Below are 115,343 nucleotides of genomic sequence, written 5' to 3'. Positions count from 1 at the left end.
ACCTGGCGATCCGAACTACCCCCACCCGTGGGGTGACGACCCGCGCGGCCGTCATGCGTCCAGCCAGCCCCCGTACGGTGAGCCTCCTGGAGGGTACCCGCCGGGCGATCAGCCTCCCCACGGCGGCGAGCCCCCGGGCGGATTTCCACCGGGCGGTCAGCCTCCGTACGGGGAGCCGCCGGGAGGACAGCCGCCGTACGGCACGCCGCCCTACGGAGGTCCGCCCTACGGAGGTCCGCCCTACGGAGGTCCGCCTCCCTACGGGCAGCCACCGCCGGGCGGCTGGCCGGCCGGGGGAAGCCGAGGGGGCGGGCTCGGCACGGCGGCCCTGGTCCTCGGCATCGTCAGTCTTTTCCTGCTGCTCATCTGCGGCATCGGGGTGCTGACCGCGATCGCCGGTCTGATCGTCGGCTTCATGGCCGTGTTCAAGAACTCCAACAAGGGCCGCGCGATCGTGGGCATCGTGCTCAGCGCGCTCACGCTGATCCTGGCGCTCATCGGGTTCGCCTGGTTCCTGAACAACTTCCAGGAGTGCTTCGGCCTGCCCACGCAGGGCGAGGCGCAGCAGTGCGTGGAGCGGAAGCTGGGAGTGAACGTCCAGACGCCTTCACCATGACCCGCTCAGGAGCTGCGCAGGGGCAGGTGCCCGGAGAGGTCCGCACGGGCGCCACTGGCGCTGATCTTCCCCGCCTGCATGGCGTCGTCCCAGGTGACACGGCCGGTGGCGAGCTCCAGCCAGGTGCGCGGATCGGTCTCGACGACGTTGGGCGGCGTGCCACGGGTGTGCCGGGGGCCCGCCACGCACTGCACCGCGGCGTACGGCGGCACGCGCACCTCGACCGTCCGGCCAGGGGCGCTCTCGGCCAGGCGGTCGAGCAGGTGACGCACGGCGAAGCGCGCGAGATCGCGCTCGGGGCGGACCCCTTCCTCGTAGAGGCGGAGCACCACCTGCACGGCGGCGTCGGGCGCCTGCGGCGCCGGGCCGTCGTAGGGATGCTCGCCCAGCTCGGCGAGCTGGGAATCCAGCGCGGCACGTACCTTTTCGACATCAAGCTTGCGAGTGGACACACGTCTATCCTGCCCGGTGCCCTTCGGCGGCACCGTTCATCTGGACGGCAGGCGCGGTTCACCTGTTGTTGTGCTCGCGCACATACGGTCCCGGCTACGGCACCCCTCGTACCACCTTGGAGGATCTGTGGCGAACACGTCGCCGCGCAGGACGCTCACGTTGCTCTCCACTCCTCGCGGGGGTGGCCGCGACGCCATGACCTGCCAGTTTCGCTGTGGCAACGCCTGCGCGCACGAGGTCTCCAACACCAGTGACAACCCGTACTTCAACGACCTGCTGACGAGCACGCTCTCGCGCCGTGGCGCGATCAGGGCGGGAGCCCTCGGCACGCTGGTGGCGACCGTGGGCGTCGCGGGCACGACGGCGGCCGTACCCGCCGCCGCCGACCCGGGCACGGAGGCGTTCGGGCGGGGCGGCTACAAGGGAGGCCTGCGGTTCGCCTCCGTCGCGCCGAACTCCGAGGACGCGCTGACCGTCGCGGACGGCTACGCGTCGGCCGTCGTGGTGCGCTGGGGCGACCCTGTGCTTCCCGACGCCCCCGCGTTCGACTTCGACAACCAGACGGCGGAGGCGCAGGCCAAGCAGTTCGGCTACAACTGCGACTACGTGACCTTCTTCCCGCTGGGCTCCGACCGGGGCCTGCTCTGGGTGAACCACGAGTACACCGACGAGAACCTCATGTTCCGCGGCTGGACCAGCGGTGACAGCGCCCCGCTGGAGCAGATCAAGATCGGCCTCGCGGCGCACGGCGGATCCGTCGTGGAGATCGAGCGCGCCGGGCGTACCGGGCAGTGGAAGCTCGTGACGCGCGGGCGCCGCCGGTACAACCGGCGGATCACCGCGCAGACCCGCATGCGCTTCTCCGGCCCCGCGGCGGGCTCCGGCCTCCTCAGGACCGCGGCCGACCCGCGCGGCACCACCGTGTACGGCACGCTCAACAACTGCTCGGGCGGCACCACGCCGTGGAACACGGTGCTGACCGGCGAGGAGAACTGGAACCAGTACTTCGTCGGCGGCAACGGGGTGCCCGAGGCCCAGAAGACCTACCTCACCCGGTACGGCGTGAGCACCACCACGGCCATCCCCAGCGGGAACCGGCGTTTCGACCGGGTCGAGGAGCGCTTCGACCTCGCCAAGCACCCGCAGGAGATCAACCGCTTCGGCTGGGTCGTGGAGATCGACCCCTTCGACCCCGAGGGCACGCCGATCAAGCGCACCGCCCTCGGCCGGTTCGCGCACGAGGCCGCCACCACCACGCTCACCCGGGACGGCCGCGTCGCGGTCTACATGGGCGACGACGGCCGGTTCGAGTACATCTACAAGTTCGTCTCGAAGGACCGCTACATCAAGGGCTTCGACCGGCACAACCGGGAGCTGCTGGACGAGGGCACGCTGTACGTGGCCAAGTTCACCGGTGACAGCCCGGCCACCGAGATCGACGGCACGGGCAGGCTCCCGGCCGACGGCGCCTTCGACGGCTCCGGCACGTGGATCCCCCTGGTCAGCGGCAACAGGTCCTTCGTCCAGGGCATGACCGCCGAGGAGGTCCTGGTCTACACCCGCGTGGCGGCGGACAAGGCCGGCGCGACCAAGATGGACCGCCCGGAGGACATCGAGCGAAACCCGGTCAACGGCGCCATCTACGCCGCGCTGACCAACAACACCAACCGGGTCGCCGCCCAGGTGGACGAGGCCAACCCCCGGGTGTCCAACAAGCACGGCCACATCCTGGAGATCGTCGAGGAGAGGAACGACGCGGGTGCGACGTCGTTCAAGTGGGCGCTCCCCCTCGTCTGCGGGGACCCCGCCGACCCCTCGACCTACTTCGGCGGGTACGACAAGACCAAGGTGTCGCCGATCTCCTGCCCGGACAACGTCACCTTCGACGCCGAGGGCAACCTGTGGATCGCCACGGACGGTAACGCGCTGGGCAAGAACGACGGCCTGTTCGCGATGCCGCTGGCAGGGCCCGAGCGCGGCCACGTGCGGCAGTTCCTGACGGTGCCCTACGGCGCGGAGACCTGCGGGCCCCTCGTCAGCGAGGACCAGCTCAGCGTCTTCGTCGCCGTCCAGCACCCCGGCGAGATCACCGGCGCCACGCCGGACAACCCTTCCAGCCACTGGCCCGACGGCGGCACGAGCCAACCCCGCCCCTCGGTAGCCGTCGCCTGGCACAAACAAGGCAAGAAAATCGGCTCCTGACCACGCAGGTGCTCTGAGAGAGGGGGCCATGGTCCAGCCGGCCATGGTCCTCACGCTTTCCGACGAAACTCACGCCGTATACGGAGGAGGCGGCCCAATACCATGGAAGCCCTGCTTAGCCGCCTGCGGGTAGAGGCTCTCATCCCGGGTCCCCGACCAGCCGCCAATATCCAGCAAATGAACGATCTCATGGTTCAGGATGAAAGCGGTGAGGACGTGATGGAGCGGCTTGGGAACATTCTCATCCAGCAGCAGCTTCACGCGGCTCCCTGGACGGTTCGTAACTGTTGACATAGGCAGCGAAGTCGGCGGCGTCGCGTGCGGCGGGTGCTGAGACGCTCGGGTAGTAGTCCGAGATCTGCTCGGCTGGAACGCCGTCACGCAACAATGCGGCAACCTCGTCGTAAGGGATGCGGGTGCCCTTGATCACCGGGATTCCACCCCGCACGGCCGGATCGACCGTCACATGCTCACGTGGTCGCAGTAGATCAGGTATGTGCCGGCCATCGCGATAGAAGGGTCGTAGTACGTCCACCATCTCGTGGATGACGAGGTTGGCCTTGCTCCGCACCAGATCGACCGCCTGATCGGGCGCCATCAGGTAAATAGTGCCGCCGTCAGTGATCAGTCTGTACGCAGACAGGTGATCTCGTTCCTTCAGGTCGTCGCGCAATGTGTCCAGCGCCCGCCTGATCTTCTGCAAGGAGGTGTCGTTGCGCAACTTGACGCAGGTCCGCAGTGCCACCACATCTCGGAATGAGTACAGGACGGGGCGCACATCGGAGACCTCCGGTACCAGTACGGCTCCGCGCCGTGAGCTAGCCCTGCGCCAGTGCGCCAGCTGGCGAAGCGTGGCACCTGACAGCGCCGCAGCAAGCTTCGGACTATAGGACACCTAGCCTCACCCCCACCGATGTATACGGGCGGATCCGTTACCCAGCCATCATCGCAAAGATCTGCTCGAAGATTCGGTCTTTGCGCAGCCACCGGCTCTGGCATGCGTGGCATGTGGGCCTCGCCTCCGCGCGCTGGGCGCGCTTCGGCTCGGGCTGTGTTTCCCAGGGGGCTCCGCTCCCTTCGGCCCCCGCGCCCCTCGACCTTGCCTACGGTGTGGTTCGGCTGCCTTGCGCGACCGCCGGCCACGCCCGCTTCGAGCTCTTAGTACGTTCGCCAGGGCCGCTTCGGACCATTGGGGGACGGCTGTACGTGAAGCCGGATCGGGGGTGTGACGAAGCTCGTTCTCCTGGTCGAGAACCCTTCGCTTCTTCCCGGATTCGTGCCGCGGTCTTCGGCGCCCTGTCGGGGATGCCCGCCGCGACCGTGGTCCCCGATCTCGCCGATACGGCGGGCCGCCATGGCGTGGGTGCCTCGATCAGGTACGAGGGCCCCGACGGCTGGGAGCGCGCGGAGTTCATCTTCGAGCGGGAGACGTACCGATTCCTCGGCTGGCGGACCTGGATCGAGAGAGGTACCGAGGAGACCATGCTCGGCGGGACGGCGGTGTTGGCGATCAAGGTGGTCGATTCCATGCCGGAGGTTCCCAAGAACGCCGGCAAGCCTGCGTTCTGCTAGCGCTCCAGGCCGGGAGGCCCGTTCCCGGGTCGTCGATGGGGACGGGCCTGTGGTCGAGGAGGGTCAGCCGTCGACGGGATCCTGGGTGGGGGGAGTGGTGGGGAGGGCGCTGCCCTTCTTCCACTGGGTCCAGGTGAGCTGCCAGTAGCTCCAGCCGTTGCGCCAGTCGAGCTTCCGCTTGGTGCCGGTGACCTGGACGACGTCGCCGCGCTGGGCGATGCCGTAGAACCACTTGGCGCCGGCGGGGGTGGCGCGCACGCAGCCGTGGCTCTGGTTGGACCTGCCGAGGAACTGGTAGTCGCCCGCGCTCTGGTGGACGTACTCGCCGCTGTCGGAGATGCGCACCGCCCAGGGGATCTCCAGCTTGTAGTACAGCGGGTCCTTGGGGTCGGTGACCCCGAGCCACCCCGAGGTCATGGTCTCGACCTTCTTCTTGCCCATGGCGAGGTGGACGCCGCTGGTGGTGAGGTAGACGTCCACGCCGTTCTTCACCAGGCCGCCGCGGCCCGCGCTGATCGGGATCGACTTGACGAGCCTGCCGTCGCGGCGGACCTTCATCACGTGCTTCCTGGTGTCGACCAGGGCGATGTTGGACGCGCCGATCGCGAAGCGGCGGCTGACGTTCTTGGCCTCCTCGTTGCCGGGGATGTCGCCGAGACGGGCGGTGAAGGTGACCTTCTGGTGCGGTTGCCAATAGGTCTTGGTGCGGTAGACCACCTTCCGCTCGGAGACCCAGCGCCAGGCGCCGTCGACGGGCTTCTCGGCCTGGACCTGGAGCACGGCCTCGGCCGCCGCCCGGCTGGGAACCGCCCTGTCGAAGGTGACGATGATCGGCGAGCCGACGCCGATCGTCTCGCTCTTCTCGCCCATCGGGGTGATGTCGACGATGCGGAGCGGTTCCTTCGCCTTGGCGCCGACGGCCGTCTCGCCCGCGCCGGCGGCCCTGGCCTGCGTGGAGGAGGCCTTCACCGCGCTCCCGGCCTGCGGGGAGTTCACCGCGCTCCCGGCCTGCGGGGAGGTCTCCGCCGTGCCGCCGGCCTGGGGCGAGGCCGGCGGTAAGGCCTCCGTCGCCCGGCCGGGGCTGGACGAGCAGGCGGTCATGGCGGCGAGGGCGAGGAAGGCCAGGGAAATGCCGGCCGTCCGCTTGAGGGGGTTCACGGTCTACTCCTGATATACGCGCTTCGCGCCGGGTTTTGCCCCGGCGCGTTCCCTATGTGAGACAGCTGAACAGCGCGATAAGTGCAGACTCATCCCATAACGATGCAATAACGACGTTCGTTGCGACTGTTTCAGAAGGGATTTATGCGACGGGCTCGGGGACTCTGGGGGTCTCCATGGGGGCGGGCGGTGCCGCGCGGCGGGTGCGGAGCGAGACGAGGCTGACGGGGATGCCGATGGCCACGATGACGCCCGCGACGATCAGGGCGAGCTGATAGCCGTCCAGGAACGCCGTGAGCGGGCTCGCGCCGGACTCCATGGCGGCGCTCTGACGGGCGCTCAGGATCGCGCCGAGCACCGTGACGCCGAGCAGGCCGAACACCTCGCGGAAGACGTTGAGCACTCCCGACGCGACGCCCCCGCGGCCCGCCGGAAGCGCTCCGAGGATGGCGTTGGTGAGCGGGACCAGTAGTCCCGCCCCGAAGCCGTACAGCATCAGCCAGGGGAAGAGCTGGGCGTAGGTGCCGTGCTCGCCGATGAAGGAGATGCCGACGACAGCCACCGCCATCAGGCCGAGACCCACGGCGACGGTGGCCGCGGTGCCGAAGCGGTTCGCGATCCTCGGGGCGACGGTGGCGAGCCCGGCCATCAGCAGGGCCATGGGGACGAACGCCGCCCCCGCCTGCGTGGGGGTGAAGCCGAGGACGTTCTGCAGCCAGAGCGCAGTGAAGAAGTAGATGCCGAAGATGCCGAAGGCCCACAGGCCCATGGAGACCATGCCCCCGCTGAAGACCCGCTCGCGGAACAGCGACAGGTCGATCATCGGCTCCTTGGCGCGGGTCTCGACCAGTAGGAACATCGCGCCCGCCGCCGCGGCCACGGCGAAGGATCCGAGGATGACACCGGAGGTCCAGCCACGCCCGTCTCCCTCGATGAGCGCGTACGTCAGGGCGAAGAGCGCGAGCGACGAGGTCAGCAGGCCGGGCACGTCGAGCCGTCGCCTGACAGGGGTGCCCGACCGGCCGATGGCCCACGCGCCGAGCGCGAACGTGATGGCGCCGATGGGCACATTGATCAGGTAGATCCAGCCCCAGTGCCAGTTCTCGCTGATGAAGCCGCCGGTCAGCGGGCCGAGGGCGAGCGCCAGGCCGCCGACCGCGCTCCACAGGCCCACGGCCATGCCGCGCTCCCTCGCGTCGGGGAAGGTGGCGGGGATCAGCGAGAGCGCCGTGGGCGTCAGCAGGGCGGCTCCGATGCCCTGGATGCCCCGGCTGAGGATGAGCGTCGCCCCGTCGCCCGACAGCCCGGCTGCCGCCGACGCCAGCGAGAAGACGGCCAGGCCGATCAGGAAGACGCGCCGCTGGCCGAACACGTCGGCGAGCCGGCCGCCCGCCATCAGCAGACCCGCGAACACCAGCATGTATCCGCTGACGATCCACTCGAGTCCGGAGATCGTCAGCCCCAGATCGCGCTGGATGGTCGGGAGGGCCACGTTGACCACGTTGTTGTCCAGATACGTCATGAAGGTGGCAAGGGACACGGCCACCAGCGCCCACCATCGGCGTTCCATAGTCATCTCCTCTACGGTGTACTTGTACGTCGTACACGTACACCGTAGAGGAGAGCTTATACGGTGTATAGTTGTCAAGTGGCCGCAGAGAAGCTGACCCGGGAGACGGTCGTCGAAAGCGCTTTGTCGCTCGCCGACGAGGAGGGCGTCGAGGCCGTCACCATCCGGCGTCTCGCCGGACGCCTGGGTGTCACCCCGATGGCCCTCTACTGGCACTTCAAGAACAAGGACGAGCTGATGTGGGCGCTCGCCGAGCATGTGCTCTCGGGCGTCACCGCCGACCTCTCCCCGGGCGACTCCTGGCAGAAGCGGCTGCGCATGATGGTCGAGGCCCTTGTGCGCGTCATGCGCGAGCACCCGTGCCTGCCCGGCCTGCTGACCGCCGTGGAGGACAAGCACGAGGTCGAGAGCTTCAAGCGAGCGACCGAGGTGGCGCTTGATGTTCTCGCCACGGCGGGGTTCACGCTCAGCGAGGGCTACGCCATCTCGGCCTACCTGCTCAACGGCTCCGTTGCCCTGGTGAAGAACCAGCCCTACTGCCCCGCCAACAGGTCGGTCACCGATGAGGCCGAGGCGCGCCGGCAGCGCAGGCTGAAGCTCGAGTCCCTGCCCCCCGACCGCTACCCGCGCATGATCGAGTACGCCGCCACGCTCTGCGAGCCCCCCGACAGGGAGCGCTACTTCACGTTCGGCGTCGACCTGCTGCTGGCCGGAGTCGAAGCCCTGGCCCGCAAGAACACCCCGGCGCCGGGCTAACGAGCACGGCGCGGGCGGGCGCAGGCGGCGGTGACTACGCCCGCGAGCGCGACCGTCGCGAGCACGAGGTACGTCCGCTGGAAGCCCGACATGAGCTGCTCGACCGCCACGGGTGAGAGCCGCGAGAGCGTTCCCGCGTAGACGAGGTCGCGCAGCTCGGGGGAGACCGCGCTGGTCAGCACGCTGAGGGTCGTGGCGACGCTCAGCACGATCCCGACGTTCATGATCATCAGCCGGAAGCCGTTCACCACGCCCAGGCTGCCCGGCGGGAGCGCGCTCATCACCTGCGTCGTGTTGCCCGTGAGGAACGCGCCGTTGCCGCAGCCCGCGAGGAACAGTCCCGTCCCGATGACCCAGTACGGCGGCGTCGTGCCGGTGGCCAGCAGCAGGCTCAGCAGGCCGGCGAAGTTGAGCAGGCAGCCGCCGACGGAGAGCGCGTAGGGGGAGATCCGGCGGCCGAGGGCGCCCGCGATGGGCGAGGCCAGGGCCATGCCGATGGGCACGGGCAGCACGCCGAGCGCCGCCGTGAAGGCGTCGATGCCGCGCGCGGCCTGGAAGTACAGCGCTACCAGCAGCACCAGAGCGGACCGCGACAGGGCGGTGCAGAAGGACGCCAGGTTGGCGAAGGTCAGCATGCGCTCGCCGAAGAGGCGCAGGTCCAGCACCGGATGGGAGGCCCGCCGCTCGACGACGACGAGCAAAGGGACCAGGATCAGGAAGATCAGCCCTCCGGTGATGACCACCGGGCTGGACAGGCCGCGTGAACCCGCCTCAGGCAGGGCGATCAGCACGGCGGACAGCGCGGCGAACACGATCAGATTGCCCGTCACGTCGACCGGCGTGCGCGGCCCGGCCGGCACCCGGCGCAGCGTCGCCCATCCCCAGACGAGCCCGATCACTCCGGCGGGGACGTTCACCCAGAACACCCACTGCCAGCCGGCGGCCTCGGCGATGAGGCCGCCGAGGGTCGGCCCGGCGAGCTGGGCCACCGACAGCGTGCCGATGTACACGCCCATCCCCTGGCTGAGGCGGTCGGGCGGGAAGGCGTCGGTGATGATGACGGTGCCGTTGGCCAGGATCATCGCCGCGCCCAGCGCCTGGAGCGCCCGCATGGCGATCAGGAAGCCGACCCCGGGCGACATCCCCGCCAGCAGCGAGCACACGGTGAAGATCGCGAACCCGACCAGGTAGACCTCGCGCCGCCCGAGCAGGTCGGCGACCCGCCCGAAGAACACCAGCGTGGCCGTGTTGACCAGCAGGTAAGACAGCAGGATCCAGGAGGACGCGAACGCGTCGGCCCTGAAGTGCCGGACCACCGACGGCAACGCCACGTTCAGCGTGCTCGCGTTGATGCCGATGAGGACGAGCCCGAGGCTGGTGACCGAGCAGACACGCCAGGCGTGGCGGAGCTTCTTGGCGTACTCCGGTGTGCCGGGCAGCAGGACGGTGGTCTCGTGGGGGAGGGCGACCATGCCCCCCAGTCTGACGTACGGCGTACGTCCGTTTTGGCCGTCCAGGCGGGCTTACGGGTCAGCGTGCGCGCTTCCGGAGGCCGTCGAGGTCGTAGATGATCACGCGTCGGCGGCCGGTCTCGATCAGGCCCCGGTCGCGCAGCGAGCGCAGGGCCTTGCTGACCGCCTCACGGGAGGCGCCGGTCCACCCGGCCAGCTCGTCCTGGGAGAGCGGCAGCGCGACCCGGACGCCGCCGTTGGTCGGCTCGCCGAACCGCTCCGCCAGCTCGACCAGGCGGGTGGCGACGCGCCCGGTGGTGTCGAACGCGCCGTACTCCACGCGCTTGCGGTCGGAGTCCCGCAGCCTGCCGACGACGAGCTGGAGCAGCAGGACGGCGACGCGGCCGTGGTCGCGCAGGAAGCCGGAGAAGTCGCGGACCAGGACGCCCTCGACGGGCTCCAGCGCGGTCACCGTGCCCGACCGGGGCTCCCCGCTGATGAACGACATCTCGCCAAGGAGCGCTCCAGGGCCGCGGATGGCGAGGACGACCTCGGTGCCGCTCGCGGTGTGCGACGAGACCTTCACCCGGCCCGAGGTGAGCACGAGGACCCAGTCGGAGGTGTCGCCCTCCGCCATGACGGTCGTGCCGCGGTCCCACCGCCTCTTACGGCCGCTCTCGCACAGGTCGGCGATCTCGTCCTTCGTGAGCAGGGCCAGGAACTCGCCCGGTTCGGAGGGTGAGGGGGACGTCATCGTTCCTCCAGCATGCCGGCAACGCTCCGATTATGGCCGTACGGCTCTCGCCCGGTCAGGGCCGTTTTCCGCATTGCGTACATTGCTGCTTTCAGTACGGGTTTATGCCAGGGCGGTGAGGACGAAGGCCTCGACGCTCTGTTCCTTGCCCTTGAGGCTGAGGGCGCCCAGGGACCGTACCGTGGCGCCCTCGCCGATCTGCTCGCGGGTGGTCGCCCCGATCACCACGGTGCCGGGCTCCGCCATCCCCTCCAGACGGGCCGCCACGTTGACGGCGTCCCCCATCGCGTTGAACCCGCGCAGCTCAGGGCTGCCGATGTTGCCCACCAGCGCCATGCCGGTGTTGATCCCTATGCGGAACCGGGGATAGCCCGGGTTGCCGGCGGCGATCTCCTCGGCGGCCTCCTGCATGGCAAGCGCCGCGCGGGCCGCCTGGGCAGCGTGCATCTCCTGCGTCGCCGGGGCGTTGAACAGCGCGAGCAGCGCGTCGCCGACGAACTGCACGATCGTCCCGCCGTGCCGCAGGACGCACGGCACCGCCGCCGCGTGGTAGCGGTTCAGCATCTCCACGATCTCGCCGGGCGCCACCCGCTCGGAGAACGAGGTGAACCCCTTCAGGTCCGCGAACAGCGCGGTCAGCTCCACCAGGGACCCGCCCAGCGCGGCCTGGTCGGGGTCGGCGAGCAGAGACGCGGCCACGTCGGGCGACATGTACTGCCGGAACAGCGTCTCCAGCTCGCGGTACAGCCGGGCGTTCTCCAGCGCGATCGAGAGCTGGCTGGCCAGGGTCGCGGCGAGCGCCTCGTCCTGGCGGGTCGTGCCGACGGGCACCTCCAGCGCCCCCGCCAGCACCCCCTTGACCGTCAGGGGGTGGACCACGGCCCCGCCGCCGGTGATGGGCTCGGTCTCCTTGAAGTCGTCCACGGTGAACTCGCGGCTGCCGACCGCGACCCGCCCGTTCGACACCAGCCCGATCCGTACGTCCCCGTAAGCCTCGCGGACGCGCTCCAGCGCGCCGGCGACCATGGCCTCCTCGCGCAGGCCAACCCGCGCCTGGCGTCCGACGTCGACCAGCGCGCCCAGTCGCGTGGACAGCTCGCGCTCGGCCGCGAGTGCCTGGCCCGCCCGGTCGAGCACGGCCGCCTGGCCCTCGTTGAGGCGGAACTTCCCGGCCAGCCGGGTCGCGATGGGGGCCTTGGAGCCTGTGCCGCTCTCTCCCATCCGCCGCAGGTGGCCGACCAGCTCCTCCAGCGCCTCGTCGTACTGCGCCTGGATGCGGCGCACGGTCGCCGCCAGCGCCACCGAGTCGAACAGGCCCTGGCTGGACCCCTCCCGCCGGAACTGGATGTACGCGCTGTACGCGACGAACACGAAGGCCAGCGTCAGCAGCAGATGCCACTCCCACCACGACATCAGCCAGTTGGGCCGGTAGAACCCGGCCACCATGGCCTCGCCGAGCAGGGCGTACGCCGTCACGAGGCTCACGAGCATCGCCGAGGGCCGCCGCCGGTGGATGCGGAACATCATCACCGCGGACAGCGCGTACAGCGCCGCGCCGATCCAGGAGACGACGCCGATGGTGGCCCCGCCCTGCGGGGGCTGGGCGCTCAGCGGGGTGAGCCCCTCGACCAGCGAGGCCCACGCCCACGCGACCAGCACGACCACCAGGGCAGCGCGCATGAGGTCACCGCGCGCCAGCACCGCGGCCGCCGCCCGCTCGCCCAGGGGGAGAGAGGAGACGAACGCCAGCACGGCGGCCACCGTCAGCCCGACCGGCTGTCCGATGTCGAAGCCGTAGCTGCCCTGGTCGAGGATCACCGTGGGGGTCGCGAGACCGTGCAGCAGGAAGAAGCCGGCGCTGCTGAGGAAGACCAGCGACACCAGCAGCAGCCGCGCGTCCCCGCGCCGCGTGGCGGCCTGGCTGATCAGCGCGCCCAGCGCGACGTTCACCCCGGCGACCGCGACGATCAGCAGGAAGTGGCTCGGCGGGTGCTCCCAGCGGATGTTCAGCCGGTCCGGATAGGCCAGCAGCAACCACAACCCCGCCAGCGGCACGGCCAGGTGGATCGCCCACACGACACCCCGCACCGGCTGGGTGGCCGGAGGCAGGTAAGGGTCGCGCGCGTGCTCGTTCGACGGCACGGTCGCCTCCGCATCAGCCAGTCGAGTTCCCCCGAACGTGCCGATTATCCCGTCCATCCCGGTGGCGGGTGAACCGGAAACCGGCCCGGGCGGAATATCGAGATCCAACCGAGCCAGCACAAATTAACGGAATGACCGAAATATCCGTTATTTTGACCGTGTCTGGCCCTATAAGCCCTATTACTGGGTGGCCGGTTCAGGCCACAAGGGCGGTGGATCTGTGGGGGGATCCACCGCCTTCGCGGTATCGGTCAGGAGCTGAAAATCAGGGGCAGCGTCGCCTGGTGGGTGGCGCGGAGCTCGTCCACCGGGATCGCGAGGACGTCCTCCACCTGGAGCGTCGAGCCGCCGGTCGTGCCGAGGCCGTAGCAGGGCACCTCGTGCCGCGCGCACAGCTCGGCGAAGGCGTCGAAGGACTCCGGCCGTACCGTGACCAGGGCCCGGGCCGCCGACTCGCTGAACAGGTCGACGAACGGGTCAGAGCCGGGCAGCTGCACCGTGGCGCCCACGCCCTGGGCCAGGGAGGCCTCGGCGAGGGCGATCGCCAGACCGCCGTCGGAGACGTCGTGGGAGCCCTCGACCAGGCCGCGCTCGGCGGCCTCCACCAGGACGGTGGCCAGGGAGCGCTCGGCCGAAAGGTCGGCGTGCGGAGGCAGGCCTCCCAGGTGGCCGTGGGCGACGTGCGCCCACTCGGAGCCGCCGAACTCCTCGCCGGTGTCCCCGAGCAGGATGACCTTGAGGCCGGGCGCCGTGAAGCCGTGCCGCACGCGCTTGCGCACGTCGTCCAGCACGCCGAGCACGCCAACGACCGGGGTCGGGTGGATCGGCGTGGAGCCGGTCTGGTTGTAGAACGACACGTTGCCGCCGGTGACCGGCACGCCGAGGGTCTTGCAGGCGTCCGCGAGGCCGCGCACGGCCTCGGAGAACTGCCACATGACCTCGGGGTCCTCCGGGGAGCCGAAGTTGAGGCAGTTCGTCACGGCCAGCGGGCGCGCCCCGGTGACGGCCACGTTGCGGTAGGCCTCCGCCAGGGCGAGCTGCGCCCCCGCGTAGGGGTCGAGCTTGGCGTAGCGGCCGTTGCCGTCGGTGGCCAGGGCGATGCCGCGGTCGGTCTCCTCGGCGCCGGGCATCACCTCGCCGATGCGCAGCACCCCGGCGTCGGCCGGCATCGCGAGCACGGTGTTGCCCCGGACGTAACGGTCGTACTGGGAGGTGACCCACTCCTTGGAGGCGAGGTTCGACGAGGCGAGCAGCTCCAGCAGGGTCGCGCGCAGGTCGGTGGGACGCGGCAGCCGTACGGGATCGTCGGCGTTCAGCGCGGCCTGCCCGGCGGGCTCGTGGAGCGGACGCTCGTAGACCGGGCCGTCGTCGGCCGCGGTGCCCGGGGGGATGTCGACGATGACCTCGTCGTGCCAGGTCATCACCAGCCGCCCGGTGTCGGTGACCTCGCCGATCACTGTGGCCGGGACGTCCCACCGGGCGCAGATCGCCATGAAGGCGTCGATGTCCTCGGGGGTGACGACGGCCATCATGCGCTCCTGCGACTCGCTCATCAGGATCTCCTCGGGGAGGAGCGAGGGGTCGCGGAGCGGGACGAGGCCGAGGTCGACGCGCATGCCGCCCGTGCCCTTGGCGGCCAGCTCGGTCGTCGCGCAGGACACCCCGGCCGCGCCGAGGTCCTGGATGCCGACGACCACGTCGGCCTCGAAGAGCTCCAGGCAGCACTCGATGAGGAGCTTCTCCATGAACGGGTCGCCCACCTGCACCGCGGGGCGCTTGGCGTGCGACTCGTCCTCGAAGGTCGCCGAGGCGAGCACGGACGCGCCGCCGATGCCGTCGGGGCCGGTGCGCGCGCCGAACAGCACGACCTTGTTCCCCGGGCCCGGCGCGGTGGCGAGCTTGATCTGGTCCTTGCGCAGGAGCCCGACGCACAGGGCGTTGACCAGCGGGTTGCCGATGTAGCAGGGGTCGAAGACCAGCTCGCCGCCGATGTTGGGCAGGCCGAGGCAGTTGCCGTACGAGCTGATGCCCTCGACGACGCCGGGCAGCACCCGCCGCGTGTCGGGGGCGTCCAGGGCGCCGAACCGCAGGGCGTCCATGACCGCGACCGGGCGGGCGCCCATCGACATGATGTCGCGGACGATGCCGCCGACGCCGGTGGCCGCGCCCTGGTGGGGCTCGACGTACGACGGGTGGTTGTGCGACTCGATCTTGAAGGTGGCGGCCCAGCCGTCGCCGATGTCGACGACACCGGCGTTCTCGCCCATGCCGACCAGCAGTGCCTCGGACTTCGGGGCCTTCGTGCCGAACTGGCGCAGGTGCACCTTGGAGGACTTGTACGAGCAGTGCTCGCTCCACATCACCGAGTAGATGGCGAGCTCGGAGGACGTGGGCCTGCGGCCCAGGATCGAGCGCACCCGCTCGTACTCGTCGGCCTTCATGCCCAGCTCGGCGTACGGCTGGGGCTCGTCCGGCGTCTCGGTCGCCCGCTTGACTGAGTCGGTCATCTGCTCTCCTCGCGCCCTGCTCACTGCGTCTGTCACAGGTTCACGAACCTCTTCAGGATGGAGGTGAAGAAACCGCGGCCGTCCACGCTGGGGGCGCCGGTCAGGTCTTCGACGGCGTGCTCGGGGTGGGGCATGAGGCCGACGATGTTGCCGGCCTCGTTGCTGATGCCCGCGATGTCGTTGATCGAGCCGTTGGGGTTGCCGCCGAGGTACCGGAAGACCACCTGGCCGCCGGTCTCCAGCGCGTCGATCGTCGCGGGGTCGGCCACGTAACGGCCCTCGCCGTGCTTCACCGGCAGCAGGATCTCCTGGCCGGAGGTGTAGTCACCCGTCCAGGCCGTGGTGGCGCTCTCCACGAGGATGCGCTGGTCGCGGCAGACGTAGTGAAGACCCTCGTTGCGGGTCAGCGCGCCCGGCAGCAGGTGGGCCTCGCACAGGATCTGGAAGCCGTTGCAGGTGCCGAGCACGGGAAGCCCGGCACGCGCCGCCGGGATCAGCTCCTCCATCAGCGGCGCGAAGCGGGAGATCGCCCCGCACCGGAGGTAGTCGCCGTAGGAGAACCCGCCGGGCAGGAAGACCGCGTCGACCGCCTTCAGGTCGCGGTCGGCGTGCCAGAGTGGAACAGCTTCTCCACCCGCGTGCCTGACGGCCCTGGCAGCGTCCTGATCGTCAAGAGTTCCGGGAAAAGTGACCACGCCCACACGGGCAGCACCCATGGCTCTCGTACCCCTCCACACGCGAGAGCCGCGCCGACGTCTCACTCATCGGACGGCGGTCTGCGGCGGTACAACTCAGGCTACCTGCTGGCCGGGCGCTGCCGAGCCCGTGGGTCCACGGCGGGCGCGCGGGTTACGGACCGTCGAGAGGTGTGGTTTCGGCCGAGCTGGGAGGGAGGGCCGGCGGCGGGCGAGGCGGCGCAGGTCAGACCGCGGCGAGCACGCGGTCGTGGTGGGCGAGGAACTCCTCGTCCCAGTCGAGCTCCTTGCGGAGGAAGACCGTGGTGCCGCTGCCGGGGGTGATGTCGAAGGAGATCTCGTCCACGACCGACTGCATGATCAGGATGCCGCGGCCGTGCTCGGCGTCGCCCGTGGGGTACTGCTTGGGGATCGCCCCGAGCCCGAGGCCGCCGTCGACGATCCGCAGCTCGCAGCGGCCGTCCCCGATGGCGGCGGTCACCTCGTAACGCTTGGCGGGGCCGCCGTGCCGCACGGCGTTGGCGCAGGCCTCGGAGGTGGCGAGGAGCATGTCGGATACGCAGTCCTCGGTGACGCCGATGCAGCGCAGGGTGTCCCCCAGCACTCGGCGGACCATCGGGATGCCCAGGGCATCCCGTGGCAAGGCCAACGAGAACTCAATATCCACCGGACCCCTCCGTGGCGCCGAAAGTCACGTTGGGGAGGTTTCCCCGAAGAATCAGGGCTAACCGCAAAATCACGCTGTTGTTATTTAGTGTTGGTCAGACGCTTGCTTTCTGGTCCGTCCCAAGATCCCTTTGCGGTGATTTGCGAAGTCTTGATCGCGCCGGTACGCGCTCTACTGTGCCTCGACGCGGACAGAATAATCTTCGATCACCGTGTTGGCCAGAAGGGTTTCGGCCATCTTGCGGATGTCCGCAAGTGCGGCATCGTCGGCCGGGCCGTCGATCTCGACCTCGAACCTCTTGCCCTGCCGCACCTCGGTGACGCCCGAGAAGCCGAGCCGCGGGAGCGCCCGGGCGATCGCCTGCCCCTGCGGATCGAGGATCTCCGGCTTGAGCATGACGTCGACGATGACGCGTGCCACGTGTTCCCTCCACTGTTCGTGCCACCGGTCTCGCGACCGGCCTGGTCCGGCGGCACCAGCCTAACGGTGGCGGCCGGGCGCGCGGTCCCCGGCCCGCCCGGCGGACCTGGACCTCCTATGGGGTGTGCGATCTGACGCATCGGGAACGGGAGAAGTGTGGACAAGAGGGTGTTCGGCCTTGCGCACTGGCCTGTGACTTCTGCCACGATGTCCCCAAACGCGGACGTATCACCACCACTAGGTACGAATGCGTGTAACCGGCCGAACGTAGATGGCGATCCCATCAGCACGGCCCCGAACGCACAGGAGCGGCACGTGACATCCGACGCCTCTCGTGGTGCCGAGGCACCTCCGGAGCTCGTACAGCTGCTGACCCCCGAGGGTGAGCGCGTGGAGCATCCCGCCTATGACATCGACCTGACACCGGAAGAGGTGCGCGGCCTCTACCGCGACCTGGTCCTGGTGCGGCGGGTCGACATGGAGGCAGTGGCCCTCCAGCGGCAGGGCGAACTCGGCATCTGGGCATCCCTACTTGGGCAGGAGGCCGCCCAGATCGGCTCAGGGCGCGCCCTGACCGACGCGGACATGGCCTTCCCGACCTACCGCGAGCACGGCGTGGCGTGGTGCCGCGGCGTTGACCCGGTCAACCTGCTCGGGCTCTTCCGCGGCGTCAACCACGGAGGCTGGGACCCCGCGGAGCACAACTTCCACCTCTACACGATCGTCATCGGCAGCCAGACCCTGCACGCCGTGGGCTACGCGATGGGCATCCAGCGCGACGGCGCCGACGCCGCGACGATCGTCTACTTCGGCGACGGCGCCACCTCCCAGGGCGACGTCAACGAGGCCTTCATCTGGGCATCCGTCTTCAACGCTCCCGTGGTGTTCTTCTGCCAGAACAACCAGTGGGCCATCTCCGAGCCCCTGGAGAAGCAGTCGAGGATCCCCCTCTACCGGCGTGCCAGCGGGTTCGGCTTCCCCGGCGTCCGCGTGGACGGCAACGACGTCTTCGCCTGCCTCGCCGTGACCCGCCAGGCGCTGAAGAACGCCCGCGAGGGGCAGGGCCCGACGCTGATCGAGGCGTTCACCTACCGCATGGGCGCGCACACCACCTCCGACGACCCGACGCGCTACCGCGTGGCCGGCGAGCTGGAGGCGTGGAAGCTCAAGGACCCGATCGAGCGCGTCAAGGCGTACATGTTCAAGAACCAGATCGCCGACCAGGAGTTCTTCGACTCCATCGAGGCCGAGGCCAACGACCTGGGCAGGGACGTGCGCAAACGCTGCCTGGAGATGCCGGATCCCCACCCCCTGGAAATCTTCGACCACGTGTACACCGAGCCGCACGCCCTGCTCACCGAGGAGCGGGAGCAGTACGCCGCCTACCTCGCGAGCTTCGAGGGAGGCGACCGATGACCACGCTGACCCTCGCGAAGGCCATCAACGAGGGACTTCGCACCGCCATGGAGGACGACTCCAAGGTCCTCATCATGGGAGAGGACGTCGGCAAGCTCGGCGGGGTCTTCCGCGTCACCGACGGGCTGCAGAAGGACTTCGGCGAGAGCCGCGTCATCGACACCCCGCTCGCCGAGTCCGGCATCATCGGCACCGCCATCGGCCTGGCGCTGCGCGGCTACCGCCCGGTCTGCGAGATCCAGTTCGACGGGTTCGTGTTCCCCGCCGCCGATCAGATCATCACCCAGCTCGCCAAGATGCCGCTGCGCTCGCTCGGCAAGCTCAAGCTCCCCGTCGTGGTGCGCATCCCCTGCGGCGGCGGCATCGGGGCGGTCGAGCACCACAGCGAGTCCCCCGAGGCGTACTTCACCCACACCGGCGGCCTGCGGGTGGTGGCCTGCTCGAACCCGGTGGACGGCTTCCACATGATCCAGCAGGCGATCCGCTGCGACGACCCGGTGATCTTCTTCGAGCCCAAGCGGCGCTACTGGGAGAAGGCCGACGTCGAGAAGGACGCCTCCCCGATGCCCTTCGACCGGGGCCAGGTCGTGCGCCCGGGCACCGACGTGACCGTGCTCGCGTACGGCCCGATGGTGAAGACCTGCCTGGAGGCCGCGGCGGCCGTGGGCGACGAGCGTTCGATCGAGGTCGTGGACCTGCGCTCGCTCAACCCCCTGGACACTGACCTGATCTACCGGTCGGTCAGGAAGACGGGCCGGTGCGTGGTCGCCCACGAGGCCCCCGTCTACTCCGGGCTCGGCGCCGAGATCGCCGCCCGGGTCACCGAGGCCTGCTTCTACAACCTGGAGGCGCCGGTGCTCAGGGTGGGCGGCTTCTCCACGCCGTACCCGCCGTCACGGCTGGAGGACCACTACCTGCCCGATCTGGACAGGGTCCTGGACGCCGTCGACCGTACGTTCGCCTTCTAGGAGGGGCTGTGCTTCGAGAGTTCAAGCTCCCCGACGTCGGTGAAGGGCTGACCGAGGCCGAGATCATCAAGTGGCACGTCTCGGCCGGCGACAAAGTGGTGATCAACCAGACGATCGTCGAGATCGAGACCGCGAAGGCCGTCGTCGAGCTGCCCTGCCCGTTCGAGGGCGTGGTCAGCTCGCTCATGGCAGACGAGGGCGAGACCGTCGACGTCGGCAAGCCGATCATCTCCGTGGACACGGACGAGGACGACGCCTCGGCGGCCAGGGGAAGGGGAGCGCCCGCGACCAGGGAGACGGCGCTCGCCGACGACATGGTCCCCTCGCCTCCCCCCGAGAGCGCCGAGGGCGCCGGGACCAAGAAGCCCGAGCGCACGCCGGTGCTGGTGGGGTACGGCGTCAAGCTGAGCGCCACGACCCGCCGTCCCCGCAAGAGCCCGGCCGCCGCACCCTCCGGTACGGCCCCGGCAGTAGTGCCCTCCCCGCCCCCTGCCACTCCCGCTCCGGCGCCCGCGCCGTCCGGCCGGGTGTCGGTGCTGGCCAAGCCACCGGTGCGCAAGCTGGCGAAGGACCTCGGCGTCGACCTCACCGGTCTCACCGGGACCGGGCCGAACGGATCCATCACCCGTGAGGACGTACACGCCGCCGCCGCGCCGGCGACCGGCGCGCCCGAGCCCGTGGTGGCCCCTACGCCGGGGTACGCCGCGATCGCGGGGGCCGAGCGGGAGGAGCGCATCCCGGTCAAGGGGGTGCGCAAGGCCACGGCGGCGGCCATGGTCGCCTCCGCCTTCACCGCGCCGCACGTCACCGAGTTCCTCCAGGTGGACGTGACCGCGACGATGGACGCGGTGCGGCGGCTCCGTGAGCTGCCCGACTTCGCCGAGGTCAAGGTGTCGCCGCTGCTGCTGGTGGCCAAGGCGCTGCTCACGGCCGCCAGGCGGTACCCGCTGATCAACTCCACCTGGGCCGGCGACGAGATCGTGGTCAAGCGTTACGTGAACCTCGGCATCGCCGCGGCCACGCAGCGCGGTCTCATCGTGCCGAACGTCAAGGAGGCGCAGGCGCTGTCGCTGCCCGACCTGGCCAAGGCGCTGGCCGAGCTCACCGAGAGGGCGCGGTCCGGGCGTTCCCAGCCCGCCGACCTGACCGGCGGCACGATCACGATCACCAACGTGGGGGTCTTCGGGATCGACGCGGGCACGCCGATCCTCAACCCCGGTGAGACGGCGATCCTCGCGTTCGGCCAGGTCCGTGACCTGCCGTGGGTCGTGGACGGCCAGGTCGTGCCGCGCAAGGTGACCACGCTGGCGCTGTCGTTCGACCACAGGGTCGTGGACGGCGAGATCGGCTCGTACGTGCTGCGCGACGTGGGCGCCATGCTCCAGGACCCGCTGCGCATGCTCGCCTGGAGCTGAGCGGCAGGAACGTCAGAGAAGGGCCGGAGAGGGAGACCTCTCCGGCCCTTCGTGATGTCCGGCACAGGCCGTTCGGCGCGTCCACCGGGCACAGGCTGGAGCGGCGGTTGGAGTGGCTCGCAAGTCACCGCCAAGTCGGCGCTTCTAGCGTTTGTGATGTCCACCGAGACGCCCGGTGAGCACGCCCGCGAAAGCCTGCCCGAGGAGAGAACGATGAGTGACTTCGGTCGCACGCATCCGGACGGCGGGACGGGGGCGCCCACCGCACCCGCCGGCGAGGGCGTTCGCATGGCACCGGTCGTGACGGGCGACGCGGCGAAGAGGAGCACGCCGAATAACAAGATCTACCGCGATGAGGCGCTCCGCCGGTACAGCGGCCCTTCGACGCGGATGAGCAGGCCTCTCGTCATCCGGAGAGTGTGGTTCGTGCTGCTCTGGACGCTGATCGCGCTCCTTGGCGCCGCAGTGGCGGGTCTGGCGCTGATCCGGGTGCCCGACCTCACGACCGCCCCGGTGACGGTCACGAAGTACTCGGCCGACCCGACGCCGCACCTGCTCGTGACGGCCCAGGTACCGAGCGGCCGGGCCGCGCCGAAGGTGGGTGACGAGGCCACCGTACGGCTGGCGCGCGTGGCGAGGCCGCTGACCTGCCCGGTCGTGAACGCGGGCGGGCCGGTGATCGAGGTCGAGCAGCTCAGAAAGCGCTTCGGCTCCGCGAGCGGGCCCGCCCGCCTTGTCGAGCTGTCCTGCCGCATCGCCGGTGAGGAGCTCCAAGGCGTCGTACGCGGGACCGGCGAGGCCGTGATCGAGACCGGAACCGTAACGGCCGGCTCCCTCCTGTTCGGAGACGGCACGTGACCGGAGTCGGGCGACGAGCAATGGAGAGGACGCACGTGACCGAGGCGTGTCCGCCGGGTGCGAAGGGACGAGGCGTGAAGAGGCGGCGGAGCATGGACGGGGACGGGTCATGAGGAAGCGTGTGCCGGTCATCCTGCAGAACACGATCTCCGAATGCGGAGCGGCGTGCCTAGCCATGGTGCTGTCGTTCCACGGGCACCGCCTCTCGCTCCACGAGCTCACCGACGGGCTCCAGGTCGGCAGGGACGGACTTAGCGCGCTCGCCATCGTGGCGGGCGCCCGCGAGTCGGGGCTCAACGCCAAGGCCTTCTCGCTGGAACCCGATGACCTCGACCGCATCCCCATGCCCGCCGTCGTCCACTGGGAGTTCAACCACTTCGTGGTGGTCCAACACTGGGCGCCCGACCGCGTGGACATCGTTGATCCGGCACGCGGGCGGCGCAGGCTCACGGCCGAGGAGTTCAACGAGGGGTTCACCGGCGTACTGCTGGCCTTCGAGCCTGGCCCGATGTTCCGCCGGGGACGTTCCAGCGCGGCGAGCACGTGGCGGCGCCAGTTCCTGAAGACCCTCCTCATGCGCAGACGGGGCCTGCTGGCGCAGGTCCTGCTCGCCTCGCTGCTCCTCCAGGTGCTCGGGCTGGCGCTGCCGCTCTTCTCCGAGGTCCTGGTGGACCGGGTGCTGCCCCTGGGCGCCGACACGTTCCTCACCCTGATCGGCGCGGGGCTGCTGCTCGCCACGGCGACGCAGTTCGTGGTCGGGGCGTTGCGGTCGGTCCTGCTCGTGTCGGTCAGGGCGAGTGCCGACGCCGAGCTGACCCGGGGCGTGGTCTCCCACCTGATCGCCCTTCCGTACCGCTACTTCGCGTTACGAGGTACCGGAGACCTGCTCACCAGGGCGGGCAGTGTCGCCGTGCTCAGAGAGATGCTCACCGGCCAGATCCTGTCGGCGCTCCTTGACGGCCCCCTCGCCGTCATCTACCTGATCCTGGTCTTCGTCCGCGATCCGCTGTTCGGGGTGTGCCTCGCCGGTATCGCCCTCCTTCAGATCGTCCTCCTGCTGGCGACCACCCGCCGGGTCAACCACCTCGCCCAGCAGGAGCTGATCGCGTACTCCGCGACGCAGAGCCACCTGATGCAGGCCATCGCCGGGATCGAGACCCTGAAGGCGTCAGGGGCCGAGCAGCAGGCGATCGAGCACTGGTCCAAGAACTTCACCGCCCAGCTCAACGCGGACATACGCGGCGGGATCACCCAGGGCCTGTTGGAAGCGGCGCTCGGCGCCATCCGCGTACTCGCCCCGCTCGGCCTCCTGTGGGTCGGAGCGTGGCGGGTCCTCGACGGCGAACTGACCCTGGGCTCGCTGCTCGCTCTCAACGCCATCGCCATCGCCGCGCTCACGCCGCTTTCGTCGCTGATGTCCAGCCTGCAGAGCCTCCAGCAGGCCGGCGCCCACTTCGACCGGCTCTCCGACATCCTCACCTCCGACCCGGAACCGTCCGACGGCATCGAGGTCCTGCGCCTGCGCGGCGCGGTCGAGCTGCGGAACGTCGGCTTCCGGTACGACCCGAGGTCACCGTGGACGCTCCAGGACATCTCACTGAAGATCTTGCCTGGCCAGAAGGTGGCCCTGGTCGGCCCGTCCGGGTCGGGCAAGAGCACGCTCGCCCGGTTGCTGCTGGCTCTGCACACGCCCACCACGGGCGAGATCCGGTACGACGGGGTGCCGGTGAGCGAGCTGAACCTCCGCACTCTGCGGCGGCAGTTCGGCGTGGTCACCCAGGATCCGTCGCTCTTCACCGGCACCATCAGGGAGAACATCGCACTCAACGACCCTGAGGCCCCCTTCGCCCGCGTGGTCGAGGCGGCGAGGATCGCGCGTCTGGACGACGAGATCAGGCAGATGCCGATGGGGTACGAGACCATGCTCACCGAAGGGGTCGGCCTGTCGGGCGGCCAGAAGCAACGGCTGGCACTCGCCCGCGCCCTGCTCTCCCGGCCGAAGATCCTGCTGCTGGACGAGGCCACCAGCAACCTCGACAGCGAGAGCGAGGCGGCGATCGAGAGCCACCTCGCCCAGCTCACGCAGACCAGGATCGTCATCGCCCACCGGCTGAGCACCATCCGCGACGCGGACCTCATCCTGGTCGTCGACGGTGGCCACGTCGTCGAATGCGGCAGCCACGAGCAACTCCTCTCCTACCCCGGCCGATACGCCGCCCTGGTAGCGGCCCAGACCAGCACGGCCCCGCAAGCCCCCGCCGCCGTCCCCCAGGCCGTGAGCGCCCCCCAGGCCGTGAGCGTCCCCCGGGCCGGTGGGACGCCACCGCCGGAGGACCTCCACCGGACCGTCCCCCTGGCGAGGCACCGCGCCCCCGTGGACCCCGACAGAACCCAGCCCCTGGCCCACCGCCCCACCGACCCGGTCGACGCCGACACCACCGTGACGGCGTACCTCACCGTGAACCGGCGCAGGCGAGACGATGAACACCCCGGACGCTGACACACGTGCCTGTGTCAGAGGAGAACGGTCACCGCGAGGATGCCGATGGTCGCGTCCGCGCACACGTGAACGACGTACGGGACCAGGATCCCCCTGCTACGCACGCGCAGGACGCCGAGCATGAGCCCCCAGGCGGCCGACATGATCATGCCGGTCCAGCCTGAGGGGAAGCCGTTCATGTGCGCGAAGCCGAACACGAGCGCCTGGATCACCACGGCTGGGCGCGTTCCCACGACGGTTCGGAGCTCCGTCAGCAGGACCCCCCGGAAGAGCGCTTCTTCCCAGACGGAGTTCACCATCGCGAAGCCGACCACGCCCAACGCGGCGACCCACACAGGTAGCTCCTGCAGTTGCCGCAGGTAGGGGGAGGGCGACGGCTTGACGGCCAGCGCCCAGAGCGTCAACGCGACCCCGCCGCCCCCGATGGTCACGGCCGCCAGCCACGGAATGTCGCGGGTCAGCCGGCCGGCTCGCAACCAGGGCGCCGCCGGGCTGAGGGACGGCGCGCGGCCACATACCGGCAGGATCACGGTCGGGACCACGCACACCAGCACCGTGGTGACGGCGGGAGGCCACCCGAGCCGGGTGCCCAGCGTGAAGACGAGGAAGACCGCGTCCATGAACAGGGCGGTCCGGATCACCGGCGGAGACCACAGCGAGAACGCCGACACGGTGACAAGGGCGAGCACTGCGGCGACGACGAAGGGTGCCCCGGCACCGGGAACCGGAAGGCAGACCAAGAGGGCCGCCACCACGATCAGTACGGCGGTGGGCCATGACCGGGTGCGAACGATGCCGATGTCCAAGTCGTCGACCACACGATCAAGCTACCCCGCACTACTCCGGGACGCTCAGCAGCCGTTGTGGCCGTGCGGGTGATGGTCCGTGTTGGATGATGTGAGGCCAGCGGCGGATGTGCGGCCTCAGGCGAAAGCCCGGGCCGTACGGTCGCTCCAAGCGAGACGCCGACCCACCCGGGGCTGTCCCTTCAGGGCGCTCCGGCGCGGTGGTGCTTCGAGGGTCCCTGATCCGGCGTCGATGGGGTGGGGGTCGTACGCTGGCGGCTCGGGCGAGTTAAGGAGAGATCATGTTCCGGCACGTTGTGCTGTTCACCTGGGTCGCGGGGGCCACGGAGGAGCAGAAGGCCACCGTGGAGGCCGGGCTCAGGGAGCTGCCGGGGGTGATCCCCGAGATCCGCCGCTACGACATCGGCGCTGACGCGGGCATCAATCCCGGCAACTACGAGTTCGCGGTCGTGGCCGATTTCGACTCGGTGGAGGACTACCTCGTCTACCGCGACCACCCGGTGCACCGTGCCCTGATCGCCGACGCCATCAGGCCGATCCTCGCCAACCGGGCCGCGGTGCAGTACGAGGTCCAGGGGTGCCCGTAGTCTTGGCCGAAAATCCAACAAGCCACCTGTGACCTGGGCTTTCCTGGGTTCTGCTGACTGTTGTTGATCTCCGCTACTACGGTTCGTGCTGTTTTCAGTGCGCCCGGCCGACTCGCGACGGAGCCCGCGTGCCCACGATCGACCCCCGACGTCTCCTCGTCCTCCGTGCCTTCGTGCTGTCCGACTCGGTCACCGCGACCGCGGCGGCGCTGCACCTGACGCCGTCCGCGGTGTCGCAGCAGCTCGCGGCGCTCGAGCGCGAGGTCGGCCACGCGCTCGTCGTACGCACGGGGCGCAAGCTGGCGCTCACGCCGGCCGGGCGCATCCTCGCCGGGCACGCCGAGGAGATCAGCTCCCGGCTGAAGATCGCCGAGGCCGACCTGGCCGCGCACGCGGGCGGTGTCCTCGGGCAGCTCCGGATCGGCGCCTTCCCCACGGCGATCAGCTGGTTGGTGGCACCCGCCATCGTCGAGATGCGCCGCCAGGCGCCGGGCGTCAGCGTCACGGTCGTCGACGCGGAGGCGCACATGAGCCACCGGATGCTGATGCGCGGCGATATCGACGTGACCGTCAGCCTGGAGTACGAGTCCGACCCCGAGCGCGACTCCCCCGACATCGTGAAGTTCCCGCTCTACATCGAGCGGTTCAAGGCCGTCCTCCCCCACGCGCACCCGCTGGCCGGCGAGGAGGGCATCGGGCTCACCCAGCTCACCGAGGAGGGCTGGATCATGCCCTCGCCCGGTAACCCGTGCCGCACGATGGTGCTGCAGGCGTGCGCCGAGCTCGGCTTCCACCCGCCGATCGCCCACGTCTCGGACGACTACCGCGCCGCGCTGGCGCTGGTCGCCGCCGAGGCGGGGATCTGCCTGGTGCCGGAGTCCGCGCTCTCCGCCCGCGACGCCGACTGGGTGACGATCCTGCCGACGCGCGGCATCGCGCCGCTGCGCAAGGTGATCATGACGACGCGGCGCGACAACCAGGGCCACCCCGTCGTACGCGCGGGGCTGGAGGCGATGCGGGCCGCTGTCGCCGAGCCGGACTCGGAGATCTACGGCCCGCTCGCGCGGTCCGACACCTTCAGCGTCGAGTGACGGCTCCGGCCGACGGCGCGTTCTCGCGGAGGAAGGCGTCGACGTGCCGGTGGTACTCGTCCGGCTTGTCGCGGCGCACGCAGTGGTGGGCGCCCTCGATCACGACGACGTCGAAGCCGGGCGCGACGGCCGTGAGGCGCTCACGGGAGTGCTTGTCGACGATGACGTCGCCGGTGCCGGTGATGAGCAGCGCCGGTACGCCGGCCGGGCCGACCGTGATCTGCCGCGCGGTCGGCGTCCAGATCCGGCGCTTCTCGTGGACCCGCTGCTCCATGTAGTCGATGTCGACGGCCTTCATCGCCTCGGCGAGCGGGCGCAGCTCCTGCTCCGCCCAGTGGGGCTTGAGCTCGCGCTGCATGTCCATGAGCTCCTCGACCGACGCCGTGTCGGCGTAGTCGAAGGGGTCCTTGACGGTCTGCTCGACGCTGAGCCACGGGTTGGGACCGGCCTCCGGCACCCACCACGGCGGGTCCTCGAGCACGACGCCGGCCACGAGGTGCGGGGCGTCGGCGGCGACGAAGGCGGCGATCCGCGCGCCCATGGAGTGCCCGACGACGAGCGTCTTGCGCCCGGTCTCGTCGAGCATGTCCTTGAGGATGTCGGTCGCGTCCTGCACCATCACGTCGGTGGTCGGAACGCCCGCGTGCTCGGGCAGGCGGCTGGGCGACTTCCCATGGCCCCGGGCGTCCGGCGCCACGATGTGGTAGTCGCCGCACCAGCGGTCGACGGCGTCGCCGTAGCACGCGCCGGACTCCACGGCGCCGTGCAGGATGAGGATGGCGGGCGCATCTGCTGCGTCCCGCCCGTACTCTCGGACGAACAGGTCGGTTCCCACGTGTCCTCATTCAGTACTCTGTCGCGCCGGCCTCCGGCCGGCTTACGACGGGGTGGTCGTTCGGTGAGTCATGGTCATGATCGTGGCACGCCTGGTCGGCGTCGCGCAACGCTCCCGCAGGTCAGGCAGGCAGCTCCGCCTCCGGTGTCGCCTCGACCAGCGCGCGCGTGCAGGGGTGCCGCGGGGAGCGGAAGATCTCGTCGGACGGGCCGGTCTCGACGACGCGGCCGCGCTGCATGACGGCGACGCGGTCGCTGTAGAGCCGGATCACCGCCAGGTCGTGGCTGACGTGGAGGAACGAGATCCCCTGGTCGCGCTGCAGGTCGGCCAGCAGGTTGAGGATCTGGGCACGCACCGACACGTCGAGCGCCGAGGTCGGCTCGTCCGCGATGATCAGGTCCGGCTTGAGGGCGAGCGCGCGCGCCACGGCGACGCGCTGGAGCTGCCCGCCGGACGCCTCGTGCGGGTAGCGCCCCAGGTAGTCGGCGCTGAGGCCGACCGACTCCAGCAGCGCGACCAGCTCGGCGGTCGACGTCGTCTCGCCGTGCGCACGGAAGACGTTCTCCAGCGTCTGCCGCACGGTCTGCAGCGGGTTCAGCGACGCCAACGGGTCCTGGAAGACCATGGCGACGTTGCGCCGCAGCCGCCGCAGTCCTCGCCGACTGAGGCAGGCGACGTCCTGCCCGTCCGTACGGACGGTGCCGGACGTCGGCACCACCAGGCCGTTGGCCATCCGCGCCAGCGTGGACTTGCCCGAGCCGGACTCGCCGACCAGGCCGAGCGCCTCGCCCCGCTCGACGTGGAGCGAGACGCCGTCGACGGCGAGGAAGCCCTTGCGCCCGCGGCCGAAGCCACCGGCGGTGCGGTAGCGCTTGCTGACGTCGGTCATCTCCAGGATCGGCTCGCTCACCGGGCGACCTCCTGCAGTGTGGGGAGACGATCGAGGTGGCAGGCCGCAAGGTGCAGGCCGCCGCCCTCGCTGGTCGGGCGGACGGTGGGCAGCGGTGCCTCGACGACACAGCGCTCGCCGACCTGGTCCGCGAGGCCGCAGCGCGGCGCGAAGGCGCAACCCGGTCCGGCGTCGCGCAGCGACGTGGGCGCGCCGGGGATGGCGCGGAGCCGGGTCCGCTCCCCTCCAGTGTCGAGTCGGGCGTCCAGCCGCGGCGTGGCCGCGCGGAGACCGGCGGTGTACGGGTGGGCGGGCTGATCGAAGATGTCGCGGAGGCTGCCGTACTCGGCCTGGCGGCCGGCGTACAGCACGAGGACGTCGTCCGCCGCGCTCCCCACCACCCCGAAGTCGTGGCTGATCAGGAGCATCGCCATGCCGTACTCCTGCTGGAGTTCGCGGAGCAGGGCCAGGATCTGCGCCTGCACCGTCACGTCGAGCGCGGTGGTCGGCTCGTCGGCGATGAGGAGCGCCGGCCGGTTCACCAGGGCCATCGCGATCACCGCGCGTTGCCGCATGCCGCCGGAGAACTCGTGCGGGAAGCGGCGTACGGCGTCCGCGGGCTCGGGGATGCCGACCCGGTCGAGCATCTCGACCGCACGGGCCCGCGCAGCGCGGCGGGTGACCGACGGGTCGTGCAGGCGGACCGCCTGGGCGATGTGCGCGCCGATGTCGAGGTACGGGCTGAGCGCGGACATCGAGTCCTGGAACACCATGGCCACGTCGGAGCCGCGGGCCCGGCGCAGCTCGCGCTCGTCGGCGGAGAGCATCTCCCGGCCGGCGACGACGATCCGGCCCCGGGCGCTCGCCCCGCGCGGCAGCAGCCGCATGATCGCCCGGCCGGTGATCGTCTTGCCCGACCCCGACTCGCCGACCACGGCGAGCGTGCGGCCGCCGTCCAGCCTCACGGACAGGTCCTGGACGACATCGGCGGTGACGCCGCCGCTGGTGAACGAGATGCACAGGTCCTCGACCTGGAGTACGGGGTCAGGCACGGCGGATCCTCGGATCGAGAAGCGGCATCAGCAGGTCGGCGATCAGGTTGCCGACGATGATGAGGAAGGCGGAGAAGAGCGTCACCCCGACGACGATGCTCAGGTCGGACTCGTTCACGCCGGCCAGCAGCAGGTCGCCGAGCCCGTGCAGGCTGAACACCTTCTCCGCGATCACCGACCCGCCCAGGAGCGCGGTGACGTCGAGCGCGAACATCGCCACGACCGGCACCATCACGCCGCGGACGGCGTGCCGGTTCACCTGCCGGGTCGACGCGCCGCGCGCGGTCATCGCGACGAGGTGGTCGGCCGAGAGCTCGTTGAGGAGCTGGGTGCGGGTGACCCGGATGTAGCCGGCGGCGAGGATGAACGACAGCACCATCCACGGGCCGATCAGGTGCCAGGCCCAGTCCGTCGGTGACTCCGAGAACGACACGAAGCCGGAGTACGGCAGCGCGTTGAGCATGAAGCCGAAGACCTGGACGACGAGCAGGCCGACGAGGAAGGTCGGCACCGACAGCCCGAACATCGCGAAGCCGGTCGAGAACCGGTCGACGGTCCCGCCCTTGCGTATCGCCGACAACGCGCCGAGGCCGATGCCCACGACGAGGCACAGGACGGCCGCGCCGAACGCGAGCGACAAAGTGACGGGCAGCCGCTCGGCGATGAGCGTCGTGACGTCGCTGCGGTTCGGGAACGAGTAGCCGAAGCAGGGTGCGTGGCAGTGCACCTGCTGGGCGCCCTCGCCGTACGTACGGCCGACGAAGAGGCCCTTCACGAACTCGGTGTACTGCCACACCACGCTCTGGTCGGTCTGCATGTAGGCGCTGACCTTGGCCCGGGTCTCGGGTGGGCACGGCTTGCCGCACATGGCGCGGGCCGGGTCCTTCGAGGCCCCGAAGAAGAGGGCTATCGTCACGAAGGCGATCGCGAGGAGCATGAACACCGCGGTGACCATGCGGCGGGCGATGTAGACGATCATGCAGCATCCTCCGTGCGCACGTCGAGGACGTCGCGGAGCGCGTCACCGGCGAGCGTGGCGCCGAATACGATCAGGAACACCACGGCGCCCGGGAAGAGCATGTACCAGACGTCCGCACCGCTGTAGATCCACGGCAGCGAGTCCGAGAGCAGCTTGCCGAGGTCGGGGACGTCGCCACGCAGGCCGACGCCGAGGAACGACAGTCCCGCGACGACGCTGACGTTGCCGGGCAGTGACATCGCGAACAGGACGACGACCAGGCCGAAGAGGTGCGGCAGCATCTCGCGGCGGATGATCTGCCAGGGCGGAGCCCCGGTCGCGCGCGCCGCCTCGACGAAGGCGCGGGCGTTGATGGCGCCGGCCTGGGCGCCGATGATCCGGGCCGGGACGGTCCAGCCGAAGAAGGCCAGCACCAGCACGAGGACCAGGCCCCGCGGCATCTCCGGCGGCACGATCGCCATGATCGCGATGATGAACATCAGGCCCGGGAAGCCGAACATGAAGTCGATCACCCGCCCCGCGACGGCGTTGAGCCAGCCGCCGAAGTACCCGATCGCCGTACCGAGGACGGCGGCGAAGGCGATCGACAGGATGCTCGCCCCGAACGCGATGAACAGCGACGAGCGGATGCCGTAGACGATCTGGGCGAACAGGTCGACGCCCGTCACCGGGACGACGCCGAGCCAGTGGTCGGCGCTGACGCCACCGAAGGCGCCCAGCGGACGGCCGCCGTCCCGGTCGAGCAGGTCGGTGTGCAAGGTGCTCGGGTCCTGTCCCTCGATCCGCACGAGCAGCGGGGCGCAGAGCCCGGCGACGAGCGGCACGACCAGCATGACCAGGCCGGCGACGCCGGACCGCCTCCGGAGGAGGCGGCCGAGGACCGACGTACCCCGGCCCTGCGCCTGCTGGATCTCAGCGATCGACACCGACGACCAGCTCGTTCGCGAACGGCGGGTAGGCGGGGATGAAGTAGTTCAGGATCTTCGAACCGGCCAGGGCCTGCGTGCGCTGCACGAGGATCGGCACGACCGGGGCGTCCTCCATGATCTGCTTGTCGATCGCTGCCCACATCTCGGCGGCCTTGTCGAGGTTCGGCTCCGCGCTCGCGGCGTCGATCGCGGCGTCCACCTCGGGGTTGGAGAACTTCGAGGCGTTGCCGCCGCCGTTGCCGATCTCGCTCGACGCGAACAGCGGCTGGATGGTGCTCATGCCGCTCGGGAAGTCCGCTCCCCAGCCGTTCGTCGTCATGTCGTAATCGCCGTCGGCGGAGGAGATGAGCTCGTACCAGGTGTTGCCGTCGAGGCCCTTGAGCTCGACCTTGACGCCGACCCGCGCCAGCGAGTTCTTGATGCTCTGGGCTTCCTTCTCCTCGATCGCACTCACGTCGGTCGGGTAGGTCAGCGTGAGCTTCAGGCCGGAGACGCCGGCGTCGGCGAGCAACTCCTTCGCCTTGTCGACGTTGCCGGTGTCACCGCCGTCGTACAGGTTGTACTTGGTGTAGCCGGGGATGCCGGGCGTCATGATGGTCGAGGTGATCTGGGCGCCGAACTTCGGGCCGCCGTACACGCTCTGCAGCTCGGCCTTGTTGATCGCGTAGTTGATCGCTCGCCGCACGCGGACGTCGGAGAGGCCGGGGCGCTTGACGTTCATGGCGAGGTAGCGGAAGTAGCCCGACGGGCTGTTGGCCATGCGGTCGGAGATCGACGGGTCGGACTCGATCCGCTGGAACTGCGACGGCGAGATGAGCGCGTTGCTGATCGCGGTCTTGTCCTCGCCCTTGTCGTCGATGAGGCGCTGCACGATCGTGTCGTTGTTCAGGCCCATGTCGAGGACGATCTTGTCCGGGCCGGCGGACCGTGCCTGGTCGGTGTCGGCCTTCCAGTTCGGGTTGCGGTCCAGCACCGCCTGCGAGCCCTTGCGGAAGCTCGTCACCTGGTACGGGCCGCTGGCGACCGGGTGCTCGCCGTACGTCTCCGGCTCGGTGTCGGCCGCGGCCGGCACCGGCGCGAAGGCCGGCATGCTGACGATCCACGGCCAGTTGCCGAACGAACGCGTGAGGTGGAAGACGATCTTGTGGTCGTCGACGACCTCGATGGAGTCGAGCTTCTTGCCGTCGTACGGGCCGTCGTAGTCGGTGCCGCCGACCAGCAGCGTCTTGTGGTAGCCGAGGCCACCCTGGAACATCGGCGCGAACGACCGCTCGATGCCGTACTTCACGTCCTGCGCGGTGATCGGGCTGCCGTCGGAGAACTTCAGGCCCTCCTGCAGCGTGAAGGTCCACGTCTTGCCGCCGTCGTCCGTCGTACCGGTGTCGGTGGCGAGGTCCGGCACGAGGATCGTGTCCTTGTCCGGGAGCGTCCGCCACGACGTCAGCCCGCGGTGCACCCACCGCAGCCGGCTGGTCGGCACCATCTGCGCGTTGGCGGTCTCGAAGGACTCGTTCGCGCGCCGCGAGAGGTAGTGCAGGGTCCCGCCCTGGGACACGGACTCGAGCGCCGTCGTGTTCTTGTCCTTCGGCGGCTCGGTGGACTGCGAGTTCGCGTTGCAGCCCGCCATCACGAGGGCCAGGACGAGCGCGAGCCCTGCGGGCACCACTCTCCGGGATCGATTCGCCATAGATCGCGCTTCCTGTGAGGCGGTCCCGATCGGTCGGGTCCGCTGCTTGGATCTCAGGAAGGGAGTCTGTTGGCGGGCGAGAGCGCGCGTCCATCGAGGAGTTCTTCAGGGGACCTTTCAGAAAATCTGAAAGATCGCGGAGATCTGCGCGCGCGGCGTCCACGATAGCCCGGCGGTCCCGGTGGCTGGAAGACCGCGGCGCACACCCGCGGGCGGGACCTAGCGTCCGGTCGTGCCGTCGATCAGTTCGCGGAGGATGTCCGCGTGGCCCGCGTGGCGGCCGGTCTCCTCGATCATGTGGGTGAGTGCCCAGTGCCGCCCGGTGAGGCAGCCGAGTTCGACTCGTCCTTGCCGCACTGGCTGGGCAGCGCCGACGGCGGCGTTGTCGAGCTTCTTATCCTGTTCGACCCGCAAGGGATGCGTACGCACATACACGCCGACCCACATCGGTCGTCTCACGGCGGGAGCCAGCGGTGAACTCAGCGAGACTACGGGCACCCCGTCTAGATCCAGACAGAGGTCGTCCAGGGCGTGTCGCCGGCCGCCGTCGCGTACGAGCTTCGCGGGGCGGCCGATCGGGAGCGGCTCAGACGCTCGGAGGGTTCTCCCGGTGCTGGAGCTCGCCGTCGGAGGTCTGGCCGCGCCGGGACATGAGGAAGAAGCTCAGCAGCAGCCCCACGGCGCCGACGATCATGAAGATCACACCGATGACGTCGATGTGCACGCTGCTGCCGAGAACGTCGGGCTCGATCGCGAACTTTAAGATCGCCCCGATGGTCAGGAAGAAGATGCTGACCCCGATCCCCATCTAGACCTCCGGGCTCGATGTTCAGGTAAAGAGCGTCTCGCGGCAGGGTAATACCCAGCCGCGAGCGCTCACACTACCGATTTATCGGGCCAGCGCGCGGTATCGGCGTACCGCCAGGGGCAGGAAGACGGCGATCAGCGCGATCGACCAGCCGAGCGCGACCGCGATGGAGTGCTGGAGCGGCCACGCGGCGTCCGGCCCGGGGGCGCCCGGGTTGCCGAAGAGCACCCGGCTCGCCGTGGTGAGGGCGCTGAGCGGGTTCCAGTCGGCGACCGTCCGCAGCCAGGCGGGCATGCCTTGCGTGGGGACGAACGTGTTGCCCACCATGGTGAGTGGGAAGATCACGGCGGTGCCCATCTGGTCCGCCGTCTCGGGAGTTCTGGCCAGCAGGGCGACGTACGCGCCGACCCACGTGAGCGCGAATCTCAGGAGGAACAGCAACCCGAAGGCGGCCAAGGCACCGGGCCATCCGTTCTGGATACGCCAGCCGACGGCGTACCCGGCGGCGACCATGAGCGCGGTGCCGGGGATCGTCCCCAGGAGATCGCCGACCGCCCGCCCCAGCAGCACGGCCGAGCGCGACATCGGCAGGGACCTGAACCGGTCGATCACTCCCTTGGACATCTCGCTCGCCACGACGACCATGGTGGCCACGGCCCCGAACGCCGTGGTCATCGCGAAGATCCCGGGCATGAGGTACTCCCGGTAGTGGCCGCCCGGCATGTCGATGGCGCTGCCGAGGATGTACCCGAAGATCACGATGAACGTCATGGGGAACACGGTGACGCTGATCAGGTAGGCGGGCCGGTTCCGCAGGTGGGTGAGGTCGCGCCGGGCGATCGTCCAGCCGTCGGCCAGGATCCAACGCACCTTGCCGAACGCGGTGGCGGGTGGAGGCGGAACGGTGATCATCAGGTCGTCCCGGACGCGAGCTCGCCGGTCAGCCGCAGGAAGACCTCATCCAGGCCGGCGCGGCGCAGCGCGATGTCGTCGAGGGCGATGCGCTCGTTGTCCAGGGCTCTGAGCGCGGCGGTCAGTGTGGCGGCGCCGCGCCCGGTCACCGGAACGGACACCCGCAGCGCGGTGTGCTCGGTCCTCGGCTCGCCCCCGGTGAGGCGTCCCAGCAGGCGGGCCGCGTCGTCCAGCCGCGCCGGGTCGGTGACGACCACGTCGACCCACTCGCCGCCGACGGAGGTCTTCAGGTCTCTGGGCGTCCCCGAGGCGATGTTGAGGGACCACATCGTGGGCTCGTCCAGGAACAGCACGGGCGGGACGGAGCAGCGTGGTGAGGATCAGCACCGTCGTGGTCTTGCCACACCCGTTGGGACCGAGCAGGCCGTACACCGTGCCCGCGGGAATTTCGAGATCGAGACCGTCGAGCGCCCGCGTCTTCTTGAACCGCTTGCGCAGCCCGGTGGCTGTCACGGCCGTCCGGCCCATCGCGCCCTCCATGTGTACGTCGTACATAGACACGTACAACGTACATCTACTGCGTACGTTGTACAACGAAAGTACGATGTACGCATGGAAAAGGCGGCGCGGCCCAGGGTCGGACTGTGGAAACGGCTGGCCGCGGACGAGCGAGAAGGCCGGCAGCCGCGGCTGACCCACGAGCGCATCGCCCAGGCCGCCTTCGCGATCGCCGAGGACGAGGGCCTCGACGGCGTCACCATGCGCCGGGTCGCCGGCGAGCTGGGCGCCGCCACCATGTCGCTCTACCGCTACGTCGAGAGCAAGGAAGAGCTTCACGAGTTGCTGCTCGACGAGGCCATCGGCCGCATGGACATCCCCGGCGACCGCACGGGCGACTGGCGGGCCGATCTGCGTGACCTCGCGGTCCGGCAGTTCGCCGCGCTCCGGGCGCGCCCCTGGATCATCACCCTGCAGTCGACGGTCCCCACGCTCGGCCCGAACAGCCTGCGCGCGTCGGAGTACGCGCTGTCGCTCGTCGACGGCCTGGGGTTCACGATCGACGAGATGATGCAGATCGTCGGCCTGGTCAAGGGCCACGTGAGCACCCTGGTGCAGGCCGAGCGGCTCGCCGAGTCCGAACGGCGGCGTACGGGCATGGACGACGAGCAATGGCAGGCCGCGCACACGCCGTACATCAAGGACCTGATGACCAGTGGGCGCTACCCGTACTTCGAGCGCATCGTCATCGAGGCGGAGCACTTCGCGATCGACGCCAGTTTCGAGTTCGGCCTGGACATCCTGCTCGACGGCGTCGCCGCCCGCCTGGGGCGCTGAACCTGAAGCGCCGGGTCAGCCCCGTACGAAAGGGGAGGAAGCCGGTCGGCTCCCTCCCCTTTGTGAAACGCTGTCGCCGAGGCGTCAGAACGCGTCCTCGGGAAGGTCCATCAGGGTCTGGTCGGTGGTGGTGAGGGTGCGGCGCTCGGCGGCGAGGCGCGGCAGGACGGTCGAGGCGAAGAAGGAGGCCGCGGCCACCTTGCCCGTGTAGAACGCCTTGTCGCGGTCGGAGTCGCCGAGGGCCTTGAGCGCCACCTCGGCCTGGCGGAGCAGCAGCCAGCCGATCACGAGGTCGCCGAGGCCCAGCAGGAACCTGGTGGTGTTGAGGCCGACCTTGTAGACCTCCTTCGGGTTCTCCAGGGACCCGATCGCCCATCCGGCCATGGTGTCGGCCATCGCCTTGATCTCGTCGGCGGCCTCGTCGAGCAGCTTGCGCTCCTCCTTGAGCCTGCCGTTGCCGGCCTCGGAGGCCGCGAAGGCCTTGACGTCCGCGAGCAGGGATCCGAGCGCGGCGCCCTGGTTGCGCAGGACCTTGCGGAAGAACAGGTCCTGACCCTGGATCGCCGTGGTGCCCTCGTAGAGCGAGTCGATCTTGGCGTCCCTGATGTACTGCTCGATCGGATAGTCCTGGAGGTAGCCCGAGCCGCCCAGCGTCTGCAGGGAGCGCGACAGCATCTCGTACGACCGCTCGGAGCCGACGCCCTTGACCAGCGGGAGCAGCAGGTCGTTCATGGCCTCGGCGGCCGTGTCCCTGGTGCCGTCGAACTCGGCGATCTGCACCGTGTCCTGGAAGGTCGCCGTGTAGAGGACGAGCGCGCGCATGCCCTCGGCGTACGCCTTCTGGAGCATGAGCTCGCGGCGCACGTCCGGGTGGTGGGTGATGGTGACGCGCGGAGCGGTCTTGTCGGCCATCTGGGTCAGGTCGGCGCCCTGCCTGCGCTCCTTGGCGTACGCCAGCGCGTTGAGGTAGCCGGTGGACAGGGTGGCGATCGCCTTGGTGCCGACCATCATGCGGGCGTGCTCGATGATCATGAACATCTGCTTGATGCCCTCGTGCACTCCGCCGATGAGCGTGCCCACGGCGGGGTGCTTCTCGCCGAAGGTCAGCTCGCAGGTCGTGGAGGCCTTGAGGCCCATCTTGTGCTCGACGTTGGTCACGTAGACGCCGTTGCGCTCGCCCGGCTCGCCGGTCTCGAGGTCCACGTGGTACTTCGGCACTAGGAACATCGACAGGCCCTTGGTGCCGGGTCCGGCGCCTTCTGGGCGGGCGAGCACCAGGTGGAAGATGTTGTCGGCCATGTCGTGCTCGGCGCTGGTGATGAAGCGCTTGACGCCCTCGATGTGCCAGGTGCCGTCGGGCTGCTCGACGGCCTTCGTGCGGCCGGCGCCGACGTCCGATCCCGCGTCCGGCTCGGTGAGGACCATCGTGGCTCCCCACTGCCGCTCGATCGCGTGCTCGGCGAACCGCTTCTGCTCCTCGGTGCCGATCACGTGCAGCACGTGCGAGAAGGCGGGGCCGCTTGAGTACATCCAGATGGCGGGGTTGGAACCGAGGATCATCTCGGCCGCCGCCCAGGTCACGCTACGCGGCAGGCCAGGGCCGCCGAGCTCCTCAGGCAGGTCCAGGTTGGTCCAGCCCGCGTCCCTGAAGGTTTCGAAGGACTTCCTGAACTTGGGCGGCATCGTCACCGTGTTGGTGGCGGGGTCGAAGACCGGCGGGGTGCGGTCGCCCTCTTCGAAGGAGTCGGCGAGCACGCCCGTCGCGAGACGGTTCATCTCATCGAGGACGCTTCGCGCGGTGTCCTCGTCCACCTCGGCGAAACGCCCGGTTCCCAGGATCTCGCGGCGGCCGAACACCTCGAAGAGGTTGAACTCCAGGTCGCGGACGTTGCTCTTGTAATGGCCCATGGCTGCGGGTCTCCTTGAACCAGACGGGTGGCTTCAGAACCGTACTCGTCAGTAACCTTACCTCCTATGCTACCCGCGAGTAACCCCTAACAACCGGGGCGAACGTGGCGTTCACCACTAAATAGCCACCGCGTAAGTTCCCGGCTACGCACCTGATCGGCTCCGGAATCGGCGTACGGCGGCGGCCAGGTCCGCCGCCCCCAGAGCGCCCGCCAGGCAGGCCACGGGGATCACCGGGAGGACGTACCTGTGGTCGAAGTCGAGCACGGCCACCGGGCCCACGAGCAGGAACATCGCCACGCCCCAGGGCAGCAGCGCCGAGCGCGGCCCGGCCAGCGCGCCGAGCCCACCCAGCAGCAGGATGGCCGCGATCATCGGGCCGCGCAGGTACGCCGGGTACTGGTAGGCCATGAGGAAGCCCGCGTACGGGTCCACGGACCGCAGGCCCCGCACGCTCGGGTCGTACTCTTCGCGCACCTTCTGGACGAGGGGGTAGTCCGGCAGCCCCCACTGTCCCCGGGCGAAGCCGAAGGCGGGCGTCGTCCGCTCGGGGTGCCGTACGGGCGTCCAGGCGAAGGTCAGCGCGGTGTCGCGGGCCACGTCGGCCAGGTAGTCGAGCGGCTGGGCCAGGATGGCGCGCAGCGCGAAGGAGCGGGCCAGGTCGTTGTTGCGGTCGCGGCCGCCGGGCAGCTGGTTGAGGGAGGCGTCCGGATCCCAGACGTACTCCGACGCCGCGTCCTGGTGCGCCCCGTTCGGGCAGAGGCCGGCCTCGGCGCGCGGCGGCCTGATCACGGCGCAGTCGGCGAACGTCATGGTCCGCGCCCACAGCACGGCTCCTTCCCCGCCGGTCAGCGCGAACTTCCCGTTGACCTGGGCGTTCCAGCCGGCGTACGCGACGAGCGGCAGGGCGCCCGCGACGGCGACGGCCGCCAGCCGGCGCGAGCCCACGCGCCGTACGGCCAGATGGAGCAGCACGAGCACGAGCAACGGAAGCGCGATCGTACGGGTGAGCGTGGCGAGTGCGAGCAGGGCCCCGGCGGCGGCGCAGGCCGCGACCGAGGGGCGGGGCGACCACAGCAGGACCGTCAGCGTGGCGACGATGAGGAAGATGAACATGGTGTCGGACAGGACGCCCGTCTCCAGCCGCAGGAACGACGCGTCGAACAGGAAGGGCACCGCCGCCAGCGACGCGCCCCACGCGGGCAGCGACCGGCGGCGGAGCACCGCGTAGATCATCACCCCGACGGCCAGCCCCATGGCGTGCTGAACCCCCACCACCACGGCGACGCTGTGGAACGGCCGCAGCAGCCACAGCAGCAAGGGATATCCGCTCGGATGGAACCCGAGGGACGGCCGCAAGTGCGACGCCACATCGAGATAGGTGAACGAGTCGTACCAGTAGAGCTGCGCCGGCCGGTACCCCAGCATCGTGACCACCCGCAGCCCCGCCGCAAGGGCCACGACCACCGCGAACAGCCGATGGGCGCGGAGGGTTCGTCGCGTCCGAAGTAGTTGGGCCGAGGGGCCTGAGTATGTGTCAGTGAGCACGAAGGAACCGATCACTCGAAACCGCATTTATGCGAAAAGTAATGATTTGGGCACGCTGGGTAGTTGAACGTGGCTATGGGGGATGAATCTGGAGGAAGTTGCTTCCAAGCCGTCCTGTCGCCGGGCTTGTCAGGCGCGGGCGGACCCCATCCGAGCCGTCTGGTCCGGCAATCGGTTACCTACGCTGGTCGACCGGCGTAAACCGGCCGACCCAGGCGGGGGTCGACTCGCAAACCCCCATCGCCGTGTACTGTCCGGCGCCGGTATGGCGGGTCGCGTAGCGGTGTCGATCGGCGCCCTCTACGGCGATTAACCCGGCGAAGGTTCTGACTGGGTTGAGACGCCGCCTCCTCAGCGGGTGGGGGCGTGTCCTGGGCAGGTCTGGCTCAGGTCGGGGGGCACTGGACGAGGGGCGGGCCCCACCAGCAGGAGCGCACCGCCGGCCCTGGTGCTGACGCCGTCGAGGACGTACCACCAGTCGGGGATCGGGGAGGGTTTTTCGTACGCGGTGACCCTGATTTCGTTAACTCCACGTTCATCGAGCATCCTGCGGACGTCGAGTACGCGCTCGTTGATGAAGCCAACGCAGTGCAACGGCTCACCGGGCGCGAAGATCGGGGTCATGAGCTGGTATTTCTCGCCCCGGATCGCTCGGCGGCCCAGCCAGATGTCGGCCTTCCCCTTGTAGCCGACCGGCACCTTCATCCCGATGTCGCATCCGTACCACCGATGGCAGGGACCGGTTTGCTCAAGGGGCTTGATGTCGTTGCTCCCGATCAGGATGTGGCCTTCCAGGCTTGGGCCTACCGGTACGACGTTGATCGCGATCTTCAGGCCGCGGCCTTCCAATTCGGTCTGGTAGCGCTGCGGCGCCGCGAAAAGATCTTTTACTGTGACGACGTAGTAAACGCCTTCTCGTTTGATGTCGAGCGCCGCAGAGGCCGGGAGTGGCCCGAGTCCGAGTCCTTCCGGCAGTACCCAGCTAAGGAGAACGGTTACGACCGCGAGGGGAGCGAGGAGCCGCCAGCGACGAACCGGCTTCGTCGGTGTTCGGGATCGCGACGAGAACACCCGGTCCCAAGCCCTTCGACGCACGTGAAGGGCTTCCTGGGTTGGAGCGTGCTCGATGGCTGAAGCTTTGGTGATCTCCTGAAGCAGTTCCCGGGCACCGGGAGTCATGCCCGGACCCGGGTCGGGGGCGATCGAGGCCACCAAACGGTCGATGTCGGTGTTCACGGCTGCCCCTTCACTAGCGCGGCGGCGCGCGGGCCGTAGCGGGCGAGGTCGAGGTCGGCGGTGTGCAGTTCCCTGGCGAGGCGCTTGCGGGCGCGGTGCAGGCGCAGGCGGACGGCTCCGCGGGAGCAGCCCAGAACGGTCGCGATCTGCGCCGTGTCCAGGCCCTCCCAGCTCACCAGGGACAGCAACTCCCGGTCGTCGGCGCTGAGCCGCTGGAACGCCTCCCGGATCGCACCGGTGTCCTGGCGCGGGGTGGACTCGTCCCAGGCCGCCAGCTCCGCGCGGAGCCGTACGGCGAGGGCGGTCCGCCGCGAGTCGCCCCGGCGCTGGTTGGCGAGGACGTTCCGTGCCACGCCGTACAGCCAGAGCCGGGCCTGCTCGCCCTCGGGAATGTCGCCGACGCGGCGCCAGGCCGTCGTGAAGGTCTCGGAGATCGCGTCCGCCGCGTCGTCGGGCGAGTCCGTGCGCCGCCGGAGGTAGGCGAGGAGGTCCGCGTAGTGGGCCATGTAGATCTCCTCGAATCGCTGCCGGGGGTCTGGAGGTCCCACGCCGCCGTCCTTCCGATGGGGGACTGTTCCCTCAGCCTTCCGGGGAGGGCTGGTCGTCAGCCACACATGTCCGGATATCCAGAAGCGTTTCAGGATTCCCATAAGAAAGTTGTCCGCCGGCGAGCCGCCCCCGCGGGTGGATGGAGCCCAGGGGGACCAGCCTGGCCTCAGGCAGAGCGGTGAGATGTCTCACCAAGAGCAGATCGGAGGAGTGAAGTTTGCTAGGTTCCACGGCAGAGGCCCCGTTCGGGGATCTCCCGGACGAGTAGTGCGTCGTACCCGGCCCAGCGAAGACGACGCGCGCACACCATGACTCAGATCATCCAGATCGCCGGCGCGATCATCATCCTGTCGGCCTTCCTGCTCGCGCAGTTGAAGGTCCTGAACTCCGAATCCAAGGTCTACCTGGTGCTGAACCTCGCCGGTTCCGCGGTGCTGACCTGGGTGGCGCTGGAGGACCGCAACTGGGGATTCCTGCTCCTCGAAGGCGTATGGGCCGCGGTGTCCGCGGTGAGCCTGGCCCGCGTGCTGACCGGGGGAGATGCGACCGCCGGACACTAGGAAACCGGCTTGACGGTTTTGCCGGTGTTGCGGTTGGCTTTGCGCATGATTGGCATTCACACTGTGACCGTTGACTGCGCCCAGCCGTACGAGCTCGCGGAGTGGTGGCACCAGGCCACCGGGTGGCCTTTCCACGAGGCGACCGAGAAGGATGACGACGAGGTCATGCTCATGGCCCCGAGCGAGCCCCACCTGCTGTTCATCCGGGTGCCAGAGGGCAAGCAGGCCAAGAACCGCGTCCACTTCGACGTGACGGCACAGGCGGGCGGCACCCGCGACCAGGAGGTCGAGCGGCTCGTCGGCCTCGGCGCCGAGCAGCACGAGGACCACCGCAACCCCGACGGCACGGGCTGGGTCACCCTCCTCGATCCCGAGGGCAACGAGTTCTGCGTGTGCCGCAGCGAGGCCGAGCGCGAGGCCGCGAGCTGACCTGGACCCGGGGAAACGCGACGCCTCCCGGGGAACGTCACCCGGGAGGCGGAATACCGGCCCCCGAAGGAGCCGCGTACGGGGTCACCGGGCCGACTGGGCCCTTCCCTTCATGGACACGGTGATGACGGCCGCGATCAGGTAGACCAGCGCGCCGCCCCACAGAGCGTCCCAGGCGGCGCCGAACACGCCTTCCTGGTCGAAGACGAGCTGGACGGGATACATCACGACGGCGGCGAGGATGCCCGGGTAGAGGGCGAACCTCCACGGGTGTCGTAGCGACCAGAGCCTGGCCTGCCGGGTGACGCGGTCTCCCACGTTGGGCTTGCTCACGGCGCCGATGGAGGCAACCAGGCTGAAGACGCTGATGCCGAGGCAGAGCGCCCAGGTCAGATCGGCCGGACCTGGGAAGACCACTCCCATGACATAGCTGATCGCCGCGCTCGCCCCACCGGTGATCGCCGCGGCCTTCCAGGGCGCGCCCCGCAGGGCCGCGCCGGCGAGCGACATCTCGTCGCGTCGAGTCAGTTCGTTCATGTGAACCAGATTGCCCTCGGTCATGGCCCTGGCACATCGGGGAACAACCCTGGTTTGTTCCCGGGGTGCCACATCCGGGATCGGCGCGAAACCCGTCGACACGGGGGTCGCCGGTACCATCTGAGGGTGTCTGTGATCTTTCGTCCGGCTCGCCGGGAAGACGTGCCCCTGATCGTGGCCATGCTCGCCGACGATCCGATCGCAGCGGCCAGGGAGGGCGACCCGTCGGACGAGGTCTACCTGGCCGCCTTCCAGGCCATCGACGCCGATCCCCGGCAGGAGCTGGTCGTCGCCGAGGCGGACGGCGAGGTGGTCGGCACGATGCAGCTCACGTTCATCCCCGGGCTCTCCCGCAGGGGCGGCGAGCGCGCCCTGATCGAGGCCGTACGGGTGGGCGCGTCCATGCGGGGGCAGGGGCTGGGCCGCGCGATGATGCGGTGGGCGATCGACCGGGCCCGCGAGCGGGGCTGCCGGATGGTGCAGCTCACCAGCGACAAGGCCCGCGCCGACGCCCACAGGTTCTACACCTCTCTGGGCTTCGTCGACTCCCACGTGGGTTTCAAGCTGAGCCTCTGACCTCGCTCACCCAAGGGCCGCGATCTCCACGAGGTTGTCGTGGTAGACGGCGCCCCTGCCCATGTCGGCGTCACGCTCGTCGACCAGGGCGTTGACGTTGGCCCTGCCAGGGTTGAGCTTCGGCCAACTGCCCTTGGTCGTCGCGACCACCCCTGGGGCGACCCGGTCGCTGATCTCCAGGTGCGCGATCATCTCGCCGTTGTCGTTGAACACGCGGACGCGCTGCCCGTCGCTCAGCCCCCGGCCGGCGGCGTCCTTCTCGTTCACCAGGATCTTCGGCCCTCCCGCGCGGCGCGCCAGCTCGGGGTTGTTCCCGAACACCGTGTTGAGGAACGTGTGCGCCGCCGGCGTGATCAGCGCCAGCTTGTACGGCCCGTCCACGGTCGCCGAGAACGGCGGGACGTACCCCTCGTTCTCGGGGACGAACTCCAGCTTGCCCGAGGCCGTGGGGAACCCCTCGGTGAAGGGCACGAAGGGGGCCGGGTAGTTGAGCCTGGCCCATCCCTCCCGGCGCAGCCGCTCGACCGTGATGCCGTCCAGCGCCGCGTGCCCCCCGGACAGGAGCTGCTCGGCGATCTCCAGGTCGGAGTCGTAGAGGGCGGGCTCCGTGAGCCCCAGGCGGCGGGCCACCCTGCGGAAGGTCTCCGTCGTCGACAGGCACTCGCCGGCCGGGGGCACCGCGGGCTCGTTCCAGACCAGATACATGTGGCCGTATCCGTGGTGCAGGTCGGTGTGCTCGAACTGCATGGTGGCCGGGAGCACGATGTCGGCGTAGTCCACCGTGTCGGTGGGGAACTGCTCCATCACGACCGTGAACAGGTCGTCCCGCAGGAGCCCCTTACGGATGCGGTTCTGGTCGGACGTGCTGCCCATGGGGTTCGCCGCGTAGACCCACAGGCACTTGACGGGGTTCTCGGTGTCCTCAAGGCCGTCGGCGAGCCGGGTCATCGTCAGGGTGCGTACCGGCCCGTCCAGCAGGTCGGGCCGGGTGTCCGCCTGGATGGGGACGAGGCCGCTGGTGGAGTACGCGACGCCTCCTCCGGGGTGCTTCCAGTCGCCGGTCACGCCGGGGATGCAGGCGATGGTCCGCATGGCCGTGCCGCCGCCCCGGTGGCGCTGGATGCCCATCGTGGCCCGGATGCCGGTCGGACGGGTGTGCGCGAGGCGTACGCCGAGGGCGCGGATGTCCTTCTCGGGGATCCCGGTGATCTCCGCGGCCACCTTCGGCGGATATTTCCGGATTTCTCGCTCGAAGTCATCCCAGCCCGTGGTGTGGTTCTCCAGGTAGTCCCGGTCCTCGGCGCCCTCGTCGAGCACCACGTGCATCAGCGCGAGCGCGAGCGCGGCGTCGGTGCCCGGCCTGATCGCCAGGTGCTCGTCTGCCTGGTCGGCGGTACGGGTCCTGATGGGGTCGATGGCGACCACGTGGGCCCCGCCCGCCCGCGCCTCCTGGATGAACTTCCACAGATGGTGACCGCTGGTCAGCGTGTTCGTGCCCCAGAGCAGGATGAGCTTCGACAGGGCGAACGTCTCGGGGTCCATGCCGCCCGGGGTGCCGTTCGTGCGGGTCAGCCCGATGTTGCCGGCCCGGGCGCAGATGTTCAGATCGTGGTTCGACGCGCCCAGCGCGTTCCACAGGCGCCGCCCGGCGTACCCCGACTCGCCCTGGATGTAGCCGAGTGTGCCGGTGCCCTGGTACGGCCAGATGGCCTCGCCGCCGAACTCGTCGATGATCCCCGTCAGCCGCCGCGCGATCTCGTCGAGAGCCTCGTCCCAGGTGATGCGCTCGAACCGTCCCGAGCCCTTCGGCCCGACCCGGCGCATCGGATGCAGGATGCGGTCGGCCGCCTTCGTGTGCTCCAGGTAACGGTTGACCTTCACGCACAGGGCGCCGCGGGTATAGGGGTGGTCGCGGTTCCCGCGCAGGCCCACGGCCTCGCCGTCCTCGACCTTCACCACCCATGAGCAGGTGTCCGGGCAGTCCAGCGGGCAGGCACCCAGAACGTTCAGCGCACGGGTCATGCGTCAACGCTACCTGGGCGCTTCATGACCGTGCCATGGCGCCCTCCGGCGGTGACGACCCACCTGCCACCTGGGGCGACTCACCACGCCATACTTACGGACGATGCGCGGCGGCCTTCCGCACCGGCACCATGGATGACGTCCCGTCCATCTGATCCCTCTGTGGCGAGCGCGCCGTAGAGTGTCAGCGAATGGCCGGGGTGCACCAGTTCGCCGGTGACGTTCGAGGCCCACGCCGGCGCGAGGCGGGTGCCGAGACAGGTCGCCGGAGCGTGGTCGGCTCCGCGCCATCATCGTGAACAGAGGTTAGGGAAGATCATATGACCCGAGACGTGCGCAGACGCCGGCGGTGACCGACATAAGGGAGCGCGACGAGGCACAGGAGGCCGCGGGGGGAGACATCTCCGTGGCCGGACCTGCCACGACCTCGGAGAGCCCGGAAGCCATATCGGTTCCCGCCTCGGTCGCCACGCCCCCGGCCGGCGGCGACTCCCCGGCCCCCACTGAGTCCTCTGGGCCTTCTGGAGCTCCCGAGCCCGCCGTGCTCGTCGTCGAGCCACTGCTGCCCCAGCGCATCCGCCGGCCTTCGGACGCGCTGCGCTTTCTCGCCAGCCTGCTCGCGCTCGCCGCGGTCGTCCTGCTGGCCCTCGTCGCCAAGCAGACGCTGAACGGCCTCGAAGCCGACGTCACCGACGGTACGAGCCGGGCGCCCGAGCTGCTGATCGGGGTGGCGAGCTTCCTCGCGGGCACGGCCGTGCTCGCCGTCCCGGCCGCGTTCGCCGTCGAGCGGGTGTTCCACCGTGACGGGCTGCGCGTCGCGGAGGGCCTCATCGCCGCGATCATCGGCATGCTCGTCTCGTTCGCGCTCGGCGAGTGGCTCGCCGTCGCCGGGCCCGGCGACCTGCGCCAGCTGCTCACCGGCGGACGCCAGGTCGAGCCGCTCAACACCCTGCTGACCTCGGTCGTCGCCTACGTCACCGCCGTGCGCATCTCCCGCCGCCCGACCTGGCGCACCCTGATGTGGATGGCCATCGCCCTCGACGTCTTCGCGTTGTTCACCGGCGCCGAGGCCACCGCGCTCGGCGTCTTCGTCACCTACCTCGTCGGCCTGGCCGTCGGGTACGCCACCCTGTACGTCGTCGGCAGCCCCAACACCCGGCCTCCCGGCAGCACCGTCGTCGCCGCGCTCCGCCGCCTGGGGTTCGTGCCCGCCAAGGCGCGGCGCATCTCCGACGACGCCCAGGGCAGCCGCCGCTACGCCGTGACCATGACCGACGAGCGCCGCTACGACGTCACCGTGCTCGACAGGGACCGTCAGGTGGCCGGCGTCCTCTACCGGCTCTGGCGGCGCATCAGGCTCAACTCCGAGACCCGTCGCCGGGCCATCCGCTCGCTCCGCGCCGAGCTGGAGCGCGAGGCCCTGATGGCGTACGCCGCCCAGGCGGCCGGGGTGAACACCCCCTGCCTGGTGGGCACCAGCGAGATCGGCACGGACGCCGCGCTGCTGGCGTACGAGCACCTGGACACCAGGGCGATCGAGGACGTCCCCGACGAGGAGCTCGACGACGAGCTGCTCATCAGGATCTGGAAGCAGGTGGAGCTGCTCCAGGCACAGCGCCTCGCCCACCGCCGCCTCACCGGCGACAGCATCCACATCGGCGCGGGCGGCGACGTGGTGCTGATGGACGCCCGCAGTGGCGACATCGCCGCGGGCGACCTGCTCCTGCGCCTGGACGTCGCCCAGCTGCTCACCTACCTCGCGCTGCGGGTAGGCCCGGAGCGCTCGGTGATGTGCGCGTCCAAGGTGATCCCCAAGCAGGCCCTGGCGGGCGCGCTGCCGCTGCTGCAGCGCATCGCCCTGACCAGGGGCACCCGCGCCGAGGTCAGCAGGGACAAGGAGCTGCTCCCCGCGCTCCGCGAGAACATCCTCGCCCTGACCCCGCAGGTGGAGGTCGAGGAGATACGGCTGGAGCGGTTCCAGCCCCGCACGCTCGTCACGATCATCGCCAGCGCGCTCGCCGCGTACTTCCTGCTCTCCCAGCTCAGCAGGGTCAACCTCGTCGAGGTGATCACGTCGGCGAAGTGGGGCTGGGGCGGCATCGCCCTCGTCGCGGCCGGCCTGAGCTATGTCGCCGCCGCGCTCATGCTCCGGGGTTTCGTACCCGAGAAACTCCCCCTGGGGCGCACGGTGCTGGCGCAGTTCGCGGGGTCCTTCGTCAAGCTGGTGGCGCCCGCGGCGGTCAGCGGCGTGGCCATCAACTCCCGCTACCTGCAGAAGCGCGGCATCTCACCCGGGCTCGCCGTGGCGAGCGTGGGGGCCTCGCAGCTCGTCGGGCTTTGCTCCCACATCGTGCTGCTGCTGCTGTTCGGGTACGCCACCGGCACCAAGGCCGCCCCGTCGGTCAGCCCGTCCCGAGGCCTGGTCATCGGCCTGCTCTCGGGCGCTGTGCTCGTACTGGTCGTGCTCGCCGTGCCGCAACTCCGGCGCATGATCACCGCGCGCATGCGCCCGTTGTTCTCCGGAGTGATACCGAGGCTGCTCGACGTGCTGCAGTCGCCCCGCAAGATCCTCGAAGGCTTCAGCGGCACTCTGCTGCTGACGCTCGCCTTCGTGGTCTGCCTGGACGCCTGCGTGCGGGCCTTCGGCGGCTCGCTGAGCTTCACCGCCGTGGCCGTGGTGTTCCTGGCGGGCAACGCCATCGGCTCCGCCGCGCCCACCCCTGGCGGGCTGGGCGCGGTCGAGGCCTCTCTTTCGCTCGGCCTGACGCTCTCGGGGCTCCCGGGTACGGTCGCCACCTCGGCCGTGCTGCTGTTCCGGCTGCTGACCTTCTGGCTGCCGGTGCTTCCCGGCTGGGCGTCGTTCGCCTGGCTCCAGCGACACAACGCCCTATAGCCTCGCGGGGCTAGACGATCGGCGTGCCCGGCTGCGCGATCTCCTTCTCGATCGCGGCGAGCTCGTCGGACGAGAAGCCCAGCTTGTCGACGGCCGCGATGTTGTCCTCCAGCTGCTTGACGCTGCTGGCGCCGATCAGCACCGAGGTGATCCGCGAGTCGCGCAGCACCCACGCGAGGGCCATCTGCGCGAGGGACTGGCCACGGCCGGAGGCGATCTCGTTCAGCGTGCGCACCCGCTGGAGCACCTCGTCGGTGAGCTGGCTCGGCCGCAGGAACCGCTCCTGGGCCGCGCGGGAGTCCTCGGGGACGCCCTTGAGGTACCGGTCGGTCAGCACGCCCTGCGCCAGCGGCGAGAACGGGATGCAGCCGACGCCCTCCTCCTCCAGCACGTCGAGCAGCCCGTCCTCGACCCAGCGGTCGAACATCGAGTAGCGCGGCTGGTGGATGAGCAGCGGCGTGCCCATCTCACGCAGGATCCTGGCCGCCTCCCTGGTCTGCTCGGGCGTGTAGTTCGAGATGCCCGCGTACAGGGCGCGGCCGGACCGCACGGCGGTGTCGAGCGCCCCCATCGTCTCCTCGAGCGGGGTCTCGGGGTCGGGCCGGTGGCTGTAGAAGATGTCGACGTAGTCGAGCCCCATGCGCGAGAGCGACTGGTCGAGGCTGGCCAGGACGTACTTGCGCGAGCCCCACTCGCCGTACGGGCCGGGCCACATGTCGTACCCGGCCTTGCTGGAGATGATCAGCTCGTCGCGGTACGGGCGGAAGTCCTGGGCGAAGATCTGGCCGAAGTTCGTCTCGGCGGAGCCGGGCGGCGGGCCGTAGTTGTTGGCGAGGTCGAAGTGGGTCACGCCCAGGTCGAAGGCCCTGCGCAGCGTGGCTCGCTGGGTGTCGATCGGCTTGTCGTCTCCGAAGTTGTGCCACAGCCCGAGCGACACCGCGGGCAGCTTGAGCCCGCTCCTGCCGGTCCGGTTGTAAGGCTGCCTCTCGTAGCGGTCGTTCGATGCCGAGTACGTCACTTCGTGTCTCCTGTGTCTTCGGTCTTTCCCGCGCCGACCCGGTCGAGGATCCACGACAAGGTGAACGCCTCCTCGTGCCACGCGTCGTACCGCCCGCTCCTGCCTCCGTGACCGGCGCCCATCTCCGTCTTCAGGAGGAAGGGCCCACCGCCCGCGGTGGCGCGGAGCCGGGCGATCCACTTCGCGGGCTCGTGGTACAGCACCCGGGTGTCGTTGAGGCTGGTGATCGCGAGGATCGGAGGATATACCCGATCATCGATGTTCTCGTATGGGGTGTACGACTTCATGTACTCGTAGACGTCGGCGTTGTGCAGCGGGTCGCCCCACTCGTCCCACTCGATGACCGTCAGCGGCAGCGACGGGTCGAGGATCGTGTTGAGCGCGTCCACGAACGGCACCTCGGCCACCACGCCCGCGAACGCCTCGGGCGCGAGGTTCGTCACCGCGCCCATCAGCAGGCCACCGGCCGAACCACCCCTCGCGACGACGTCGCTCGACCAGCCGGACTCCTTCAGATGCCGGCCGGCGGCCACGAAGTCGCTGAAGGTGTTCTTCTTGCGGGTGAGCTTGCCCTCCTCGTACCACCGCCTGCCCATCTCGCCGCCGCCCCTGACGTGGGCGATCGCGAAGACCAGGCCGCGGTCGAGCAGGCTGAGCCGCGCCACGGAGAACGACGGGTCGATCGAGGTCTCGTAGCTGCCGTAGCCGTACAGCACCGTCGGCGCGGGCCGCGCGGTGCCCTTCTTCACGACGATGGAGATCGGGATCCTCGTGCCGTCCTCCGCGACCGCCCACTCGCGGAACTGCTCGTAGTCGCCGGGCTCGTACCCGCCGAGAACCGGCCGGCGCTTCAGGAGGATGAGCTCGCGCCTGGTGAGGTCGTAGTCGTACACCGAGGGCGGCGTCACCATCGAGGCGTACGCCAGCCGCAGCCTGCCGGTGTGGAACTCCGGGTTCCCCGCGGGCTCCGCGGTGTGGATGGGCTCGGGGAACGAGATCTCGTACGGCTCGCCGTCCGACGGCAGCACGCGGATGCCGGTGAGGCCGTCGCGGCGGAAGTGGACGACCACGTGGTCGGAGAACGCGTCGACGTCGAGCAGCCGGGTGTCCTCGCGGTGCGGGATCAGCGGCGTCCACGCGGCGGTGTCGTCGATGGGCGCGGTGGCCAGCTCGAAGTTCTCGGCGCCCTCGTTGTGCAGGACGAGGAAGCGGTCGCCCGCGTGGTCGACGGAGTACTCGACACCGGTCTGGCGGGGCCGCACGACGGTGAACTCCCCGGTTGGGTAGTCGGCGTCGAGGATGCGGACCTCACTGGTGATCTTGCTTCCCGCGCCGAGCACCAGGTAGCGCTCGCTCCGGGTGAGGCCGATGCCGACCCAGAAGCGCTCGTCGGTCTCCTCGTAGACCAGCACGTCATCGTCGGCGGGGGTGCCGATGATGTGGCGGTAGACGCGGTACGGGCGCCACGCCTCGTCGATGGTCGTGTAGAAGAACGCCGAGCCGTCGGCCGACCAGGCGCCGCCGTAGAAGATGCCAGGGATCTCGTCGGCCAGGATCTCGCCGCTCTCGAGGTTCTTGAACCGCAGCGTGAAGCGCTCGTTGCCGCTGAAGTCGGTGGAGTAGGCGAGAGTGGTGCCGTCCGAGCTGATGGACGAGGTGCCGATCGCGAAGAACGGGCTGTCGCCGGCCAGTTTGTTGCCGTCGAGCAGGACCTGCTCACCCTCCAGCGCCACTCCCGGCTTGAGCTCGGGAGGGGTGTCGCCCGTCGCCAGGAGGCGGCACTGGATGCCGTACTGCTTGCCCTCCTCGGTGCGGGAGTAGTACCACCAGCCGCCCTTGCGGGTGGGGACGGAGAGATCCGTCTCCAGGGTGCGGCCCTTGATCTCCTGGAAGATGGTCTCCCGGAGGTCCTGGAGGTGTTCGGTCTCGCCCTGTGTGAAGGCGTTCTCCGCCTCCAGGTAGGAGACCGTGTCCGGGTTGTCCTTGTCGGCCAGCCAGGCGTAGTCGTCGATCACGGTGTCGCCGTGATGAGTGCGTTCGGCCGGAACCTTCTTCGCCACGGGAGGCGTGTCGCTGCTCACGTCGCCGAGTCTATGGCGAGGGCTTGGCCGCCCAACTGGCGTGACGCGGGTCTGTGAAGCCGGACTGTGCGTCGGCGCCCGCGAAGGCTGCTAATCTTCTGTTGTCGGCATCGCCCGGCACAACCCCAAACCTTCGCCTCGGCGATCTGGCGTGGGCACGTGCCTGTGGTGACCGCATCCCCTTGAACTTCGAAGGTCTGAAATCGGGACTTGCACTACCCGGTCTCATCGGGTAAGTTAGAGGGGTTGCCCTGGAGACGGGGCGGTCTGAATCCTAGTGGGTTCGGGTGGCTGGAAGTCAAGTGCCTGCAAAGGCGCGGTTTGCTCCCGGTCAAACGGCCTTGTAAGATGAAGACATACGAGATGGAAGCCCCGGAGTTCGGGTCCACGTGGTGGGTTCGGGTGATGGTGTACGCGTCCGTTTCTTGAGAACTCAACAGTGTGTTAAAAGCCAGTGCATGAATATGCATACCTCCGTCTTCCATGCGCCTTTGTGGGTGTGTGGGGATGGTTTCCTTTGGTTGACATCGCACATGTGTGTGTGGTGTTCGCCGGGATTTCTTCAGACATTGTTTGGAGAGTTTGATCCTGGCTCAGGACGAACGCTGGCGGCGTGCTTAACACATGCAAGTCGAGCGGAAAGGCCCTTCGGGGTACTCGAGCGGCGAACGGGTGAGTAACACGTGAGTAACCTGCCCCTGACTTTGGGATAAGCCCGGGAAACTGGGTCTAATACCGGATACGACCAGCCTTGGCATCGGGTGCTGGTGGAAAGTTTTTTCGGTTGGGGATGGACTCGCGGCCTATCAGCTTGTTGGTGGGGTAGTGGCCTACCAAGGCGACGACGGGTAGCCGGCCTGAGAGGGCGACCGGCCACACTGGGACTGAGACACGGCCCAGACTCCTACGGGAGGCAGCAGTGGGGAATATTGCGCAATGGGCGAAAGCCTGACGCAGCGACGCCGCGTGGGGGATGACGGCCTTCGGGTTGTAAACCTCTTTCAGCAGGGACGAAGTTGACGTGTACCTGCAGAAGAAGCGCCGGCTAACTACGTGCCAGCAGCCGCGGTAATACGTAGGGCGCAAGCGTTGTCCGGAATTATTGGGCGTAAAGAGCTCGTAGGTGGCTTGTCGCGTCTGCCGTGAAAGCCCATGGCTTAACTGTGGGTCTGCGGTGGATACGGGCTGGCTAGAGGTAGGTAGGGGCAAGCGGAATTCCTGGTGTAGCGGTGAAATGCGCAGATATCAGGAGGAACACCGGTGGCGAAGGCGGCTTGCTGGGCCTTACCTGACGCTGAGGAGCGAAAGCGTGGGGAGCGAACAGGATTAGATACCCTGGTAGTCCACGCTGTAAACGTTGGGCGCTAGGTGTGGGGTCCTTCCACGGATTCCGTGCCGTAGCTAACGCATTAAGCGCCCCGCCTGGGGAGTACGGCCGCAAGGCTAAAACTCAAAGGAATTGACGGGGGCCCGCACAAGCGGCGGAGCATGTTGCTTAATTCGACGCAACGCGAAGAACCTTACCAAGGCTTGACATCGCCCGGAAAGCTCTGGAGACAGAGCCCTCTTCGGACTGGGTGACAGGTGGTGCATGGCTGTCGTCAGCTCGTGTCGTGAGATGTTGGGTTAAGTCCCGCAACGAGCGCAACCCTTGTTCCATGTTGCCAGCACGCCCTTTGGGGTGGTGGGGACTCATGGGAGACTGCCGGGGTCAACTCGGAGGAAGGTGGGGATGACGTCAAGTCATCATGCCCCTTATGTCTTGGGCTGCAAACATGCTACAATGGCCGGTACAGAGGGTTGCGATGCCGTGAGGTGGAGCGAATCCCTAAAAGCCGGTCTCAGTTCGGATTGGGGTCTGCAACTCGACCCCATGAAGTCGGAGTCGCTAGTAATCGCAGATCAGCAACGCTGCGGTGAATACGTTCCCGGGCCTTGTACACACCGCCCGTCACGTCACGAAAGTCGGCAACACCCGAAGCCCGTGGCCCAACCAGCTTGCTGGGGGGAGCGGTCGAAGGTGGGGCTGGCGATTGGGACGAAGTCGTAACAAGGTAGCCGTACCGGAAGGTGCGGCTGGATCACCTCCTTTCTAAGGAGCACCGGCCGTGGACACCTCCTGGTGGAGGGGTTCGGGGTCTACGTCGTGGTTGTGAGCGAACGTCTCACCTGCGGCAGCTCATTAGTGGAGCACTGGCTAGTCGGATCGTCGGGGTCGTCCCGGCGGCTGGTACCGCCGTGAGTCTCCTCCTTGTGAGGGGGGTTGCGGAGTGGGAACGCTGTCGTGGGGGTTCGGGTGGTTCGAACACACTGTTGGGTCCTGAGGAAACGGGCCAACGCGCGGGGCCGCCGCGACCGGGTTGACCGGTTGCTTGCCATGGTCGTTGATCGTGGTGGCGGTCTCGTTGCTTGTGGGGTCGTTGTTTCCTTGTTTGCGGGGCCAGCCTTCCGTCATACCGGTTCGCATCGTGGCTTGAGAGATGTTGTGTCTTTCGGGTTGGTGGTGTGGGTGTCTGGTGGTGGGTGGGGTTGGTGGCCTGTTTGTTGTTTGTGAATTGCATAGTGGACGCGAGCATCTTTGTGGCCAAGTTTTTTAGGGCACACGGTGGATGCCTTGGCATCAGGAGCCGATGAAGGACGTGGGAGGCTGCGTTAAGCCTCGGGGAGTCGCCAACCAGACGTTGATCCGGGGATGTCCGAATGGGGAAACCTAGCACCAGTCATGTGGTGTTGCCGCCGTCTGAATGTATAGGGCGGTTGGTGGTAACGCGGGGAAGTGAAACATCTCAGTACCCGTAGGAAGAGAAAACAATAGTGATTCCGTGAGTAGTGGTGAGCGAAAGCGGATGAGGCTAAACCATGCGCGTGTGATAGCCGGCAGGTGTTGCGTGTGTGGGGTTGTGGGACCCTCTTGTGGTTTCTGCCGAGGCCACGAACAGTGATAAATCCAGCTGGTAGTCGAAGCTTCTGGGAAGTTGCGCCGTAGACCGTGAGAGTCGGGTAGGCGAAACTGGTTGGACTGTTTGAGGGGATCCCAAGTAGCACGGGGCTCGAGGAATCCTGTGTGAATCTGCCAGGACCACCTGGTAAGCCTAAATACTCCCTGATGACCGATAGTGAACAAGTACCGTGAGGGAAAGGTGAAAAGCGCCCCGGTGAGGGGTCGTGAAATAGTACCTGAAACCGTGTGCCTACAAGCCGTAGGAGCTTGGACGAGGCTTGCCTTGTCCGTGATGTGACTGCGTGCCTTTTGAAGAATGAGCCTGCGAGTTATGGTGTGTGGCGAGGTTAACCCGTGTGGGGGAGCCGTAGCGAAAGCGAGTCTGAATAGGGCGTTTGAGTCGCATGCTGTAGACCCGAAGCGGAGTGATCTACGCATGGGCAGGTTGAAGCGCGGGTAAGACCGTGTGGAGGACCGAACCCACCAGGGTTGAAAACCTGGGGGATGACCTGTGTGTAGGGGTGAAAGGCCAATCAAACTCCGTGATAGCTGGTTCTCCCCGAAATGCATTTAGGTGCAGCGTCACGTGTTTCTTGCCGGAGGTAGAGCACTGGATGGCTGATGGGCCTTACCGGGTTACTGACGTCAGCCAAACTCCGAATGCCGGTAAGTGAGAGCGTGGCAGTGAGACTGCGGGGGATAAGCTCCGTAGTCGAGAGGGAAACAGCCCAGACCACCGACTAAGGCCCCTAAGCGTGTGCTAAGTGGGAAAGGATGTGGAGTCGCAGTGACAACCAGGAGGTTGGCTTAGAAGCAGCCATCCTTGAAAGAGTGCGTAATAGCTCACTGGTCAAGTGATTCCGCGCCGACAATGTAGCGGGGCTCAAGTACACCGCCGAAGTCGTGGCATTCACGCGTTAAGCCCGGTGTGATGTGAGTCGCATCTAGGTGTGTGGATGGGTAGGGGAGCGTCGTGCGGCCGGCGAAGCAGCCGAGTGATCGAGTTGTGGAGGCCGTGCGAGTGAGAATGCAGGCATGAGTAGCGAATCAGAAGTGAGAAACTTCTGCGCCGGATGACCAAGGGTTCCTGGGCTAGGCTAATCCGCCCAGGGTAAGTCGGGACCTAAGGCGAGGCCGACAGGCGTAGTCGATGGACAACGGGTTGATATTCCCGTACCCGCTAGCACGCGCCCATATCGAATCCAGTGATACTAAGGGTCCTTAAGCCCCTGTTGTCCTTCGGGACTTGGTGAGGCTGAACGCCTGGCCTGATCTGGTAGTAGGTAAGCGATGGGGTGACGCAGGAGGGTAGCCCATCCCAGGCGATGGTTGTTCCTGGGGTAAGCATGTAGCCCGTGGCATAGGTAAATCCGTGCCACACGTAGGGTGAGATGTGATGCCGAGCCGATTGTGGTGAAGTGGGTGATCCCATGCTGCCGAGAAAAGCCTCTAGTGAGTGTGCCGGCGGCCCGTACCCTAAACCGACTCAGGTGGTCAGGTAGAGAATACCAAGGCGATCGGGTGAACTGTGGTTAAGGAACTCGGCAAATTGCCCCCGTAACTTCGGGAGAAGGGGGACCCTTGCTGGTGATGAGTCTTGCACTCGGAGCTGGTGGGGGTCGCAGTGGCCAGGGGGAAGCGACTGTTTACTAAAAACACAGGTCCGTGCGAAGTCGTAAGACGATGTATACGGACTGACGCCTGCCCGGTGCCGGAACGTTAAGGGGACCGGTTAGTGCGCTTTCGGGCGTGCGAAGCTGAGAACTTAAGCGCCGGTAAACGGCGGTGGTAACTATAACCATCCTAAGGTAGCGAAATTCCTTGTCGGGTAAGTTCCGACCTGCACGAATGGCGTAACGACTTCCCCGCTGTCTCAACCACAGACCCGGCGAAATTGCACTACGAGTAAAGATGCTCGTTACGCGCAGCAGGACGGAAAGACCCCGGGACCTTCACTACAGCTTGACATTGGTGTTTGGGACGGCTTGTGTAGGATAGGTGGGAGACGGTGAAGCTCGGACGCTAGTTCGGGTGGAGTCATTGGTGAAATACCACTCTGGTCGTTTTGGATGTCTAACCCGCGCCCGTGTATCCGGGTGGGGGACAGTGTCTGGTGGGTAGTTTAACTGGGGCGGTTGCCTCCTAAAGGGTAACGGAGGCGCCCAAAGGTTCCCTCAGCCTGGTTGGCAATCAGGTGTTGAGTGTAAGTGCACAAGGGGGCTTGACTGTGAGACCGACAGGTCGAGCAGGAGCGAAAGCTGGGACTAGTGATCCGGCGGTGGCATGTGGAAGCGCCGTCGCTCAACGGCTAAAAGGTACCCCGGGGATAACAGGCTGATCTTCCCCAAGAGTCCATATCGACGGGATGGTTTGGCACCTCGATGTCGGCTCGTCGCATCCTGGGGCTGGAGTAGGTCCCAAGGGTTGGGCTGTTCGCCCATTAAAGCGGTACGCGAGCTGGGTTTAGAACGTCGCGAGACAGTTCGGTCCCTATCCGCTGCGCGCGCAGGAGACTTGAAAGGGGCTGTCCCTAGTACGAGAGGACCGGGACGGACGAACCTCTGGTGTGCCAGTTGTTCTGCCAAGAGCACGGCTGGTTGGCTACGTTCGGGAGGGATAACCGCTGAAAGCATCTAAGCGGGAAGCCTGCCTTGAGATGAGGTCTCCCACCTGGAAACAGGGTAAGGCTCCCAGGAGACGACTGGGTTGATAGGCCGGAGGTGGAAGCATCGTGAGGTGTGGAGCTGACCGGTACTAATAGGCCGAGGACTTGACCACAAAGCGTTTTGCTCGCGTCCACTATGTAACTCAGAAACAACAAGCTGGGGTGACCCTGGTTGTGTGTTTCAAGGGGTTACGGCGGTCATAGCGGAAGGGAAACACCCGGTTACATTCCGAACCCGGAAGTTAAGCTTTCCAGCGCCGATGGTACTGCACCGGGGACGGTGTGGGAGAGTAGGACACCGCCGGACAAATATTGTGTTGGTAGGAAAGCCATCCACTTTGTGGATGGCTTTCCTGCGTTATAGGCCTTTTGGCTGCCTGCCTGCCTGCCGGAGCGTCGGGGATATGAGCCCTTTCCGCATGCGCCGACGCGTCGGAGAGACAGGGTGTGTGTGCCGAAGCGTTGGAGAAGCCGAGTCTGCGCGCCCAGCCGTCGGAGGCCGGAGCAGGCTCAGACGTGCAACTCCCCCGACCAGATGGTGACGGCGGTTCCCCCGATCTCGGTGCGTTCGCCGCGGACCGTGGTGTGCACGATGCCGCCTCGCTGCGACAGCTGCGCCCCCACGAGAGCCTCCCGGCCGAGCTTCGCCGACCAGTAGGGCCCGAGCATGCAGTGAGCTGAGCCGGTCACGGGGTCCTCGGGAACGCCGGCGTTGGGCGCGAAGAACCGCGAGACGTAGTCGACGTCACCTGAGGCGGCGCGGGCGGTTACGCACACGGCCCGCGCGTCGAGCGCGGTGAGGGCGTTGATGTCGGGGGCCAGATCGCGGACGACCTCCTCGGACTCGACCTCCACCAGCAGGTCCATGCGGCCCATTCCCACCCACGCGGGAGACACCCCGAGGGCCTTGATCAGCGTCGCCGGAGCGGTAATCTCCTCCGGAAGATATGACGGGAAATCCATCGAAATACGACCGTGATCAAGCTGATTAGTGGTCAGAATTCCACTCTTTGTAGAAAACTCGATCGAGCCGGAGGCCTCGCCGGTCGTATATAGGACGTGCGCGGAGGCGAGCGTGGCGTGCCCGCACAGGGCCACCTCGACGGCCGGGGTGAACCACCGCAGGGAGCGCGGCCGGCCCTCGCCCTGGTGCTCGACGTAGGCCGTTTCGGAGTGTCGCATCTCGCTGGCCAGCGCCTGCATCCACTCGTCGGATCTCGGAGAGTCCAGCAGGCAGACGGCCGCCGGGTTACCCTTGAAGGCCTGATCGGTGAACGAATCGACGGTGAAGATACGCATGCCGACGATCCTATCCACCCCCAGATAACCGGTCGAAACACCAGCGAAAACCGTGCAGAATCAAAACTACGTGGGCGTGTCGCGCGGCCCCAGCCGATACGTGAGTTACGGTCATTTGTGTCGGGGCACGGCGAAACTGGCCGGTTCTCGCGGAAAGGACAGCCGATGGGGGCAGTGCGCAGGGTGGTGAGCTACCTTGGCCTGGGCGATGGGGATCAGCACGACGAGCCCTACGACTACGACGAGTACGAGGATGAGTACATGCCCGCGTCGGAACGGGCCGCCAGGCGCTGGGGGTCGGGTGGGGATCCCGCACGGATCATCATGATCCGCCCGCGGAAGTATTCCGACGCGCTTACCGTGGGAGAGCACTTCAGGGAGGGCCAGGCCGTCATCATGGACGTCGCGGGGATGTCCATGGCCGAGGCGACGCGAATGGTCGATTTCGCCGCCGGCCTGACGTATGGCTGCGAGGGACGCATTGAGCGGATCGCCGACAAGGTCTTCCTGCTGGCCCCTGCCGACGTCGAGATCTCGACCACCTAGCCACCACGGCCACGGCTCCGCCGGCGGCTCGGACGAAGGCCAGGGTCAGAGCCCGGACCACGGACTCAGTTCGTGGTTGATGACCCAGGCGTCCTTGCCCGCGCGGATCGCCGCGGCCGTGGTGCTCATGCTCCCCGCCGCCGGGGTCATCCGCAGGGGCAGCGCGATGCAGGACAACGGGTACGTCGTGAAGGCCGCCCGAGCCCTGCTGAGCGGGCACTCCCCGTACGCCGACGAACGCTTCCTCTACCTGCCGAGCAGCGCGGTCGCGGCGCTCGCCGAGACCTGGCTCGACGATCAGACGATCCGCCTGGTGTTCCCGTTCGTCCTGGCGGTGCTCACGCTGGCGGGATGGTCGCTGGCTCTGGCGCTCTGCGGGGTGCGGGTGGGCAGTCGCCTGGGGCTGCTCGGGATGGCCGCCATCGCCCTCCTCTTCGGCTACCGCAGCCTGCTCGCCGTGGGCAACTGGAGCGTGGTCGCGGTGGTCGCGCTGCCCGCGGCGCTGCTGCTGTGCGCGCGGAACCGCTGGACCGCCGCCGCGGCCGTCGCGGGGGTGTCCATCGCGCTGAAACCCATGCTCGTGCCGCTCGCGCTGCTCTTCCTGTTCGCCGGGCGGCGCCGGGCGCTCGTCACGCTCGTCGCCGTCCCCGGGGTTCTGGTGCTGCTCTCCCTGCCGCTCACCCCCGAGCCGGGGAGGTTCCTATCCGACACGCTGCCGTTCCTGCTCCACGGGCAGGACGAGTACGCGAAGCCGTACGACGCGTCGCTGGCCTCGATCCTGCCCAGGTTGGGCGCGGGCGGCGACCTCACCCTGGCGATCAGGGGCGTGGTGGCGGTCGCGGGCCTGCTGCTCGCCTGGGCGCGCTGGCGCCTGCCCGACGACGCCGTCCCTCTGGACCGTTCCGTTCCGGTGAGCGGCCAAGCCGGCGCCTGGGAGCGTCTCCGGGGAGGCCGGTCCCTGGAGCTGAGGCTGGCCGAGACCGCGAGCATGATCATGCTCACGGTGTTCCTGGTCTTCACCCCGGCGTTCGGGCACTACTCGCTGGTGATCCTTCTGCCGCTCGCCGCCACCGCGATCGACCGCCGCTCGGTTGCCCGTTCTCCGTGGTTCTGGGTGGCTCTGGCGCCGCAGTTCCCGGGCGTGGAGATACCCGGCCTCACCGCCCCGCAGACGCGCGCGTTCACGGTCTTGTTCATGCACGGCGTGCTGGCCCTGCTGCTCGCGCACCGTACGCTCCGAGACCGGGGCGATCGGAGCGATCAGAGCGGCCTCGGCGAGCTGCCGGAGGAAGAGGTCGAGCAGGTGGTGGTCACCGCTGGTCGGCGACCGCCGGGCCTCGGCGGAGCAGGCGGGTGAGTGCCGAGAGGTTCGCGGCCGCGGTCTCGGACCGCTGGGCGGCCTCGCGGGCGTAGTCGTGTAATGCCCACACCGCCTGGTCGGCCTGCTCGCGCAGCTGCGCCACCTCGGCCTCGACGCGCCGCGCCTCGGCCTGCTCGCGGCTGTTGAGGCGCCACAGCAGGTAGCCGACGATCCCCCCGAGGACCAGCGCGGCGATGGCGAACAGCTCGGAGACCGTGAACGCGAGCACCAGCGCGACGATCGGAAGCAACGCCGGCCCGTACGCGAGCCAGCGCCCGGACCCGCGCGCGGCGCCCTCGGCCCTCACACGCTCCTCGGCCGCCGCCAGTGAGCCCGCGTCCGGGCCCTCGGGCCGGAGCGTGACGTCGTGCCCGAGGATCGGCACGGTGATCTCGGTGGGCGGCGCGACCTGGGTGGCCCGCGCGAGCTCGTCGGCGGCCGAGCGCACGACGGGCGCGGCCACGTGGAAGGCGATCGCCGCCAGGTGCGGGTCGGACCCCGACTGGACGTCGTCGAGCAGGTGCCCCGTCAGCGAGCCCATCGGGCCCGGCTCCTCTGACCCGATGAGTGACCGCAGCACGGTCAGCGGCTCTGCGTCCGGCCACGGGCCGGAGGTCTCGGACCGGGGGATCGCGGACGGGCGGGTGGAGGTGATCTCGGTGCAGCGTTCGAGCAGGCGGGACAGCCGGGCCGCCGCCTGGACGGGCTCGGCGAGCGACGGCACCTCGGCGAGGGACGGCAGGGCGCCGAGCGCGGGTGACACGGCGACGGAGGTCTCGGCCGGGACGAGGGCGCGCAGCCAGCGGTCGGGCTCCGCGGTCGAGGGCACGGCCGCGGCGTCGAGCTTGCGAAGTACGAAGATCTTGCCCGCCGGCCCGTACGCGCCACGGGCGGCGGCCGCCCAGAGGGCGCGCTGACCTGGGGTGACCGGCTGGTCGGTCGACAGGTCGCCGAACGCGGTGCCGAGCCAGGAGGCGTGGACGCGGTCGCCGTGCCCGCTCACGGCGAGCGACAGGCACAGGAACAGCGCGGTGGCGGCCTCGTCGAGCTGGGCCGCGCGGGCGAGCGGATCCAGGGAGTCCTCACCGGAAAGGATCAGTACGAGGGCCTCGGTGGCGGGGGCGAGCCAGTATCCGGGCACGTCGAGGGTGTTCGGGGGCGGCTCGGGCACTGTGCCGTCGGCCGCGAGGTGGGTGAACAGGGCCTCGGCGTACCGCCGCAGCTCCGAGACGTCGCCGTCGCGTTCTGGCCGCTCTGGAGGCCCTTCGGCGTGACGCTGTGGCTTCGTCGGCTCCGCGGACCCGGGGACGCCGGGGTTCGCGGTCAGATCCATGCTCAAGGCGGGCAGCTCCCCGAAGGCGTGAGGAAGGCCCCCGGAGGCGAGGGTTCGGCGGGCACTCCCATGACCGCGCCCAGGTTAGTTCTTTGGGCGCGAGGGTGTACGGCAGGCACGCCGACGGGGGCGAGGAACTTGGTCCGGCCGCGATCGGAAGCGGCCGGACCAGTGTGGTCACATGCGGTCGGGGACAGGGACGCCGAGGAGGTTGAGACCGGTCTGCAGCACGCGCAAGCTCAGCGCGCACAGCGCCAGACGCGAGGCCCTGGTCTCCGGGGCGACGTCGTCCCGCAGCACCGGGCACTTCTCGTAGAACGTGGTGAACGCGCTCGCGGTCTCGAAGAGGTAGGCGCAGACCCGGTGCGGCTCGGCCGTGGCCGCGGCGTGCTCGATCACGGCGCCGAAGCCCAGGAGCTGGAGCGCCAGATCGCGCTCGGCCGGCTCGCCCAGGATGATCGGCCCGGTCACCTCGGCCGGGTCGACGCCGCCCTTGCGGAAGATCGAGCGGATGCGGGCCGTGGCGTACTGCATGTACGGCCCGGTGTTGCCGGTGAACGCCAGCATGCGGTCGTAGTCGAAGATGTACTCGCTGTCGTGGCTGACCGACAGGTCGGCGTACTTCACGGCGCCCATGCCGACCGTGCGGGCGATCTCGGAGCGGGTCGCCTCGTCGTAGCCGCGCTCGGCGATGGCGGCCGAGGCGCGGTCGACGGCCTCGTCGAGCAGGTCTGTGAGCTTGACGGACTGGCCGGAGCGGGTCTTGAACCTGCGGCCGTCCGAGCCCAGCATCATGCCGATCTGGATGTGCTCGGCGGACACGTCGTCGGTCAGCCAGCCCGCCTGGCGCGCGGCGGCGAAGACCATCTGGAAGTGGAGCGCCTGGTCGGTGCCAACGACGTACAGGATGCGGTCGGCCTTGACGTCGCGCACGCGGTAGCGGATGGCGGCGAGGTCGGTGGTGGCGTAGCCGTAACCGCCGTCGCTCTTGCGGATGATCAGGGGCAGCGGCTTGTCGTCGCTGCCCTTGAAGCCGGGCGGGAACACGCACAGCGCGCCCTCGCTCATCACCGCTACCCCGGAGGACTCGAGGTCGGCGCAGGTCTCGACGAGCATGGGGTTGTACATGCTCTCGCCGGCGATGTCGCTGTCGGTCAGCGTGACGCCCAGCGTGGAGTAGACCTTGTTGAAGTAGCGGATCGTGGCGTCCATGAACAGGTGCCAGAGCCGGATCGTCTCGGGCTCCTCGGCCTGGAGGGTCGCCACGCGCCGGCGCGAGCGCTCCTTGAACGCCGCATCCGCGTCGAACTTGCCCCGCGCCTCCTGGTAGTACTCGCTGCCCTCGCCGGCTTCCAGCCGGGCGATGGCGTTGGCCTCGCCGATGTCGAGCAGGTGCTCGATGAGCATGCCGAACGGCGTACCCCAGTCGCCCAGGTGGTTCTGCCGGACGACGCGGTTGCCGAGGTGCTCAAGCATGCGGACCAGCGAGTCGCCGACGATGGTGGTGCGGAGGTGCCCGACGTGCATCTCCTTGGCGGCGTTGGGCGCGGAGTAGTCGACGACGACGGTCTGCGGGGGCGTGGTCAGCCCGACGCCGCCGCGGGGGTCCTCAAGGGTGCGCAGGGCCTGGGAGGCGATCCAGCCGTCGTTCAGGGTGATGTTGAGGAAGCCGGGCCCGCTGACCTCGACGCTTTGGAAGACGTCGCCGGTGCCGAGCGCGTCGGCGATGGCCTGGGCGACCTCCCGTGGCGCTCGTCGCAGCCGCTTGGCCAGGCTCAGTGCCACGTTCGCCTGGTAGTCGGCGAACTGAGAGGGCCGGATCAGCGGGTCGGCGCCTGCGTACTCCGGGCCGAACGCGGTGCCCAGCGCTTGCTGGACCCGCTCGGTGAGCACGAGCTGCGGGTCGGTCATGCCCCAAGGATATCTGCTGATCATCAGCACCGAACGTGGATTTTCGGCCACCCGGGGCGGGTGTGGCCCAGGTGACAGGGGATGACCGTCACCAGAGGCGATGCGACCTGTGGGTGGCCGCGATGCGCTCGCCGACGTGGCCGACGGCGCCCTGGCGGGCGAGGGTCGAGGCGAGCACGCAGGCCGCCGCGACGCCCTTGGCCGTCGAGGAGCCGTGGGCGATGACCACGGTGCCGTTGAGGCCGAGCAGGACCGCGCCGCCGTATGCCTCGGGGTCGAGCCGCCTGCGCAGCTCGCGCAGCCGCCCCCGCTGGAAGAGCGCCCCGAACCGCGCCAGGCGGCCGCCCTCCAGCGTCTCGCGCAGCTCGGTGAACGCGTAGCGGACGCTGCCCTCCATCGTCTTGAGCGCGACGTTTCCGGTGAATCCGTCGGTGACGATGACGTCCACCACGCTGTTCAGCAGGTCGTGGCCCTCGACGTTGCCCGTGAAGTTCAGGCCGGGGGAGGCGGAGAGGAGCTCGTGGGCGCGCTTGGCGAGCTTGTTGCCCTTCTCGGCCTCCCCGCCGATCGTGAGCAGTCCCACACGTGGCCGCTCGATGGCGAGGGCCGTCTCGGCGTACGCCGCGCCGAGGTGGGCGAACTGCACCAGGATCTCCGGCTTGACGTCGGCGGTCGCGCCCGCGTCCAGCAGCACGGTGGGATGTGGCCTGGTCGGGAGGGGGACGGCGATCGCCGGCCGGAGCACGCCCTGCTGGGCCCGCAGGCGGAGCTTGCCCGTCGCCACCACCCCGGCCGTGGATCCTGCGGACACGACCGCGGACGCGTCGCCGCGGCGTACGAGGTGGCAGGCAACGGCGATGCTGGAGCGGGGACGGCGCAGGCTGGCGAGGGCGCCCTCGTCCATGGTGAGGGTCTCCTCCGCGCGCACGATGGGGATCTCCCCGGTCGCCCCCAGCTCGGCGAGCGCCTCGGAGATGGCGGGGGGCGCGCCGACGAGGACGATGGGCACCCCGTGCTCCCGTACGGCCCGTACGGCTCCCGCCACGATCTCGCCAGGAGCGTGGTCGCCTCCCATGGCGTCAAGGGCTATCGGCGGAATGCCGTCCAAGCGGTCACCTCGTACGGAATGAGTGTGTGTCCCGCATCGTAGGTGGCCGGGTGGACTACTGTGCGCGCCAGGGCCAGTGCCAGTCGGCGGCCCCGCGCGAGACCACGACCTTGCCGAACGTCGCCTTGCCCGTCACGCGGATGAGGGGGCCGTTCGGGTCGCCGCCCTGCTCGCCGCCGGAGACGTGGCGCTTGGAGAAGATCGCGCTGCCCTCGTCGATCACGCGCGCGTTGCCGGGCACGCGGACGATGAGCTTCCCGCAGAACGAGTTAAGCTCAAGGGTGACCTCGCGGCCCGGGAGCACGGCGTCGGAGAGGTCGATGATCAGCGCTCCGAAGGTCGAGCGCAGCACGGTGTGGCGCCCTGCGACCCAGCGGCCACCCCGGATGACCTTGCTGAACACCGCCGTGACCTCTTGCTGCTCGGCGCTGAACGCCGACGCGGGCGCGCCGCCGACCTCGGGCAGGTCGCGGGTCAGCGGGAGCAGGTCGCCGATGGTAACCGCTGAGTAGGTCGCCTCAAGCCGGTCGGCGTGCTCGACGCTGGTGAGACGGCCGGTCGCGAGCGCCTCGCCGATGACGGCGGCCACTCGATCACGATCGGCGTCGGAGGCGCGCTGCGCGGTATCGGCTGCGCGCGGGGCTGTGTCGCCTGCCTCGAAAGGCGTAAGGGAGCTCACGACGCCAGACTAACCCAACTCAAGATATGTCGCGATATCCGGAAGGTTTTACCAAGGCTTTTCGGTCGCACGGAACCGAGCCGACTCGCTGGCGCGTCCGTTAAAGAAAGCGACAGACGCGTGAGAGGCGCATCAGGTTTACCGGAGAGCACACAAGAGAGGAAAAATCTCGAGTGACCCTTACACAGACCGGTACGCGAGGATTCCGGGCCTACACGGCCAAACACCTGGACGATCTTCTGAAGCGGGCCGAGTTCGACGCGGAGACGCGACTGCGCATCAGGGCGGTGGCGTCCGTGCTGCCCTTCCGCACCAACGCGTACGTCGTCGACGAGCTGATCGACTGGTCGGACATCCCCGACGACCCGATATACCGGTTGGTGTTCCCGCAGGAGAACATGCTCCCCGAGGAAGATGTGTCGCGCATCGCCGGACTGCTCCGCGCGGAGGCGCCGGCCCGGGAGGTCCAGGTGGCCGCGAACGCGGTGCGGATGAGGCTGAACCCGCACCCGGCGGGGCAGATGGAGCTCAACATCCCGAGGGCCGGCAGCGAGCCGGTGCCGGGCATGCAGCACAAGTACCCAGAGACCGTTCTCTTCTTCCCCAAGCAGGGACAGACCTGCCACGCGTACTGCACATACTGCTTCCGCTGGGCGCAGTTCGTCGGCGAGCCGGACCTGAAGATGGCCTCGGACGACGTCGAGGGCCTGGTGAGGTACCTGCGCGAGCATCCCAAGGTCACCAGCGTGCTGTTCACGGGCGGCGACCCGATGATCATGAGCGGCCCGGTGCTCAGGAGGTACATCGAGCCGCTGCTCGCGCTGGAGCAGCTCGAGTCGATACGCATCGGCACCAAGTCGCTCGCGTACTGGCCCGGGCGCTTCGTGACCGACCCGGACGCGGCGGAGACGCTGCGCCTGTTCTCCGCCGTGGCGGAGTCGGGCAAGAACCTCGCCTTCATGGCGCACTTCTCGCACCCCCGAGAGATGGACTCCCAGCTCGTCCAGACCGCCGTGCGCGCGATCAGGGACACGGGCGCGGTGATCAGGACCCAGGCGCCGCTGATCCGGTCGATCAACGATGACGCGGACACGTGGGCGGACATGTGGCGCACCCAGCACGCGCTGGGCATGGTGCCCTACTACATGTTCGTCGAGCGCGACACGGGCCCGCAGGACTACTTCGCGGTGCCGCTGGCCCGGGCGTACGAGATCTTCCGTGACGCCTACGCGCGGGTCTCCGGGCTCTGCCGCACGGTGCGGGGGCCCTCGATGTCGTCGACGCCGGGGAAGGTGTGCGTCGACGGCGTCACCGAGGTGGCCGGCCGGAAGGTCTTCGTGCTCCACCTGATCCAGGCCCGTGACCCCGACCTGGTGGGGCGGCCGTTCTTCGCGGACTACGACCCCGAAGCGGTGTGGATCAGCGACCTGCGGCCGGCCTTCGCCGACCGGTTCCCCTTCGACCCCGCCACGCTGGGTGAGAAGGACCTCGTGGCCCGCTGAGCGGCCTGAGGAAGGCCGGCCGGCGCCCCCTGGCGGGAGTGTCGGCCGGCCCGGTGTTCGAACGGTGGGCGAAGAAACGGGCGAATATCGGTTGGACGGTGAACTCGGTGTCAGGCGCCCGGAGCGCGCACGTAGGTGCGGCGGGCGATCTGGGCCTGCAGGCGGGCCATCTGCCAGTGCAGCTCGATGAGCTGCTCGGCGAGCAGGCCACGTGGAATGTCCGACGGGTCCTCGGCGGACAGGTGATCGATCGCGTTCGCCAGCTCTCGCACCCCGCACCCCCACTCCATCACGGTTTCCCTCAGATCGAATCTTCGTTCGAATCATAGTGGAACGCCGTGCGAAGTGTCAGCAGATTCACCCCGCGTGTTCGGACTTCTGTACGGTCTAGCCCGCCCAGTGACACCCTGCCTCAGGAACGGCCTCAGGTCTCGTAGACGGGGGCGATGTAGCCGCGGGCAAGGGTGTTGCCGGTGATGTTGAAGCCGACGACGGCCGAGGGCGTGTCGCCTTCGAGGCCGAGCTTCTCCACCCCGAGCGCGTGCACGGCGAACAGATAGCGGTGCGGGGTGCCGGGAGGCGGCGCGGCGCCCCCGTACGCGCGGGTGCCGTAGTCGGTGCGGCCGTGGACGGCGCCCTCGGGCAGCCCCTTCATGTCGCCGGAGCCGGCGCCGGTCGGGAGCTCGGTCACGTCGGCGGGGATGTCGAACAGGACCCAGTGCCAGAAGCCGCTGCCGGTCGGCGCGTCGGGGTCGAAGCACGTCACGGCGTAGCTCCTGGTGCCCTCTGGCGCGCCGGACCAGCGCAGGTGAGGCGACAGGTTGCGCCCCTGCATGCCCCAGTCGTCGAAGACGTGGTCGTCCGACATGCGCTGCCCGTCGCTCACGTCGTCGCTCTCGACGGTCAGCGAGGGGACCTCGGGAAGGAAGTCATAGGGAATCGGCGGTTGCTTGGCCACGATGGACCTCCGATGGAAGGACGATTTCGGTCGTCCCCATCTTGCCCCGTGCCGTGCGGGTCAGACGATCAGCGGCCCGGGAGAGCGTCGTTGATCCCCGGGCTGACGATCAGGCGTTGTAGGCGGCGAGCACCGTCGCCGGGTCGCCGTCCATCTTGATCTGCCCCTTGTGCAGCCAGATGACGCGGTTGCAGGTCTCCTCGATGACGTCGAGGTTGTGGGCGACCAGGAACACCGTGCCGGCCTGCTCGCGCATCTGGTGGATGCGCTCCTGGCTCTTGCGCTTGAAGTCGCGGTCGCCGGTGGCGAGCGCCTCGTCGATGAGCAGCACGTTGTGGACCTTGGCGGAGGCGATGGCGAAGCGGAGCCGGGCGCCCATGCCGGAGGAGTAGGTCGACATCGGGAACTGCACGAACTCGCCGATGCCGGAGAACTCGACGATCTCGTCGTAGCGCTCCCTGACCTGGGCGGGGGTCATGCCCATGGCGTAGCAGCCGAGCACGATGTTGCGCTCGCCCGTCAGCTCCTTCATCAGCGCGGCGTTGACGCCGAGCAGCGAGGGCTGGCCGTCGGTGTAGACCGAGCCCTTGTGCGGCGGCAGCAGGCCGGCGATGGCCCGCAGCAGCGTGGACTTGCCGGAGCCGTTGCGCCCGATGATGCCGATGGCGTCGCCGTGGCGGGCGACGAAGGAGACGCCCTTGACGGCGTGGACCTCCTTCATCTGCGGCCGCCCCTGGCGCCGGATGATGCGCATGAGGGCGTTCGCGGCGTTGCCCTTCTCGGCCGCGCTGGCGGCGCCGTACACGCGGTAGACGATGTGGAGGCCGTCGACGATGACCGTCGGCGCGCCGGGCTCTGGCGCGTCCACCGGTGCCGCTGCGGGCTGGGACGCCGCCTCCTCGTTCGGGTGGGCCATCTGTGACAGCTCCTTGGTCAGCTCAGCCACGGCCATACCTCTCCTCGGCCCGCCAGAAGTACCAGAAGCCGCCGATCAACGCGACCGCGGCCCAGAAGCCAGCGTATAGCCACAGTTGGGGGAGGCTGCTGTGGGGGAAATGATGCTTGGCGAGGTCCTCGGGATAGGTGCTGAGGATCAGGTGGCGCATCAGATCGATGAAGACCGAAGGAGGGTTGAACTCCAGCAGGAAGCGCGCCCATTCGGGGGCGCCCTTCATACGGGCCGGGATGCTGTAGAAGACGCCCGAGGTGTAGAGCCAGGTGCGCAGGATGAACGGGAGCAGTTGGTTCATGTCGCGGACGAACGCCCCGACACGCGCCAGGAGCAGGCTCACCCCGACGTTGAAGATCGTCTGGAGCAGCAGCGCGAACGGGACCAGCAGCCACAGCCAGGTCAGCGACTCGCCCGTGACGAGCACGATGACGGCCAGCACGCCCATCGAGATGGCCAGCTGCTGGAACTCCTGGATGGTGTACGCCAGAGGGAGCGCGGCCCTCGGGAAGTGGAGCGCCCGGATCAGCGAGAGGTTCCCGGAGATCGACTTGGCGCCGCCGGTGACCGACCGCTGCGTGTACGAGTACACGAAGACGCCTGTGATCAGGAAGGCGGTGTAGTTAGTGATGTCCGCCTTCTGCCCCATGATCACGCCGAACATGAGGAAGTAGACCCCGGCGTTCAGGAGCGGCGTCAGCACCTGCCACAGCTGGCCGAGTGCCGAGTCGGAGTACTTCGAGACGTTACGCGACGTGGCGTACGTGAAGACGAAGTGCCGTCTGTCCCACAATTGACGCAGGTAGACGGGCAGACTGGGACGCGCGATGGCGCGTCGCAACCCGTGGCGCTCGGCGAGCGCGGACAGCGATTCCTTCCCACTTGGGGAGGAGCCGCTCGCCCGGTCGCCCGCCCGGGAGTCCGCGATAGCGGATTCCGGCTGACTCATGGCATGGACTCTATTGGATACGGGTGAATGAGATGCCTGCGGTGCCACTTGACCACTGTGGTCCATGAGAGCACAGGCCCCGGTCAAGGCTATCCCACGGCGTCATCGCAGGTCGGCCGGGAGTTGAAAGCGCATGCCCGGCCTGTCCCAGGATGCGACCACTGCCAGGTCATGTGTACCTTAGTGACGTCTTTGTGCCTGATCAAGGCATTATTGACAGCCTAGTTGGTATGCGTGTGACGTCCGAGAGGGACACGTGTGACCGAACTGCAATGCGCCAGAGACTCGCTGGTGAGAAGTAGTGAGGGATGCTCACGGTCGACTGGCAGGGCGTCAACTGATTTGACCGTGTCCGCGAAGTCCAGGGATAGATCCCTTGGAGGGCGCACCCGACATGCGCAGTTCAGTGCCAACGCCCACCTTAGAGGGAGGATTAATCCACGATGCGTGTGACCAAGGGCGCACAGATCGTCGCCGGGACCGCGCTGCTCGCGCTTGCGGTTGCGGCGTGCGGCGGCAGCGGCGACACGTCCGGCTCCAGCTCCAGCGCCGCCGGAAACGCCGGGGCGGTCAGGGTCGAGATCGCTGAACCCCAGCACGACCTGATTCCGGGCAACACCACTGAGACCAGCGGCGCTGAAGTGCTGAACGCGCTGTTCGTCGGTCTCGTTGACTACGACGCGGACAAGAAACCCTTCAACCGCGTGGCCGAGTCCATTGAGTCGCCCGACTCCACGACGTGGACGATCAAGCTCAAGGATGGGTACAAGTGGCACAACGGTGAGCCCGTTGTCGCCCAGAACTTCGTCGACTCCTGGAACTTCACCGCCAACGGCGCCAACGCCCAGGAGGGCAACTACTTCTTCGGCAGCATCGTCGGCTACGACGAGCTGAACCCGGGTGAGGGCAAGACGCCGACCGCGACCACGCTGAGTGGCCTGAAGGTCGTCGACGACAAGACCTTCACCGTCGAGCTGAAGAACCCGTTCTCCGGCTTCCCGACGATGCTGGGCTACACGGCGTTCTACCCGCTGCCCAAGGCCGCCTTCGAGGGCGACAAGCTGAAGGCCGACTTCGGCGGCAACCCGATCGGCAACGGTCCCTTCAAGGTCTCCAAGCCGTGGAAGCGCGGCACGGACCAGACCATCTCCACGGTCCGCAACGAGGACTTCAAGGAGGGCAAGGCCAAGATCGAGGCGGTCGACTTCAAGATCTACACCGACCTCAACACGGCCTTCAACGACCTGCGCGCCGGCAACCTGGACATCATGGACCAGCTGCCCGCCGAGGCCATCTCCACGGCCAAGAGCGAGTTCGGCGACCGCTACATCGAGCAGCCGTCCTCCGGTATCGGCTACATCGGCTTCCCGATCAAGACCGGTGCCGACTACGCCCAGAACGCGGACGTCCGCAAGGCGATCTCCATGGCGATCGACCGCAAGACGATCACCGAGACCGTCTTCTCCGGCACCCGCGTCCCGGCCGACGACTTCATCAGCCCGGTCGTCTCCGGCTACCGCCAGGGCGCCTGCGGCGAGGCGTGCACCTACGACCCCGCCAAGGCCAAAGCCCTGTTCGAGCAGGCCGGTGGCCCGAAGATGGGCACCATCGAGATCGGCTACAACGGTGACGGCGGCCACAAGGAGTGGATCGAGGCCATCGCCAACAACCTCCGCACCAACCTTGGTGCCGAGGTGACGCCGAAGCCGGTGGAGAAGTTCGCCACCATCCTCGACGACCTGGGCGCCAAGAAGTGGAAGGGCACCTTCCGCATGGCGTGGATCATGGACTACCCGTCCCCGGAGAACTACCTGCGCCCGATCTTCGGATCCGGCGGCAGCTCGAACTACTCGGGCTACAAGAGCAAGGAGTTCGACGACCTGCTGACCGCGGGTGACGCGGCCAAGTCGCTGGACGAGGGTGTCAAGTCCTACCAGCAGGCGGACGACCTTCTCATCAAGGAACTGCCGTACATCCCGGTGTACTTCTACCAGACGAACGGCGCTTACTCGCAGCACGTGAAGAACGTCAAGATTGACCCGTTCGAGCGGATCGACCTGTTCAACGTAGAGAAGGCCTGACGTCAACCACTCCGGGTGGTTCGGTACCCTGAACCACCCGGAGTGGGCGACCACCCCACGAGGGCAGCCCAGTTGGTTGCGGCGGGCTGCCCTTTGTAATGATCGGGAGACTGAATGGGCCGCTACGTCATCAGGCGCCTGCTCCAGGCGATCCCTGTGCTGCTGGGCACCACATTCCTCATCTTCGCCATCGTCTACGCGCTGCCGGGTGACCCCCTCCAGGCGCTGGCGGGCGAGAAACGCGTCGACCCGGTCTTCGCGGCGGCGATGAGAGAACAGTTCCACCTCAACGAGCCGCTCCTCGTACGGTACGGCTACTACCTCCGCGACATCGTGACCGGCAACTTCGGGACCACCTTCCGCGGGCTCCCCGTATCCACCATCTTCGAGGGCAAGTTCCAGGTCACCTTCAAGCTGGCCATCACCGCCCTCATCTTCGAGGCGATCATCGGTGTCGGCCTCGGCCTGTGGGCGGCGCTGCGCCGCGGCAAGTGGGAGGACAAGGGCATCCTCGCCATCACGCTGCTGATGGTGTCGATCCCCACCCTGGTCAGCGGCTTCGTCCTCCAGTTGCTGCTCGGCGTCAAGCTGAAGCTCGCCACTGGCATCGACTTCTTCCCCGTCGCCGGCGTGCAGGACGGCATCCGCAGCTACCTGCTGCCGGGCTTCGTTCTCGCCATGGTCTCCATCGCCTACCTCACGCGGCTCACGCGCACGAGCCTCATGGAGACGCTGCGCGCCGACTACATCCGCACGGCCGTCGCGAAGGGAATGCCGCGACGACGGGTGCTGGGACGGCACGCGTTGAGGAACTCGCTGATCCCCCTGGTGACCTACCTGGGCGCGGACCTCGGCACGCTGATGGGCGGTGCGGTGATCACCGAGACCATCTTCAACCTGCCCGGCATCGGCCAGCAGCTATTCCAGTCGGTCTACCTGCGGGAGAACCCCGTCGTGGTGGGCATCGTCACGGTCCTGGTCCTGATCTACATCGTGGCCAACCTCATCGTCGACCTGCTGTACGCCGTACTCGACCCCAGGATCCGCTATGAGTAACGACACTCTCCCGGCGACCGAACCGGCGCAGCCCGTCAAGCCGTCGAAGGGCAAGAGACCCGCGAGCCTGTGGTCGGACGCGTGGTACGACCTGCGGCGCAACCCGGTGTTCATCATCGGCGCCGTCATGATCGCGCTGTTCATGGCCATCTCCGCGTTCCCCGGCCTGTTCGACACCGTGGGCGTGGACCCGTCGACCTGCTCCCTCGCGCAGGCCCGCAAGGGCATCAGCAGCGAGCACTGGTTCGGCACGGACAACCTCGGCTGTGACGTGTACTCCCGCGTGATCCACGGCGCCAGGGTCTCGATCATCGTCGGCATCGTCAGCGCGGCGGTGACCGGTCTGGTCGGCGGCGCGCTCGGCCTGCTGGCGGGCTTCTACGGCCGCTGGGTCGACGTACTCCTCTCGCGTGTCGCCGAGATCTTCTTCGCGATCCCCTCCATCCTGGGCGCCCTGCTGATCCTGGCCGTGATCGGACGCGACAACGCGGGTATCTCCAGTGTCGTGCTCGCCCTCGCCCTGCTGGCCTGGCCGATGATCCTGCGCATCATGCGGGCGTCGGTCATCACGGCCAAGCACCAGGACTACGTCGTGGCGGCGCGCGCGCTCGGCGCCGGCCCCGGACGGATCATGATGCGGCACATCCTGCCCAACGCGATCGCGCCGGTGATCGTGGTCTCCACGATCAACCTGGGGGCGTTCATCGCCGCGGAGGCGGCCCTGTCCTTCCTCGGCGTGGGCATTCAGTCCCCTCAGATCTCCTGGGGCCTGATGATCGCGGACGCGCGCAACCGCTTCCTGGAGGCGCCGCTGCCGCTGCTGTTCCCCGCGCTGTTCCTGAGCCTCATCATCCTCAGCGTCGTCATGCTGGGTGACGCGGTTCGCGACGCGCTTGACCCGAAGCTGCGGTAGGAGAGGGCACCGAACGTGAAGAACCCGTCAGTCGACACGCACCCGCTGTCGGACGAAGTGGGACACGAACCCCTGCTCGCGGTGGACAACCTGCACGTGGAGTTCGTCACCCGGCAGGGCCTGGTCAGGGCCGTGAACGGCGTGAGCTACACGGTCAACGCCGGTGAGTCCCTCGCGGTCCTCGGCGAGTCCGGTTCGGGCAAGTCGGTGACCGCGCAGGCCATCATGGGCATCCTCGACATGCCGCCGGCCCGGATCCCCAGTGGGGAGATCCGCTTCCGGGGCACGGACATGCTCAAGCTGTCGGACCAGGCCCGCGGCCAGATCCGCGGGCAGCGCATCGCGATGATCTTCCAGGACGCGCTCTCGGCGCTGAACCCGGTGTTCACCGTGGGCTGGCAGATCAGCGAGATGTTCCGCGTGCACCGCGGCATGTCCAAGCGAGACGGCATGAAGAAGGCCGTCGAGCTCATGGACCGGGTGCGTATCCCCGCCGCCAGGCAGCGCGTGAACGACTACCCCCACCAGTTCTCCGGCGGCATGCGCCAGCGCATCATGATCGCGATGTCGATCGCGCTGGACCCCGAGGTCCTGATCGCGGACGAGCCGACCACCGCGCTCGACGTGACCGTCCAGGCCCAGATCATGGAGCTGCTCGCCGAGTTGCAGCGAGAGAGCAACATGGGGCTGATCCTGATCACCCACGACCTCGGCGTGGTGGCCGACGTCGCGGACAAGATCGCGGTCATGTACGGCGGGCGCATCGTGGAGAACGCCCCGGTCCACGACCTCTACAAGACCCCGGCGCACCCGTACTCCAAGGGCCTGCTGGACTCGATCCCCAGGGTGGACCAGAAGGGCCAGGAGCTCTACGCCATCAAGGGGCTACCGCCCAACCTGCTCAACATGCCTTCGGGCTGTGCCTTCCACCCCCGCTGCCCGTACGGCCGGCCCAACTGCGTGACCGACGTGCCGCCGCTGTACGAGATCAGCGGTACGCGCGGGAGCGCCTGCCACTACTACCGGGAGGTCCTCGATGGCACCGTCGGCTGAACGGATCCTCGAGGTCCGTGACCTGGTCAAGCACTTTCCGCTGAGCCAGGGCATCATCCTCAAGCGCCAGATCGGCGCGATCAAGGCCGTGGACGGGGTCTCCTTCGACCTGCACCGCGGCGAGACGCTCGGCGTCGTGGGCGAGTCGGGGTGTGGCAAGTCCACGCTGGCCAAGCTGCTGATGGCGCTTGAGCGGCCCACCTCGGGCGAGGTGAAGATCAACGGCGTCGACATGGCCAAGGCGCACGGCGGCGAACTCAAGCGCATGCGCCGCAACATCCAGATGGTCATGCAGGACCCGTACACCTCGCTGAACCCCCGCATGACGGTCGGCGACATCGTCGGCGAGCCGTTCGAGATCCACTCCGACGTGGCGCCCAAGGGCGACCGCCGCAGGAAGGTGCAGGAGCTGCTGGAGGTGGTCGGCCTCAACCCCGAGCACATCAACCGCTACCCGCACCAGTTCTCGGGCGGCCAGCGGCAGCGCATCGGCATCGCCCGAGGGCTCGCGCTCCAGCCCGAGGTCATCATCTGCGACGAGCCGGTCTCCGCGCTCGACGTGTCGATCCAGGCTCAGGTGATGAACCTGCTGGAGCGGCTGCAGAACGAGTTCAACCTGGCCTACATCTTCATCGCCCACGACCTGTCGGTCGTCCGGCACATCTCCGACCGTGTCGCGGTGATGTACCTGGGCAAGATCGTGGAGCTGGGCAAGGACGTCGCGATCTACGAGCGGCCGGCGCACCCGTACACCCAGGCGCTACTGTCGGCCGTGCCCGTGCCCGACCCCGAGGGGCGCGAGAGCCGCGAGCGGATCATCCTGCAGGGTGACCCGCCCTCGCCGGCCGACCCGCCGTCGGGCTGCCGGTTCCGCACGCGGTGCTGGAAGGCGCAGGACATCTGCGCCGAGCAGGAGCCGGCGCTGGAGATCCGCGCGGGCGGGCACCTGAGCGCCTGCCACTTCGCGGAGGAGCACGACGTCATCCACGCGGTCGCCGACGCCTGAGGCGCCGGGTCCTCCACGGGCCGCCGCCCGTGGAGGATCCTCTCGCAGGACACCCCGCGTCACACCGACAGGCCGGTACCGAGGTCTCCCGACACCCTCGCGACGCTGACATCCCCGGAGGTGACGGCGGTCACGTCACCGCCGGCGTCACCATCGGTCCCGGTGCCGTTGCCCAGCCCGAGGCCGGTGCCGAGCCCCAGTCCGGTGTCGGTGTCGTCGTCCTCCGCCCAGATGCCACCGGTCAGTACGGATCCCGCCGCGGAAGCGGCGGTGGCCGGAGCCACGATGGCGATGGCGGCGCAGGCCGACGTGATCAGAAGACGGCGAATCATGGTGTTCCCCCCGTGGAAAGCCCGCCGCGGAGCCGTGGGACCGAGATCCCCTGAATTCCGTTATGTCCCGCGCCGGGTGACTCTCTGTGACCGTTATGAGATACCCAGGGGAAGAACGTAGATAAAAGTGGTGAATGGTCAGCTGATGGCGACGATTGCGGAGCCGTGACCGAAAAGGCCTTGGTTCACGGCCAGGCCGACCCGCGCGCCCTCCACCTGGCGCGCACCCGCAGTGCCGCGCAACTGCCAGGTCAGCTCGCACACCTGCGCGATCGCCTGCGCCGGGATGGCCTCGCCGAACGACGCCAGGCCGCCTGAGGGGTTGACCGGCACCCTGCCGCCCAGAGCGGTCTCCCCCGAGCGTAGGAGCCCGGACGCCTCGCCTCGCGCGCAGAGCCCGATGTCCTCGTACCAGTCGAGTTCCAGCGCTGTGGAAAGGTCGTACACCTCGGCGAGCGAGAGGTCGCCCGGCCCCACTCCCGCCTCCTCGTAGGCCGCCGCGGCGATGGACGGCCGGAACGCCAGGTCCGGCGGTGCCACCGCGGCCGACGAGTCGGTGGCGAAGTCCGGCATCTCCAGCACGGTGTTCGGGAAGCTCGGTGTCACGGTGGAGACGGCCGCGACGCGCACGCCCGAGATCCCGCGGCGGCGGGCGAAGGAGTCCGAGACGAGCACCAGGGCGGCGCCGCCGTCGGAGGTCGCGCAGATGTCCATGAGGCGCAGCGGGTCGGCGACCATCGGCGAGGCCAGCACCTGCTCCGCCGACACGGCCTCGCGGTAGCGCGCGTTGGGGTTCAGCGCCCCGGCCCTGGCGTTCTTCACCTTCACCGCCGCGAAGTCCTCCGCTGTGGAACCGTAGAGAGCCATACGGCGGCGCGCGTACAGGGCGAAGTAGGCGGGGTTGGTGGCCCCGAGCAGGCGGAACCTGAGCCAGTCCGGATCGTCGGGGCGATCGCCTCCTACGGGCTTGAAGAACCCCTTCGGGGTCGAGTCCGCCCCGACCACCAGGGCGACGTCGCACAGGCCGGCGAGGATGCGCGTGCGCGCGATCTCCAGCGCGTGGGCGCCCGAGGCGCAGGCGGCGTAGCAGGAGGCGACACGCGCGCCCGTCCAGCCGAGCGCCTGGGCGAACGCCGACCCCGCGACGAAGCCGGGGTAGCCGTTCCTGATGGTGTCCGCGCCGACCAGGAACCGCACGTCGGTCCAGTGCAGGCCGGCGTCCGCCAGCGCCGCGCGGGCGGCGGCGACGCCGTACTCGACGAAGGGCCTTCCCCACTTGCCCCAGGGGTGCATCCCGGCGCCGGCGACCAGTGTCATGGTGCGACCGCCTCGGCGGCGGGGAGCCCCCACATCCACACGAGCGGGCCGTCGGCGAGCGGCCCGCTGGTCAGCTCCAGCTCCATGCCGACGCGCAGATCTTCCACGGTGAGGTCCGGGGTGACCTGGCCGAGCACCACGATGCCCTCGGCCGCGAGCTCCACGGCCGCGAGCGTCACCGGCGTGTACGGCTCCGCCGCCGCGTAGGGCGGGGGCGGCGGGTAGCACGCGTTGGTGTACGACCAGACCGTGCCCCTTCGCGACAACCGCACCGGGGCGGGCGAGCTGCCGTCGCAGCGCGGGTTGCGGCAGTACCCGGCCCGGGGAGGGAAGGACACGGTGCCACAGTCCGCACAGCGGGTGCCGAGCAGGTGGGTGACACCGTCCTCGATGGTGAACCAGCCGTCGATCGCGAGCACAGCCATGCGCCCCAATATGACACAAGCGCTTGCTCAAATACGAGGGCCGCCCGCCCGTACGGGCTGACGGGGGTCACGCCCGTACGCGCTTACGGGGTCACCCCGTCGCACGCCCGTATGGGTGCACCCATGGCTCCGTACGGGATCACCCGTTGCCCGCCCTCGCCAGCCGTACGTGGGCGCCCGGGGGCAGCCCGAGACGCTGGGCGGCGTCGCCGGAGTTGACCGCGAGCGCCACCAGCCCGGCCGAGTCGGTGAACGCGACGAGGTTCCCCGGCGGCACGGCGGCGTAGGTGTCCCGGAACGGCACCGTGATCTGGCGCCTGCCCATGGAAACCGCGAGGCTGTCCCCGACGCGGACGCCCAGGGTCACGAGGTCATCGGCGGTCACGGAGAGTTGCACGTTCCCGTAGCGGTCGAGCGACAGCACCTCGCCCTCGGCCGCGCCTTCTCCCAGCCGCGCGGTGGGCGCGGGAAGCGACAGCAGCCGGTCGAGCCCGATCTCGGGGCCGAGGTCCGCGGGCTTTCGCCCGGCGCACAGATGCGCCGCGACCGGCGCGTAGACGTCACGCCCGTGGAACGTCGGCGACACCGGGGTGAGGAACAGCTCCTCGTTGGTTATCTCGTACGCGGCCCGGGCCCCGCCCGAGGCCAGTAAGGCCCACGAGAGCAGGCCGTTGTCCGGCCCGATGAACACCCTTCCGCCCGCCTCCACGGCGATGGAGCGCCGGGCGCTCGCGGCGGCAGGGTCGACGGCGGCGATGTGCACGCCGGCCGGAAGGTATGGCAAGGTCTGGGCGAGGATCGCGGCACCACGTCGGATGTCCCCGGCCGGAACCAGATGACAGACGTCGATGATCCGCGCCTCCGGGGTGATACCGATGATCACCCCGTGGCACGACGCCACGAACCCGTCTTCCAAACCGTAGTCGGTGAGAAGCGTGATGACTGAGGTCACACCTGGTGACTGTACGTCTCCCGAACTGTCATGAACAGCCGCGAATTCCCGACTACCATTGCCACGGGCCGCATGCGCGCGTCGTGGCTCAGGGTCGCGCTCGCCCGGGCGCTCGTTCGCTCGTCTCCCGCTCTCCCCTGCCCGGCTCGCCGCCACGTCTCCCGCGTGCCCGACCGAGGAGGACAGCATGGACACCGCACCCGAGCACGGTGACAGCGATCCCGAGGAACCATCCGCCCCCCGCACTCCCGGAGAGCTCACCGAGCGCGAGCGCGAGCTGCTGGCCTTCGAGCGCCAGTGGTGGCGCCACGCGGGCGCCAAGGAGCAGGCCATCCGCGAGACCTTCGGCATCTCCTCGACGCGTTACTACCAGCTGCTCGGCCAGTTGGTCGACCGCCCCGAGGCGATGGCCCACGATCCGATGACGGTGAAGCGGCTGCGGCGGCTGCGCGCCTCCCGCCAGCGCGAGCGCGCGGCGCGCCGTCTGGGCATGCGCCCGTGATCCCTGGGGTACTGCTCCACGCGTGACTCATGATGTATTGCCGGATATCGCCGGTCTGGCGGCCATCAAGGCCGATCCTGCCGGGGCGGTCGTCGGTCTCGACTTCGACGGCACGCTGGCCCCTATCGTCCCGGACCCCGCCGACGCCCGTGTGGACCCGCACGCCGCCGCCGCGCTCGTACGCCTCGGCGGCCTGGTGGGCGGCGTGGTGATCGTCACCGGACGCCCGGCCGCCACGGCCATCGCGTACGGCGAGGTGCCCGGCGGGCCCGGCCTCGCGGACGTGCCGGGCCTGGTGGTGCTCGGCCAGTACGGGCTCGAACGCTGGGAGGACGGGCAGGTGACGTCCCCGCCGCCGCCACCGGGGGTCGAGCGCGTGCGTGCCGGGCTGCCCGGTCTGCTGGCCTCCCTCGGCGTCACCGTCACCGACGGGGCGGAACCGGGGGTGACGATCGAGGACAAGGGCAGGGCGGTCGCCGTCCACACCCGCAGGGCCCCTGACCCGGAGGGCACTCTCCTGGCACTGCGCGAGCCGCTGACGAAGCTGGCCGCGGAGAGCGGCATGCTGGTCGAACCGGGGCGGCTGGTGCTGGAGCTGCGTCCCGCCGGCATGGACAAGGGGCACGCGCTCGGAGGGTTCCTGGCCGAGCGGTTCGCGCGGTCCGTGCTCTTCGCCGGGGACGACCTCGGCGACCTCGCTGCGTTCGAGGCCGTACGGCTGTCCGGGCTGCCGGGCGTGACGGTGTGCAGCGCCTCGGCGGAGGTCACCGCGCTCGCCGAGCGCGCGGACCTCGTCGTCGACGGTCCGGCCGGGGTCGCTGCGCTGCTGTCGGCGCTGGCCGACGCGGTGGACGAGAGGAGCCCGCGCGACGGCTGACCGAGCCGCTCAGGCGGGGGTCGTCGCGGGCGGCCGGGAGCTGAGCGCGATGCCGGCGACGGCCAGGACTATCAGCAGCGGCACCATGAGGAACGCCGTGCGGGTGCCGAAGCCGTCGGCGAGGGCGCCGAGCGCGAACGGCCCGATGCCGACGGCCACCCCGGCCCAGATGGAGGCCGCCGCGCTGCCCTCGGCCGCCCGCCCGCCGGACATGGCGATGACCCTGGCGAGGCCGAGCGGGAACTGCACCGCGACGCCGAGCCCGCTCAGGACCAGGCCCGCGTACGAGATCACCGGCTGGCCGCTGAACCAGAAGACCGACCAACCGCTCAGGGTCACCACGAGGGCGCCTGCCAGCATGCGGGTCGGGTCCAGCCGCAGGGCCAGACGTCCGGCCGCGAACCTGCCCGCGGCGAGGCCGGCGGTGAACGCGGTGAGCCCGGTGGCCGCGGCCGCCGCGGTCATGCCCGTCTGGTCCGCGAGCAGCCTGGCGGCCCAGACGTTGAAGAGGAACTCCATGGCCACCAGGCAGAACAGCACCCCGCAGGCGGCGTGGAAGCGCCAGCCGAACGGGGCGCCCGCCGCGAGGGCGGCGCCTTGCTCCTGGTGGTCGTCGGCCGGCGGTGCGGCCGGCACCCACACCCTGCCCATGACCGCGAACAGGAGCAGGACCGCCACCGGGGTGATCAGGATGCCGGCCCGCCAGCCGAGCGCGGTGTCGGCGAGCACGCTGATGAGGAAGGACACGCCGATGCCGACGGTGACGCCCACCGCGTTCGCCTCGTTGATGGCCGCGGGGCCGGCCGCCCTGTGGTGGTCGCTCAGCACGGACATGCCCAGGTAGAGCGTGATGGAGCCGCCGCCGCTCGCCAGGCCGAACCCGAGCAGGGTGACCGGCAGTGCCGTGGTCAGCGTGACCAGCACGACGCCGCAGGCCATCAGCAGCAGGCCGAGCCAGGTCGCCCGGCGCCTGCCCACCCGTGCGACCAGGCGCGGCATGCCGACGCCGCTGATGATGCCCCCGACGGCCATGGAGGTGCCGTGCAGCCCCGCGACGGCCTGGGAGACCTCCTGGTCGATGCGGAGCAGCGGGAGCGCGGCGGACAGCCCGTACAGGTAGGTGCTGAAGGTCGCGAGCTGGAGGTAGATGAGCCAGGTGGCGCGATCTCTGGTGAGCCGGGCGCGCGGTCGTGCGGACGTGGTCGAGCTCACTGATCCCCCGTGCCTCGGAACACTCGAAACGTCATGAAGGTACCACCGGGCGAATCACGGGGAACGTGCCCAGAGGGCAAGGAATCCGGCACCAGCAAAGCCGCCGTTCCAGGGGGGCGGTCACCGGGGGTTCACCGGTCGCGTCCTGAGGCCGGGGGTGGCGGGACACGGGGTGAGCGTTCCAGGACCGGGCTTCGGCCGGGGGCGGTTCAGTGGTCGAGGGCGGTTCAGTGGTCGAGGGCGGCGAGCTGGTCGGCGAACCAGCGGCTCGGGGGGAGCGCCGTCGCGGCGGCGCGCAGCCGGGTGCCGCGCTTCGCGCGCTCCTCCTCGGGAAGGACCAGCGCTTCGTGCAGGGCGTTCGCCGTGCCGGAGACGTCGTACGGGTTGACCAGGAGAGCGTCGCCGCCGAGCTCGGCCGCGGCGCCCGCCTCCCTGGACAGCACCAGCGCGCAGTGCGGCGCGAGGATCGGGCCCTCCTTGGCCACGAGGTTCATGCCGTCGCGGATGGGATTCACCAGGAGCACGTCGGCCATGCGGTAGGCGGCGAGGGAGCGGGCGTAGTCGTCGTCCACGTTGAGGATCAGGGGGTCCCAGTCCTCGCCGCCGAAGAGGTCCTCGATCTCCTTGGCGCAGCGCTGCACGGCCGCGGTGTACTCGCGGTACTCGGGCAGGTCGTGCCGCGACGGGTAGGCGAAGGCCAGGTGCACGACCTTGCCGTGCCACTCGGGATGGTCGGTCAGGAACTGCTTGTAGGCCGACAGGCCGCGGACGATGTTCTTCGACAGCTCGGTCCTGTCGATGCGCACGATGAGCTTGCGGTCGCCCACCCGCTCGCGGAGGGCGGTCATGTGCGACTCGACGTCGGGCTCCAGCGCGCGGGCCCAGAGCGCGTCGCCGTCGACGCCGAGGGCGTGCACGCCGATGTGGGTGGTCCTGCCCTCGTAGGCGACGGTGCGCTCGACGCGGTCGACCTGGGCGCCGAGCAGGGTCTCGCAGCAGTCCATGAACGCCGAGGCCCAGCGCGTGGCCAGGAAGCCGGCGTGGTCGGCGCCGAGGATGCCGGACAGCAGCTCGGCGGAGATGTCGTCCGGCAGCAGCGAGAAGTACTCAGGGGGAGCCCACGGGGTGTGGGAGAAGTGGGCGATGCGCAGGTCGGGCCGTTCGACCCGGAGCATCGCGGGGGCGAGGGTCAGGTGGTAGTCCTGGATCATCACGCGGGCGCCGTGCGCGGCCTCCTCGGCCAGGGCGAGGGCGAACGCGGCGTTGTAGTCCTGGTAGGACTCCCACTCCCTGCGGAACCGCATGTCGAACTGCGGGGAGTTCGGGATGTCGTAGAGCAGGTGGTTGACGAACCACAGCGTTGAGTTCGCCACGGCGTTGTACGCGCGGTGGAACGTCGCGGGCGGGATGTCGAGCATGCGCACGGGCCCGGTGTCGTAGCCGGCCTGGTCGAGGCGCCCGCTCGGCGCGAGCCGTACGGCGCTGCGGTCGCCGTCGGAGAGCGCGGCGCACACCCACAGCACGTCGGTGTCCTTGGCGACCTCCGAGAGGCCGGAGACCATGCCGCCTCCGCCGCGGCGCATGGTCAGCGCACCGTCGTCGGCAAGTGTGAACGACACCGGGCCCCTGTTGGAAGCCAGCAGAACAGTGTTCATCCGCCCATCACCACTCCTCGTCCGCCATGTGGCGGTCGTCCCTCGCCGTACTTCGCCGCTGTGATGCGCACCTGGCCGCAGATTAATAAAATTTAACGCCCCCAATAAGATGGGCTGATGGTCCGGTCCAGGCAAAGTGCAGACGGTCGAGGGGAGCCCCCGCATGGCGCTTGACGAGACGACCGAAGAGCTGGCCCGCGCCGCCGCCCAAGGTGACCACCGCTCCCTAGGAGAGCTCCTCCGCCGCATCGAGCCCGACGTGCTCCGCCACTGCGCGAGGCTCCTGCCCTACCACCAGGACGCGGAGGAGGCTTGCCAGGATACGTTGCTGGCCGTCGCCCGCAACATCGGAAGGTTCGAAGGGCGGGCACGTTTTTCCACCTGGTTGCATATCGTCACCGCCAACTGCGCGCGCACGACCTACCGCACGCTGAAGCGCCGGGGCGCCGAGCAGACCTCCGAGGAGCTTCCCGACATGCGCGCCGACCCGCACAGGGTGAGCGTCATCGCGGGCTCGCGGCTCGACCTGCTCGACGCCATGGAGGCCCTGGAGGCCGACAAGCCCGACCTGGCCCAGGCGCTGGTGCTGCGCGACATCTGCCAGCTCGACTACAGCGAGGTGGCCGAGCAGCTCGGCATCCCGCTCGGCACCGCCAAGTCGCGCATCCACCAGGCCCGCAAGTACGTGCAGGCCGCGCTCGGCGACGCGTACAAGTGGTCGTCCTGATCCCAGCGCGCGGGCACTTCGATCGTGCGAAGTTGATACGCGGTCGTCTCGATCGGTGAGACGAGCAACCGGGCCCGCAGGCGGGCAAGGTACAGTTCTTTTGTCCTGCCTGTAACATCGGCGGGATCACAACTTCATATTGCTCATCCAGAGGGGTGGAGGGACCGGCCCTGCGAAGCCCCGGCAACCCTCCCGGCTGTGGTCACACGCGTCTCCGATACGGCGCGACATCCGACCAGTGAGATCAGCCGGGACAGGTGCCAATTCCGGCCCGTGATCAAGGTGGTCCGGGCGAAGATGAGGGAAAGGCCTCGCTTCATGGCGCTCGCAACAGCTGAGACAACGACCACACTCGACTTCGGCCCCGCCGTCGCGCTCTCCTGCCGCGAATGTGGCACTCGCTACGACCTCGGACCGATCTTCGCCTGTATCGAGTGTTTCGGGCCACTCGAAGTGGCCTACACCTGGGACACCCCCGACGCTGGCCACACCTCGCCGGTGACCCGGGGGCAGATCGAATCCGGACCGCAGAACATCTGGCGATACCGCGCGCTTCTCCCCGTGCCCGCGGACGTCATCTCCAAGCCCAACCTCGCCCCCGGCTGGACCAAGCTCGTCAGGGCCGACAACCTGGCTCGCGAGCTGGGCATCCGCAGCCTGCACGTCAAGGACGACTCCGGGAACCCGACCCACTCCTTCAAGGACCGAGTCGTCGCGATCGCCCTGGAGGCGGCGCGCAACTTCGGCTTCCACACCCTGTCGTGCTCGTCCACAGGCAATCTCGCGGGCGCCGTCGGCGCCGCCGCGGCACGCGCGGGGCTGGACTCCTGCGTGTTCATCCCGTCGAACCTCGAAGAGGCCAAGATCGTCATGGCCTCGGTGTACGGCGGGCGCCTCGTCGGCATCGAGGGCACCTACGACGAGGTCAACCGCTTCTGCTCGGAGCTCATCGGCGACCCGCTGGGCGACAAGTGGGGCTTCGTCAACGTGAACCTCCGGCCGTACTACGGGGAGGGCTCCAAGACGCTCTCCTACGAGATCGCCGAGCAGCTCGGCTGGCGGATCCCCGACCAGATCATCGTCCCGGTGGCCTCGGGCTCGCAGCTCACGAAGATCGACAAGGGCTTCAAGGAACTGATCAAGCTCGGGCTCGTCGAGGACAAGCCCTACAAGATCTTCGGGGCGCAGGCCGAGGGGTGCTCGCCGGTGTCGTCCGCCTTCAAGGCCGGGCTCGACTTCGTCCAGCCGGTGAAGCCCGACACCATCGCCAAGTCGCTCGCCATCGGCAACCCCGCCGACGGGCCGTACGTGCTCGACATCGCCCGCCGTACGGGCGGAGCGGTCGAGGACGTCACCGACGCCGAGGTGGTGGACGCGATCCACCTGCTGGCCCGCACCGAGGGCATCTTCGGTGAGACCGCTGGCGGCGTCACCGTGGGAGTGCTCCGCAAGCTGGTCACGAACGGCGTCCTCGACCCGGACGCCGAGACGGTGGTGCTCAACACCGGGGACGGCCTGAAGACCCTCGACGCGGTCTCCGCCAAGGCCAGGCCCACCGCCGTCATCCGGCCCTCACTCGACGCATTCCGCACGGCTATCGCCGATAACTCCTGAAAGGTCACGATAAATGAGCGTTTCTGTGCGGATTCCGACGATTCTCCGTACGTACACCGATGGTGCCGCGGAGGTGAACGGTGAAGGCGCGACGCTTCGCGAGGTGTTGCAGAAGCTGGAGTCCGACTTCCCCGGAATCGGTGCCCGCATTCTGGATGAAACGGGCAAGATCCGGCGTTTTGTCAACGTGTATGTCGGAGAAGAGGACGTCCGTTTCATGGACGGACTTGACACCGCGACCCCTGAGGGAGCGCAGATCTCGGTGATCCCCGCGGTCGCCGGAGGCTGACCCTCACGCACTCTCAACGCCCACGCGTCCCAGGGACGCGTGGGCGTTCGCGTGCCCGGGGGGCCCGGAACGGCCTGACTGTCGTAATAGAAGTTCTGACAGGCCCTTGCGTGTAGTGTAATTATCAACTAACGCGTGTGGGCAAGAAAAAGTCACGTCCTGCTTAGAGCGAACGTCAAGAAGTAGTTTGGTGATTGACTCTGTTGCGCCAAGCCTTGCCACAGGTATGGTCGAGAACGATCGACGTGGCCGAGGAGTTCGCATGCGTCTCGGTTCCGAAGGTCACGGGCCCCGCGGAGGAGTGGGCGGGGTCCGGAGCCCAGCAAGAGGAGTCGGAAAGTGGCGCAGGGCACCGTCAAATGGTTTAACGCGGACAAGGGCTACGGCTTCATCGCGGTAGACGGTGGTAAGGACGTGTTTGTCCACTACTCAGCGATCATGTCCGAGGGCTATCGGTCCCTCGAGCAGGGTCAGCGGGTGGAGTTCGAGATCACACAGGGCCAGAAGGGTCCACAGGCGGAGTCCGTGCGGACTGTGTGACGGCGCCGGCCCCGTCCGGTCGTCGACGAAGATCCACTGGTCTCTCTCAAGTCAGTAGCCGGAAGGTTCGGTTCGTCGTACATCAAGACGGGCCGAGCCTTCCGTCATGTCCGCACTTTCCCGCACGTGAGGTCAGGTCCAATATTCGGCATACGGTCAGAGAAATCCTTGCGCCGCCCAGGTCATAGGGGTTGTCGCTTGCACTCGGCAGGGTAGAGTGCTAAACAGTTCGTTGGCACTCTCCTGTCGAGAGTGACAAACCTGGATCGAGGCGATGGGGCCTCGCGGCTCACGGCGACAGGTGTCGTGAAGGCGCGGGTCTACATGCCGTCGCGGGCGTCGGCTCGATCCGCTGCAAGCCACCCTGTATCTGGGAGGTCTAGCCGTATGGCAGCCAAGATGATCGCGTTTAACGAGGACGCCCGGCGCGGTCTCGAGCGCGGGATGAACCAGCTCGCCGATGCCGTCAAGGTGACCTTGGGTCCCAAGGGCCGCAACGTCGTGCTGGAGAAGAAGTGGGGCGCTCCCACGATCACCAACGACGGCGTCTCGATCGCCAAGGAGATCGAGCTCGAGGACCCCTGGGAGAAGATCGGGGCCGAGCTCGTCAAGGAGGTCGCGAAGAAGACCGACGACGTCGCGGGTGACGGCACCACCACCGCCACCGTGCTCGCCCAGGCGCTGGTACGCGAGGGCCTGCGCAACGTCGCCGCCGGCGCGAACCCGATGTCCCTGAAGAAGGGCATCGAGGCCGCCGTCGAGCGCGTCAGCGAGGAGCTCTCGAAGCTCGCGAAGGACGTGGAGACCAAGGAGCAGATCGCTTCCACCGCCTCCATCTCCGCCGGCGACACCCAGATCGGCGAGATGATCGCCGAGGCGATGGACAAGGTCGGCAAGGAAGGCGTCATCACCGTCGAGGAGAGCAACGCCTTCGGCCTGGAGCTCGAGCTCACCGAGGGCATGCGCTTCGACAAGGGCTACATCTCCGGTTACTTCGTGACCGACCCGGAGCGGATGGAGGCCGTCCTCGACGACCCCTACATCCTCATCGTCAACTCCAAGGTCTCGGCCAACAAGGACCTGCTGCCGCTGCTCGACAAGGTCGTGCAGGCCGGCAAGCCCCTGGTGATCATCGCCGAGGACGTCGAGGGCGAGGCCCTGGCCACCCTGGTCGTCAACAAGATCCGCGGCCTGTTCAAGTCCGTGGCCGTCAAGGCCCCCGGGTTCGGCGACCGCCGCAAGGCCATGCTCGGTGACATCGCCATCCTCACCGGTGGCCAGGTCATCAGCGAGGACGTCGGCCTCAAGCTGGAGACGGCCACGCTCGACCTGCTCGGCCGCGCGCGCCAGGTCATCATCACCAAGGATGAGACCACCATCGTCGACGGCGCCGGTGACCCCGAGCAGATCTCCGGCCGGGTCAACCAGATCCGCGCCGAGATCGAGAACACCGACTCCGACTACGACCGCGAGAAGCTCCAGGAGCGCCTCGCCAAGCTGGCCGGCGGCGTCGCCGTCATCAAGGCCGGCGCGGCGACCGAGGTCGAGCTCAAGGAGCGCAAGCACCGCATCGAGGACGCCGTTCGCAACGCGAAGGCGGCCGTCGAGGAGGGCATCGTGCCCGGCGGTGGCGTGGCTCTGCTGCAGGCGGGCGCCAAGGCGTTCGACAAGCTGGAGCTGTTCAACGACGAGGCCACCGGTGCCGCGATCGTCCGCAAGGCGCTCGAGGAGCCGCTGAAGCAGATCGCCATCAACGCCGGCCTTGAGGGCGGCGTCGTGGTCGAGCGCGTGCGCAACATCGAGGTGGGCTTCGGCCTCAACGCCGCGACCGGCGAGTACGTCAACATGCTCGAGGCGGGCATCATCGACCCCGCCAAGGTCACCCGCTCGGCGCTGCAGAACGCCGCTTCCATCGCGGCGCTGTTCCTCACCACCGAGGCGGTCATCGCCGAGAAGCCCGAGAAGAACCCGGCCGCTCCCGCCATGCCCGGCGGCGGCGACATGGACTTCTGAGCCTCCGGCTCGCCAGTCACCTAAAGGGCCATCCCCGGATCCACCGGGGATGGCCCTTTGGCGTTGTACGGAAATGTGTTGCGGCCGTGTGGTGGAGCACGTAGGTTCATCGGGCCGTTCGTCACCCCGGACCGGCGCCATCGACGAGGAGGTGTGCAGCAGATGCGCATGACGGTTGAGCAGCCGCACCAGGGCTCTGACACTTTCCACCTCCTCATGATGGAGACGCCTTGTCGATTCGCATCACCCCTCTGACCGACCCCGACCGCAGCCCGTCCAGCCACCGCCTGGCCTGGTTGGCGTCGCACGCCGACGGAATCCCCGTCGGATCGGCATTCCTGCGCCTTTTCACCGGGCCGGGACGGGACCACCTCGCCGAGCTGGAACTCCACGTCCACCCTGCCGAGCGGCGCGCGGGCACGGGTTCCCGGCTTCTCGACGTCGCCGTGGCCGCCGCGCGGGACGACGGCCGGCGCTGCGTCATCACCCAGGCCGAGTCCGGCTCGCCCGGTGACGGGTTCCTGCTCGTCCGCAGCTTTCGCCGGGTCCTGACCCTGACCTTCACCCGCCTGCCATTGGCGAAGGCTGACATCACCGCCCTCACCGGGATCATCGAACGACCGCATCCCGGCTACCGGCTGGCGTCGTGGGACGGCACCGTCCCGGACAACCTCGCTCAGACATTCGCCGCCTCGCGCCGCGCCATGGACGACATGCCGACTGGTGACATGGACTACGGCATGGTGACCTGGGACGTGGACCGGGTACGGGCCGTTGCGGAGGTCATCGACAAGCGCGGGGACCTGTTGCACACGGTCGTCGCGATCGACATCTCCGACGGCTCGATTGCCGGGTTCACGGAGCTGGTCGTTCCCGGCGACGGCAAGGGCGACGGCCAGCACTACGGCACCGGCGTCCTGCCCGAGCACCGTGGGCACGGCCTTGGCCGCTGGATGAAGGCGGAGGCGATCCGGCAGGCCCGCGAGCGCTACCCCGACCTCAGCGGCCTGCTGGCCGACACGGCTGACAGCAACCCGTACATGAGGCGCGTCAACGACGCGCTGGGCTACGCGCCGACGCGCACGACCTTCGAGTACCAGCTCGACCTGTAGATCACGAGTAGCCGCGTCTGCGACGGCCGGACTAGCGGGGGAGGCAGCCGAATCCTTCCCCGTGGGCCGGGTGTACGGTCAGCGGGCGCCGTAGTCGCCGATGCCCCTTTCGAGCAGGTCGAATGCGCGCTCCGCCTGGACGCGAAGGTCGGGGACGATCTTGTCGACGCTCTCATCCGCCATCTTGCGCCGTACGGCATGCGCCACCAGCCGCCGCGTGACCGCGCAGAGCTGGGCGGCGATCACCCAGGGTGTGATGTCGTCAGGGTCGGCGTCGGTTTCCTCGGCGAGGGTGCGGGCCAGGAGTTCCTCCTGGTGCTCGCCCAGCTCACGTATCCGTGCGACGAGCGACGGGCTGTCGTTGACCAGCCGGTTGAACACCTCGGAACCCTCGTTCAGCCCGATCCGCCAGTGACGCTCGTCGAGCGCGGTGAGGAAGTCGCGGCGCAGCGCGGCGACGACCGACTCCCCGGGCCGCCGTTCGCGGATGACCTGGCTCGGCAGGTCCTCGACGAGGTCGGTGCGGTCGAGGAAAAGGTCCTCTTTGGTCTTGAAGTAGTTGAAAACCGTGTTGACGGAGACGTCGGCCACCCGGGCCACCTCGGCCACGGTCACGTTGTCGAAGCCACGGGTCATGAAGAGCCCCATCGCCACGTCGGCGATGCGCTGCCGGGTCTCTCGCTTCTTGCGTTCGCGCAGGCCGAGCTGTTCTCCCATGGCCCCGATCCTAGGTAAGAAAAATGGAGCGGCACCACGGATGGTGCCACTCCATTGACGTCAGTGGTCTACGTGGGACCCCCGCTGGATCGGCGCACGAGTTGATCCTCGCCACCATGTCCCACGACGTGGCACGCCGTGGGACATGGTCGTATGATGTGTCCATGACCTACCCGGCGCACGAGCTACCAGAGATCAATCAGCGTGATCTGAAGAATCGTGCCAGCGAGATCATGGACGCCATAGAGCACGGCGAATCTTTCACTCTCATGCGCAACGGGCACCAGATCGCCACCGTCACGCCCATCGGCCGCCGGCGAACATTCGTCCCTCGGGAACGTGTCGCTGCCGTATTCGCCGGAGCTCCTGCGATCGACGACAAGAAGTTCCGAGAGGATGTCCGCGCCATCTTCGACGATGTGAATGACGACCCCTACGATCGCGCCCGCCGTCAGGGGCGGTCCGCTGCGGCGCCGGGGGAGGAGAACTCGTGACGGTCGCGACACGAGGGCTCCTCGACACCAACATCCTCATCCTCATGGAAGGTCTCGACCAGCGTGAGCTGCCACTTGAGCAGGCCATCAGCGCCATAACCCTGGCGGAACTCTCAGCAGGCCCGCTCGCCACCGACGATCCACAAGAACAAGCCGGTCGCCAGGACATTCTCACCCGCGCTGAGTCGGAGTTCGAACCGATCCCTTTCGATACAGCAGCCGCACGAGCTTTCGCCAGAGTGTACGCGGCTGTTCTGGCGGCAGGTCGAAACCCACGGCGAAACACCGCTGATTTGCTGATCGCGTCAATCGCGGTCGCCAACCGATTGCCGCTGTACACCGTCAATCCTGATGACTTCAAAGGGCTGGAGCACCTGGTTCGCGTAGAACCGGTCACCCATCCCCAAGACCGTCCACACAGCGGCAGGTAACGATTCGCGAGGTCGCCGCCGAAGGTCGTTTTTCGCTCTTCGGGATGGCCAGCGCGCACCCTGATGAGCGACGAGGGCGTCAGGAGCGCCGCGACCCGAGTGGTTTGACCCACCGTCCCCACTCCCCCTGGCGTACGTAACCCGCGGCGGTCCAGGCGTGGTGGGCGAGGGTGTTGTCGTGGAGGACCATGGCATCGGCCCGCATCCCGCCGTGCTCCACGAAGCGTCTCTCGGCCGCGTCGAGCAGCATGCGGGAGATGCCCTTGCGGCGGTGCGCGGGGTCGACGGCCAGCCGGTAGAGGTGGCAGCGCCACCCGTCCCACCCGGCGATCAGCGTGCCCACGATGCGCCCGCCCGCCTCGGCGACCAGCAACGCCTCCGGATCACGCTCGATCAGCCGGCGCACGCTCTCAGCGCTGTCATGCCGATCGGTCCCTTCAGCGGCTTCGAGCCAGAAGGCCAGCACCGCCTCGACGTCCTCGGCCACACCATTCCGTATGGCAAGTCCCGTCTCTACTGCTTCGGTCATGAACGCCAACGTAGCAAGGCGTGACCGGTGGCAGCCCCTGAGCGCGGCACCGGGTGCCGGGTGGGTGATAGAGGTTGCGAATCCATGCCGTGCCCGATCTTGCTGTGGGTGCCCTGCCGGGGGGCAAGAGTGGGCACGGCTGATCACTGCGTTCGTGTCCTGTGCCGGCGAGGGCTAGGCGAGCTGGGGTGGGAGGTCGCGGGTGTGGAGGACTCTGAGGGAGGTGACGGCGCGGGTGAGGACCACGTAGAGGCGGGCGAGGCCGCGGGCCTCGGCGTCGACGATGTCCGCCGGTTCCGCGACGACCACGTGGTCGTACTCCAGGCCCTTGGCCAGGGACGCGGGGATGACCGAGACCCGCTGCTCGGGGGAGGAGTCGGGCCCGAGCACGTCGTGCGGGATGCCCGCCGTCGCCAGGGCGGCGGCCAGCGTGGCGATGGAGGTGTCGGCCGCGATCACGCCGATGGAGCCCTCGTGCGCGATCGCCTCGTTCACGGCCTCCGTGACGGCTCCGGCCAGGTCGGTCGCCGGCCGTACGGACAGCGAGCCGGCGCCCGGGCGCAGGGAGCGCGGGGCGGCCAGCGTGGGGGCCACCGACGGCAGCAGGCGGGCCGCGAAGTCGAGCACCTCGCGCGGGACGCGGAACCCCAGGGTCAACTCGGTGACCGCGCCCTCGGTGAAGCCGAGATGTTCGAGCACCTCGACCCAGGACCTCGCCGACCACGGGGTGGTGCCCTGGGCCAGGTCGCCGAGGACGGTGGCCGAGCCCGTACGGCAGCGCCGTCCGAGCGCGCGCAGCTGCATGGCGGAGAGGTCCTGCGCCTCGTCCACGACCACGTGACCGAGCATGGGGGTGCGCTCGACGCAGTCGGCCAGCTCGTCCAGCAGCGCGGCGTCCGCGGCGGACCACTTGGCGGACTTCCACGACCGCGGAGGCCTGGTCCAGAGCAGGGTCTCGCGTTCCTCGGGGGTCAGGTCGTCCTTGGCGGCGCGGGCGAGGAAGTCGGCGTCGGACAGGAGCCGGAACAGCACCTGCTGGGGGGACACGCGCGGCCATACCTGGTCGACGAGCTGCTTGACCGGCTTGGACCTGGCGACCGCGTCCTGCACGCGGTCGTCGGGCGACTCGCCACGCTGCTCCATGCGTACGAGGGTCGCGTGGGCCAGGCGCTGGGCGAGCGCCGCGCGGCCAGGGCCGTACCGCGTGGTGCCGCGCAGGGAGGCGACGATCTCGCGGACCTCGTGGTCGGGCACGCGGTAGCGGTTGACGCCGCGAGTGATCAGCAGACCCTCCTCGGGCTTGCTGATGTGCATCCAGAGGGCCCGGTGGAGGACGGGCGCCATGCGGGCGTCGCCCTTGATGGTGGCGACGGCGGTGTCCTCGGGGGCCGAGTGGTCGCCGACGATGCCCGCGACGGTGGTCTGGTCGACCTTCACCTCGCCGAGGGCGGGCAGGACCGAGGAGATGTAGGACAGGAAGGCGCGGTTCGGCCCGACGATCATCACGCCCGACCGCGCCAGCTTCTCGCGGTGGGTGAAGAGGAGGTAGGCGGCCCGGTGCAGGCCGACGGCGGTCTTCCCGGTGCCGGGGGCGCCCTGGACGCAGACGGTCTGGCCGAGGTCCGCGCGCACGATCTCGTCCTGGTCGGGCTGGATCGTGGCGACGATGTCGCGCATGGGGCCGGTGCGGGGCCGCTCGATCTCCTCGGTGAGGATCCTCGACTCTTGGAGGGGCGCCGTGCCCTGGTCGAGCGGCTCGTCCTCGTACGCGGTCAGCTCGCCGCCGTGGAAACCGAAGCGCCGGCGCCGCCGCACGCTCATCGGGTCGGACGGGCGGGCCTGGTAGAACGCCCGGGACACCGGTGCACGCCAGTCGATCACCAGGGGACGGCTGCTGTCGTCGTGCACGTGCCTGCGCCCGACGTGGATGGTGACGGGAAGGTCGTCGTCGCCCGCCCTGTCGAGCCGGCCGAAGAACAGCGGGGTGTCCGCGTGGTCGGCGAGCGCGGCCACGCGCTGGTCGAGCAGGCCCTGCAGCACCTGCTGCGAGACCCAGTCGCCCGCGGCGTCGGCCGACAGCGACTGGGCGTGCTCGCGCATCGCGCGCAGCGCGGCCCGGGACGCGGCCAGGTGGGCGCGCTCGGCCTGGAGGACCTGAGCGGGGTCGTCCGAAGGGTGCTCGGTGGGGTCTTCTGGGAGGTGAGAGGGGTCGTTCTCCGGAGTGCCGGGGTCCTCTCCGGATATGTCAGGGGCCAATTGGTGTCCGGGCATGCTGAAGGACTCCTTGGGGGACGGGGGCGGTGGACAAAGGCAGCGAACCAACAAGCCTATATGCTTACGCCACGTCCATCGGCATGCCGCTATGTCGCGTGTCCACAGATGGACGTACGATGTATTGCTTGTCCGGAGTTTGCCGACTCTTGACCTTTGGGTACAGCCGTCAGGGTGACGACGCGTACCCAGGTGCCGGTCTCTCCGGTAATTCCCGCCATGGCCAATCTGCTCCTCGGCGGGCTGTGGACGCTGTCGGTCTTCGCGGGGTGGGGGCTGGCCGCGTTCTGTGGAAACGGAGAGCCGTTCGACTCGTGCATGGACCGGCTGACCGTGGTGTCCACCCTCTCAGGGGTGTTCGCACTCGTGGCCGCGAGTGGCACGGTGGGCGGCCTATTGCCACCGATAATGCGTAGATATCCGGAAAAGTCTTTGATGGTAGTCGGGATCGCGACGGCTTCCTGGCTAATCGCGCTGGGTGTGCTTTACGTCGGCGGGTTAGTCGGTCGGTGATCTGGCGAACACGTTGCGTTAACGTATACCAAAATCGCGAAAAACCAGGACAACCCTTGTGATTTAGTTAGATCATCGGGTATGTCGCAGTTGGCGCCGTGGGAGCCAATAGGCGAGGGGGTGATGCGGTTGTACAGGACCGACGGTATTTCGTGGACCTGAATGCCTGTCCCCTAGGCGAAGCTTTTCCTGGGACAGGTTTGGGGGGGACCGGCGGCGTGCCGCTCAGCGAAGCGAAGCGAAGTGGAAGGGTCACTCGCTGGCGAGCACGTCGTCCGCGTCGATGATTTGATAGGCATAACCCTGCTCGGCGAGAAAGCGTTGCCGGTGCGCCGCGAAATCCTGGTCGACCGTGTCCCTGCTGACGACCGAATAGAACCGCGCACCGCCGCCGTCCGCCTTGGGACGCAGCACCCGGCCAAGCCTTTGCGCCTCTTCCTGACGCGAGCCGAAGGTGCCCGACACCTGGATCGCCACCGAGGCCTCCGGCAGGTCGATCGAGAAGTTCGCGACCTTCGAGACCACCAGCACCTGGATCTCCTTGTCGCGGAAGGCCTGGAACAGCCGCTCGCGCTCCTTGATCCGCGTCTCGCCCTTGATGACGGGCGCGTTGAGATGCTCGGCCAGCTCGTCGAGCTGGTCGATGTACTGCCCGATGACCAGCACCTGCTCGCCCGCGTGCCGCCTGACCAGCGTCTCGGTGACCCGCGTCTTGGACGGCGTCGTCGCGCAGAAGCGGTAGCGCTCCTCCGCCTCGGCCATCGCGTAGGCGAGCCGCTCCTGGTCGGTCAGGGTGACCCGCACCTCGACGCAGTCGGCGGGCGCGATCCAGCCCTGGTTCTCCATCTCCTTCCACGGCGCGTCGTAGCGCTTGGGGCCGATGAGCGAGAAGACGTCGCCCTCGCGGCCGTCCTCGCGTACCAGCGTCGCGGTGAGACCGACCCGCCGCCTGGCCTGGAGGTCGGCGGTCATCCGGAAGATCGGCGCGGGCAGCAGGTGGACCTCGTCGTAGATCACGAGGCCCCAGTCGCGGGCGTCGAAGAGCTCCAGATGCCGGTAGACGCCCTGCCGCCGGGTGGTCATCACCTGGTAGGTGGCGATGGTGACCGGGCGGATCTCCTTCTTGGTGCCGGTGTACTCGCCGATCTCGTCCTCGGTGAGCGAGGTGCGCTTGAGCAGCTCCTGCTTCCACTGGTGGGCGGAGACGGTGTTGGTGACCAGGATGAGCGTGGTGGCCTTGGCGTGCGCCATCGCCGCCGCGCCCACGATCGTCTTGCCGGCGCCGCAGGGCAGCACCACCACGCCCGACCCGCCGTGCCAGAACGAGTCGGCCGCCTCGCGCTGGTAGGGCCGCAGCTTCCAGGTGTCCTCGGCCAGCGTGATCGGGTGGTGCTCGCCGTCGACGTACCCCGCGAGGTCCTCGGCCGGCCAGCCGAGCTTCAGCAGGGCCTGCTTGATGTTGCCCCGCTCGCTCGGGTGCACGGCCACCGTGTCGTCGCCGATGCGCTCGCCCAGCATCGGCTGGATCTTCCTGGCCCTGAGCACCTCCTCCAGCACGGCCTTGTCCGTGCTGGTCAGCGTCAGCCCAAAGTGCTCGCTCTTCTCCAGCCTGAGCCTGCCGTACCTGGACATCGTCTCGGCGATGTCCACGAGCAGCGCGTGCGGCACGGGGTAGCGGCTGAAGCTGATCAGCGCGTCGATGACCTGCTCGGCGTCGTGCCCGGCGGCCCTGGCGTTCCACAGCGCCAGCGGGGTCACCCGGTAGGTGTGGACGTGCTCGGGAGCCCGCTCCAACTCGGCGAAGGGCGCGATCGCCTTACGGCAGTCGTCGGCCCTGGGGTGCTCCACCTCAAGTAGCAACGTCTTGTCCGACTGAACGATCAGCGGGCCATCAGACACGATTTCTTCTCCCGTTCGCATACGGCCACCGTGCTGGCGGTCCCGTCCGCTTATCCAACAAGAGAACGAGCCGGATCAGTCCCGCTTTCCCGCGGCTTGCCGCCGCGACCTGCTCCTTTACGAGTTGGCGCTGATGACGATGGCGGCCACGATGCCGAGGAAGAGCAGGCCGATGTTGATCCCGATGCTGATCCAGCACCATTTGAGCAGGGATCTGGCCCGGGCGGGCTCGGTGTCCACCTTGCCGAGCGCGATGCCGGCCAGGATGGCCCCGGCGATGCCGCCCAGTGTGACGTAGCAGCTCAGCGCCATCACGATGCTGATGACGAGGGCGACGATCGCGTGGGTGCGCGGGCCGTCGCCGCCGGGCCTTGGCGGGTACCCGTACGGCTGCCCGTAACCGGGCTGACCGTAGCCCGGTTGGCCATAGCCGGGCTGCCCGTACCCGGGCTGCCCGTACCCGGGCTGCCCATAGCCCGGCTGGCCATACCCGGGCTGACCGTAACCCGGCTGGCCGTATCCCTGCTGGTCATAACCGGGCTGGCCATAGGCCGGTTGGCCGTATCCCTGCTGGTCGTAGCCCGGCTGGCCGTACGGGGCCTGGGCGGGCGTGCCGTACGGGGGCTGGGCCGGTGCGTCGTAGGGGCCCTGCGCCGGTGAACCGTACTGGTCGTAGCCAGGCTGCCCGTACTGCTGGTCGTGGGGCGGCTGGTCGTCGTACGGCGTAGTGCGGGCGGGGTTGGCGTAGGGATCGCCGTGCGCCGGCTGGGCGCCGTAGGCGTCGTGCCCTCCGGACGATCCGTAGGGACTTTGCCAGTCCTTGGGGTTCTGGCCGGAGGATTCGGGAGGGCCGCTGCTCACGTTTTCTCACTTCCATGGCTTTCCGGGCAGATCAACACTTACCACGTCGCGCGCGGCCCCGCGCCGCCTATCAGCCGAACCGGGAGCGCAGCACCTTCCTGTCGAGCTTCATCACGCTGGTCACCGGGATCGACTCCACGAAGTGCACCTCGCGCGGGTACCTCACCCTGCTGACCCGCTCCCTGGCCCATTCCATCAGGCTCTCGGCCGTCGCCGTGCCTCCCGGGTTGAGCTGGACGAAGGCGACGACCTCCTCGCCGAGCCTCGCGTCGGGACGGCCCACCACTCCCGACATCGCGACGTCGGGATGCCTGTTCAGCGCGTCCTCGACGTCGCGCGGGAAGACGTTGAAGCCGCCCCTGATGATGAGGTCCTTCTTGCGGTCGACGACGTACAGGTAGCCGTCGTCGTCGGTGCATCCGATGTCCCCGGTGCGCAGCTCGCCGTCGACCAGGGCGTGGCCGCTCGCGTCCGGGGACCGCCAGTACCCCCGCATGATCGCCTCTCCCCGTACGCAGATCTCGCCGAGGTCGCCGGGCTCCACCGGCTCGCCGTCGTCATCTCTGATCGTGATCGTGTATCCGGGCAGCGGCAGCCCGGCGCTTCCGGCCTTCCTGCGGTCCAGCGGGTTGAACGTGGTCACCGCGCTCGTCTCCGTCAGGCCGTACCCCTCGACGACGCGCACCCCGGGCACGCGCTGCTCGAAGGCGGTGAGTACCTCGCGCCCGAGCGGCGCCGCGCCGCACGTCAGGTACAGCAGGTCGGGCAGCGGAGTGTCCTCAAGGGGCTCCGCCAGCAGCTCCTGGAGCATCGTCGGCACCACCGCGCCGTACTGGACGCGGTGCTCGGTGGCGAGCCGCAGGAACGCCTTCGGGTCGAACCACCGCATGAGCACCGTGTGGAGGGGCTCGGGGGCGTGCATCGCGGTGATCGTGATGATCAGCCCGTACGAGTGCGAGAGCGGCACGGGGACGATGGCCCGGTCGACCCCGGGCCGGTGGATGAGATCGTGGGCGGCCCGGGAGACGTGCCACAGGCCCGCGTGGCTGAGCATCACGCCTTTGGCGCGGCCCGTTGTGCCGCCGGTGTACATCAGCGCCGCCAGGTCGTTCTCGTCCCTGCCCTCGGCCCCGGCCTCGGGCGCCTGCTCCAGCTCGGCGAAGCCGCTGACCCGCCGCGTGCCGCCGTGCGCGCCTTCGGGGACCTCGCCCACCGTGACCACCGCGACGTCCAGGCCGTCCGTCGCCGCGAGCACGGCCGGTAGCAGCTCGGCGGAGGCGATCACGGCGCGGGGCTCGCTGTCGGCGACGATGTGCCGCAGTTCCTCTGCGGAGACCAGGAACAGCACGGGGGTGACGACCGCGCCCGCCGCCCACAAGGCCTGGTAGGCGACCTGGACCTCGGGGCAGTTCACCATCATCACGACGACGCGGTCACCGGGCTCCACGCCGAGCGCCTTCAGCCCGCCGGTGACACGCCTCGTGCGCTCCGCCAGATCGTGGCCGCGATGCCAGGCCCCCTCGAAGTGGAGCGCGTCGAAGTCTCCCAGCCTGTTCCACGACTCCTCCGCCAACCGGCCAAGCGTCCGCTTCGTGCCCATCGCGCTCACCTTCTCCCACGAGGAATTACGCCTTCGCACGCCAAACTGATGCGGCCGGTGAGGGTCGTCAACCCTTACGGCGTCGGGGAACCCGGTCAGTTGACGTCCGCGACGCCGGTGATGCGGTGGAGCGCGAAGCGGTGGATGGCCGCGCGCGTCTCGTCGTAGGCGGTGAGATAGCCGCCCTCCATGCGGGCGGGCTCCAGGATGCGGCTGGTGGCGTGGCCCTGCGAGTCGAGGTAGCCGATCCAGACGCGCGAACCCTGCCGGATGGCGTCCTGCAGGGCCACGATCGTGCCCGTCGAGGGCGAGCGCGGCACCTGACCGTCGGGCGCCGCGACCGGGTGCCTGCGCGCCAGGTGCGCCTCGTCGCCCGCCCTGATGGCACGTACGGCCGCAGCCGCCAGGTCGGCGTCGGGACCGGTCGAGCTGACCGCCGGCCGCGCGGTGGGAGGACGTTCGGTACGCCGCGCGTCGGCCCGGGTCACCAGCACGTCGCCCTCGGACGACTCGGCGACGGGGGAGTAGCCGATCGCGCGCAGCGAGTCGACCACGAGCGCGCGGGAGCTCCGCGAGGCCACGACGGTGGGAGCCAGCCGCCGCAGGCGCAGCGGGACCGCCCGCTTGTCGGCCATCACCTCGTCCAGCACCGAAGGGTCGTCACAGCGGACGTAGGCGCCGGCGGTGCCCACCCGGAGGCGGCCGTGCCTGCGGGCCACGTCGGTCACCAGGTAGCGCAGCGGCTGGGGGACCGAGGTCGTCGAGTGCTTCTCCAGCATGGCCACCAGCTCGTCCGCGCTGGACCCGGCGTCCAGCGCCCGCCTGATCGAGCCGTCGCCGAACCGGTAGACGGTGGCGCCGCCCTTGGACTCGATGTCGGCGGCGAGCGACAGCCAGCGCCCGAGCTCGCTGGTCAGCGGGCCGGGGGCCACGGCGGTGAGGTCGGCCTGGAGCACCACGTGGTCGACGGGCTCGGGCAGCAACGGCGCCAGCAGCTCGGCGGGGGTGGCCGGCGCGAGGGCCCTGGCCTTTCTCTTGGCCGGCGCCGCCTCCGCGGCCGCCCCGGGCAGCAGCCTGCGGCCGAAGACGGACATGGCGCCGAGCCCGGTGAGCCCGAGCTGCTCGGCCTCGCGCAGCGTGTAGTCGACCAGCCGGTCGCGGTAGGTGCCGCGGCGGCGGGGCTGCTCGAAGGCCAGCCGCTCGCGCACCGACTCCGCCGACGGGGCCAGGCCGGGACCCGCGGAGGCCAGCACCCGCAACGTGCGCATGCGGACCTCGGCCGCCGCCGGGCGGCGAAGCTCGGGATGCAGGACGTTCATCAGGCGGTCGCGGTCGTCCCGCTCGCCGACGAGGCCGGGCACGCGGTCGCTGGTCAGCCAGGCCGCCGCCAGGGCCTCCCAGCGGTCCTCGGTGGCCTTCACGCGCCAGCCGTCGTAGGCCGTGGTGGGAAGCCACTCGCCGTCCACGGGCGCGCTCGACGCGATGAGCCCCGCCGCGTGGACCACCTCGACCACCAGCGCGGTGGTCCACTCGGGAAGGTCGAGGAGCTGCGAGGTCTTCTTCCAGTCGCGCACCGACAGCCCGCCCGTGCGCAACGTGCCGGGAGGGTCGACGCCCCAGTGCTCGCACAGCTCCTCGGCCGTGCGCACGAACGAGAACGCCTGCCCGGCGGCCGTGCGGTCGGCCAGGGCCTGGTCGCGCGCGGCTCCGTCGAGCGGCGGCGCCCCGGGACGCAGCTCGCGATGGACCCGGCCGTCGCGCAGGACCAGCGCCACCTCGCGGGGCAGCACGACGGTCTCGTCGCCGGTGGCGGCCAGCAGGCCACGGGCGAGAAGCTGCTCGATCGGCGACTGCGCGGTGGCCACGCTCACCTCGCGCCGGGCGTTGGGAAGGCGGCCGGCGGGCGGGCCCCAGGCGAGCTCGTCGAGGGCGGCCCGCGCCTGGGGGGCGATGTCGTCCAGCAGGCGCCTGACGACGCCCTCCTCGGCCAGCAGGGCGGCGAAGCGCTCGGGCACCGCCTCCCCTGAGGCGGCCCGGCCGCCGCGCGCGGCACCGATCAGCTCCGCGAGGCGCTCGGGCGGGTGGTGCCGGAAGGCCTCGGCGGCCGGCGGCCCGAGCCCGGCCGGGGTCTCGGACACGTCGCGGACGCCGGGCGCGAGCCGCAGCCCGCTGTCGGGGCCGTAGACCAGGGCCATCATCTGGAGCAGGTCGATCGCCTCGCGCAGCGGCTCGTCCAGGCGCGCGGCGTCCTCCCGGGGGACGGACCCGGCCACGGTGTCGCGAAGATCCTTGTAGGGCTGACCCGGCCCGTCCTCCGTGGTCATGACGAGAAGGGTCTCGACCACCGCGAGGGCGAAGCGGTCGAGCCGGTCGAGCGCCCTGCCGGTGGCCGAGGGGCTGGTGGCCCGGATCACGAGCCCTTCGAGGTGCGCGGGAACGGGGGTGATGAGCTCGGGGCGCGCGGCCACCAGGGCGCGCAGCCGGTCGTCGGCGAGGCCGCGCAGCCACTCAGTGAACTCGGTGTTCATCACGCTCCACCGAACCCCCTGTCAAGCGATCAGCGCGCGTCCCACGCCGTGGAACCGTCCCCTCCATCGTAGGAGCCCACGGGCCATCGCACGCCAGTTGCCCGATCACCGGCACTTCCGGAACGGACCGTCGATCCGCCCAGCGTACGGAGCGTCATCACTCGGGCGCGGTGCGCGGTCATCGGCCGTAGAAATAGCCGTTTCCCCGAAAGGGTGCGCGGGCCGGTGGGCTCGGGCAGTATGGCGAGCGTGATCGAGCGCGCCGACCAGCTCGTCCTGGAATACGTCAGCAAGGTGGCGGACGCCGCCCACGGCGTGCTCCGCACCGACCAGCGCCTCGATTTCGTGGGGCGGCTGCGCATCCGCATCGAGGAGGAGCGTCGCGGCAGCGCCGATCTCGCGACCGTCCGCAAGGTGATCGCCAGGTTCGGCGATCCCGGGGTGCTGCTCCAGCGAGAGGTCCAGCGGCTGGCCGCCGGCGAGCAGGAGGCCGCGCGGCATTCCCGCGAGCGTCCGGCGCCCGGGCCGTCCCGCGCGCCCCGGCCGGCTTCGAGGGGTGGGCCGCCCGCCGGCCGTCCCGCGGCGGCGGACGACTTCGGCGACTCGGCCACGGAGGTCTTCCCCGCCGTGGTCGACGACGCCACCCAGATCACCCCGGTCACCAACGTCACCCCGCTCCGGCCGGTCACTCCTTCCAGGCCGCCCCGCCCGCCGAGGCCCGCGAGGCCGCTGCCGCGTGGTGCGGTTCCGGGCTCCTTCGGGCCCTCTCCCGGCGCCGTCAGGGCTCCGCTGGCGGCACGCCTGCGCCGCGTGAACCCCACCTCCGCCGACGGGCGCGACATCTCGACCATCCTGCGCAACGACCGCCGCGAGGTGGTGGGGATGGGCCTGCTCATCCTCGCCGGCCTGCTGATCCCGTTCCCCCTGCCGTACGTCGCGATCTTCCCGTTCCCGGTGCTGGTGTGGGCGGCGGGCGCGCTGACGGTGCTGGCGAGCGAGGGCTGGATCTTCCAGGATCGCCTGACCGGGCTGGTGGCGCCGATCGCCGCCTACCTGGCCGGGGGCGTGCTGCTCGGCGCCCTCAGGTCGTCCGAGGAGCCCGCCGTGGGGCTTCAGGCGTTCGTCGACTCGTTCTGGCACGTCAGCGGGCTGATGTTCATGCTCGGAGCGGTGGGCGGGGTGCTGTGGCTGGCCTACCGCCTGCTCAACCCGCCACCTCCGCCACCCCGGCGGCAGCCGCTCGGGACGGTGCGCTGAGCAGGCCCGTCGAGAGCCGCACCCACGAGGCCACGAACCTGTCGCGCTCGGTGCGGCCGGGAGGCTCCCCGACGGTCTCTTGGAACAGCTCGTAGTGCACCACCGCGCCGCCGAGCACCGCGCCGATGGCGGGCCAGTCGAGGTCGGCGCCGGCGTACTCCGGCTGCGCGCGGAACCACGTCGTGATCGAGTCGAACATCGGCTGGAGCAGCCCCTCGCGGACGGTGGCGACCAGCTCGGGGAACTGGCTCAGGTCGCGGAAGAAGACCCGGGTCAGCTCACTCTCGTCGCGGACCTTCGCCAGGCCCGCCCTGCACAGGTGGGCGAGCCGCTCCTCGATCGGGACCGACGCGCCGATGGCGTTCACCTCGGCGAGCGCCCCGGAGATCTGCGACCGGGTGCGGGCGGCGTGCTCGTTCATCGCGGCGGCGAGCACCTCGTACTTGGACCTGAAGTGCCGGTAGAGCCCGCCGGCTCCGGGCGACAGCCCCGCGGCGGCCTCGATCTCGGCGACCGACGTGGCCGAATAGCCCCGCTCGGCGAACAGCCTCAGGGACTCGTCGATGATCCGTTCGCGCGTCGATCTGGTCATGAATCCCTGACTACCTCCGGCCCGGCCGATAAGTGAGCCCTTTCTCGCCGCCCAGGTTCCCATAACGTGCTCGGGTACGCGTCACCCCCTCGGGTTTGGCATCCTTCAAGGGTGTATTCGGTAGGTTTCGATCTTGATCTGACGCTCGCGGACACCCGGGCGGGAATCGCGGCGGTGTACGACGAGGTGGCGCGCCGGCTCGGCGTGGTCATCGACAGCACCGTCGTGATCAGCCGGCTCGGCCCGCCGCTGGAGCACGAGCTGACCTACTGGCTGCCTCCTGAGGAGATCCCGGGCGCCGCCGCCCTCTATCGCTCCCTCTATCCCGGCACCGCCGTTCCGATGACCACCCTCATGGCGGGCGCGCTGGAGTCCGTCGCCGAGGTTCGCCGCCACGGCGGGCGTGTGATCGTCGTCACCGGCAAGCACGGCGACACGGCCCGCCAGACCGTCGAGTTTCTCGGCCTGGACGTGGACGAGGTCGTCGGGTCGGTGTTCGGGGCGGCCAAGGGCGCGGCCATCGCGAACTTCGGAGCGGCCGTCTACGTTGGAGATCACGTAGGCGACATCGACGCGGCCAGGGCCGGGCGCGCGGTGAGCGTCACCGTGGCGACCGGTCCGTACTCGGAGGAGGCTCTGCGCGATCACGGAGCCGACTTCGTCCTGCCGGATCTGACGGGGTTCGCAGGGTGGTACGACGCCTGGCGCGTCTAGGAAATCGGGGCCGTTTCGACGGTCATGTGATGCCCCGGGTGGGCATAACCTACATCCATTACCATTCATGACAGTCTGAACGAGGTCACCCCTGTGCCTACTGGCAAGGTCAAGTGGTACGACGCTGACAAGGGCTTCGGTTTCCTCACCCGCGACGACGGCGGTGAGGTATTCGTGCATTCCTCAGCGCTTCCCAAGGGCGTGGAAGCGCTCAAGCCCGGTCAGAAGGTCGAGTTCGGTGTGGCCGAGGGCCGCCGGGGGCAGCAGGCGCTCTCTGTCCACGTGCTGGAGCAGCCGCCGACGCTCGCCAAGACGGTGAAGCCGAAGGGCAAGCGCAAGAAGCCCGATGAGCTCGTCGTCATCGTCGAGGACCTGATCAAGCTGCTTGACGACGTCTCCAACTCGTACCAGCGGGGCAAGCACCCGGATGCCGCCCACGCCAAGAAGATCGCGACCGTGCTGAGAGCCGTCGCCGACGACATAGACGCCTGACCGCCCATCCCGGAGCCCCTTTCCCCAACCCGTACGGCTGCCCTGGCCGGTGGGAGCCGGGCTCCGGGATCAGCCGTGCGGGTTGGTCAGGGGCTTGGTCGCGTCCGGCCTCGGCTTGGCGGCCTCGGGCCTCGGGCGTTCCGCGTACGGGCCCGGGGGGTCCTCGCGCGGTACGGGAGTCCTGTGGACGTCGGTGAACGGCTTGGGCGCGGCGGTCCCAGCGGCGGGCCGTCCCGAAGGCGTCTCCGGGGAGGGCCGCCCCGAAGGCGTCTCCGGGGAGGGCGGTCCCGAAGGCATCTCTGGGGAGGGCGGTCCCGAAGGCATCTCTGGGGAGGGCGGTCCCGAGGCCCGCGCGGTGCGGATGCGTTCGGAACGGTGGCGCAGCCTGCGGCGGCGGGCGACGAGAAGCCAGGCGAGCGCCGCGACGAGCGCCACCGCGACCACGGCCAGCCCGACCGGCCCCGCCGAGCGGCCCGTCAGCAGGGACAGCAGCAGCCCGGCGAGGCCGCCGGCCACCCAGGCGATCTGCAGCAGCGCCTCCACCACGCCGAAGGTCGAGGAGCGCACCTCCTCGCCGATCTCCCGCTGGACGATCGCGTCGAGCGCCAGCTTGCCGACCTCCTGGGCGAACCCCGCGACCACGGCGACCAGGACGGCCGCCCACAGCGAGAAGAGGAACGCGCTGGCCGTCGCCGTCGCGGTGGCGAGCGCCAGCGTGGACAGCACGATGATCTGGGGAGAACGGCCGCGCACCCACGACGCGACCACCGCGCCGATCAGGCCGCCCGCTCCGGCCCCGCCCGCGAGGATCGCGATCACGACCTGCTCGGGGATGCCGTTGCCCCGGAGATGCCCTTCCTGCACGAGGAAGAGCAGGAAGAACAGCAGGAACCCCGACAGCAGCCGGATCGCGGCGTTCGCCCGCATGGCCTCGGCCACCACCGGGCCGACGTTCAGCAGGGTGCGCCAGCGGGGCCTCGCCTCGCCCGCGCCGTCCTCCTCCTCGAAGTCCAGGTCAGGGGCGTCGACGTGGCGCGGCAGCCGTACGGCGACCACGCCCGCGGTCAGGAAGATCACCATGGTGCCGCGCAGCACCCAGTCGGCTCCCACCCACGCGGTCAGCCCGACCGCTACCGGGGCGGCCAGCGCCGCGGACACCAGCGCGAACAGGGCGACCCTGGCGTTCGCGGTCACCAGCGTGATGTCGGCGGGCAGGACGCTCGGCATCGTGGCCGCCCGCGAGACGTTGTAGGCCTTGGACAGCACGAGGACGGCGAGCGCGGCGGGGAAGAGCGTCAGCCCGTCGGCCGGGCCGATCGCCGCCGCCATGGCCCAGCACAGCAGCCCCCGCGCGAACAGCGTGCCGGCCATGATGTAGCGGCGGCCCGAGCGGAACCGGTCGAGCACGGGCCCGACGAAGGGCGCCACGACGGTGAAGGGCACCATCGTGATCAGCAGGTAGAGGGCGACCTGACCGCGCGCCTGGTCCACGGGCAGGCCGAAGAGCAGGGTGCCCGCCAGGCTGACGGTGATGAGCGCGTCCCCGGCGCTGTGGGCGGCGGTGAGCTCGATCAGGCGCCCGAGCCCGGTGCGGTCGGCGCCCTGGGCGTGGGTCAGCCTGCGGCTGGCATGGCCGATGCCCCGGCCCGCGCGCACCGTACCCCTGGCCGCCGTGCGCCCGGCGCCCGCGGTCTTCTTGGCGGCCGTACGGCCGGCGCGGACCGTGCCGCGGCTCGCCCCGGCGGCGGCCCGTGCCGCACGCGACAGCGAATCTCGAGCTCTGCCCCAGGCACCCGCCATCACGCGCGCGTGGGCGGGGCACCGGAGCCGGTGGCCTGGTGTCCCACGCTTCCTCCCTCAGTGCTCTCGACCATGGTCGTTCTTGGTGATGGATCTCCGAAATCCCGTGCGCGGCTTTGGTTTACAGTCTTACCCGACCCATACGAGTGATGTCCGCTCGTAGCATGGGTGAGAATTGACGTGTGAGCCGCACTCGTTCCCGCACCTTTGCAGTCGACCAAGCCTGCGCCGCCGCTGTGGAGCCGGCCAGGGCCGCAGCCGAGGAGATCGCCCGGCCCGGCGAGGTGGGCGAGCACCTCGGCTTCGAGAGCGAGGCCGAGCGGGTCGTCACGCACTACTTCGCGTGCCTCGACCGCGCCTACCGCGGATGGCGCTGGGCCATCACCGTCACCCGCGCCTCCCGGGCCCGCAACGTCACCGTGAGCGAGACCGTGCTGCTGCCGGGCGGCGGCGCGCTCCTTCCCCCGGCGTGGGTGCCGTGGAGCGAGCGGCTTCTCCCCGGTGACCTCGGCGTCGGCGACCTGCTCCCGACCTCGGACGACGACGACCGCCTCGCCCCCGGGTTCACCGAGACCGACGACGACTCCGACCGTCAGATGATCTTCGAGTACGGGCTCGGCCGGGCGCGAGTGCTCTCGGCGATCGGGCGCGACCGTGCCGTCCACCGCTGGCACGCGGGCGACTCCGGTCCCCACACCCCGCTCGCCCACGCCGCGCCCGCACAGTGCTCCACCTGCGGTTTCTACTGGCCGCTCGCCGGTGCGCTCCGCCTCGGCTTCGGCGTCTGCGCCAACGAGTACGCCCCCGACGACGGCAAGGTCGTCGCGGCCGACCACGGCTGCGGGGCGCACTCCGAGGCGGCCGTGGTGGCGCCGGCCGGTGTCGAGCAGGCCATGCCCATCCTCGACGACCTCGGCTACGACCTGATGGAAGAGGGCACTCCGGCCGTCGGGTCCGTCGAAGAGGAAGTCTCCGAGCCGCTCGGCCATTCCTGAGCCGGTTTACCTTTTCGAGTTTTACGGCCGAAGGCTCCCGTGGGGCTCGGGGGTCCGGAGATGCTTCCGGGCCAGAAGCTTTGCGAACCTTTCGTACGGCGGCCGGCCCACCTCCTCCACCCTTGGGACATGACTGGTGACTGACATCTTTGGCACCGAACGCATGCGCACCACCGTCCTCGCCGCCTGGACGGCCTCGCCCGCGAGGTTCCGTGAGGACGCCAACGCCGAGGAGGACTTCGCCCTCGGCGGTTACCGCGACCGCCTGATCGTCGAGCTGGCGCAGAACGCCGCCGACGCGGCCCTGCGCACCGGTGTCCCCGGCCGGCTCCGGCTCACCCTGGAGAACGGCGTCCTGAGCGCCGCCAACACCGGCGCCCCCCTGGACGCGACCGGCGTCGAGGGGCTGGCCACGCTCCGCGTGTCGGGAAAGCGCGACGAGGTCGGCTCGATCGGCCGGTTCGGCGTGGGTTTCGCGGCCGTCGTGTCGGTCTGCGACGAGCCGCTGATCGCCTCGCGCGCGACCGGGGCCGTCCGCTGGTCGCGGTCCGAGACCGCCGCGCTCGTCGCCGCCGAGCCCGCGCTGGCCGCGGAGCTCGCCACCCGTGGCGGGCACGTGCCGCTGCTGCGCCTGCCGTTCGAGGCCGGGCCGGTGGACGTGCCGGCCGGCTTCGACACCGTCGTACGCCTGCCGCTGCGTGACAAGGCCGTCGAGCAGGCCGTACGGCAGATGCTCGACGAGACCGGCCCGGCGCTGCCCCTGGCCATGCCGGCGCTCACCACGATCGAGATCGAGATCGACGGCGAGGTCCGCACGGTCATGGCCGGCGACTGGCAGGTGGTGGAGGAGTCCGGGAGCTTCACGGCCGAGCAGGTGGCCGAGCTGTTCGCCGACCGGCCCACCGAGGAGCGCAACCGGCCTTACTGGCTGGTCCGCTGGGCCGTGCCCGCCGACCACGGACGCCTCCCCAAGGACGTCGCCCCCGTCGTGCACGCGCCGACCCCGAGCGACGAGCCCCTGGACCTGCCCGCGCTGCTCATCGCGAGCTTCCCGCTGGCCACCGACCGGCGGCACGTGGCCCCGGGGCCGCTGGCCGACTTCCTGATCGAGCGGGCCGCCGAGACCTACCTCGACCTGCTCAGGTCGCTGCCGAAGACTCCCCGCCTGCTCGACCTGGTGCCGGGCCTGATGGGCAAGGGCGAGCTGGACGCCGCCATCCGCCGGGCCATCCTGCGCCGGCTTCCCGACACGCCCCTGCTGCCCGCGATATCCCCGCCCGCCGACGTTCCCGATGGCTCCCAGGACGCGGACGCCGATGGGTCGTTCGTCGTGTCCGGCCGCGAGGCCTCCGTGGTCGCGGGCCCGGCCGAGTTCCTGACCATGATCGCCGACATGGTGCCCGGCCTGCTGCCCGCCGGGTGGGCGTCGAGGCATCCCGCCCTCACCACCCTCGGGGTCACCCGCGTGGAGCTGTCCGACGTCGTCGACATGCTGTCGGGCGACGCCGTCGACGACAAGACCGCCGCCTGGTGGCACTCGCTGTACGACGTGGTGCCCGGCGACGACCGTGAGGCCCTCGGCGCCGTTCCGGTCCCGCTGGCCGACGGGCGTCTCGTGCGCGGTCCGCGCGGCACCCTCCTGCTCACCGACGGCTCGTCCCTGGACCCGGCGTTGCTCGGCCCGCTCGGGCTGCGCGTCGTGCACCCGGAGGCCGCCCACTCCCTGCTGCTGCGGCTGGGCGCGGCCGAGGCCAGCCCGAGGAGCGTCCTTGAGGACCCGCTCACCCGCGCGACCGTCTCCGAGTCGCTCGACAGCGCCGACCCCGAGCCGGTGGCCCAGGCCGTGCTGGCGCTGGTCGACGCGGCGGGGCTGACGGCGGGGGAGGCTCCCTGGCTGTCGGCGCTGGCGCTGCGCGGAGCCGACGGCGAGCTGTACCCTGCGGGCGAGCTGCTGCTGGGCGAGGGCTCCCTGGCCAAGCTCATCGACCAGGATGTGCCGTTCGGCGTCGCCGCCCCCGACCTCGTCGAGCGATACGGCTCGCGCGTCCTGTCGGCGGCGGGCGTGCTCGACGGCTTCGCCGTGGTCAACGACTCCGACGTGCTGCTCGACCCCGACGAGTGCGACCACGACCTCGACGCCGAGGACGAGTGGCTCGAAGCCGTGCTGGACGTGCTGCCCGAGGCCGGCGTCCCCCCGGTCGCGCGGGAGTTCACCGCGATCCGCGACCTGGAGTACGTCGCCGACTGGCCGCACGCCCTGGCCCTGCTGTCCCGGCCGCCGCTGCGTGCCGCGCTCCAGCCGCTTCGCGCGCTGGTCAACGGCGAGATCGCCGAGGCTCCGTCGTACACCTCCTGGTGGCTGTCGCACCACCCCGTGCTCGGCGGCAAGCGCCCGACGGCGCTGCGCCTGGCCACGGGAGATCCCCTGCTGTACGGCCTGTACGGCGACGCGCCTGAGGGCGTCGACGAGACGGCGCTGGCGATGATCGGCGTGCGGACGACGCTCGCCGAGCTCCTCGCCTCGCACGGCGGGCCCGACGAGCTGCTCGACCTGCTGGCCGATCCCTCGCTGGAGGTCGACCGGGCCCAGCTACGGGCACTGTGGATCGCGCTGGCCGCGGTGGAGCCCTCGCGTGTGGCGCCCCCCACGGCCGTACGGGCGGTGCTGAACGGCGAGATCGTCGTCGCGGACGCCGAGGACGGCCATCCCATCGGCGGCAACGGCCACGCCGTGGTCGAGGGCCTGGTCGCCACGGGCGGGCCGGTCGTGGTCGAGGCGCCCGACCTGCTGCCGCTGGTCGCCTCGCGTCCGCTCGTGCTCGCCCCCTTCGACCTCGCCGAGGCGCTGTCGGAGCTGCTCGACCTGCCCGTCATCGGCGAGGAGGTCACCGGGGAGGTCACCTCGTCCGGGCAGGAGCGGCCGGTGCCCGCCCAGGTGCGCTCGCTGCTGCCCTCGGCCCCGGCGAGCTACGTCGAGCACGCCGATCTGGAGGTCGACGGCGTCAAGGTGCAGTGGCGCTTCTTCGAGGGCGCCGTCCACGCCGCCGGGGTCGAAGGGCTGGCCAGGGGCCTGGCCTGGGCGAGCGGCCAGTGGGGAGACCGGCTCGCGGTCGCCGCCCTGCTGCGCGACCCGGAGGCCGTGCCCCTGCTCCTGGCCGAGGCCGACCTCGACAGCTGACCGCTGGCCCGCGGCACAGGGGCTGCCCTGTGCCGCGTCGCCGGTCGGCTCACGACCGGACGGACTCGTCCTTCTGCTCGCCGGCGCTCGACGGGTCGCCACCGCCGCCACGCCGGTCACGGCGCCGTACGAACCAGCAGCCGAAGAGCCCGAACGCGATGCCGGCCACGCACGTCCAGATCCACCAACGGTGGTCGGGCGAGGGGTTCATGATCAGGAGCGCGATGAGCGCCACCACCCACAGGCCCGTGCCCGCGAGGATGGTCGCGGTGTCGTTGGTCTCCAACGGGGCGGGATCCGGGGGGCGCGGCTCGTTCACGCACTCCAGCCTAGGCGAGAACGTTTCTGACGGTGCCGCTCGGGTCGGGTAACCTCCTGCAGGATCCGAACCGTACACAAGTTGGTCTCATTCGGACCACGAGCGCCTCAGGGGTCTTCCCGACTGTGATATCGCCTGACAATCTGCCCGCGTGAGCGAGATAACTGCCCCCACATCCCAGCCGACGGGCCTTGTCGGCTGGCTTGACCGCTTTTTCCACATCTCCGAGCGACAGTCCACGCTCAACCGTGAGATCCGTGGCGGCTTGGCCACCTTCTTCACGATGGCGTACATCGTCGTCCTGAACCCGCTGATCATGGGCGGAGTCAAGGACGCGGACGGCCAGTACCTCGGTGACGGAAGCGCCCCCAACTACGCCATGATCGCCGCGGCCACCGCGCTGACGGCGGGGATCCTGACGATCCTCATGGGCGTCGTCGCCAGGGTGCCCTTCGCCCTGGCCGCCGGCCTCGGCCTGAACGCGTTCGTCGCCTTCGGCATCGCCTCCAGCATGTCGTGGGAAGACGCGATGGGCCTGATCGTGCTGGAAGGCATCGTCATCACGATCCTGGTGCTGACGGGGTTCCGCACGGCCGTGTTCCACGCGATTCCGAACCAGCTGAAGACCGCGATCAGCGTGGGCATCGGCCTGTTCATCGCGTTGATCGGCTTCGTCGACTCAGGGTTCGTCCGCAAGGCCGCGGGGACGCCGCTCGAACTCGGCATCGGCGGCGCGCTGACCAGCTGGCCCATCTTCGTCTTCGTGATCGGCCTGCTGCTCACCGTGCTGCTGGTCGCCCGCAAGGTCAAGGGGGCGATCCTCCTCGGCATCGTCGGCACGACCATCCTGGCGGTCATCGTCGAGGCGGTCGCCAAGGTCGGCCCGTCCAACGGCGGCAAGAACCCGCTGGGCTGGAGCCTGGTCGTCCCGACCTTCCCCGAGAAGATCGTCGGGTCGCCCGACCTCAGCCTGATCGGCCAGTTCAGCCTGTTCGGCTCGTTCAGCAAGGTCAGCGTGGTGCTGGCCGTGCTTCTGGTGTTCACCCTGCTCATCACGGACTTCTTCGACACGATGGGCACGGTCGTGGGCGTCGGCCGCCAGGCCGGTCTGGTCGCCGAGGACGGCACGCTGCCCCGTACGCGGGAGATCCTGCTGGTCGACTCGATCGCGGCCGCGGCCGGCGGCGCGGCGTCGACCTCCTCGAACACCACCTACATCGAGTCGGCGGCCGGGGTCGGCGAGGGCGCCCGCACGGGCTTCGCCAGCGTGGTCACCGGGATCCTCTTCCTGCTGGCGGTCTTCCTGTCGCCGCTGGTCGACATCGTCCCCTACGAGGCCGCGGCGCCCGCCCTGGTCGTGGTCGGCTTCCTGATGATGACCGCCATCAGGGACATCGACTTCAACGACTACGAGATCGCCATCCCCGCCTTCCTCACCATCGTCCTGATGCCCTTCACCTACTCAATCTCTACCGGAATAGGTAGTGGGTTCATCACGTACGTCCTGATCAAGATGGTGAAGGGTAAGGCCCGCGAGGTTCACCCCCTGCTGTGGGTGGTCACGGCCCTCTTCGTGATCTACTTCGCGATCGGTCCCATCAAGGTCCTCCTCGGCCTGTCCTGATCAACTGGTCTTCCCTGGTCTTCGCTGGGATCCACGTCGGAGGCCGCCACGCGGTACACGGAGGTGGACTTCGTGGCGGTCTCTTCCTGCTCAGTGGCGCCGTTTCGAACCGTTCAGCGCACTGGCGCTCTTCCAATGATGATCAAGATGCTGCATGCTGCTGACTCCGAGGTCGCGGTGGTGAGCAGTTGGGAGTGACGGCGTGTGAAGAGGCGGAGCGTGGCCTTGTTGCTGATCGTGGCGTTGGCGGCGGTGCCGGCACTCAGCACCGCTGCCCCATTGGATTGCCGAGTGCGGCCATTCAAAGAGCCGGACTATCTTGTGGCCCAGGAGCGGTTCATACAGGAGATGCAGAAAGAGGGAGTCCTGCCCAGTCCGATTCCTTCCGGGATGGTGTCCGGCAGCGATATATACATGCCCGATGGCGTGAAGGTGGGGTTCGTGCCGCCCATGGGTGTCGAGGTCCTCGCGCCGCCAGGCTGTCCCGACATCAGCGATTGATCGGGTGCCCACTACCCCGGTTCACCTGGTCAATCTCTACCGGAATAGGTAGTGGGTTCATCACGTACGTCCTGATCAAGCTGGTGAAGGGCAAGGCCCGCGAGGTCCACCCCCTGCTGTGGGTGGTCACGGCACTCTTCGTGATCTACTTCGCGATTGGCCCGATCAAGATCCTTCTCAACCTCGGCTGACGATCGTTCTGGGGCCGTCATGGTGTATCGAGCTTGATCACCATGGCGGCCACTTCATGAGCATTGAAGTCATGGCCGCGCCACCACGGGGAGCCTTTCTGCCTGCGAATTCCGATGCAGGATTATATTCGACTGAAAGTTTCAAGAGGTTTGCTTTAATCCGTAAACCTCTTTCGCATACAAGAAGATCTCAGGATTTAGAACAGTATGAGGCATCGACAATCTCCGAGGCGGTGTTGCATCAAGAAGCACCATTCTGGCCAAAGCCCGGCCTTCAATCCTATCCCCGAAAAGCAAGTCCAAGTCGCACAGCCTAGCCAGATCTGCATCTAGGTCAGGGTTGAGTATTCCGAATCCGTCTCTTGATATCCGATGGATGGAAGCAAGCGCATCACGGAAAAGCGGGAGCAAATCAGGATCATCGTCCATGGCCACCAACTCCTTGCGGATTGCAGCGCTAAGATATTTTTTATCTGTGGCAACACATTGCTCTCGAACCAGACGTGCAGTAGCAGAGTACCGGTCAGCAAGAACTATACCCCCGGATGACCGTTCCTCTTGAGCCGACAAGTGCAGCCCCACACACTCTACGGAGTGGTGGATCATCACGTTTCTAAGACGATATGTAAGGCGATATCCGGCATACGAGTCGTACTCCCGATTGAAGAGACGCTTAAGCCTTAGCCACTCATCTGATTCGGCGCCATGAAGCCGTTTAGCCTGTGCCATGCTTCGCTCTTGATGAATATGAAGGGAAGCTGCGAACGTTAGGGCGCTGCATATGACGGAGCGCTGCCAGTATTCAGCATTCGCTCGCGTCACCCCTAAATACACTTCCTTCATCAGGTTCTCTATGGAGGCCAGACGCGACTCGAACTGCACTAGCGACTCTTGCGCATAGATCTCAAGTCCTCTGTTAATTGCCCGATCTACACGGTTGTAGGCCGTCAAGTAACTCCTATACACCCTTTCGTCCAGAGTGTGAAACAGGTTGAACTCTCCCCGCTGACTCGACTCGGAAATCTTGGGGATGACCATGAGGCCACATAGGCCCTCCTGTTGGTCCACCGAGTGCACCCCTTCTCTTGATTGGCGCCTTTACATTTCCTCAGCTATCGAGCAGTCGAACAGCAGGTCGGCAACGTATTCAGGGTATTCAGGCGAAAGCAGCGTAAGAGACGTGGAATTTGGCTCGCTACCTATCCCATAGTGGTGCCCCACGAAAGTTGGGAAGCCAAGGCGGGCCGCAGCCTCTCGGGACAATGGTGGAGGCTTATTCCAGGACTTGGTCTCGTAAGTAAACCGACCCTCGGTAACAGTTGCCAGTGCGATGCCGTGTTTTCTAGCAAACTCCAGGGCACCGCGCTGGTAGGGGGCCGTCGAAAACATGACACCCTTATGGCCGCCCACGCTTTGCACTTTCTGGTAGAGAATCTGAATGAGTTCTCGCTTGATGGGGTTCTTGTGTCGCTTCGCTTCAACGAGCAACAGAAACGACATGCCGGCGAAGGTATATCGCACTGTAGCGTCGAAGTCGTAGGTACCGTCTATCCCCTCGATTTTCTCGTGCAGGGTAATCTTCAGGTCGGTCACGAACTGCTGTGCCGAGCCTAGAAGCTCCGTGACGAACTCCTCGAATTCGCCTGGGCTGATCTCCGCAGGCGGATAGTGCGCGGTAACGCGGGCCACGGCTGATTCATTGGTCACGCGGGAAGGGTACTTCAGGCTTGTGATCACTAGCTAGCTAATGCCCGATCTCGTCTCTCCCGGTTGGGGTGGGTTCATCTTCTCGTCGGGCAGGCTCTGTAATGGAGGGCTAGCTGCCGGGGTCATGCCGCGAGCGTGAGCGGAACGGCCGGAGACACAGAGGTAACGAGGAGCTGATCCTGCCATCCGTTCTGCTCACGCGCTAGAATAGTTGCATCCTTGATAGAGAATTACAGAGGTCCGAAGGCGATCTGCTCCAAGCAGGCTGGGTCGATTGGAGGACGAGGCCGAGGAGATCTCACCCAAATTTTACGACAGATGACCAACGCATATGAGCCAACACGAAAATCGATAGAGCTTGTGCACGTAGGAGCGTGTAATGGTGAAGTACTTCCAAGTCTTGACGACAGTGCCGAGCATGGACGAAGCGGCAAAGCTGGCGCGGAGCATTACGGAGAGCCGGCTCGCTGCATGCACTCAGATCATCGGACCGATCAGGTCCGTGTACTGGTGGCAAGGAACCCTGGAGGACGCGCAAGAGTGGCAGCTACTTATCAAGACGACTGCGGCTCTATTTCCGGCTCTTGAGAAGCACATCAAGGAAAACCACAGCTACGTTACGCCGGAAATCATAGCGACTGAGATTGTGGCTGGCAGTACCGAGTACTTGGCCTGGATCAGCGCTGAGACGAAGAGAACTGGCGCTTCGTCATAGCCAGATCTTCCATGAACGCTCGGACCATCGGCTGAGTGTGCCAGCGTCTTAGGGATTCTGCCAGTACCTCGAACCTCGGGAGCCAGATAGCGTATTCGGTCTCTCTGACTGCTGCGAGGCCATCTCTTGCGAGCTTCGCCGCTGCATCAATG

The 115,343-nt window shown here is 68.8% G+C and carries 100 protein-coding genes, 3 rRNA genes, 3 pseudogenes and 2 riboswitches (2 of these 108 only partly in view); of the genes and pseudogenes, 46 read left to right on the top strand and 60 right to left on the bottom strand.

The features are described 5' to 3' along the window. Positions 1–616, top strand: partial view of a hypothetical protein gene (locus tag OG589_RS34550; RefSeq protein WP_405142393.1) — the 3' portion only. Its footprint begins 8 nt before the window's first position; only the last 616 of its 624 coding nucleotides appear in the window; its start codon lies off the left edge, out of view; its stop codon occupies positions 614–616. A gap of 5 nt (positions 617–621) precedes the next feature. On the opposite strand, the gene OG589_RS34545 is transcribed toward OG589_RS34550, so the two are convergent. After that, the gene (locus OG589_RS34545; RefSeq protein WP_405142391.1) at positions 622–1,068 is read right to left on the bottom strand and encodes a sterol carrier family protein; all 447 of its coding nucleotides are present in this window, start codon (positions 1,066–1,068) and stop codon (positions 622–624) included. Between the two features lie 127 nt (positions 1,069–1,195). Here OG589_RS34545 and OG589_RS34540 point away from each other — a divergent pair, with 127 nt between their 5' ends. Beyond that, a complete protein-coding gene (locus tag OG589_RS34540; RefSeq protein ID WP_405142389.1) occupies positions 1,196–3,271 on the top strand; it encodes a PhoX family protein in 2,076 nt (691 codons plus the stop codon). Between the two features lie 69 nt (positions 3,272–3,340). On the opposite strand, the gene OG589_RS34535 is transcribed toward OG589_RS34540, so the two are convergent. Both OG589_RS34535 and OG589_RS34530 read right to left on the bottom strand, forming a co-directional pair. Then, positions 3,341–3,532 (bottom strand): hypothetical protein, encoded by a 192-nt coding sequence (locus tag OG589_RS34535; RefSeq protein WP_405142387.1) that lies wholly within the window; start codon positions 3,530–3,532, stop codon positions 3,341–3,343. Further along, the gene (locus tag OG589_RS34530; protein WP_405142385.1) at positions 3,513–4,049 is read right to left on the bottom strand and encodes a DUF433 domain-containing protein; all 537 of its coding nucleotides are present in this window, start codon (positions 4,047–4,049) and stop codon (positions 3,513–3,515) included. Before OG589_RS34530 ends, OG589_RS34535 begins: the two co-directional genes overlap by 20 nt. Positions 4,050–4,576: 527 nt before the next feature. On the opposite strand from OG589_RS34530, the gene OG589_RS34525 reads away from it, so the two are divergent. Then, on the top strand, positions 4,577–4,843 hold the full coding sequence (locus OG589_RS34525; protein ID WP_405142383.1) for a hypothetical protein: 267 nt from the start codon (positions 4,577–4,579) through the stop codon (positions 4,841–4,843). A 63-nt stretch (positions 4,844–4,906) separates the two neighbouring features. Here the strand turns inward: OG589_RS34525 and OG589_RS34520 are convergent, their stop codons facing one another. Both OG589_RS34520 and OG589_RS34515 read right to left on the bottom strand, forming a co-directional pair. Beyond that, positions 4,907–6,001 carry an Ig-like domain-containing protein gene (locus OG589_RS34520; protein WP_405142381.1) on the bottom strand — a complete coding sequence of 365 codons (1,095 nt, stop codon included), beginning with the start codon at positions 5,999–6,001 and terminating at the stop codon, positions 4,907–4,909. Between the two features lie 142 nt (positions 6,002–6,143). Continuing rightward, complete coding sequence (locus tag OG589_RS34515) at positions 6,144–7,571, bottom strand: MFS transporter (RefSeq protein ID WP_405142379.1); 1,428 nt, start codon at positions 7,569–7,571, stop codon at positions 6,144–6,146. A 78-nt stretch (positions 7,572–7,649) separates the two neighbouring features. Here OG589_RS34515 and OG589_RS34510 point away from each other — a divergent pair, with 78 nt between their 5' ends. After that, the gene (locus tag OG589_RS34510) at positions 7,650–8,327 is read left to right on the top strand and encodes a TetR family transcriptional regulator (RefSeq protein WP_405142377.1); all 678 of its coding nucleotides are present in this window, start codon (positions 7,650–7,652) and stop codon (positions 8,325–8,327) included. On the opposite strand, the gene OG589_RS34505 is transcribed toward OG589_RS34510, so the two are convergent. From OG589_RS34505 to purS, 7 genes are all read right to left on the bottom strand, one after another. After that, positions 8,324–9,799: an MFS transporter gene (locus tag OG589_RS34505; RefSeq protein WP_405142375.1), complete on the bottom strand. Its 1,476-nt coding sequence runs from the start codon at positions 9,797–9,799 to the stop codon at positions 8,324–8,326. The genes OG589_RS34510 and OG589_RS34505 overlap by 4 nt on opposite strands. 58 nt (positions 9,800–9,857) lie before the next feature. Further along, complete coding sequence (locus tag OG589_RS34500) at positions 9,858–10,532, bottom strand: Crp/Fnr family transcriptional regulator (protein ID WP_405142374.1); 675 nt, start codon at positions 10,530–10,532, stop codon at positions 9,858–9,860. 102 nt (positions 10,533–10,634) lie between these two features. Beyond that, a complete protein-coding gene (locus tag OG589_RS34495; RefSeq protein ID WP_405142372.1) occupies positions 10,635–12,674 on the bottom strand; it encodes an adenylate/guanylate cyclase domain-containing protein in 2,040 nt (679 codons plus the stop codon). A gap of 251 nt (positions 12,675–12,925) precedes the next feature. Next, entirely contained in the window at positions 12,926–15,181 is a 2,256-nt protein-coding gene (gene purL / locus OG589_RS34490) for a phosphoribosylformylglycinamidine synthase subunit PurL (RefSeq protein WP_405142370.1), read from the bottom strand. 32 nt (positions 15,182–15,213) lie between these two features. After that, positions 15,214–15,897, bottom strand: coding sequence for a phosphoribosylformylglycinamidine synthase subunit PurQ (purQ, locus tag OG589_RS34485; RefSeq protein WP_405142368.1), 684 nt, complete (start codon positions 15,895–15,897; stop codon positions 15,214–15,216). A gap of 205 nt (positions 15,898–16,102) precedes the next feature. Beyond that, positions 16,103–16,543: an ATP-binding protein gene (locus OG589_RS34480; protein ID WP_405142366.1), complete on the bottom strand. Its 441-nt coding sequence runs from the start codon at positions 16,541–16,543 to the stop codon at positions 16,103–16,105. A 171-nt stretch (positions 16,544–16,714) separates the two neighbouring features. Beyond that, a complete protein-coding gene (gene purS / locus OG589_RS34475; protein ID WP_405142364.1) occupies positions 16,715–16,963 on the bottom strand; it encodes a phosphoribosylformylglycinamidine synthase subunit PurS in 249 nt (82 codons plus the stop codon). Between the two features lie 315 nt (positions 16,964–17,278). On the opposite strand from purS, the gene pdhA reads away from it, so the two are divergent. The 5 genes from pdhA (at position 17,279) to OG589_RS34450 (ending at position 24,120) form a co-directional block, all read left to right on the top strand. Beyond that, the gene (gene pdhA / locus OG589_RS34470) at positions 17,279–18,379 is read left to right on the top strand and encodes a pyruvate dehydrogenase (acetyl-transferring) E1 component subunit alpha (RefSeq protein ID WP_405142362.1); all 1,101 of its coding nucleotides are present in this window, start codon (positions 17,279–17,281) and stop codon (positions 18,377–18,379) included. Then, a complete protein-coding gene (locus OG589_RS34465; RefSeq protein ID WP_405142360.1) occupies positions 18,376–19,347 on the top strand; it encodes an alpha-ketoacid dehydrogenase subunit beta in 972 nt (323 codons plus the stop codon). The genes pdhA and OG589_RS34465 overlap by 4 nt, the downstream gene beginning before the upstream one ends. An 8-nt stretch (positions 19,348–19,355) precedes the next feature. Continuing rightward, a complete protein-coding gene (locus OG589_RS34460; protein WP_405142358.1) occupies positions 19,356–20,762 on the top strand; it encodes a dihydrolipoamide acetyltransferase family protein in 1,407 nt (468 codons plus the stop codon). Between the two features lie 213 nt (positions 20,763–20,975). Then, complete coding sequence (locus OG589_RS34455) at positions 20,976–21,620, top strand: hypothetical protein (RefSeq protein WP_405142356.1); 645 nt, start codon at positions 20,976–20,978, stop codon at positions 21,618–21,620. A 109-nt stretch (positions 21,621–21,729) separates the two neighbouring features. After that, entirely contained in the window at positions 21,730–24,120 is a 2,391-nt protein-coding gene (locus OG589_RS34450; protein ID WP_405142354.1) for a peptidase domain-containing ABC transporter, read from the top strand. Positions 24,121–24,134: 14 nt separating this feature from the next. Here the strand turns inward: OG589_RS34450 and OG589_RS34445 are convergent, their stop codons facing one another. Beyond that, positions 24,135–24,938, bottom strand: a complete 804-nt coding sequence (locus OG589_RS34445; protein WP_405142353.1) for a CPBP family intramembrane glutamic endopeptidase — start codon at positions 24,936–24,938, stop codon at positions 24,135–24,137. 269 nt (positions 24,939–25,207) lie between these two features. On the opposite strand from OG589_RS34445, the gene OG589_RS34440 reads away from it, so the two are divergent. Next, positions 25,208–25,513, top strand: coding sequence for a Dabb family protein (locus tag OG589_RS34440; protein ID WP_405142352.1), 306 nt, complete (start codon positions 25,208–25,210; stop codon positions 25,511–25,513). Positions 25,514–25,641: 128 nt separating this feature from the next. After that, positions 25,642–26,604, top strand: coding sequence for a LysR family transcriptional regulator (locus tag OG589_RS34435; RefSeq protein WP_405142351.1), 963 nt, complete (start codon positions 25,642–25,644; stop codon positions 26,602–26,604). Here OG589_RS34435 and OG589_RS34430 read toward each other — a convergent pair. From OG589_RS34430 to OG589_RS34380, 11 genes and pseudogenes are all read right to left on the bottom strand, one after another. Continuing rightward, positions 26,591–27,439, bottom strand: coding sequence for an alpha/beta fold hydrolase (locus tag OG589_RS34430; RefSeq protein ID WP_405142350.1), 849 nt, complete (start codon positions 27,437–27,439; stop codon positions 26,591–26,593). The two genes, OG589_RS34435 and OG589_RS34430, sit on opposite strands and share 14 nt — an antisense overlap. A gap of 121 nt (positions 27,440–27,560) precedes the next feature. Further along, complete coding sequence (locus OG589_RS34425; RefSeq protein ID WP_405142348.1) at positions 27,561–28,349, bottom strand: ATP-binding cassette domain-containing protein; 789 nt, start codon at positions 28,347–28,349, stop codon at positions 27,561–27,563. Beyond that, complete coding sequence (locus OG589_RS34420) at positions 28,346–29,380, bottom strand: ABC transporter ATP-binding protein (RefSeq protein WP_405142346.1); 1,035 nt, start codon at positions 29,378–29,380, stop codon at positions 28,346–28,348. The genes OG589_RS34425 and OG589_RS34420 overlap by 4 nt, the downstream gene beginning before the upstream one ends. After that, the gene (locus OG589_RS34415; protein WP_405142344.1) at positions 29,373–30,359 is read right to left on the bottom strand and encodes an ABC transporter permease; all 987 of its coding nucleotides are present in this window, start codon (positions 30,357–30,359) and stop codon (positions 29,373–29,375) included. Before OG589_RS34415 ends, OG589_RS34420 begins: the two co-directional genes overlap by 8 nt. Next, positions 30,356–31,285, bottom strand: a complete 930-nt coding sequence (locus tag OG589_RS34410; RefSeq protein WP_405142343.1) for an ABC transporter permease — start codon at positions 31,283–31,285, stop codon at positions 30,356–30,358. The genes OG589_RS34415 and OG589_RS34410 overlap by 4 nt, the downstream gene beginning before the upstream one ends. Beyond that, on the bottom strand, positions 31,272–32,975 hold the full coding sequence (locus OG589_RS34405; protein WP_405142341.1) for an ABC transporter substrate-binding protein: 1,704 nt from the start codon (positions 32,973–32,975) through the stop codon (positions 31,272–31,274). Before OG589_RS34405 ends, OG589_RS34410 begins: the two co-directional genes overlap by 14 nt. A 219-nt stretch (positions 32,976–33,194) precedes the next feature. Beyond that, positions 33,195–33,287 (bottom strand): annotated as a pseudogene (locus OG589_RS34400) (DUF664 domain-containing protein); the annotation flags it as partial. Between the two features lie 274 nt (positions 33,288–33,561). Then, entirely contained in the window at positions 33,562–33,783 is a 222-nt protein-coding gene (locus OG589_RS34395; RefSeq protein ID WP_405142340.1) for a hypothetical protein, read from the bottom strand. An 81-nt stretch (positions 33,784–33,864) separates the two neighbouring features. After that, positions 33,865–34,695 carry an ABC transporter permease gene (locus tag OG589_RS34390; RefSeq protein WP_405142338.1) on the bottom strand — a complete coding sequence of 277 codons (831 nt, stop codon included), beginning with the start codon at positions 34,693–34,695 and terminating at the stop codon, positions 33,865–33,867. After that, a complete protein-coding gene (locus OG589_RS34385; RefSeq protein WP_405152258.1) occupies positions 34,695–35,048 on the bottom strand; it encodes a hypothetical protein in 354 nt (117 codons plus the stop codon). Before OG589_RS34385 ends, OG589_RS34390 begins: the two co-directional genes overlap by 1 nt. 55 nt (positions 35,049–35,103) lie before the next feature. After that, positions 35,104–35,223 (bottom strand): annotated as a pseudogene (locus OG589_RS34380) (daunorubicin/doxorubicin resistance ABC transporter ATP-binding protein DrrA); the annotation flags it as partial. Positions 35,224–35,307: 84 nt separating this feature from the next. Between OG589_RS34380 and OG589_RS34375 the strand changes: the two are divergent. After that, the gene (locus tag OG589_RS34375) at positions 35,308–36,030 is read left to right on the top strand and encodes a TetR/AcrR family transcriptional regulator (protein WP_405142336.1); all 723 of its coding nucleotides are present in this window, start codon (positions 35,308–35,310) and stop codon (positions 36,028–36,030) included. Between the two features lie 84 nt (positions 36,031–36,114). On the opposite strand, the gene OG589_RS34370 is transcribed toward OG589_RS34375, so the two are convergent. The 4 genes from OG589_RS34370 to OG589_RS34355 all read right to left on the bottom strand — a co-directional run bounded on the left by OG589_RS34370 (position 36,115) and on the right by OG589_RS34355 (position 41,270). Further along, positions 36,115–37,938 carry an acyl-CoA dehydrogenase gene (locus OG589_RS34370; RefSeq protein ID WP_405142335.1) on the bottom strand — a complete coding sequence of 608 codons (1,824 nt, stop codon included), beginning with the start codon at positions 37,936–37,938 and terminating at the stop codon, positions 36,115–36,117. A 144-nt stretch (positions 37,939–38,082) separates the two neighbouring features. After that, a complete protein-coding gene (locus tag OG589_RS34365; protein ID WP_405142334.1) occupies positions 38,083–39,405 on the bottom strand; it encodes a hypothetical protein in 1,323 nt (440 codons plus the stop codon). Positions 39,406–39,837: 432 nt separating this feature from the next. Beyond that, entirely contained in the window at positions 39,838–40,722 is an 885-nt protein-coding gene (locus OG589_RS34360; RefSeq protein ID WP_405142333.1) for a hypothetical protein, read from the bottom strand. Continuing rightward, positions 40,719–41,270, bottom strand: coding sequence for an RNA polymerase sigma factor (locus OG589_RS34355; protein WP_405142331.1), 552 nt, complete (start codon positions 41,268–41,270; stop codon positions 40,719–40,721). The genes OG589_RS34360 and OG589_RS34355 overlap by 4 nt, the downstream gene beginning before the upstream one ends. 234 nt (positions 41,271–41,504) lie before the next feature. Then, a riboswitch (guanidine-III (ykkC-III) riboswitch) is annotated at positions 41,505–41,573 on the top strand. Between the two features lie 6 nt (positions 41,574–41,579). Between OG589_RS34355 and OG589_RS34350 the strand changes: the two genes are divergently transcribed. Both OG589_RS34350 and OG589_RS34345 read left to right on the top strand, forming a co-directional pair. Beyond that, positions 41,580–41,831 (top strand): hypothetical protein, encoded by a 252-nt coding sequence (locus tag OG589_RS34350; RefSeq protein ID WP_405142329.1) that lies wholly within the window; start codon positions 41,580–41,582, stop codon positions 41,829–41,831. A gap of 63 nt (positions 41,832–41,894) precedes the next feature. Beyond that, complete coding sequence (locus OG589_RS34345) at positions 41,895–42,260, top strand: VOC family protein (protein WP_405142328.1); 366 nt, start codon at positions 41,895–41,897, stop codon at positions 42,258–42,260. Positions 42,261–42,344: 84 nt separating this feature from the next. Here the strand turns inward: OG589_RS34345 and OG589_RS34340 are convergent, their stop codons facing one another. Next, positions 42,345–42,797 (bottom strand): hypothetical protein, encoded by a 453-nt coding sequence (locus tag OG589_RS34340; RefSeq protein ID WP_405142326.1) that lies wholly within the window; start codon positions 42,795–42,797, stop codon positions 42,345–42,347. Between the two features lie 126 nt (positions 42,798–42,923). Here OG589_RS34340 and OG589_RS34335 point away from each other — a divergent pair, with 126 nt between their 5' ends. Further along, positions 42,924–43,373 carry a GNAT family N-acetyltransferase gene (locus OG589_RS34335; protein ID WP_405142325.1) on the top strand — a complete coding sequence of 150 codons (450 nt, stop codon included), beginning with the start codon at positions 42,924–42,926 and terminating at the stop codon, positions 43,371–43,373. Positions 43,374–43,379: 6 nt separating this feature from the next. Here OG589_RS34335 and OG589_RS34330 read toward each other — a convergent pair whose 3' ends face one another. Then, on the bottom strand, positions 43,380–45,395 hold the full coding sequence (locus tag OG589_RS34330; RefSeq protein WP_405142324.1) for a molybdopterin-dependent oxidoreductase: 2,016 nt from the start codon (positions 45,393–45,395) through the stop codon (positions 43,380–43,382). A 349-nt stretch (positions 45,396–45,744) separates the two neighbouring features. Between OG589_RS34330 and OG589_RS34325 the strand changes: the two genes are divergently transcribed. After that, positions 45,745–48,288: a YbhN family protein gene (locus OG589_RS34325; protein WP_405142323.1), complete on the top strand. Its 2,544-nt coding sequence runs from the start codon at positions 45,745–45,747 to the stop codon at positions 48,286–48,288. Between the two features lie 10 nt (positions 48,289–48,298). Here the strand turns inward: OG589_RS34325 and mgrA are convergent, their stop codons facing one another. Then, the gene (mgrA, locus tag OG589_RS34320) at positions 48,299–49,306 is read right to left on the bottom strand and encodes an L-glyceraldehyde 3-phosphate reductase (protein ID WP_405142321.1); all 1,008 of its coding nucleotides are present in this window, start codon (positions 49,304–49,306) and stop codon (positions 48,299–48,301) included. Continuing rightward, complete coding sequence (locus tag OG589_RS34315) at positions 49,303–51,387, bottom strand: S9 family peptidase (protein ID WP_405142319.1); 2,085 nt, start codon at positions 51,385–51,387, stop codon at positions 49,303–49,305. The genes mgrA and OG589_RS34315 overlap by 4 nt, the downstream gene beginning before the upstream one ends. Before the next feature lie 570 nt (positions 51,388–51,957). On the opposite strand from OG589_RS34315, the gene OG589_RS34310 reads away from it, so the two are divergent. The 3 genes from OG589_RS34310 (at position 51,958) to rrf (ending at position 57,300) form a co-directional block, all read left to right on the top strand. Beyond that, positions 51,958–53,479: ribosomal RNA gene (locus OG589_RS34310) — 16S ribosomal RNA — on the top strand. Positions 53,480–53,969: 490 nt separating this feature from the next. Beyond that, positions 53,970–57,106, top strand: a 23S ribosomal RNA gene (locus OG589_RS34305). A gap of 77 nt (positions 57,107–57,183) precedes the next feature. Next, a 5S ribosomal RNA gene (rrf, locus tag OG589_RS34300) occupies positions 57,184–57,300 on the top strand. Together the 16S, 23S and 5S rRNA genes form the textbook arrangement of a ribosomal RNA operon. 203 nt (positions 57,301–57,503) lie before the next feature. On the opposite strand, the gene OG589_RS34295 is transcribed toward rrf, so the two are convergent. Further along, positions 57,504–58,292: a PhzF family phenazine biosynthesis protein gene (locus OG589_RS34295; protein ID WP_405142317.1), complete on the bottom strand. Its 789-nt coding sequence runs from the start codon at positions 58,290–58,292 to the stop codon at positions 57,504–57,506. A 165-nt stretch (positions 58,293–58,457) separates the two neighbouring features. On the opposite strand from OG589_RS34295, the gene OG589_RS34290 reads away from it, so the two are divergent. Together OG589_RS34290 and OG589_RS34285 are read left to right on the top strand one after the other, a co-directional pair. Continuing rightward, on the top strand, positions 58,458–58,838 hold the full coding sequence (locus OG589_RS34290; RefSeq protein ID WP_405142315.1) for a cell division protein SepF: 381 nt from the start codon (positions 58,458–58,460) through the stop codon (positions 58,836–58,838). A gap of 79 nt (positions 58,839–58,917) precedes the next feature. Then, entirely contained in the window at positions 58,918–60,195 is a 1,278-nt protein-coding gene (locus OG589_RS34285; RefSeq protein ID WP_405142314.1) for a glycosyltransferase family 87 protein, read from the top strand. Here the strand turns inward: OG589_RS34285 and OG589_RS34280 are convergent. The 4 genes from OG589_RS34280 to OG589_RS34265 form a co-directional block, all read right to left on the bottom strand. Beyond that, on the bottom strand, positions 60,149–61,531 hold the full coding sequence (locus OG589_RS34280) for a hypothetical protein (protein WP_405152187.1): 1,383 nt from the start codon (positions 61,529–61,531) through the stop codon (positions 60,149–60,151). The two genes, OG589_RS34285 and OG589_RS34280, sit on opposite strands and share 47 nt — an antisense overlap. Positions 61,532–61,708: 177 nt before the next feature. Continuing rightward, positions 61,709–63,442, bottom strand: coding sequence for an arginine--tRNA ligase (argS, locus tag OG589_RS34275; protein ID WP_405142313.1), 1,734 nt, complete (start codon positions 63,440–63,442; stop codon positions 61,709–61,711). A gap of 88 nt (positions 63,443–63,530) precedes the next feature. Further along, complete coding sequence (plsX, locus tag OG589_RS34270) at positions 63,531–64,550, bottom strand: phosphate acyltransferase PlsX (RefSeq protein ID WP_405142312.1); 1,020 nt, start codon at positions 64,548–64,550, stop codon at positions 63,531–63,533. A 55-nt stretch (positions 64,551–64,605) separates the two neighbouring features. Further along, entirely contained in the window at positions 64,606–65,229 is a 624-nt protein-coding gene (locus OG589_RS34265) for a DUF1707 domain-containing protein (RefSeq protein ID WP_405142310.1), read from the bottom strand. 173 nt (positions 65,230–65,402) lie between these two features. Here OG589_RS34265 and OG589_RS34260 point away from each other — a divergent pair, with 173 nt between their 5' ends. Then, on the top strand, positions 65,403–66,731 hold the full coding sequence (locus OG589_RS34260; protein WP_405142309.1) for a KamA family radical SAM protein: 1,329 nt from the start codon (positions 65,403–65,405) through the stop codon (positions 66,729–66,731). A 110-nt stretch (positions 66,732–66,841) separates the two neighbouring features. On the opposite strand, the gene OG589_RS34255 is transcribed toward OG589_RS34260, so the two are convergent. The 4 genes from OG589_RS34255 to OG589_RS34240 all read right to left on the bottom strand — a co-directional run bounded on the left by OG589_RS34255 (position 66,842) and on the right by OG589_RS34240 (position 69,587). Beyond that, on the bottom strand, positions 66,842–67,021 hold the full coding sequence (locus OG589_RS34255) for a hypothetical protein (RefSeq protein ID WP_358558168.1): 180 nt from the start codon (positions 67,019–67,021) through the stop codon (positions 66,842–66,844). A gap of 134 nt (positions 67,022–67,155) precedes the next feature. After that, the gene (locus OG589_RS34250) at positions 67,156–67,689 is read right to left on the bottom strand and encodes a YbhB/YbcL family Raf kinase inhibitor-like protein (protein WP_405142308.1); all 534 of its coding nucleotides are present in this window, start codon (positions 67,687–67,689) and stop codon (positions 67,156–67,158) included. A 109-nt stretch (positions 67,690–67,798) separates the two neighbouring features. Next, entirely contained in the window at positions 67,799–68,641 is an 843-nt protein-coding gene (locus OG589_RS34245) for an ABC transporter ATP-binding protein (RefSeq protein WP_405142306.1), read from the bottom strand. Beyond that, positions 68,628–69,587 carry an ABC transporter permease gene (locus tag OG589_RS34240; RefSeq protein WP_405142304.1) on the bottom strand — a complete coding sequence of 320 codons (960 nt, stop codon included), beginning with the start codon at positions 69,585–69,587 and terminating at the stop codon, positions 68,628–68,630. The genes OG589_RS34245 and OG589_RS34240 overlap by 14 nt, the downstream gene beginning before the upstream one ends. Before the next feature lie 443 nt (positions 69,588–70,030). On the opposite strand from OG589_RS34240, the gene OG589_RS34235 reads away from it, so the two are divergent. The 5 genes from OG589_RS34235 to OG589_RS34215 all read left to right on the top strand — a co-directional run bounded on the left by OG589_RS34235 (position 70,031) and on the right by OG589_RS34215 (position 75,696). Continuing rightward, on the top strand, positions 70,031–71,668 hold the full coding sequence (locus tag OG589_RS34235) for an ABC transporter substrate-binding protein (RefSeq protein WP_405142302.1): 1,638 nt from the start codon (positions 70,031–70,033) through the stop codon (positions 71,666–71,668). A 114-nt stretch (positions 71,669–71,782) separates the two neighbouring features. Then, complete coding sequence (locus OG589_RS34230) at positions 71,783–72,724, top strand: ABC transporter permease (protein WP_405142301.1); 942 nt, start codon at positions 71,783–71,785, stop codon at positions 72,722–72,724. Beyond that, entirely contained in the window at positions 72,717–73,637 is a 921-nt protein-coding gene (locus OG589_RS34225; protein WP_405142300.1) for an ABC transporter permease, read from the top strand. The genes OG589_RS34230 and OG589_RS34225 overlap by 8 nt, the downstream gene beginning before the upstream one ends. Before the next feature lie 15 nt (positions 73,638–73,652). Next, positions 73,653–74,690 (top strand): ABC transporter ATP-binding protein, encoded by a 1,038-nt coding sequence (locus OG589_RS34220; RefSeq protein WP_405142298.1) that lies wholly within the window; start codon positions 73,653–73,655, stop codon positions 74,688–74,690. Further along, the gene (locus tag OG589_RS34215; protein ID WP_405142296.1) at positions 74,674–75,696 is read left to right on the top strand and encodes an ABC transporter ATP-binding protein; all 1,023 of its coding nucleotides are present in this window, start codon (positions 74,674–74,676) and stop codon (positions 75,694–75,696) included. Before OG589_RS34220 ends, OG589_RS34215 begins: the two co-directional genes overlap by 17 nt. A gap of 59 nt (positions 75,697–75,755) precedes the next feature. Here the strand turns inward: OG589_RS34215 and OG589_RS34210 are convergent, their stop codons facing one another. The 4 genes from OG589_RS34210 to OG589_RS34195 all read right to left on the bottom strand — a co-directional run bounded on the left by OG589_RS34210 (position 75,756) and on the right by OG589_RS34195 (position 78,722). Further along, on the bottom strand, positions 75,756–76,028 hold the full coding sequence (locus OG589_RS34210) for a hypothetical protein (protein ID WP_405142295.1): 273 nt from the start codon (positions 76,026–76,028) through the stop codon (positions 75,756–75,758). A 138-nt stretch (positions 76,029–76,166) separates the two neighbouring features. Next, the gene (locus OG589_RS34205) at positions 76,167–77,345 is read right to left on the bottom strand and encodes a lipid-transfer protein (protein ID WP_405142293.1); all 1,179 of its coding nucleotides are present in this window, start codon (positions 77,343–77,345) and stop codon (positions 76,167–76,169) included. Beyond that, positions 77,342–77,770 (bottom strand): Zn-ribbon domain-containing OB-fold protein, encoded by a 429-nt coding sequence (locus OG589_RS34200; protein WP_405142291.1) that lies wholly within the window; start codon positions 77,768–77,770, stop codon positions 77,342–77,344. Before OG589_RS34200 ends, OG589_RS34205 begins: the two co-directional genes overlap by 4 nt. 139 nt (positions 77,771–77,909) lie before the next feature. Beyond that, a complete protein-coding gene (locus OG589_RS34195) occupies positions 77,910–78,722 on the bottom strand; it encodes an S-adenosyl-l-methionine hydroxide adenosyltransferase family protein (protein ID WP_405142289.1) in 813 nt (270 codons plus the stop codon). Positions 78,723–78,909: 187 nt separating this feature from the next. On the opposite strand from OG589_RS34195, the gene OG589_RS34190 reads away from it, so the two are divergent. Together OG589_RS34190 and otsB are read left to right on the top strand one after the other, a co-directional pair. Then, a complete protein-coding gene (locus OG589_RS34190; protein ID WP_405142287.1) occupies positions 78,910–79,224 on the top strand; it encodes a DUF3263 domain-containing protein in 315 nt (104 codons plus the stop codon). A 22-nt stretch (positions 79,225–79,246) separates the two neighbouring features. Next, on the top strand, positions 79,247–80,101 hold the full coding sequence (gene otsB, locus OG589_RS34185; protein WP_405142285.1) for a trehalose-phosphatase: 855 nt from the start codon (positions 79,247–79,249) through the stop codon (positions 80,099–80,101). Positions 80,102–80,110: 9 nt separating this feature from the next. Here otsB and OG589_RS34180 read toward each other — a convergent pair. Both OG589_RS34180 and OG589_RS34175 read right to left on the bottom strand, forming a co-directional pair. Then, positions 80,111–81,322: pseudogene (locus OG589_RS34180) on the bottom strand (MFS transporter); the annotation flags it as partial. A 218-nt stretch (positions 81,323–81,540) separates the two neighbouring features. After that, a complete protein-coding gene (locus OG589_RS34175; protein WP_405142283.1) occupies positions 81,541–82,968 on the bottom strand; it encodes a trehalose-6-phosphate synthase in 1,428 nt (475 codons plus the stop codon). 163 nt (positions 82,969–83,131) lie between these two features. On the opposite strand from OG589_RS34175, the gene OG589_RS34170 reads away from it, so the two are divergent. From OG589_RS34170 to OG589_RS34145, 6 genes are all read left to right on the top strand, one after another. Beyond that, positions 83,132–83,695 carry an RNA polymerase sigma factor gene (locus OG589_RS34170; protein ID WP_405142282.1) on the top strand — a complete coding sequence of 188 codons (564 nt, stop codon included), beginning with the start codon at positions 83,132–83,134 and terminating at the stop codon, positions 83,693–83,695. A gap of 140 nt (positions 83,696–83,835) precedes the next feature. Continuing rightward, positions 83,836–83,999, top strand: a riboswitch (SAM riboswitch). Between the two features lie 14 nt (positions 84,000–84,013). Beyond that, positions 84,014–85,309 carry a threonine synthase gene (thrC, locus tag OG589_RS34165; RefSeq protein WP_405142280.1) on the top strand — a complete coding sequence of 432 codons (1,296 nt, stop codon included), beginning with the start codon at positions 84,014–84,016 and terminating at the stop codon, positions 85,307–85,309. A 13-nt stretch (positions 85,310–85,322) separates the two neighbouring features. Then, on the top strand, positions 85,323–85,598 hold the full coding sequence (locus tag OG589_RS34160; protein WP_405142278.1) for a MoaD/ThiS family protein: 276 nt from the start codon (positions 85,323–85,325) through the stop codon (positions 85,596–85,598). 339 nt (positions 85,599–85,937) lie between these two features. Then, the gene (locus OG589_RS34155; RefSeq protein ID WP_248960783.1) at positions 85,938–86,138 is read left to right on the top strand and encodes a cold-shock protein; all 201 of its coding nucleotides are present in this window, start codon (positions 85,938–85,940) and stop codon (positions 86,136–86,138) included. A 387-nt stretch (positions 86,139–86,525) separates the two neighbouring features. Further along, entirely contained in the window at positions 86,526–88,151 is a 1,626-nt protein-coding gene (groL, locus tag OG589_RS34150; RefSeq protein WP_405142276.1) for a chaperonin GroEL, read from the top strand. Positions 88,152–88,381: 230 nt separating this feature from the next. Continuing rightward, the gene (locus OG589_RS34145) at positions 88,382–89,263 is read left to right on the top strand and encodes a GNAT family N-acetyltransferase (protein WP_405142275.1); all 882 of its coding nucleotides are present in this window, start codon (positions 88,382–88,384) and stop codon (positions 89,261–89,263) included. Between the two features lie 78 nt (positions 89,264–89,341). Here the strand turns inward: OG589_RS34145 and OG589_RS34140 are convergent, their stop codons facing one another. After that, the gene (locus OG589_RS34140; RefSeq protein ID WP_405142273.1) at positions 89,342–89,980 is read right to left on the bottom strand and encodes a TetR/AcrR family transcriptional regulator; all 639 of its coding nucleotides are present in this window, start codon (positions 89,978–89,980) and stop codon (positions 89,342–89,344) included. 164 nt (positions 89,981–90,144) lie between these two features. Here OG589_RS34140 and OG589_RS34135 point away from each other — a divergent pair, with 164 nt between their 5' ends. Then, entirely contained in the window at positions 90,145–90,474 is a 330-nt protein-coding gene (locus tag OG589_RS34135; RefSeq protein WP_363913055.1) for a prevent-host-death protein, read from the top strand. Further along, positions 90,471–90,905, top strand: a complete 435-nt coding sequence (locus OG589_RS34130; protein ID WP_405142271.1) for a type II toxin-antitoxin system VapC family toxin — start codon at positions 90,471–90,473, stop codon at positions 90,903–90,905. The genes OG589_RS34135 and OG589_RS34130 overlap by 4 nt, the downstream gene beginning before the upstream one ends. Positions 90,906–90,984: 79 nt before the next feature. Here the strand turns inward: OG589_RS34130 and OG589_RS34125 are convergent, their stop codons facing one another. Together OG589_RS34125 and OG589_RS34120 are read right to left on the bottom strand one after the other, a co-directional pair. Next, positions 90,985–91,434 (bottom strand): GNAT family N-acetyltransferase, encoded by a 450-nt coding sequence (locus tag OG589_RS34125; RefSeq protein WP_405142270.1) that lies wholly within the window; start codon positions 91,432–91,434, stop codon positions 90,985–90,987. 174 nt (positions 91,435–91,608) lie between these two features. After that, positions 91,609–93,705, bottom strand: coding sequence for a HelD family protein (locus OG589_RS34120; protein ID WP_405142269.1), 2,097 nt, complete (start codon positions 93,703–93,705; stop codon positions 91,609–91,611). A gap of 219 nt (positions 93,706–93,924) precedes the next feature. Here OG589_RS34120 and OG589_RS34115 point away from each other — a divergent pair, with 219 nt between their 5' ends. Further along, positions 93,925–94,218, top strand: coding sequence for a hypothetical protein (locus OG589_RS34115; RefSeq protein ID WP_405142268.1), 294 nt, complete (start codon positions 93,925–93,927; stop codon positions 94,216–94,218). Between the two features lie 252 nt (positions 94,219–94,470). Here OG589_RS34115 and OG589_RS34110 read toward each other — a convergent pair whose 3' ends face one another. The 4 genes from OG589_RS34110 to OG589_RS34095 all read right to left on the bottom strand — a co-directional run bounded on the left by OG589_RS34110 (position 94,471) and on the right by OG589_RS34095 (position 101,106). Beyond that, a complete protein-coding gene (locus OG589_RS34110; RefSeq protein WP_405142267.1) occupies positions 94,471–96,138 on the bottom strand; it encodes a DNA repair helicase XPB in 1,668 nt (555 codons plus the stop codon). A gap of 96 nt (positions 96,139–96,234) precedes the next feature. Continuing rightward, positions 96,235–96,978, bottom strand: a complete 744-nt coding sequence (locus OG589_RS34105; RefSeq protein WP_405142266.1) for a hypothetical protein — start codon at positions 96,976–96,978, stop codon at positions 96,235–96,237. Positions 96,979–97,048: 70 nt separating this feature from the next. Continuing rightward, the gene (locus tag OG589_RS34100) at positions 97,049–98,578 is read right to left on the bottom strand and encodes a class I adenylate-forming enzyme family protein (RefSeq protein ID WP_405142265.1); all 1,530 of its coding nucleotides are present in this window, start codon (positions 98,576–98,578) and stop codon (positions 97,049–97,051) included. A 95-nt stretch (positions 98,579–98,673) separates the two neighbouring features. Next, the gene (locus tag OG589_RS34095; RefSeq protein WP_405142264.1) at positions 98,674–101,106 is read right to left on the bottom strand and encodes a helicase-associated domain-containing protein; all 2,433 of its coding nucleotides are present in this window, start codon (positions 101,104–101,106) and stop codon (positions 98,674–98,676) included. Between the two features lie 249 nt (positions 101,107–101,355). Between OG589_RS34095 and OG589_RS34090 the strand changes: the two genes are divergently transcribed. After that, the gene (locus OG589_RS34090) at positions 101,356–102,363 is read left to right on the top strand and encodes a hypothetical protein (RefSeq protein ID WP_405142263.1); all 1,008 of its coding nucleotides are present in this window, start codon (positions 101,356–101,358) and stop codon (positions 102,361–102,363) included. On the opposite strand, the gene OG589_RS34085 is transcribed toward OG589_RS34090, so the two are convergent. Then, on the bottom strand, positions 102,311–102,955 hold the full coding sequence (locus OG589_RS34085; protein ID WP_405142262.1) for a TetR/AcrR family transcriptional regulator: 645 nt from the start codon (positions 102,953–102,955) through the stop codon (positions 102,311–102,313). The genes OG589_RS34090 and OG589_RS34085 overlap by 53 nt on opposite strands. Positions 102,956–103,066: 111 nt before the next feature. On the opposite strand from OG589_RS34085, the gene OG589_RS34080 reads away from it, so the two are divergent. Both OG589_RS34080 and OG589_RS34075 read left to right on the top strand, forming a co-directional pair. Next, positions 103,067–103,669: an HAD family hydrolase gene (locus OG589_RS34080; RefSeq protein ID WP_405142261.1), complete on the top strand. Its 603-nt coding sequence runs from the start codon at positions 103,067–103,069 to the stop codon at positions 103,667–103,669. Between the two features lie 93 nt (positions 103,670–103,762). Continuing rightward, positions 103,763–104,161 carry a cold-shock protein gene (locus tag OG589_RS34075; RefSeq protein WP_358550760.1) on the top strand — a complete coding sequence of 133 codons (399 nt, stop codon included), beginning with the start codon at positions 103,763–103,765 and terminating at the stop codon, positions 104,159–104,161. Between the two features lie 69 nt (positions 104,162–104,230). Here the strand turns inward: OG589_RS34075 and OG589_RS34070 are convergent, their stop codons facing one another. Next, on the bottom strand, positions 104,231–105,961 hold the full coding sequence (locus tag OG589_RS34070; RefSeq protein WP_405142260.1) for an MFS transporter: 1,731 nt from the start codon (positions 105,959–105,961) through the stop codon (positions 104,231–104,233). A 182-nt stretch (positions 105,962–106,143) separates the two neighbouring features. On the opposite strand from OG589_RS34070, the gene OG589_RS34065 reads away from it, so the two are divergent. Together OG589_RS34065 and OG589_RS34060 are read left to right on the top strand one after the other, a co-directional pair. After that, the gene (locus OG589_RS34065) at positions 106,144–106,956 is read left to right on the top strand and encodes a DUF3027 domain-containing protein (protein WP_405142259.1); all 813 of its coding nucleotides are present in this window, start codon (positions 106,144–106,146) and stop codon (positions 106,954–106,956) included. Positions 106,957–107,092: 136 nt separating this feature from the next. Beyond that, the gene (locus OG589_RS34060) at positions 107,093–110,134 is read left to right on the top strand and encodes a sacsin N-terminal ATP-binding-like domain-containing protein (RefSeq protein ID WP_405142257.1); all 3,042 of its coding nucleotides are present in this window, start codon (positions 107,093–107,095) and stop codon (positions 110,132–110,134) included. A 49-nt stretch (positions 110,135–110,183) separates the two neighbouring features. On the opposite strand, the gene OG589_RS34055 is transcribed toward OG589_RS34060, so the two are convergent. Next, a complete protein-coding gene (locus OG589_RS34055; protein WP_405142256.1) occupies positions 110,184–110,453 on the bottom strand; it encodes a DUF2530 domain-containing protein in 270 nt (89 codons plus the stop codon). A gap of 151 nt (positions 110,454–110,604) precedes the next feature. On the opposite strand from OG589_RS34055, the gene OG589_RS34050 reads away from it, so the two are divergent. Beyond that, positions 110,605–112,077 carry an NCS2 family permease gene (locus tag OG589_RS34050; protein WP_405142255.1) on the top strand — a complete coding sequence of 491 codons (1,473 nt, stop codon included), beginning with the start codon at positions 110,605–110,607 and terminating at the stop codon, positions 112,075–112,077. Between the two features lie 219 nt (positions 112,078–112,296). Beyond that, a complete protein-coding gene (locus tag OG589_RS34045; protein ID WP_405142253.1) occupies positions 112,297–112,578 on the top strand; it encodes a hypothetical protein in 282 nt (93 codons plus the stop codon). Positions 112,579–112,910: 332 nt separating this feature from the next. On the opposite strand, the gene OG589_RS34040 is transcribed toward OG589_RS34045, so the two are convergent. Both OG589_RS34040 and OG589_RS34035 read right to left on the bottom strand, forming a co-directional pair. After that, a complete protein-coding gene (locus OG589_RS34040; protein ID WP_405142251.1) occupies positions 112,911–113,720 on the bottom strand; it encodes a hypothetical protein in 810 nt (269 codons plus the stop codon). Between the two features lie 147 nt (positions 113,721–113,867). After that, positions 113,868–114,476: a restriction endonuclease gene (locus tag OG589_RS34035; RefSeq protein WP_405142250.1), complete on the bottom strand. Its 609-nt coding sequence runs from the start codon at positions 114,474–114,476 to the stop codon at positions 113,868–113,870. 379 nt (positions 114,477–114,855) lie between these two features. On the opposite strand from OG589_RS34035, the gene cutA reads away from it, so the two are divergent. Beyond that, a complete protein-coding gene (cutA, locus tag OG589_RS34030) occupies positions 114,856–115,191 on the top strand; it encodes a divalent-cation tolerance protein CutA (protein WP_405142248.1) in 336 nt (111 codons plus the stop codon). Here the strand turns inward: cutA and OG589_RS34025 are convergent. Continuing rightward, on the bottom strand, positions 115,154–115,343 hold the 3' end of the coding sequence (locus tag OG589_RS34025) for a helix-turn-helix domain-containing protein (RefSeq protein WP_405142246.1). The gene runs 1,247 nt beyond the window's last position; 190 of the gene's 1,437 nt are visible here — the last part of the coding sequence; the start codon falls outside the window, past its right edge; it ends in the stop codon at positions 115,154–115,156. The genes cutA and OG589_RS34025 overlap by 38 nt on opposite strands.

The sequence above is a fragment of the Sphaerisporangium sp. NBC_01403 genome (genome assembly GCF_045040145.1).
Taxonomy (GTDB): domain Bacteria; phylum Actinomycetota; class Actinomycetes; order Streptosporangiales; family Streptosporangiaceae; genus Sphaerisporangium; species Sphaerisporangium viridialbum.
The sequence above is the reverse complement of the archived record's forward strand: the minus strand, read 5'-3'. Positions and strand labels throughout refer to the sequence as shown.

What these genes read in the sequence shown, in the direction of transcription:
- OG589_RS34525 (WP_405142383.1), top strand. Translation starts at nt 4,577, where the DNA reads ATGCCCGCCGCGACCGTGGTCCCCGATCTCGCCGATACGGCGGGCCGC.
- OG589_RS34515 (WP_405142379.1), bottom strand. Translation starts at nt 7,571, where the DNA reads ATGGAACGCCGATGGTGGGCGCTGGTGGCCGTGTCCCTTGCCACCTTC.
- OG589_RS34505 (WP_405142375.1), bottom strand. Translation starts at nt 9,799, where the DNA reads ATGGTCGCCCTCCCCCACGAGACCACCGTCCTGCTGCCCGGCACACCG.
- OG589_RS34500 (WP_405142374.1), bottom strand. Translation starts at nt 10,532, where the DNA reads ATGACGTCCCCCTCACCCTCCGAACCGGGCGAGTTCCTGGCCCTGCTC.
- purL (WP_405142370.1), bottom strand. Translation starts at nt 15,181, where the DNA reads ATGACCGACTCAGTCAAGCGGGCGACCGAGACGCCGGACGAGCCCCAG.
- purQ (WP_405142368.1), bottom strand. Translation starts at nt 15,897, where the DNA reads ATGGGTGCTGCCCGTGTGGGCGTGGTCACTTTTCCCGGAACTCTTGAC.
- OG589_RS34465 (WP_405142360.1), top strand. Translation starts at nt 18,376, where the DNA reads ATGACCACGCTGACCCTCGCGAAGGCCATCAACGAGGGACTTCGCACC.
- OG589_RS34455 (WP_405142356.1), top strand. Translation starts at nt 20,976, where the DNA reads ATGAGTGACTTCGGTCGCACGCATCCGGACGGCGGGACGGGGGCGCCC.
- OG589_RS34450 (WP_405142354.1), top strand. Translation starts at nt 21,730, where the DNA reads ATGAGGAAGCGTGTGCCGGTCATCCTGCAGAACACGATCTCCGAATGC.
- OG589_RS34440 (WP_405142352.1), top strand. Translation starts at nt 25,208, where the DNA reads ATGTTCCGGCACGTTGTGCTGTTCACCTGGGTCGCGGGGGCCACGGAG.
- OG589_RS34415 (WP_405142344.1), bottom strand. Translation starts at nt 30,359, where the DNA reads ATGATCGTCTACATCGCCCGCCGCATGGTCACCGCGGTGTTCATGCTC.
- OG589_RS34405 (WP_405142341.1), bottom strand. Translation starts at nt 32,975, where the DNA reads ATGGCGAATCGATCCCGGAGAGTGGTGCCCGCAGGGCTCGCGCTCGTC.
- OG589_RS34395 (WP_405142340.1), bottom strand. Translation starts at nt 33,783, where the DNA reads ATGGGGATCGGGGTCAGCATCTTCTTCCTGACCATCGGGGCGATCTTA.
- OG589_RS34390 (WP_405142338.1), bottom strand. Translation starts at nt 34,695, where the DNA reads ATGATCACCGTTCCGCCTCCACCCGCCACCGCGTTCGGCAAGGTGCGT.
- OG589_RS34375 (WP_405142336.1), top strand. Translation starts at nt 35,308, where the DNA reads ATGGAAAAGGCGGCGCGGCCCAGGGTCGGACTGTGGAAACGGCTGGCC.
- OG589_RS34370 (WP_405142335.1), bottom strand. Translation starts at nt 37,938, where the DNA reads ATGGGCCATTACAAGAGCAACGTCCGCGACCTGGAGTTCAACCTCTTC.
- OG589_RS34350 (WP_405142329.1), top strand. Translation starts at nt 41,580, where the DNA reads ATGACTCAGATCATCCAGATCGCCGGCGCGATCATCATCCTGTCGGCC.
- OG589_RS34340 (WP_405142326.1), bottom strand. Translation starts at nt 42,797, where the DNA reads ATGAACGAACTGACTCGACGCGACGAGATGTCGCTCGCCGGCGCGGCC.
- OG589_RS34330 (WP_405142324.1), bottom strand. Translation starts at nt 45,395, where the DNA reads ATGACCCGTGCGCTGAACGTTCTGGGTGCCTGCCCGCTGGACTGCCCG.
- OG589_RS34295 (WP_405142317.1), bottom strand. Translation starts at nt 58,292, where the DNA reads ATGCGTATCTTCACCGTCGATTCGTTCACCGATCAGGCCTTCAAGGGT.
- OG589_RS34290 (WP_405142315.1), top strand. Translation starts at nt 58,458, where the DNA reads ATGGGGGCAGTGCGCAGGGTGGTGAGCTACCTTGGCCTGGGCGATGGG.
- OG589_RS34285 (WP_405142314.1), top strand. Translation starts at nt 58,918, where the DNA reads ATGACCCAGGCGTCCTTGCCCGCGCGGATCGCCGCGGCCGTGGTGCTC.
- OG589_RS34280 (WP_405152187.1), bottom strand. Translation starts at nt 61,531, where the DNA reads ATGGATCTGACCGCGAACCCCGGCGTCCCCGGGTCCGCGGAGCCGACG.
- argS (WP_405142313.1), bottom strand. Translation starts at nt 63,442, where the DNA reads ATGACCGACCCGCAGCTCGTGCTCACCGAGCGGGTCCAGCAAGCGCTG.
- OG589_RS34255 (WP_358558168.1), bottom strand. Translation starts at nt 67,021, where the DNA reads ATGGAGTGGGGGTGCGGGGTGCGAGAGCTGGCGAACGCGATCGATCAC.
- OG589_RS34245 (WP_405142306.1), bottom strand. Translation starts at nt 68,641, where the DNA reads ATGGCCGTGGCTGAGCTGACCAAGGAGCTGTCACAGATGGCCCACCCG.
- OG589_RS34240 (WP_405142304.1), bottom strand. Translation starts at nt 69,587, where the DNA reads ATGAGTCAGCCGGAATCCGCTATCGCGGACTCCCGGGCGGGCGACCGG.
- OG589_RS34235 (WP_405142302.1), top strand. Translation starts at nt 70,031, where the DNA reads ATGCGTGTGACCAAGGGCGCACAGATCGTCGCCGGGACCGCGCTGCTC.
- OG589_RS34230 (WP_405142301.1), top strand. Translation starts at nt 71,783, where the DNA reads ATGGGCCGCTACGTCATCAGGCGCCTGCTCCAGGCGATCCCTGTGCTG.
- OG589_RS34225 (WP_405142300.1), top strand. Translation starts at nt 72,717, where the DNA reads ATGAGTAACGACACTCTCCCGGCGACCGAACCGGCGCAGCCCGTCAAG.
- OG589_RS34215 (WP_405142296.1), top strand. Translation starts at nt 74,674, where the DNA reads ATGGCACCGTCGGCTGAACGGATCCTCGAGGTCCGTGACCTGGTCAAG.
- OG589_RS34210 (WP_405142295.1), bottom strand. Translation starts at nt 76,028, where the DNA reads ATGATTCGCCGTCTTCTGATCACGTCGGCCTGCGCCGCCATCGCCATC.
- OG589_RS34205 (WP_405142293.1), bottom strand. Translation starts at nt 77,345, where the DNA reads ATGACACTGGTCGCCGGCGCCGGGATGCACCCCTGGGGCAAGTGGGGA.
- OG589_RS34200 (WP_405142291.1), bottom strand. Translation starts at nt 77,770, where the DNA reads ATGGCTGTGCTCGCGATCGACGGCTGGTTCACCATCGAGGACGGTGTC.
- OG589_RS34190 (WP_405142287.1), top strand. Translation starts at nt 78,910, where the DNA reads ATGGACACCGCACCCGAGCACGGTGACAGCGATCCCGAGGAACCATCC.
- OG589_RS34175 (WP_405142283.1), bottom strand. Translation starts at nt 82,968, where the DNA reads ATGAACACTGTTCTGCTGGCTTCCAACAGGGGCCCGGTGTCGTTCACA.
- OG589_RS34170 (WP_405142282.1), top strand. Translation starts at nt 83,132, where the DNA reads ATGGCGCTTGACGAGACGACCGAAGAGCTGGCCCGCGCCGCCGCCCAA.
- thrC (WP_405142280.1), top strand. Translation starts at nt 84,014, where the DNA reads ATGGCGCTCGCAACAGCTGAGACAACGACCACACTCGACTTCGGCCCC.
- OG589_RS34160 (WP_405142278.1), top strand. Translation starts at nt 85,323, where the DNA reads ATGAGCGTTTCTGTGCGGATTCCGACGATTCTCCGTACGTACACCGAT.
- groL (WP_405142276.1), top strand. Translation starts at nt 86,526, where the DNA reads ATGGCAGCCAAGATGATCGCGTTTAACGAGGACGCCCGGCGCGGTCTC.
- OG589_RS34140 (WP_405142273.1), bottom strand. Translation starts at nt 89,980, where the DNA reads ATGGGAGAACAGCTCGGCCTGCGCGAACGCAAGAAGCGAGAGACCCGG.
- OG589_RS34135 (WP_363913055.1), top strand. Translation starts at nt 90,145, where the DNA reads ATGACCTACCCGGCGCACGAGCTACCAGAGATCAATCAGCGTGATCTG.
- OG589_RS34125 (WP_405142270.1), bottom strand. Translation starts at nt 91,434, where the DNA reads ATGACCGAAGCAGTAGAGACGGGACTTGCCATACGGAATGGTGTGGCC.
- OG589_RS34120 (WP_405142269.1), bottom strand. Translation starts at nt 93,705, where the DNA reads ATGCCCGGACACCAATTGGCCCCTGACATATCCGGAGAGGACCCCGGC.
- OG589_RS34115 (WP_405142268.1), top strand. Translation starts at nt 93,925, where the DNA reads ATGGCCAATCTGCTCCTCGGCGGGCTGTGGACGCTGTCGGTCTTCGCG.
- OG589_RS34110 (WP_405142267.1), bottom strand. Translation starts at nt 96,138, where the DNA reads ATGCGAACGGGAGAAGAAATCGTGTCTGATGGCCCGCTGATCGTTCAG.
- OG589_RS34100 (WP_405142265.1), bottom strand. Translation starts at nt 98,578, where the DNA reads ATGGGCACGAAGCGGACGCTTGGCCGGTTGGCGGAGGAGTCGTGGAAC.
- OG589_RS34095 (WP_405142264.1), bottom strand. Translation starts at nt 101,106, where the DNA reads ATGAACACCGAGTTCACTGAGTGGCTGCGCGGCCTCGCCGACGACCGG.
- OG589_RS34085 (WP_405142262.1), bottom strand. Translation starts at nt 102,955, where the DNA reads ATGACCAGATCGACGCGCGAACGGATCATCGACGAGTCCCTGAGGCTG.
- OG589_RS34070 (WP_405142260.1), bottom strand. Translation starts at nt 105,961, where the DNA reads ATGGCGGGTGCCTGGGGCAGAGCTCGAGATTCGCTGTCGCGTGCGGCA.
- cutA (WP_405142248.1), top strand. Translation starts at nt 114,856, where the DNA reads ATGGTGAAGTACTTCCAAGTCTTGACGACAGTGCCGAGCATGGACGAA.